Origin of the sequence: Azospirillum soli (assembly GCF_017876165.1) — a bacterium.
Lineage (GTDB): Bacteria > Pseudomonadota > Alphaproteobacteria > Azospirillales > Azospirillaceae > Azospirillum > Azospirillum soli.
The window spans coordinates 170277-278985 of sequence record NZ_JAGINQ010000008.1 but is presented as its reverse complement, the minus strand read 5'-3'; the positions used below and the strand labels follow the sequence as shown (position 1 = coordinate 278985).

Genomic DNA, 108709 nt, shown 5'->3' with positions numbered 1-108709 from the left:
CAACGGTTCAATCAGTGCCCACAGGGCGTCGGAAACGAGAGGAGCTGCCATGCCCCTCCCAACAGCCAAATCCCGGTTTCGTTAGGCGCTCTTAGATCGAACCCAAGGCGGACGGTACGCCGGGGCCGGGACGGCGGGCTGGCGCTGGTGGGCGAGGTAGCGCTCGGCGATCTGGGGGGCCATGAGGGACGGCGGGTGCGGCTCGCCGGTCACGGAGACGCCCCGTGCTGCTAGTGAACCGGACCAGACGGATGGTATCGTTTGTAGATGAGCAAAGGCGCGGCTTACGGCTGTTCCTGACCGGCTACATACATAACGATCCGTCTGGCACCCCCCACTAGGATCGGTACATCGCGCACACGTCCCGACTTGGTTGGAATTTCCCCACACCCGCCTTACCGCCGCGAAAGCGCGGGGAAAGCTTGGCCGTCAAACTGGAGAGCACTCAAAGTCATGTCGCTGATTTCTGAAGTTATCAACTATCGTTGGACCGCCATATTCCTCAGTATCAGCTAAAACACTGTTGCTAAAATTTGTAAAATAGACATAGAAGATGAGGTCTCCGTGAATATCCGCATTGGAAAAACCAACCGATATCACTTTCCCACATTATGCACTATAGAATTGATGTCGTTTGAAACGCTGCGAGCAGCAGGCGCCATTACCGGTGAAGCAACGGCGAGTAGTGACGAGGATCTGCAACAATACCTCAACAACAACTTACTATTTGCAGCATTCGATGAGCGGGATATCCCTGTCGGTTACGGCGGCGGGTACATAGCCGAAGACTGGCTTCATATCGGCGAGGTGGACGTCTATCCAGACTGGCAAAGAAAAGGTATCGGGAGAAGAATAATGAATGCCTTGCTGGAGGAAGGCCTTACAAGAAAACTGAAAGGCGCAACCCTAACGACCGATCGTTTTGCGCCCTTCAATGCGCCATTCTATTCATCGTTGGGTTTCCAACCGGTCGGGGGTGATGAATGTCCGGAACGCCTGAGAGCCATTCTTGCGGCAGAACAGGCAAAGGGTTTGGACCCACTGCGGCGCATTGCAATGAAGCTCGTCTTCTGATGCTTTCTCAAGGCAGTATTTCGCCCTTTTCCGCAAACACCCCCTGATCCGATGTACGCCGGCTACCCGTTTCCCGCCAAGGTGATCAACCACGCGGTTTGCCTGCACTTCCGCTTTCCGGTGAGCCTGCGCATGGAGTTCTCACCGCTCCCACAATCCTGAAATGGCGCATGCAACCGACGTGCGAGCGCCCCATGCCTCCCAATACGTCTTTTCGGCCATTTGCGCGGGGAAGAACATTACCGGAGGTGCGTTACAAAGCATTCCGATCCGTTCCAATTCATTTCTGGAAGCATTGTTCCCGGCCGTTTATAATTAAAATGTATCCGCTATTTCAGTGAGATGGCCCCAACGACCGACTTGGCGCCTTGAACGCGCCTGGGCGAATCGAACGCTCAGGCCGAACGCTTCGGCCGTGCTTGGTGGCTTCATTTCCTGGCGCTCGGCAACACCGCCCTGGACTTGCGAAAGAGTTTCCTTGGCATTCGCCATGCTGCATTGCGGATAGAGACGAAACCGGGACAAACCAGTCCCAGCCGGGCACCGACGAGAAGCAAATGGCGACTTTCAAGTACTCCCCTAACGTCAATGGACTTTATTCCTCCACTGGCGCACAAAATCTTCGTTTCATGAATGGCGCAAATGGACAAAATATTGATATAGCTGGCACCATCACCGCAACATCAACAATATCTATTCGCATTCCAATTGGGATGCCCTCACAAGTATTCTGGCTCCAAGAGTACAAACCCCTCCCGACCGACGCTTCGGTATCGGGGAGCATTCAAACAGCGAACAGCTTTCCCATCGATAGCAGCCATGCATTTTTCTTCGACCTGTCGGCCCAGACAGCCCCTGTCATCTTGGCCAGCGGTCCGCATGGGGACAGCATCATCGGCGGCCAGGGCGACGATATCGTCGAGAGTATGGCGCAGACTCTCGGAAACGACCTGCTCCTCGATGGGAACGGCGGCACGAACACGCTTCGGATTATCAATTATCTCCCGAATCCGGCGATCTTGGACAGCCAGTTTGCAAACGCTCAAAATTTTTCGAAAATCGAATACTCCGGCCCTCAGGGCAACGCCAGCTTCACACTGGGCGCAACGGCCTCGCAGACCTTCGCCCAAGGGCTGACGATCACATCCTCCAACCCCGCATTGTCTTTGAACGTCGATGCGACGGCGTTCACCCGAACGCTGACGGTCGAGGCGACGAACGGCGCCGACGTCGTCAAGGGCACGTCGACCAGCCTGAACGGCGCCACCATTAAATCGCTCGGCGCGACCGACACCATCACCGTCACCGACCAGGATCTCAGCGGTCTTCAGAACACGCTGGTCACGGGTACGCTCGCCCTTGCAAACGATAAGTCGCTGACCCTCACAAGCGCGCCAACCGGCAAGGTGTGGAACGTCAGCTACACGCCGGTAGGCGGTTCCGTGCTCACGCTGAACGACGCGCCTCCTGGCCCCTCGGTAAGCTCGATCACGCCGGCGGTCGCGGCCGGCAAGGCGGACAGCGTGACCTTCACCGTTACCTTCAACGAGAAGGTCAACGGCGTCACCGCGGACGATTTCACCCTGACCCAGACCGCCGGCACGACGACGGGAACGGTCGGCGACCCGCTCTACGTGGACGGCAAGGTGACCAGCCAGGACGACGGGCTGACCTGGACGGTGCCGGTCACCGGCATGTCCGGCGACGGCAAGCTGCGCCTCGACCTCAAAAACAGCAACACCGGCATCGCCAGCGCGACGACCAGCAACGCCATCACCGGCGGCTTCACGACCGGCGCGACATACACCTTCGACGGCACGGCGCCGACGGTGACGGCCATCATCGCCAGCCGGACCAAGGACACCACGCCCTCCATCACCGTCAACACCTCCGACGGCACGCTCGGCGCCGGCGTGGCCAACGCCGCGGCGGTGACCATCGACGTCGACCTCAACAACGACGACGACTTCGCCGATCCCGGCGAGACCATCCACAGCACCGGCAGCATCAGCAACAACACCGCCACCTTCGATCTCTCGGCGCTGACGGCCGGCACCTACAAGGCGCGCGCCCGCGTCACCGACGCCGTCGGCAACGAGGGCACCAGCGCCGTCCAAGCCTTCACCATCGACACCACGGCGCCGAAGGCCCACGCGACCACGCCGATCACCGCCGCCGACATCACCATGCCGGGCACCTACAGCGGCGGCGATACGCTGACCCTGACCTTCAGCGAGCCGGTGAGCGTCAGCACCATCACCCTGGGCAACCTGCAGACCGGCAGCAAGGCGGTCGGCATGAACGCGAGCCTCCTCCCGGTGTCCCCGGTCGATGGCTACGCCACGGCCTTCACGCTCATGCTCGGCATGGGCACGGACATCGTGCCCGGCACCATACTGTCCTTCTCGCATGGCAACGTGGTCGACACGGCCTCCAACACGGCCACCGCCACGGTGACGTTCACGGTGCCCCAACTCGGCCCCTCGGTGACCTCGATCACGCCGGCGGCGGCCGCAGCAGCGGCGGGCAGCGTCGACTACACGGTCGTCTTCAGCGGTGACGTCACCGGGGTGACCGCCGACGACTTCACCCTGACCAAGACCGACACGGCCAACGGCACCATCACCGGCGTCACGGGCTCCGGCAGCACCTACACGGTCAGTGTCGCGACGGCAGCCGACACGCAGGGCACCCTGCGGCTGGACCTGAAGGGCAGCGGCACCGGCATCACGGACAGCGGCAGCCGAGCCATCACTGGTGGCTTCACGAGCGGTGGCACTCACACCATGGACCGGGTTGCCCCGCAGATCACGAACGTCGCCATCGACAACACGGCGATGAAGATCGGCGACACGGTCACCGCAACGATCACCGTGACCAACGATGCCGATGACTTCACCCTGTCGAGCGGCAGCATCGGCGGCTTCGCGCTCAGCAACCTGCTCAAGACCACAAACCACAGCTACACCGCGCAGTTCACCGTGACCGCCGGCGGCACCGACGTGGCGGCGGGGGCCGACATCCCGGTCAACCTCGTGCTGCGGGATCCGGCCGGCAACACGAACAGCGCCTACACGACGGCGATCGCGCAGAACGCCGACGCCATCGACGCCAACCTGCCGGCGGTGACGGCGGCCTCGGTCAACGGCGCCACGGTGACGCTGACCTTCAGCGAGGCCGTGATCGCGCCCGACAGCCACGGCATGAGCGTCCTGGTCGGCAACCAGCCGCGGGCCATCACCGCGGTTTCCGGCAGCGGCACCCAAACCCTGACGCTAACGCTCGACACGGCCGTCCGGTACGGCGACAGTGTGCTGTTCAGCTATCAGCACAATGCCCAGGGCAGCGAGCTGAAGGATGCCGTGGGGCAGGAAATGGCGGACGTCAACGGCCTGCCCGTGACCAACGCCATGCCGGCACCGCCGCCCGACCAGCCGGCACCGCCGACGGAATCGCGGACGGTGGACGGTGTCGTCGTGGAGACCACACCGAGCGGACAAGGGTCCGACGGGCGCACCGTCACCATCCCCGTGGTGCCCCCGTCCCGGACCGAGCAGGTCGGCAACAACACGGTGGCCGACATCCCGCTGGTCACCGGCGGCGGCGCCAGCCTGCTGACCGCCCAGGTGCCGACCGGCTTCGGCCTGACGGTGAGCGGCTCCGGCGCCCCCAAGGCGGCCGGCTCCTCGCTCAGCGACCTGATCCGCGAGATCCAGACGCGCACCGCCGCCGGCTCAGCCGATCAGACCCAGCTCACCGGCGGCGGCTCCGGCTTCCTGCAGGGCCTGCCGGCCGACACGCCCCTGCTGGTCCAGACCATCGTCCCGACCACCGCCCCCGGCGCCACAGCACCGGGCACGCCGCTGGTCATCACCGGCACCCCGGCCGGCGCCGGGCCGCAGACCGCGCTGGTCATCGACACCCGCAACCTGCCCAGCGGCTCCGAAATCCAGCTGCAGAACGTCGAGTTCGCGGCGGTGATCGGCGCGGCGCGGGTGACCGGCGGCGAGGGCTCGCAGAGCGTCTGGGGCGACGGCGCCAGCCAGTACATCGTGCTGGGCGCCGATGACGACACGCTGCACGGCGGCGGCGGCGACGACTTCGTCGGCTCCAAGACCGGCAACGACGTGCTGTACGGCGACGAAGGCAACGACACCGTCCAGGGCGGCGAAGACCACGACACCCTGTTCGGCGGCAGCGACAATGACCTGCTGCTCGGCAACACCGGCGCCGATGTGCTGTTCGGCAACATGGGAGCCGACACGCTCTACGCCGGCCGGGACAGCGACACCCTGTATGGCGGCCGTGACGACGATGCGCTGTTCGGCAACGACGCCGCCGACCGGTTGCAGGGCGATGACGGCGCCGACCGGCTGTTCGGCAACACCGGCAACGACGTCCTTCTCGGCAACATGGGAGCGGACACGCTGTACGGCGGAATGGGCAACGACACGCTCTACAGCGGGCGCGACGACGACCTGTTGTTCGGCGACCTGGGCGATGACTGGCTCTTCGGCGATCTGGGCAACGACACCCTGACCGGCGGTGCGGGAGCGGACGTGTTCGTCTTCGGGCAGCGCTTCGCCGAGGGGCTCGGCGACGGGCACGACGTGATCACCGACTTCAACGCCGCCGAGGGCGACCGCATCCGGCTGCTCGGCAACCTGACCTACACGCTCGCCGCCAATGGCGCCGGAGACGCGGTGATCGTCTTCTCCAGCAACGATGACGTCACCCTGACCGGGGTCCGCCGGGACCAGGTGCAAGCCGCCTGGTTCGTGACGGGCTGACGCCACAGCCGGTTCTTGTCGGTTTGGGTGCGGCGTTTCCAACGGGAGCGCCGCGCCCACCGCAAGACTTGGCGGCCTTTTTATGAGCAAGTTTCACCAGCGGTGACGCGAACCCCAGGAGTTTCCGACATAACGGTTGTCGAACGGGGACGAGTAGACCGGCCCGTCATGCGGCCAGCCGAAGACCGGCGGCACGAAGGTGGGAGGCGGCCGGCGTTGCCACGATGGTGCCCAGACCTGCGGCCCGACGATCACGGGGGGAGGAACGGGGCGCGGACGCGGAACGATGATGACGGTGCTGCCGGGCGGCACGATGACAGCAGCGCCGCCCCGCCAAGAGCCCCGGTCTCGCGCGCCGTGCGCGTCGGCCGGGCCGGCAGCGGTCACGGCGATGATGCCGAACAGAACAGCCAGGACACCGGGCAGCGCGTGCATCGCTTCCACCTCCCCATGCCCTTGAATCAACAGGGGGAAACGCCGGTCTATTCCGGGTCTTAAGGAAAACGGGAAGCCCGGCCGGCTCAGACGCCGGGCCTCCCGTTTGCAAAGCCGTCAGTGGCTCATCAGGACCGGAACGGTCATGTGCTGGAGCATGTAGCGGGTCATCCCGCCCAGCACCAGTTCGCGCAGGCGCGAACGGCCGTAGGCACCCATCACCACCAGATCGCAGGACTCGTCGGCGACCGTGTTCAGCATGGTGTCGCCGGGCTCCACCGCGTCGGTGGAGACGTGGGCGGCCTCGACCCGGCAGCCGTGGCGGGACAGATGCTTGGCGATGTCGGCGCCGGGCTCGTCGCCGATGCCGCCGTTGCCCGACTTCGGGTTCACCGCCATCACCACGACGCGCTTGGCCTCGGTCAGCAGCGGCAGGGCGTCGGCGACGGCGCGGGTGGCCTCGCGGCTGGCGTTCCAGCCGACCAGCACGCGCTCGCCCACCGTCGGGAAGGTGCCGGCGTAGGGAACGACCAGCAGCGGCCGCCCGCAGTCGAAGACCAGATCCTGCGGCATCACCACGGGATAGTCGCGGTCGCGGCGCGGGTCCACCTGGCCGACGATCACGAGGTCGGCGTAGCGCCCGTGCAGAGCGGTGAGGTCGTTGGGGTTGCCGCGCAGGGCGCGCCATTCCGAGCGGTCGGTCAGGCCATGGCGGCGCATCGCGTCGTTGAACAGAGCCTCGGCCTTGGCGGCCTGGTCGTCGGCGAAGACGCGCTGGCTCTCGCGCACGGCTTCCGGAAGCTCGGTCGCGATGTAGCCGGGAAGCAGAATGTCGGTGATGCTGTACAGCCCGACGAGGTGGCCGTCGTTCCGGGCGGCAAGACGGGCGGCGACATCGATGCGCGCCGCCGAGGCCGCCGTGTCATCCACCACCACCAGCAGATCCTTGAGTGCCATGACGTTTCTCCCTCTGGCGCGGAGACGAAGGTCTTTGCCGAAGCGGGCACAGCCTGGGCCGCCTCTCGCGCATGGACAAAATTATAGCCGGGGCAAGGTCGTATGACGACAGCCAGATAGTGTGACGCAGGCATGCCGCTTCTGCGCTTCCGCCCTACCGGTCGCCCCGGCGGCAACCTTTCGTACACAAACACGACAACTCCCGTCCCGGCAGCACGCCGCCGCGCCCACATCGCACAACGGAAAAACAGCTTAAATCATCACGATAGCAACCTGAATTTGCATGAATACCCGCGTATGAAAAGCGAGTCGCCGTGCCGCAGCAAGAGAAACAGGGAATATCCCGCCATTTCCGGTGGCTTTGGTTTTGACGCGCGGGCGATGTTTCGCGTAATTGTTGGGTATAGTTTTTCCCAACGGTGCCTCGCCTTTCCCGCCCATGAAGCCGGACCCTCATCTCGTCGCGTTGGCCGCCGCCCTGTCCGGCACCGAATCCGGGGCTCCGGCACTGGATACCCTGCGGCAAATCCTGGACGCCATGCCGGTGATGGTCGGCCTGCTCGACACCGAGCGCCGGCACATCTACGCGAACCGCGCCTATCTGGACTACATGGGCCGCCCGCTGGAGCGCGTCGTCGGCACCACCGTCGCGGACCTGCTGGGCGAGGACATCTTCCGCAGCACCCAGACGACGGCCAACCGCGCGCTGAAGGGCGAGACGGTGCAGTCGGAAGGCTGGATGCCCCACCCGGACGGCGCGAACCACTACGTCGTCAAGATGCACGCGCCGCACCACGCCCCGGACGGCGGCATCGCCGGCTATTTCGTCATCATGCAGAACATGACGGAGCGCCGGCAGACGCAGGACGACCTTTTCCGGCTCGCCTACTACGACCCGGTGACGGGGCTGGCGAACCGGCTGCTGCTGGTCAAGCACATGGCCGACTACCACGCCATGGGCGAGCCGTTCACGCTGGTCATCGTGGACATCGACCGCTTCGTGGACATCCGCACCAGCCTCGGCCAGGGCTTCGCGAACGAGCTGCTGGGCGACGTCGCCGCGCGGCTGGGCGCCCACGCCGGCTCCTTCGACCTGATCGCGCGCATCAGCGACCACGCCTTCGCGCTGCTGATCGCGGGAGAATCCGACCCGGCCGGCATCGAGCAGCGGCTGAACACGGTCGCCGGCCTCGTGCGCTCGGCGCGGTCCAGTTCGGGTGCCGCGGTGTTCCTGTCGGCCAGCATCGGCGTGGCCTGCTCCTCGGCCGTGCACACGCGGCCGGAGGACGTGCTGCGCGACGCGGAGATCGCCACCGGCCGCGCCCGCGAACAGGGCGGCGCCGGGCACGCCTGGTTCGATCCCGCCATGCACGCCCGCGTCGTGGAGCAGGTGCGGCTGGAGCATGACCTGCGCAACGCGCTGGAGCGCGGCGAGGAGCTGTGGGTCGCCTACCAGCCGATCGTCGAGATGGTCACCGGCGGCCTCGCCGGGTTCGAGGCACTGGTGCGCTGGAACCATCCGGAGCGCGGCAACATCCCGCCGGGCGTCTTCATCCCCATCGCCGAGAGCACCGGCCTGATCGTGACGCTGGGCGCCTGGGTGCTGCGCGAAGCGAGCCGGCAGATCGCCGACTGGCAGGACAAGCGCCTGCCCGGTTCCAAAAACCTGTTCATGTCCGTCAATCTCTCGACCCGCCAGCTGGGCGATCCCGAATTCGTCAGCGTCGTGCGCGACGTGCTGCGCGAGACCGGGGCCGAACCTTCCTGGGTCAAGCTGGAGATCACCGAGAGCGCCGTCATGGAAAAGGCCGAGCAGTCGATCCGGCTGCTGCAAGGCCTGCGCGGCCTCGGCATCAAGCTGTCCATCGACGACTTCGGAACCGGCTATTCCTCGCTGTCCTACCTGCACAAGCTGCCCATCGACAGCCTGAAGGTGGACCGCTCCTTCGTCTCGGCCATGCACCAGTCGGAGGAAAACCGCGCCATCGTCCGCATCATCATGGATCTGGCACGCCTGCTGGGCTTCGACGTGATCGCCGAAGGCATCGAGACGAGCGCCGACGCCAACCTGCTGCGGGCGCTGGCCTGCGACTACGGCCAGGGCTATCACTTCGCCAGGCCCCTGCCCGCCGCCGAGGCCGAAAAGCTGGTCGGCAACGAGCATCTGCCCTGGCAGGAGCCGCGCTGAAGGTCCCCTTCCGAAAGCTCCCCCCTCACGCCGCCCGCGCACGCACGGCGCCTTTGCCGTCCACGACGGTCAGGCCCCGGCGCTTGTACTGGGCCTGGACGATGGCCGCCCAGCCCATGCGGATGATCGCGACCTTTTCGGCGTTGCCCGTCACCGTTCCGGCCACGAGGTCGGACACCTGAAGCAGCATGGCCTCGGCCACCGCCGCCGGGTGCAGGGCCGCAGCGCGCAGCAACCACGTCATCAGCTCCACCGGCGTGTGGCGCGGCATGCCGCGTTCGGCGCGGCTCAGCGCCTCGCCCAAGGCCGCCAGCTCGCGCCGCGCCGCATCGGCGTTCCCGATCATCAGGCTTCTCCCGTCTTTCCGGAGAGAAGCTTCGCACACGATGGACCCCTTCCTCAGTGACGGCCGTCACAGGCCGCCACCTGAGTCACGCGGCGGCGGCGTTGTTCTCGGCGAGGGTTCGCCCGACCTTCTGGACCAGGGCGTCGGGGGTGAAGGGTTTCGGCAGCAGAAGCGTCCCCGGCTCGAACTCCGCGTCCGTGGCGATGCCGGCGTAACCCGTCACGTAGATGACCTTCAGCCGTGGCTGCAGACGCCGCGCCATCTCGGCCAGCTGGCGGCCGTTCAGACCCGGCAGGCCGACGTCGGTGACCAGAAGCTGGAAAGGCTTCGACGCCTCCATGATCGCCAGGGCGGCGGTCGCGTCCTCGGCCTCCTCCACGTCATAGCCGGCGCCGCGTAGCGCCTCCACCGCGACGAAGCGGACGATGGCCTCGTCCTCGACCAGCAGGATGCGCGGCGGCCCGTCCTCCGACAGGTCGGGAACCGGTTGGTGGTCCGGTTCCGGCGGGACTTCCGTGGCCGGCGTTTCGGTTGCCGTCCCGACGTGGCGCGGCAGGTAGATCTCCACGGTCGTGCCCTCGCCGGGGACCGACAGGATGCGCGCGTCGCCGCCGCACTGGCGCACGATGCCATAGACCTGGCTGAGGCCCAGCCCGGTGCCTTGGCCGACCGGCTTGGTGGTGAAGAACGGATCGAAGGCGCGGGCCCGCACGTCCTCCGGCATGCCGCTGCCCGTGTCGGAGACCGACAGGCGGACATAGTCGCCGGGCGCCAGATCCCCGAAGGCGGCGGCCCCGGCGGCATCCAGCGTGACGTTCTCGGTCCGGATGCACAGCCGCCCGCCTTTGGACATAGGGCCGGACATGGCGTCGCGGGCGTTGATGGCGAGGTTCAGCAGTGCCGTTTCCATTTGCACCGGATCGCAGGAGGTCAGCCACACCTCCTCACCCAAATCCATCTCCAACGCCGTGGACTCGGTCATGGACCGGCGCAGCAGAGGCGCCATGCCCGACACCAACGCGTTCAGATCCTCCGCGCGGGCGATCAGCGGTTGCTGGCGGGCAAAGGCCAGCAGGCGTTGCGTCAGGGTCGCCGCCCGGTTGGCGCCTTGCAGGGCGATGTCGATGGGACCGGCGAGGTCGCCGCTTCCGCCGCGCAGCCGCCCGCGCACCGTTTCCAGGCTGCCGATGACGGCGGTCAGCAGATTGTTGAAGTCGTGCGCGATCCCGCCGGTCAGCTTGCCGATGGCTTCCAGCTTCTGGCTCTGGCGCAGCGCGGCCTCGGCTGTCTCACGCCGGGCGGCCTCCTGCTCCAGCCGGACCAGCGCCGCGCGCTCGCGGCCCGACTGGCGCAGCGCCAGCAGCGTCATCAAGGACAGCGACAGCGCCGCTCCGCCGCACAGCAGACCCAGGATCAGCACATGCTGGCGCCATATCGTCAGGACCGCGTCGGTGCCCACGGCCAGCACGATGTACAGGGGATAGTTGCCGACTTTGCGGTAGGCGACGATGCGCGGCACGCCGTCCACCGCCGACACGCTGTGAAAGGTGCCGGAATCCGCCTGGGCGGCGGCGCGCCGGAAATACTGGCTGGCGAGTTGCGGTGCATCGTCGGGCGGCGGCACGGCGGCGTCGCGGACCAGGAAGACCCCGTCCTTGCGGATCAGCCCGACCGAATGGTTCAGCTTCGGCGCCACCTCCCGATAGAGGCGCAGCAGCATGTCCGCCTTGATCGACACGGCGATCAGGCCGTCGAAGCGCCCGTCCGGCGCCGTCCGCCGGCGCGCCACGACGAACACATCCTGTTTGGTGATCGATTCCTGGAAGGCGCGCGAGATGACGATGTCCGGATCGCCGTCGCGCAGCGTGATGAAATGCTCGCGATGCGTGATGTCCGGCTTGGGGGAGGGGAACATGCGGCTTCCCATCACCGTCACGCCCTGCGGCGAGGTCACCCAGATGGAGTCCACATTCTCCAGCCCCTGGTCGATGGCGCGCAGTTCCTGGTGCAGCTGCTCCGACCGCTCGATCTCGTCCCAGGTCATGCCGGCGATGCGCCGGTCCACCTGCCGGATCACCAGATCCTGTATTTCCAGCATGCGCAAGGCGTGCTCGTGCAGGATGTCGGTGGTGCGCCCCAGCGAATCCTCGGCATTCTCCAGTATTCGGCCACGATCATAGACCGAGACGCCGATAAAGATCGCCAGCGGCAGAATAAGGCTCGCCACGAGGATTCCCAGCAAGCTCCGCATCGGTGACTTCAGGGAGGGTTCCATCGGGGGCCTGTTTGCCTTTCGGCAGTTGCGACATGGGCTTGACGTCAGCCGCGACAACCTAGGGCAAAGCCCTGTTTCTGGGAAAGGGATAAGTTCAACCCATCGCTGCGGCGCGCCAACCCCATGTTGCCGAGTCGTGTTTCCGGCTATAGTCGGCCCGCCGCACTGTTTGCTGCGTGCCCAGCAGCCCTTTTTGGGAAGGCCTTTCGCTTTGTCGATGCTCTCCGCCCGCGCCGCCGCCCCGTCACCCGCCGACATTCCGAACATCCCGAACAAGCGCGCCATCATCTCCCGGCGCAAGCTGACGGAGGAGCTGGAGGCCCTGGTCGATGAGCACGGCACCGGAGACAAGCTGCGCCCCGCCGTCATCGCCTGCCTGCGCACCGCCCTGAACAACGGCCGGGCGGAGGTGCGCGCGCGGTTCGAGGCCAAGGGCTCCGGCGAGGACTGCGTGCAACAGAACTGCTACCTTGCCGACCGGCTGATCAAGACGCTGGCCGACTTCACGGTGCAGCACATCTTCCCCTCGGCCAACCCGACCTCGGGCGAGGTGTTCGACATCGCCGCGACCGGCGGCTACGGCCGGGGTGAGCTGGCGCCCTTCTCCGACATCGACCTGCTGTTCCTGCTGCCCTACAAGCGCACGCCGCGCGTGGAACAGGTGGTCGAATACATGCTCTACATCCTGTGGGACCTCGGCCTGAAGGTCGGCCACGCGGTGCGCAGCGTGGACGACTGCATCCGCCAGTCCAAGGCCGACGTGACGATCCGCACCGCCATCCTGGAGGGCCGCTATCTCTGGGGGCCGCGCAAGCTGTTCAACGACCTGCGCAAGCGCTTCGACAAGGAGGTCGTCGTCGGCACCGGGCCGGAGTTCGTGGAGGCCAAGCTGGCCGAGCGCGACAACCGCCACCTGAAGCTGGGCGACAGCCGCTACGTGCTGGAACCCAATCTGAAGGACGGCAAGGGCGGCCTGCGCGACCTCCAGACCCTGTTCTGGATCGCCAAGTACCTCTACCGCGTCGAAAGCGTGGACGAACTGGTCGGCAAGAAGGTTCTGCTGCCGGAGGAGGCGCAGCGCTTCGCCAAGGCGCAGAACTTCCTGTGGACCGCGCGCTGCCACCTCCACTACCTGACCGGCCGCATGGAGGACCGCCTCACCTTCGACGTGCAGACGCAGATCAGCGAGCGCATGGGCTACACCGAGCACGCCGGGACCAAGGGCGTGGAACGGTTCATGAAGCACTATTTCCTGGTCGCCAAGGACGTGGGCGACCTGACGCGCATCTTCTGCGCGGCGCTGGAGGCGGAATCCAAGCGCCCGCCCAAGTTCAACATCCTGCGGCTGGCCGCGCTGACCCGGCGCAAGGACGTGGAGGGCTTCATCGTCGATGGCGAGCGGCTGAACGTCCGCAACGACCGCCAGTTCAAGGAACAGCCGCTGGACATGATCCGGCTGTTCCACGTCGCCCAGCAGAACGACATCGACATCCACCCGCACGCGCTGCGCGCCATCACGCGCTCGCTGTCGGTGGTCGGGCCGAAGCTGCGCATGGATCCGGAGGCCAACCGGCTGTTCCTGGAGATCCTGACCGGCCCGAAGGACCCGGAAATCACGCTGCGCCGCATGAACGAGGCCGGCGTGCTCGCCCGCTTCATCCCCGACTTCGGCCGGGTGGTGGCGCAGATGCAGTACGACATGTACCACGTCTACACGGTGGACGAGCACACGCTGTTCGCGCTGGGCATCCTGCACAAGATCGAGATGGGAGAGCTGACCGACGAGCTGCCGCTGTCGTCGGAGGTGATCCACAAGGTGGTGTCGCGCCGGGCGCTCTACGTCGCCGTCCTGCTGCACGACATCGCCAAGGGGCGCGGCGGCGACCATTCCGTGCTGGGCGCCCGCGTGGCGGAGAAGCTGTGCCCGCGCCTCGGCCTGACGGCGGAGGAGACGGAGACGGTGGCATGGCTGGTGCGCTGGCACCTCGCCATGTCCTACACCGCCTTCAAGCGCGACCTGGAGGATGAGAAGACCGTCCGCGACTTCGTCTCTCTGGTCCAGTCGCCGGAGCGCCTGCGCCTGCTGCTGGTGCTGACCGTGGCGGACATCCGCGCCGTCGGGCCGCAGCGCTGGAACAACTGGAAGGCCACGCTTCTGCGCGAGCTGTACAACCGCTCCGAGGAGACGATGTCCGGCGGCCTGACGGTGGATGGGCGCGGCCGGCGCATCCAGGCGGCCCAGGCGGCTCTGCGCGCCGAACTGACCGACTTCGACGACGCCGATTTCGAACGGCATGTGGCCCTCGGCTACCCCGCCTACTGGCTGGCCTTCGACGCCGAGACGCTCGGCCGCCACGCCCGCCTGATCCGCGAGGCGACGCGGGACAACCGCCCGCTGACCGTGGACACGCGCATCGACCGGGGGCGTGCGATCACCGAGGTGACGATCTACGCCACCGACCACCACGGCCTGTTCTCGCGCCTTGCCGGTGCCCTGGCGGCGTCGGGGGCGGACATCGTGGACGCGAAGATCTTCACCATGACCAACGGCATGGCGCTGGACGTCTTCACCGTGCAGGACGCGGCGGGCGGCGGCGCCTTCGAGAGCGGCGACAAGCTCGCCAAGCTGTCGGTGATGATCGAGAGGGTGCTGTCTGGCCAGTTGAAGCCGCTGCACGATCTGGCGACCCGCAAGGCCCCGCACGCCAGCCGCACCCGCGTCTTCCACGTGCCGCCGCGCGTGCTGATCGACAACAACGCCTCCACCACCCACACGGTGATCGAGGTGAACGGCCGCGACCGTCCGGGCCTGCTCTACGCCCTGACCCGCGCGCTGTCAGGCCTGACCTTGCAGATCTCGTCGGCGAAGATCTCGACCTACGGCGAGAAGGCCATCGACGTGTTCTACGTGAAGGACGTCTTCGGCCTGAAGGTCACCCACGACAGCAAGCTGGCCCAGATCAAGGAGCGCCTGCTCCACGCCCTGGAGGACCCGGCGGGGTAAGGGACCCCTCCGTCCGCATCTCGGCCCATTCGTCGATGGCGTCGGCAACCACGCCGGCGACGATGCCCGTGACCGATCCCGCCAGCAGGTCGGTCGCCCAGTGCCGTTCGGTGGCGAGGCTCGACCAGCCGACCGCCGCCACGAAGCCGATGCTCGCCACCGTCACGGGCGAGGCCCCCCGGTGCAGGCCGACGACAGTCGCCAGCGCCGCCACGTCCGTCGCGTGCCCGGACGGAAAGGAGGCGTGCTTGCCGTCCGCCTTGCCCCAGCGCGCCGGATCGCCGCCCTCGTTGGGCCGCGCCCGGCAGACGATGCGCTTGCCGGCCTTGGTGACCGCCGTCCCCAGCAGGATCGCCAGCAGCCCCTGCCGCCCGATGCGGGACAGCAGCGGCCGATCCGTCCGCCTCCCCGCGACCCACAGCCCGGCCAGCGCGGGCACCAGCATCTTGCGGGAACTCGGGTGCTGGAGCCCGTCGCGCAGGACCGGATAATCCCGCCCGCTGGCGACGGCCTTGCGGTGCGCGGCGGAGTCGATGGCATCGACGTGACGCAGCAGTTCGTTTCCGAGCGCTTCGGTGTCCAACCTTTTGCCCCCTCCCTAGCCCTCCCCCGCTGCGCGGGAGAGGGGACTGCCGCCGCTTCGCCTAAACCCCCTCCACCGCCAAAGGCGGGGGAGGGTTAGGGAGGGGGCCCGTGCACCGGCGCTTCCGCTTTCCGGCATGAAGGACAACCGCCCCGCCGCCGCTTCATCACGCCCTCACGATGTTGGCAATCGCCGACCGTCTTCGGGTGAGTCGGCGATTGCCAAATCCCTCCCCCTTGGCGATCGCCGACCACCTCGCCTTGGCGCCGCCCGTGCCCCGAGTCGCCCCCTGGAGTCGGCGATTGCCAAGAATCCCCCGTTGGCAATCGCCGACCGACACCCCGAGTCGCGCGGATTCCCACAGCCGCCCTTGGCGAACGCCGACCCGCCCGTTGGCGATCACCGACCGAATCCCGAGTCGTCCACAGGCAATCGCCGACCTAGCAAATAGACTCCAGCAAATAGGCCCTCAAATAGCCTGGTCGGTGATCGCCAAATGGACTCTTCCGGCCGGTGCATGATCGACTGCCGGCAAATGGACAGGGGGATCCGCATGGGCGACGTGCACCAGCTCATCATCACGCATGGCCGGCGGGAGGCCCGCAATCTCGTCGATCCCAAGCGCGCCAGCGTCGTGGACGTGGCGGCGGCGGTGCTGGAGGACGAGTCCAACGCGCTGGGCATCACCTATTCCGGCTTCTGCCTGACCAGCCTGCCGCACCGCAAGCTGGCCCCCGACGCCGAATGGCGGCGCGACCAGGGCCGCGTGACGCTGCTGGTCGAGCCGGGCAAGGAGCGCAAGCGCGACGGCAGCTTCGCGCCGGTCGGCGTGCCCTACGGGGCCAAGGCGCGCCTCATCATGCTCTATCTCCAGACCCGCGCCATCCAGGACAACAGCCGCGAGATCGAGCTTGGCCGGTCGATGAACGAGTGGCTGGACCGCATGGGCATCACGGCCGGCGGCTCCACCTACAAGGCGGTGCAGGAGCAGGCGACGCGCATCAACCTGTGCCGCCTGACCTTCTACTGGGACAAGGACGGGTCGGAGGGCTTCGCCAAGGAAAACATCGTGTCCGGCGGCATCCGCCTGCGCGACGACGACGGTCAGGGAACCCTGTGGCGCGAGACGGTGCAGCTGTCGGAGACCTTCTTCGCCGCGCTGAAGCGTTCCCCCGTCCCGATCTGGGAGCCGGCGATCCGCCACATCGGCGGCTGCTCCATGGCCATCGACGTTTATGTCTGGCTGGCCTACCGCCTGCACGTCCTGCGCGACCCGACGAGCGTGACTTGGAAGGCGCTCTTCAACCAGTTCGGCGGCGGCTACAAGGAACAGAAGCACTTCAAGCCGGAGTTCCGCGTGGCGCTCGATCTGGCGCTGGCCGTCTACGAATCCGCCCGCGTCGATTTCACCGACGAGGGCATCCTGCTGCACCCGTCGCCCCCGCCGATTCCCGAGCGGAAGATCGCCTGTCGGTGATTGCCAACCCTCCGGCCAGCCCCTCGACTGGTCGGCGATCGCCAATCTGTTTTGGCACTCCGTTTTGGCAATCGCCGACCATCGCTTTTTCCGGTGGCCCTGTTTCCAGTGGCTTTTGTTTCCAGTGGCCTTTGTCCCAGTGTCGGGCCGCCGCTCGCGCTCCGGCCTAACTACCGGATCACGATCCCCGCTCCGCTGCCGCCGTCTCCATCGCGAGCGGCCGCGCGGCACCCGGCTTGACGATGCGGCCCGCCGGCAGGCGCACGGTCATCGTCGTCCCCACACCCGGCTCGCTCGTGCAGGTCAGCGAACCGCCGTGCAGTTCCATGAAGTTCTTGGAGATCGACAGGCCCAGCCCCGTGCCCTCGTACTGGCGGCTGGCGGAGTTGTCGGCCTGGCGGAAGGGCTGGAACAGGTGCTCCATGAACTCCTTGGCGATGCCGATGCCGGTGTCGGTGACCAGCAGGAACAGGCTGCCGTCCTCCCCGATGCCGGCCGACACGGTCACGCTGCCGCCGGTCGGGGTGAACTTCACGGCGTTGGACAGCAGGTTCAGGATCACCTGCTTGAAGGCGCGGCGGTCCACCCAGACGTTGGGGATGCCGCCGGCCAGGGCGTTGCGCAATTCCACCCCGTTGTCCTGGGCGCGGTCGCGGACCATCATCAAGCATTGGGCCAGGGCCTCGCCGGGGTCGATGACCTCCTCGGTCAACTCATAGCGGCCGGACTCGATCTTCGACATGTCGAGCACGGCGTTGACGATGTCCAGCAGGTGCTTGCCGCTGTCGTGGATGTCCTTGGCGCAGGACTTCTGCCGCTCGTTCAGCTTGCCGAAAAACTCGCTGTCCAGGATTTCCGAGAAGCCAATGATCGCGTTCAGCGGCGTGCGCAGCTCGTGGCTCATATTGGCCAGGAACTCGGACTTGGCGCGGTTGGCCATTTCCGCCTGACTCTTGGAGGCGAGGATCTCCGCTTCCTGCTGCTTGCGCTTGGTGATGTCGCGGATGACGCCGACGAAGACGCGCGGCCCCCCACTCCCATCAGCGTCCTTCTGGGTCCCGTCCAGCCGCAGTTCGCTGACCGCAAGGTTCATGGGGAAGGTCGTTCCGTCGCGGCGCAGGGCCAGAACCTCGCGGTCGTTGCCGATGATGCGTGACCCCACGTCCGGACGGTATCCGCTCATGTACCGGTCATGGTCCATGCGGAAGGTCTCGGGGATCAGGATGCCGACGCTCTGGCCGACCACCTCCGCTTCCCTGTACCCGAACATGCGCTCGGCCGCCGGGTTGAAGGTTTCGATGCGGCCGCGGGCATCGATGGTCACCACGGCGTCCACCATGGAGGTCAGGATGCCCCTGATGCGCCGGGACGCCCGCGCCAGCGTCTCCTGGTCCTGATCGCGCCGGGCCTGCTGGCGCTCCACGTACCAGGTCAGCACGGCGATGACGATGGTCATGGCGAGGCCCATGAGAGCCCAAACCGTGCTGTCGCGCCGCCAGTCGGCCAGCGCCTCGTCCTTCGGAACGGTGGTCACCACGGTGAGGGGATAGTCGTGCACGCGGCGGAAACCGGCGATGCTCGGCCGCCCGTCGGACGGCTGCACCGTCTCCAGCGTGCCCTCGTCGCGCGCCTGCACGGCGGCGTGGACGTCGCGCCAGTCGCCGAGATGCTTGAGTGGGCGGTCCTTCTCGTCCCACGGCCGGTGCACCAGAACGGTGCCGTCCGACAGCGCCAGCGTCACCGTCCCCTCCAGCCCCAGCCGCATCGTCTCGAAGCTGGCGCCGAGCTGCAAGGGGCTGACCATGGCGACGACCACCCCGCCGAAGCTGCCGTCCGGGCGGTCCCAGCGCCGGCTCATCGGGATGACCTGGGTGCCGGGAACGACGCGGCTGGGCATTGGCGCGCCGATGTAGAGGCCGCCATCCTTGCCCTGCCGATGCACGGCAAAATAGGGCCGGTCGGTCAGATCGAGGCCGGGCGGGTTGGTGTCCACGGAGTGGTGCAGGATCATGCCCCGCTCATCCACCACGACCAGACCGTTGATCGGCCCGACCGCGTCGCGCCGCCGGCGCAGGTGGTCATAGATGGCCGCGCTGCCGCCCTTCCGCCCCTCCGGATGGACGTCCAGCACATAGAGCAGGTCGTCGAACAGCTGGTTCACGCTGGCCGCCGTGCGGACCGCCTGTTCCTCCAGCACGCGGGTCAGGTTGCGGGTGGACCGCTCGGCGGCTTCCACCGACTCGCCGCGGTGCTGCCAGATGCCGTAGCCGATCAGCCCGTTCACGACGACGATGAAGGCCGCCCCCGACGCCATCATCAGGAAGCGCACCGAACCCAGCATGTGGAACAGCCACTCCCCCAGCCCGGAGGCCGGGCGCGGCGGGTCCGCCTCGCGGACCGGATCGCTGATGCCCATGGACCGAACGCTTTCCCCAGGGGCGGCACTCCGGACCGGCGCCATCCCCAATCTTTCGTGTTTCATCAATCTTACGCGAATTCCATAACGTACGTTTAACCTTATTGATACATTTCGTCGCAAACTACATATGCGGGCATGCATCGCCCCTGCCATGCGCGGGAATATCCCTTTCGAAAGAAGGGTCTTTGGCGGTACAAAGCCCACATACGAACATCAACGCAGCGAAGATTACCGCACCAGGGTCGGGAGACAGGTCGATGGACAGCCAGAAAGACCGCAAGGCCGCGATCCTTGCCGAAACGCTGTCGTCGCTGTGGGCCGACACCGATCCCCTGGTCCTGCGGCGGGTGACGGCCATTGCCCGCGCCGATGCCGACGCGATCTCGAAGGCCTTCTATGACGTCCTGCTCGACCGCCCGGACAGCAACGTCTTCCTCAGCCACGCGCTGGTGCAGGAACGGCTGCGTCCCTCGCTGGCGCGCTGGATCCGCTCCCTGTTCGAGGCCGACTCCGCCGAGCGGATCGCGGCGGTGCTAGAGCAGAATTACCAGGTCGGCCTGATCCACGCGCGCATCAACATCCCGCTGACTCTGGTCAACGCCGGCATGCGCATCATCAAGAAGGAGCTGTCGGCCCGTCTGGTCGATTCCGACCTCAGCCGCGCCCAGACCGCCGCCGCGATCCTCTTCGTCGGCGAGGTGCTGGACACCGTGCTGGACAACATGCACGAGGCCTATCTGGGCGACCTGCTCGGCAACGTGCGCCAGCAGCAGTCGCTGAAGATGTTCATGACCGGCCAGAACCTCGCCATCGAGGGGGAGCGGCTGAAGTCCTCGCTGTTCGACTGGCTGCGCAACGCGGTGGTGGCCTTCTACGCCCACGAGGAGAACAACCGCCCCGACCCGCCGGCCATCGGCGCCTCCGATTTCGGCCTGTGGCTGAACCACAAGGCGGAGCTGACCTTCGGCAAGGTGGCGGAGCTGGACGGCATCCGCGAACGGACGGAGCGCATCAGCGTCAAGGTGGACGCCGCCGCCGAGGCTGGCTGGGTCACCCCGGCCTTCGTGAAGGAGCTGAACAGCGACGTCACCGACATCGCCTATCTGCTGGGCGCGGTGATCGAAAAGGCGATGGAGATCGAAGGTGGCCGCGACCCGCTGACCCGCCTTCTGACGCGCCGCTTCATGCCGTCGATCTTCCAGCGCGAGGTGAACATCTCCCTGCGCCACGGCAAGCCTTTCGCCGTGCTCCTGATCGACGCCGACCATTTCAAGACGATCAACGACACGCTGGGCCATCAGGCCGGCGACGCCGTGCTGTCCGACATGGCGGAGCTTCTGCACGCCAACGTGCGGGCCGGCGACTTCGTGTTCCGCTACGGCGGGGAGGAGTTCCTGGTCTTGCTGACCGAGATGGACGAGGCGTCGATGCGCGTGAAGGCCGAACGCATGCGGCAGCTGGTGGCCGAGCACTCCTTCGTCCGCGCCGGGGACAACCTGCGCGTCACCGCCTCCATCGGCGCCGCGCTGCACGACGGCCATCCGGACTACGAGCACACCGTCCGCAAGGCCGACGCCGCGCTTTACGAGGCCAAGCGCCAGGGCCGCAACCGCGTGGTGACCGCTTAAGCTTTCTTCCGGGGCAGCGTCGCCGGACGGCGCGGCGCGCCGGTCATCCGCTGCGAAACAGGGGCCGGCTCCGCCATCGGTGCCTTGACCTCGCGGGCGACGCGCTCGGCCACCTGCAGGAAGTCGGCTTTCCCGATGTGCTGGCTGAGTTCGCGCAGCTTGGCCATGCGGTCGGTCGCGGTATCCATGACGCTCTCCCGGCGGTTTCCAGCATTTATATCGGATATTCTTAAAATTATCACTAACGCGCCGGGGGTACGCCGGACGTTGCCCTCCCCGCCCGCATCCGTTAGGAAAAGGTCTTCTCCAGCCAAGACCCGCTCGATCCCATGTCAGACGGACCGCTTTCGCTCTATCGCGCCCGGCGCGGCACCGGCACGCTGCGGCCGGACCCCGACCAGGAACTGGCCGCCGAGAAGTTCCAGAGCCTGTACAATGCGCTGAAGGGCTACCGCCCGCAGCCGGCGTCCAGCGGCGGCAAGACCGGCTGGCTGGAGCGTTTCGGCCTCGGCCGCAGCCGTCCGGAACCGGTGGAGGCGCCGCAGGGGCTCTACCTCTACGGCGGCGTGGGGCGCGGCAAGTCCATGCTGATGGACCTGTTCTTCGACACCGCCCCGGTCGATAAGAAGCGCCGCGTCCATTTCCACGAATTCATGCTGGAGGTGCACGAGCGCATCCACCAGCACCGCCAGTCCGGCAAGGCCAAAGGCAAGGAGGCGGACGACTCCCTGCCCGAACTGGCCCGCGCCTTGGCCGACGAGGCGTGGCTTCTCTGCTTCGACGAGTTCCACGTCACCAACGTCGTGGACGCGATGATCCTGGGCCGGCTGTTCACCAACCTGTTCGATCTGGGCGTGGTGGTGGTGGCGACCTCCAACTGGCCGCCGGACATGCTCTACAAGGACGGCCTCCAGCGCGAGCTGTTCCTGCCCTTCATCGCGCTGCTGAAGGAAAAGCTGGACGTCCTGTCGCTGGAAGGCCCGACCGACTACCGCCTCGACCGCCTGCACGGCAAGCCGGTCTATTTCTGGCCGCTCGGCCCCGACTCCGACGCCAGGATCAAGCAGACCTTCGCCGACCTGACCGACGGCGCCGCCTGCCAATCCACGCACCTGCTCGTCCAGGGCCGCCGCGTGGACATCGAGCGTGCGGCCAAGGGCGTTGCCTGCGTCGATTTCTGGGACCTCTGCGGCAAGCCCTTCGGCGCCGCCGACTACCTCGCCATCGCGACGCACTTCCACACGGTGCTGATCGACGACGTGCCCACCATGAAGGACGAGCTGCGCAACGAGGCCAAGCGCTTCATGACGCTGATCGACGCGCTGTACGAGCACAAGGTCAACGTCGTCGTCGCCGCCGACGGCCCGCCGGAGCGCCTCTACCCCGAAGGCACCCACGCCTTCGAGTTCGAGCGCACCGTGTCCCGCCTCATGGAGATGCAGTCCGAGGACTACCTGAAGAGCCCGCATCTGACGTGATCTTCCGGCACCTCCCGGCGCGCCCGTGACACTCCGGCCCCTAGCCCGTTTTCTCTGATGAGAGCGAGAGAACGGCAGTTGGCGAAGAGAGTGCCATGGGATCCATCGGCGAACGCACCGACGAGGTGGAAGAGCTTCGGCGGCAACTGGCCATATGCGAGCAGGAACGCGAACAGCTCGCCGTGGCCTTGGAAGACGCTCAAGCCGAGGTCGAGCGCTTGGCCGAACAGGTGGCGCGCCTTCAGGCCGACAACAGACACCTGAGACGCAGCGCCGGCGGAATGGCGCATCTCCTCAAGCAGCGCATGGCCGATCCGGTCCAGGAGGAGCAGAGCGCCGGGCAAACAGCGCCATCCCAGACCGAAACCGAAAATGCCATTCTGGCCGAAGAACTCCAGGTCACCGTGGAGGAACTCCAGGTCACGGCCGAGGAGCTGGAAAAGGCGAACGAAGAGCTGCGCCAGCTCAATCAGGAGCTGGAGCGCCGCGTGCGGGAGCGCACGGAGGCGCTGGAGCGCACGCTGGTCGAACGGGACGCACTGCTGCGCCGCAAGGAACTTCTGGTCAAGGAGGTGGACCACCGGGTCAGAAACAGCCTCCAGATGGCCACCAGCCTGCTCAGCCTGCAGGGCCGGAAAGCCAGCGCGGAGACCCGCCAAGCGCTTCAGCTGGCGATCGGACGCATCCACGCCATCGGGCGGGTGCACGCGCTGCTGTACGACAAGGGAAATTCCGAGGCGGTGCGGTTCGACAGCTATCTGCAGGAGGTCTGCACCAATCTGGCGACGAGTTTCGGGGTGGACCATCGCCGCCGCACCCTGCTCGTGGAGGCCGAACCGATCTGGGTCCCGGCCGATGCCGCCCTTCCCCTCGCGACGGCGGTGAACGAGCTGGTGACCAACGCGCTGTGGCACGCCTTCAGCATCGACACGCCCGGCACCGTGTGGGTCCAGTTCCACCGCGAGGAGAACGGGCGCCTGACGCTGACCGTGGCCGACGACGGCCGGGGAATGAAACCGCGCCACAACGACATCGGCGGCGGTACCGGTGGCGGCACTGGCGGCGGCAGCTGCGGTGGATTGGGCCTGGAGATCGTGTCCTCCATCGCCCTGGGCCTGCGGGCCGACATGACCATCGGCCGGAAGGGCGGCACCAGGGTCACTCTATCGCTGCCCGCGATGCCGCACCCCCAGATGCCACAGCCCCCGATGCCGTAACCGACGTGAAGATGCCGTTCAGGACCGCATCGCCGCGCCCAGCGCCTCCGCCAGATCGGTGGGCTGGACGGGCTTGTGCAGCAGGCGGCAGCCGAGCGACATGGCCTCCCGCAGCCGTTCCGGCGCCGTGTCGCCGGTGATGATGACGCCCGGCACGTCCCAGCGGCGTCGCACCAGCTCCACCACGGACTGTCCGGTGCTGCCGCCCGGCAGGCGGTAGTCGGTCAGCACCACATGCGGCCGCCGGCGCAGGTGCGGCAGCGTCGCGGCCAATTCCTCCGTCGAGGAAACCGCGACGACCCGCACGCCCCAGCCTTTCAGCATCATGGTCAGCCCCCGGCGGACCGGCTCGTCGTCCTCCACCAGCAGCACGGTGCGCCCCTTCAGCCACGCCGCCACGCCGGTGTCCGCGACCGGCGTTTCCAGCCGGATCGCCGCCGGGCCACGGGCGCGCGGCACCGTCACGGAAAAGACCGAGCCGTGCCCGACCTTGGAGCGCACGCTCACCTCCAGCCCCAGCAGCTGGGCGATCCGCGCCACGATGGACAGCCCCAGGCCGAACCCCCGCGCGGCGTTGCGCTCCGGGTTCTTCAGCTGGCGGAACTCCTCGAAAATCGCCTCGCGGGCGTCCTCCGGAATGCCGGGGCCGTTGTCCCACACCTGGAACTCCACCCCACCCGCCCGGTGCCGGCAACCGAACAGCACCCGCCCGCCACCGCCACCTCCATTCCCGCCCCCATTCCCGCCCCCGTTCCCATCGCCGCCCCGGCCGTGCGCGATGGCGTTGGACAGCAGATTGCGCAGCACGCGCTCCAGCAAATGCGGATCCGTGGCGACGGGCGCGTGGCACGGCCGGCAGCGCAGGTCGATTCCCTCCATCTCGGCCACCCCGCGGAATTCGGCGGCGAGACGCAGCATCAGTTCGTCGGGCCTGAAATCGCAGACCGTCACCTCGACGGCGCCGGCCTCCAGGCGCGACAGGTCGAGCAGCCCGCTCAGCATGCCGTTCAGGCTGGCGATGGAGGCCTTCAGCAGGTCGAGCGATTCCTGCGCGGCGGGGTCCGCGCCGACGCTCGCGCGCAGCACATGGGCGTACAGGGCCGCCGCCTGGATCGGCTGGCGCAGGTCGTGGCTGGCGGCGGCGAGAAACCGGCTCTTGGTGCGGTTCGCGGCCTCCGCCTCGTCCTTCGCGCGCCTCAGCCGCTCGTCGGCCAGCTTCCTCTCGGTGACGTCCTGGAACATCACGGCGACGCGCCGCTCGTCGGGGGCGCCGACCTTGAAGACGTAGAAGTTGAACCATGTCCGCAACGGCGCGGCGTACAGCTCCGTGCGCGTGGCCACACCGTCGCGGGCGGCACGGCCGAACACCTCATACCAGTAGGGCTCGAAGGACGGATCGATCTCGCGCAGCCGCCGCCCGGTGTAGTCTTCCCCGACCATCCGCCGCGCGGCGGGGTTCATGTCCAGGTACAGGATATCGACCGGCCGCCCATCGCCGCCGTCACCCTCGAAGATCACCTCGGCAAGAAGGAAACCTTCGTCCATGGCCTCGAACAGGGTCCGGTAGCGGGCCTCGCTCTCGGCCAGTTGGGCGGTGCGTTCCTCGACGCGCTGTTCCAGATCGGTGTTGGCCCGTTCCAGCTCCTCCGTGAGCACCTGAAGCTCCTCGTAGGAGGTCAACAGTTCCTCGGACAGCTCGACCTCGTCCTGGCGGACGGTCCGCAGGCTCCGGTCGCTGCGCGCGAGGGCGTCGATCAGCTCGGCCCGGCGGGTCTCGGACAAGGCAAGGCGGCTGTGCAGGTCGGCGATCTCCCGCCGGTGCGCCTCCAGCTCCTCTTCCAGCCGGATCCGGTCCGCGACCAGCAGGCGCGCCTCCTCCTGCGCGTCCTCGGCGGCGACCAGCGCCTGTTCCAGGCTCCCGTCCAGCTCGGCGACGCGCCGTCGCAGCCCCTCGTGGTCCGGATCGGTTTCGCCGTCATCCTCCCGGCTCGATACGGAATACCCCACGGCTCCCCCTCGCCATTTCGGACGTGCGCACACAATCGCACAACCCGCTCAACAGCGCGCCTAGTGAAAGGTCGTAGACCGAAAGCCGAAATTCCTTCGCCGCCGCTCTGTTGTTTAGCCTGTATGGAAAAGCGGAACATTCTGGCGATCGGTGCCTCGGCCGGCGGCGTCACCGCCCTTCAGAAGCTGTTCTCGGCGATGCCGCGCGATGTTTCGGCCACGGTCTTCGTCGTCCAGCACGTCGGCCGCAGCCAAAGCGTGCTGCCGGCCTTGCTGACGCGCGCCGGCTGGCTGCCGGCCTTCCATCCGCAGGACGGTCAGCCGGTGCGGCCGGGCTGGATCCACGTCGCCCCGCCCGACCACCACCTGCTGGTCAAGGACGGCCGCACGCTGGTGCGCCGGGGCGCGCGGGAGAACCGCTGCCGCCCGGCCATCGATCCCCTCTTCCGGTCGGTGGCGGTGGCCTATGGGCCGCGCGCGGTCGGGGCGATCCTCACCGGCACGCTGGACGACGGGGCCGCCGGACTGCGCGCCGTGAAGCGGTGCGGCGGCGTCGCGATGGTGCAGGACCCGGCTGACGCCGAATGGCCGGACATGCCGCGCCACGCCTTGGAGCACGCTTCGGTGGACGCCCCGATGGACGCTTGCGTGCCGCTGTCCGACATGCCGGCGCTGCTCGCCCGCCTTCTGAACGAGCCGGCCGGGCCGGCGGTGCCGATCCCCCGGGACGTCCTGATCGAGGCGAGCATTCCCGAGAAGGAGTTCAACACCGTGCCGGAGGACACCGGCGCCGTGGGGCGGCCGAGCACGCTGAGCTGCCCGGAGTGCGGCGGCAACCTGATGGAGATCGAGGACGGGCCGCTTCTGCGCTTTCGCTGCAAGGTCGGCCACGCCTACAGCCCTGGGACCCTGGCCGACTCCCACCGTGAAGCGGTTGAGCACGCCATCTGGGTTGCCCTGCGCACCCACGAGGACCGTGTCATCATGTTCCGGCGGCTGGCCGAAAAAGCACGCGACCACGGGCATGCCGGCGTCGAGGCGAACTGGACCGAGGCCGCCGGTGAGGCCGAACGGACTGTCGGGCTGCTGCGGGATGTCCTGTCCAGGCAGGGGGGAGCCTTGGCGAGCGGCGCGCCCGTGCTGCCGCTGGCCATCCCGCGGGAAGCGGATTGATATCCTTTCTCCCATTTCACTCGGAGAAAGGTGAAAAGGAAGACGCTCATGGAATGCCATGCCCTGATCGTGGTCGGCGCGTCAGCCGGCGGGGTGGAGGCGCTGGAAGCGCTGGTCCAGGGTCTGCCGCGCGACCTGCCGGCGGCGGTGTGCGTCGTCCTGCACGTCGGAGACCGCCGCAGCACCGCTCCCCAAATCCTCGCCAAGGCCGGCCCGCTGCCGGCCAGCCACGCCACCGATGGGGAACCGGTCCAGTGCGGCCGCATCTACGTGGCGCCGCCCGGCCATCACCTGGTGGTGGACCTGACCCGTCACCTGCGCCTGACGCGCGGCCCGCACGAGAACAGCACCCGGCCGGCCGCCGATCCCCTGTTCCGTTCAGCCGCGCAGGCTTATGGATCGAACGTCGTCGGCGTGGTGCTGTCCGGCGCACTCAGCGACGGCACCGCCGGCCTTGGCGAGATCAAGCGCCGGGGCGGCACCACCGTGGTGCAGGACCCGGAGGACGCGCGGCACGCCGGCATGCCGCGCAGCGCGCTCGGCAACGTCACCGTCGATCATTGTCTGCCAGCCGCCGCCATGGGCAAGCTGCTCGCCCGGCTTGTCGCTGCGGCGGTTCCGGATGCGGCATCCAAGGAGGAAGCACGCATGGAAGGTGAGTACACTCTGAACCGGCCGATCACCCTGACCTGTCCGGAGTGCGGTGGGTCGGTCAAGGAAACCGGCGCGGACTCCCTGCCCTATTTCACCTGCCACATCGGCCACCGCTTCGGGGCCGACAGCATGGAGGAGGCGCAGTTCCATGTGGTGGAGCAGGCGTTCGAAGTGGCGCTGCGGGCCCTGAACGAACGCGCGGGCCTGTGCTACCGCCTCGCCGAGGCGGCGTTGCGCAAGGGTCAGGCGCTGTCCGCCAAGCGTTGGGAGGACGCCGGCCGCGAGGCGCGGGAGCGGGCTGACGTGCTGATCCGCTTCCTCGGCGAGGAATGGATCCGCCCCTCCGCCACTCCCGACGACGGCGAGCAGCCGGCCGGGGCGTAGGAGCCGCCTACTCCCCCGCCGGCGCCTCCTGGTCGCCGGCCATGCCCAGCTGCTGGCGTTCGGTGGTGTCGTGGACGATGGCGACGAGGATCGGCGGTTGCTCCTCGCCGAAGTGCTGAAGGCAGACCTCGACCGGGTAGCGGCCCCGGTGGCTGCCCTCCATCACCGTCTCGAAGACCACCTCCATCTTGTCGCCCGACAGGAGGGGGGCGACGAGGCGCTGGAACCGCTCCGCCGACACCTCCGGCATCAGGTCGAACACGGCCATCTGCTTCAGCTGGTCCAGCGTGTAGCCCAGTTTGGTTTCCGCCCCCCGGTTGACCAGCAGGAACCGGAAGCTGGCCGCGTCCAGGAAATACACCTCGTTCAGCGACTCGCCGATGACGCGCCCGAGATAGCCGGCGAAGGCTTCGGTGCGGCTCTGCTCCGTGATGTCCTCGATGATGAGGACGACCCCGCGCGTCTCCCGCACCTCGTAGAGCAGGGGCGACAGCCGGACGCGGCAGGTCACCCCCCGGCCGCGCTGGTCCACGGCGTTCAGGGTGACGGGCTGCTGCGGCGTCTCCTTTTCCAGGATGCGCTCCAGATCGGCGCGCAGCCGCTGCACCGGCAGGCCGATGTCGAGGCCGAGGAAGGACTCACCCTGCGCCTCCTCGGCGCGCAGGCCCCACATGTTCTCGCCCCAGCGGTTCCACGAACGAACGCACAGATCCTGGTCCAGGACGATGATGCCCACGTCCATGCTGCGCAGCACCGATTCCGAATAGCGGCGGAACTCGCCGGATTCCTCGCCCTGGCGGCGCAGCTCCTCGTTGGCGACCTCCAGCTCCTCGTTCGCGGAACGCAGCTCCTCGTTCATGGTCTCCAGCTCCTCGTTGGTGGACTGGAGTTCCTCGTTGGTCGTCTCAAGCTCTTCGTTGGTGCTTTGCAGCTCCTCGTTGGTCGTCTCCAGCTCCTCGTTGGAGCTTTGCAGCTCCTCGATGGTGGTCTCCAGGCTCTCCTGCGCGGCCTCCAGCTCCTGTTGCAGCAGGAAGTTGCGGCCGGTGTCGGTGAAGGACAGCAGCGTGGCGAAGGGCTTGCCGTCGCGCCCATAGAGCAGCGAGATCTCGATGGTCAGGCGCATCGTCTCGCCCGGCGGGCGGGTGAACTCCTGATGGTCGATGCGCACCATGCGCCCGGTCTTCTGCACCTCCTCGATGCGCGAGCGCAGCTCGGTCGGGCGGTAGGAGATCGACAGGTCCTGGAACGGGCGGCCGATATCCACCTCGCCGACGTCCAGCAGCCGCCGCGCCATGGCGTTGGCGAAGACCAGCTGCCCCTCGCTGTTGACCGACAGGTAGGCGGTGGTGCTGCTGTCCACGATGCCTTCCATCAGGCGCGTCTGAAAGCTCGGCCGGTGGTTGTTGGGCTCCGGCGCCATGGTCAGGCTGCCGCCCAGGCTGCGCCGCCATTCCTGCGGCACCTTGCGGAAGATGCGGCTCTTCAGATCCACCGGCTCGAACATCTTGGAGCGCGCCAGCTGCGTTTCCGCCTTGCCGAGGAACAGGACGCCGTCGTTGACCAGGGCGTAATGCAGGCGCGGCAGGACGATGTTCTGGGTTTCGCTTTCCAGATAGATCAGCAGGTTGCGGCAGACCAGCAGGTCGATGCGCGAGATCGGCGCGTCATTCACGATGTTGTGGCGCCCGAAGATCACGCATTTGCGCAGTTCGCGCTGGAAGACGTAGTGGTTGTTGGTCCGCTCGAAATACTTCTCCAGAAGCCCCGTCGGCACGCTCTCGACGTCGCGCGGGGCGTACATGGCGTGGCGGGCGGTGTTCAGCGCCACTTCGTCCAGGTCGGTGGCGTAGATCTTCACCCGTGCGCAGAAGCCATCCTTGCCCATCGCCTCGGCGAACAGCATGGCCAGCGAATAGGGCTCCTCCCCCGACGCGCAGCCGGCGCTCCAGATGCGGATGGGCCCCCGGTCGGCCCGCCGCGCCAGGATGCGCGGCACCACGTCCTTCTTCAGCACCTCCCAGGCCTCGGCGTCGCGGAAGAAGGAGGTGACGTTGATCAGCACGGTGTTCAGCAGATGGATGAACTCCTGCGGGTCCGCCTCCAGCAGGCCGTGATAGGTGGCGAAGTCCTCGCAGCCGACCTCCTCCATGCGCCGCCGGATGCGGCGTTGCAGGCTGGTGCGCTTGTAGCCGCGGAAGTCGAGGCCGCGGCTTTCCTGGATGTAGCGGATCAGCGCCTCGAACTCGGGTTCAACGGGTTCCTTGGCGCTGGGTTCTTTGCTGGACATGGCGGCCACGCGGCTGAAAGGGACGCCATCATATCGGGACGACCGCGCCGGCCTCAACCGGACTTCGGACCGTCCCCCTTCACATCGTCAAACCGGACTTCGCGGCCAGCAGGGCCAGTTGCGTGCGGTTGCGCACGCCCAACCGCTGCATGATGCTGCGCAGGTGCACCTTCACCGTGCCTTCCAGCACGCCGAGCGAACGGGCGATCTCCTTGTTCGACTGCCCGTCGAGCAGCAGCTTCAGCACGTCGCGCTGGCGCTCGGTCAGCCCCTCCATGGCGCCGGGCACCAAAGGCGGGGTCTGCGCCACGGGTGCCGCCGCTTGCGCCGGCCCCGCGCCGGGACGAGGCAGCGGGGCGTAGATGCCGCCGCCGAGCACGATGGGCAGCGCGTGGTCCAGCACCTCGGCCTCCGCCCCCTTGGGCAGGAAGCCACGGGCGCCGGCCTGGATGCACGCCGTGATCAGGCTGGCGTCGGGCGAGCCGGAGATGACCAGCAGCGGCACCCCGTCGAGGATGCGCAGCATCGTCTGGACGCCCGGCAGCCCGTTGGAATCGCCAAGCTGAAGGTCGAACAGCACCGCCGATAGGTTGCCGACGGACTGGACCCGCCGCACCGCCTCGGCCAGCGAGCCCGCCTCGAACACGGTGGCGGCCGGAAAGCGCACCCTGATGGCCAGCGCCAGCCCGTGCCGGACCAGCGCGTGATCGTCCACCACGAGCAGCCGAGGCGCGGCACCCGCAAGACCGGCCTGTCCGAACACGCCCCCCGCGCGCACCGGATTGAGCCCATAGCGTCCATGATGACCCATGTGGGACCTCCGCCGCTTGCATCTTGGCGGTATGGGATCCGCCTTATTTCATCGGATGAACACCTGGGAACGCAAAATGGCACGGAAATGCGGCAGCCGTGCAGGGGAAGGGCACGGCTGCCGCCAAGACGCCCGGCAGCGGGGAGGGGCCGGGCCAGTGCCGATGCGGAAACAGTCCGGCAGGGAGCGCCGAATGGACGTCCCCAGTCCTGGAGTTTGGGGATCCGCTCCTGCGGGCAATCGCTTCAAGGCCCGTGGAAGCCGTCGGACTGGCCCCGCATTCCTGGTGAAGAACCGCCGCCATGGACCCCTGTGCCGCGCAACGGACGCGATATGTCGAAAGCGGGCCCGGATCGTGTCCCGTGCCGTGGCAGGCAGAAAGCGGAAACCGCCTCGCCAACCGGGGCACCCCCACGGATCCGCCTCTACTCCCGCTTCGCGTTGAAGAGTTCCGCCCTCCTCGCGTTGTATCCCTGTAACGAGGACCAACGGCGGATGAGGCGGCGGGAAATGGCTTGGCGGGCCGGGTTCAGTGCCCTGGCAATTCTTACGGCGACGCTTCTGACGACGGCTCTGACGATGGCCCCCACGGCGCGGGCGGCCAGCGTCGATTGCTGGCTGCTCGACGGCGACAAGCTGGACCAGGCGCGCGACCGGGGGCTCTGCCAGGACGCCTTCTCCCGCAACTCCAAGGCCGGCAGCCCGCCCGTCATCACGGCAAAGGCGGCGCCGATCCCCACCGCCAAGCCCACGCCCCCGAAACGCACCGCCTCCAAGGCCAAGTCCACGCGGACGGCGAAGGCCCCTCCCCCGCGCAGCAACCTCTCCACCGCGTCCGCCCCCGCCCGTCCGGCCGACGTGGATTTCCTGACGCAGTTCCAGCGCGACTGGAATTCGCTGATGAAGGCGCTGGGCGCCGAAGCCCCCCGCCGCTGACACGCCCCCTTTCCAGGCCGGCGCCTGTTGTGCAAATCTCCCCGGAACGATTCAAAAAGAATCCACGATTCAAAAGAACCTGGAGAGGGTTATGATCAAGTCGCGCGCCGCCGTCGCCTGGGCGGCCAACCGCCCGCTGGACATCGAAGAGGTCGAGGTCGCCGCGCCCAAGCAGGGCGAGGTGCTGGTCCGCATCGTCGCCACCGGCGTCTGCCACACCGACGCCTACACCCTGTCCGGCAAGGATTCGGAGGGCGTGTTCCCGTCCATCCTCGGCCACGAGGGCGCCGGCATCGTGGAGGAGGTCGGGCCGGGCGTCACCTCGGTGCAGGTCGGCGACCACGTGATCCCGCTCTACACGCCGGAATGCGGCAAGTGCAAATTCTGCTTGTCCGGCAAGACCAACCTGTGCCAGGCGATCCGCGCCACCCAGGGCAAGGGCCTGATGCCCGACGGCACCACGCGCTTCACCGCGCGCGGCCAGCAGGTCTTCCACTACATGGGCACCTCCACCTTCTCCGAATACACGGTCCTGCCGGAGATCGCGGTGGCGAAGATCAACAAGGCCGCCCCGCTGGAGAAGGTCTGCCTGCTCGGCTGCGGCGTCACCACCGGCATGGGCGCCGTGATGAACACCGCCAAGGTGGAGCCCGGCGCCACCGTCGCCATCTTCGGGCTGGGCGGCATCGGCCTGTCGGCGATCATCGGCGCGGTGATGGCCAAGGCCTCGCGCATCATCGGCATCGACATCAACCCCGACAAGTTCGAGATCGCCAAACAGCTGGGCGCCACCGACGTCATCAACCCCAAGGACTACGACCGCCCGATCCAGGAGGTTCTGGTCGAGATGACCGACGGCGGCGTGGACTACAGCTTCGAATGCATCGGCAACGTGCAGGTCATGCGCGCCGCGCTGGAATGCTGCCACAAGGGCTGGGGCGAGTCGGTCATCATCGGCGTCGCCGGTGCCGGCGAGGAGATCAGCACCCGTCCGTTCCAGCTGGTCACCGGCCGCGTCTGGCGCGGGTCGGCCTTCGGCGGCGTGCGCGGCCGTTCCGAGCTGCCGGATTACGTCGAGCGCTACCTGAAGGGCGAGTTCGAACTGGACACCTTCATCACCCACACCATGGGCCTGGAGGACATCAACCACGCCTTCGACCTGATGCACGAGGGCAAGAGCATCCGCTCCGTCATCCTCTACAACCAGTGAGGCCGGCATGGAGCAACTTTCAGCCAACAAATCCTTCGGCGGCTGGCACAAGCGCTTCCGGCACCGTTCCTCGGTGCTCGGCTGCGACATGGTGTTCGCCGCCTTCCTGCCCCCGCAGGCGGAGACGGGGCGCGTCCCCGTCCTCTACTGGCTGTCCGGCCTGACCTGCACGGACGAGAACTTCATGCAGAAGGCCGGCGCCATGCGGACGGCGGCGGAGCTGGGCATCGCCATCGTCGCGCCGGACACCAGCCCGCGCGGCCCCGACGTGCCCGGCGACCCGGACGGCGCCTGGGACTTCGGCCACGGCGCCGGCTTCTACGTCAACGCCACGCAGGAGCCCTGGGCCACCCACTACCGCATGCACGACTACGTCGTGAATGAGTTGCCGGCGCTCGTGGAGGCGGAACTCCCCGTCTCCGACCTCCGCTCCGTGTCCGGCCATTCCATGGGCGGCCACGGCGCGCTGGTCTGCGCGCTGCGCAATCCGGGGCGCTACCGTTCCGTCTCCGCCTTCGCGCCCATCGTCAACCCGGCCGCCGTCCCCTGGGGTGAGAAAGCCTTCGGCCGCTTCTTCGGCCAGGACTGGGCGCAATGGCTGGAATGGGACAGCTGCGCCCTGATCGCCCGCACCCCAAAAGATCAGGCGCAGGAACGTCTCCCCATCCTGATAGACCAGGGCGACGCCGACAGCTTCCTGCAAACCCAGCTGAAGCCCGAAGCCCTGCAACAGGCGGCCTCGGCGGCCAACCACCCGCTGACGCTGCGCATGCAGCCCGGCTACGACCACAGCTATTTCTTCATCGCCAGCTTCATTGACGACCACCTGCGCCACCACGCGCAAGCGTTGTTGGCATAGCGACCACCCGGCGCCCCGCCAAAGAAAGCAAACATTCGCCAAGACTCGACACCGATTAGAGGCGGCACGCACCGGCTATTGAGTTCACGCCACCCCTGCGTCCTGGGAGTAAAATCACTTCCCCGGTGGATTTCACCACCGGCGAAAGGCTCCCAGGACTCAGGGAGGTGCCTCATGAAGTTTGCAATGATCGCAACGAGCATTCTGGTTCTGGCTGGAACGGCACCCGCCGCCGTCGCTCAAACGGCCACACCGTCGGACACTCACAAAATGGTGACGCCAACGGAGTTGACTTGGTCTGCCGCTCCGCCGGTCCTACCGAAGGGAGTGCAACTCGCCGTGCTGTATGGCGACCCGGCCAAGGCGGGGCCCTTCGTCATGCGGCTGAAGATACCGGCCAACCAGCATCTTCCCGCGCACACGCATCCCGTCGACGAACTTGTCACGGTAATCTCGGGCACGTTCAAGCTCGGCATGGGCGGCCAAATGGATAAGAACAAGACACAACCCCTGCCGGCGGGCAGCTTCTTCGCCCTTGCGCCCGGCGCGCCCCACTTCGCCTACATCGACGAGGAAACCGTGGTTCAGATCGCCACGAACGGCCCCTGGGGCCTGACATACGTGAACCCGAGCGACGATCCGCGCCAAAAAACCCAATAAGCCAAAACCCAACAAAGCCTCGACACGCTCACTGGGAAGGGTACCCCAACGCCCTTCCCCATCCTTGACGTGCACCACGCGCATATATAGGATCAAAGTCCTTTATTGCTTCCGGGAGGACGGACCATCACCGTCGCGCTGGGGTTCCGCCGAGGCAAGACCTGCATCCCCCGCGACCGCACGCAGGGCTTGGCGGCACTCGGCTTCTCCCACCCAACCCTAGTGGCGGCCTGGAACCGCTCCGACCCCAAATGCCTGGACAGTTGCGTCCTCCGCTACGCCCAGGACGGCCGCGCCCCCACCGAAGGCCCCGACGCGCGGGACGGCCCACCGCCGATCACCTGTGAGGAAGGCCGCCTCGTCCCCCGCTCGCCCTACCCGGACGAGGTCTGGGCCCGCGTTGCCCGCCTGATCGCCGCCGGCTACTCACCGACCGAAGCCGGACAGAAGGTCGGCATGCACCGCACCACCATCTGGGGCGCCTGGCAGGAGCACACCGATTTCCGCTACCGCACCTACTGGGAATACGTATCGCTGGTCCGCGAGGCCCGCGCCAAACTCCGCCGGCACAACGCCCTGCTCGCCCCCTCCTGGACTCTGCCGCCGGATGATGAAGGCCGGTTGGACCGTCCGTTGCCGCCTATTATCCCGGATAACACGGGCCCCCACCCTAACCCTTCCCCGCTGCGCAGGGGAGGGAACTCCGCCGCTTCGCCCAAACTCCCTCCCTTGCGCAGCGGGGGAGGGAAGGGGCCCACGGCAAAGCCGTGGGAAGGGTGGGGGCAACACTCCGACAATCATTCGCCCACGCATCGTTGTGCACCCACTGCACAACATACGCCTACCTACAAACCCCAGCATCCCCCTGACACCAAACGTCAATCCGCCCCAAAACCCCGTTGTGCAGATTCGAAAACCTCCGAAATCTGCACAACGGTGCACAATGAGGCGGTGCACAATGGGGCGATGCACAATGGGAACGCGGCCCCGGCCGCCTCAGGTGCGCCCCTTGTCCAGCCACTTCTCCACGACCGGCGGCTGATACTCGGCGAAGGCATCCAGGATCGCCTCGCCGCTCTCCTCCACGACCAGCATGCTGCGGTGCTTGGGCTTCATGAACTGCTCCCCGGCCACATGGTCGAGGAAGCCGGCCAGCCCATCGTAGAATCCCGCCGCGTTGAGCAGGCCGCAGGGCTTGTCGTGGCGGCCGAGTTGCGCCCAGGTCCACACTTCGAAAATCTCTTCCAGGGTGCCGATGCCGCCGGGCAAGGCGACGAACCCGTCCGACAGCTCGGCCATCAGCGCCTTGCGCTCGTGCATGGAACCGACGACGCGCAGGTCCTGCACGCCCATGTGCCCGACTTCCTTGTCCATCAGGAACTGCGGGATGATGCCGGTCACCGTGCCGCCGGCCGCCAGCACCGCGTCGGAGATCCGCCCCATCAGGCCGGTTCGCCCGCCGCCGTAGACCAGACCGATGCCGCGCTCGGCCAGCAGGCGGCCGAACCGCTCCGCCGCTTCACCGTAAGCCGGGTTCGTGCCGGGGTTCGACCCGGCGTAGACGCAAATACGCATGGATTGTCTCAAATCGAAGGTTCAGCGCACGCGGGTGGCGCGGAACAGGTGGGTGGGATTCACGAACTCGTCCTGCGCGGCGATCAACTGAAGCTCGCGCGTGCCGAGACGGCGCGTGGTCAGGAAAATGGCGTAGATCGCCGCCGCCGCCTGCTCCAGCGCGTGGACGGGATCGTAGGCCTTCAGATAATGGGCCAGGAACAGGGCGGCCACCGCGTCGCCCGACCCGCTGGGCGCGGGGTCGAGCGGCAGGCGCGGGGTGGAAATCAGCCAGGCGCCGTCCGTGTCGTCGGCCAGCATTTCGATGCTGTCGGCGGGGGCGTCCTTGCGCGTCAGGCTGGTGACCAGCACCAGACGCGGCCCACGCGCCCGCAGCGCGGCGGTGGCGGCCAGCGCGTCCTCCAGCGTATCCACCTTGCGGTCGGTCAGATACTCCAGCTCGAACTGGTTCGGCGTCAGCAGGTCCGCCGCCGGGACGGCGTGCTCCTTGATGAATTCGGGCAGGCCCGGCCGCACGAAGAAGCCACGCCCGACATCCCCCATCACCGGGTCGCAGGCGTAGACGGCGCGCGGGTTGGCGGCCTTCACGCGGCCCGCCGTCTCGACGATCACCTGCCCCAGCCCGACATCCCCCATGTAGCCGGACAGGATCGCGTGGCAGTTGGGCAGCACGCCGCGCGCGGCGATGCCGTCGATGACGTCGGCGATGTGCTCGGCCGTGAAGACCTGCCCGGTCCATTCGCCGTAGCCGGTGTGATTGGAGAACTGCACCGTGTTCACGGCGATGGCGTCGAAGCCCAGCCGTTGCAGCGGGAACACCGCGGCCCGGTTGCCGACATAGCCGTACGCGACGTGGGATTGAATCGAGAGGACGGTCTTCATGGCGGAAAGCCTAAGCCAACGGGCCGCCGCCGTAAACCGTTCAGCCCCGTGACAAGGCCGACATGCGTCAATGACGCACCTTGCGACGCACCGCGCAGCACCGCCGCGCCCATCCCTATGAAAAAGTGCGCCTCACCACCCCGGTCACGGTATTGGCTCAATGTCTACATCGCATTTTTCATTTCACTCCTGACATTCCACTTGGATTCGCGAAACCAAAAAGCTCTTTGCGCAGTAATATTCGAAGCATACCTTCAGGCCCGCGAACGGATTTTCTTCGGGAGAGGGTCATGGCGATCGAGTTCAACCGCATGAAGCTGCGCCGGAAAGGCAACGCCCCGGTTCAGCTGGCGGGCAACGCGGTCCTGCACCTCGACGGCGGCATCGACCTGTTCGGCGACGCCATGGACCACGCCGCCACCATCGGCGCGTCGGTGGAGGGGGCCGACGCCATGAAGCCGCTGGCGGATCTGCCGCCGGAGCAGGTGACGGCCGCCGACTGCACCGGCTGCTCGCTTGCCGCCGCGTCCGGCCCGTCCTGCCGCTGCCTTCAGGTGGACCGTTTCCGGGTGGGGGAGCACACCTCGCTCGCCCCGATGATCCTGCGCCCCGGCCTGCCGGTCGCCATCCACCGCCACGCCGAAGCCGACGTGACCCGCAACCTGTGGCGCGAGTTCGCCGTCTTCCGCGCCGTCCGCGCGCTGGGCAACGTGCAAGCGGCATGATCCGCATGGACTCCCCTTTCTGCTGCGGTTACTCCTGACCCGCAGACCGCGACAAGAAGGGGGAAACCGCCATGGCCACAACCGTCCGCCCGCGCCGTAGCGTGCTCTACATGCCGGGCTCCAACGCCCGGGCGCTTGAGAAGGGTCGGACGCTTCCCGCCGATGGCCTGATCCTCGATCTGGAGGACGCCGTCGCCCCCGACGCCAAGGCCGAGGCGCGCGCCACCATCAAGGCCGCCATCGCCGTCGGCGGCTACGGCGGCCGGGAACTGGTCGTCCGCACCAACGGCCTGAACACCCCCTGGGGCTACGACGACCTCGTGATGGCCGCGACCAGCGGCGCCGACGCCGTGCTGCTGCCCAAGGTCGAAAGCCCGGACATGGTGCGGCAGGCCGAGGCCGTGCTGCGCGCCAACGGCTCGCCCGACTCCCAGTCCATCTGGTGCATGATGGAAACCCCGCTCGGCATCCTGAACGCCAGGGAGATCGCCGGGGCGTCGCCGAAGCTCGGCGGGCTCGTGCTGGGCACCTCCGACCTCGCCAAGGACCTGCACGCCGCCCACACGCGCGACCGGCTGCCGATGATCACCAGCCTGGGGCTCTGCCTGTTGGCCGCGCGGGCCTATGGGTTGGCCGTGCTGGACGGCGTCCACCTCGACCTGAACGACGACGAGGGCTTCGCCCAGTCCTGCCGCCAGGGCCGCGAGCTGGGCTTCGACGGCAAGACCCTGATCCACCCGAAAACCATCGCCGCCTGCAACGCGGCCTACGCCCCCAGCGCCGACGAGGTCGCCGTCGCCCACCGCATCATCGCGGCGCACGCCGAGGCCGCCGCCCAGGGCAAGGGCGTCGTGCTGGTGGACGGCAAGCTGGTGGAGAACCTCCACGTCGAAAATGCCCGGCGCCTCGTGGCGCTGGCCGAAGCCATCGATGCCCTGGGGCAGTAAAGGCTGAGCGGCGGGGGCCGAGCGGCCCCCACCTCCGACACTACGCGGGTTCCAGTTCCAGAACGCGGCGCGGGGCGGCGGGATCGGCTGGCTCCGCCCTCCCCTCCGTCGCCGCTCCGGTCGCCGGGCAGATCAGGTCGCAGAGCTGGCGCAGCCGCCGGAAGCTCAGATCCCGGTCGAGCGCCGACGCCGCGTGGCTGCCCAGCGCCTGCAACGTCTTGCGCACCGCGGCCTCGTCATCGCCGAAGCCGTAGTTCTCCACGAAGGCGTGGAACTCGGCCTGATCGCTCTTCGAGGCCCGCAGCAGCGTTTCGAGCTGAAGGATCGTGCGCACCCCGTGGCTGCGCAGGAAGAGGAAGGCGTCCCCTTTCGCCACCAGCAGAAGCTGCGCCTGCCCGACCCAGTCGATGCATTGCTCCAGCCCGAAGGGCGTCTTCAGATAGATCTCGATGGGATTGACGTGGGCCAGCGCGTAGGCGTCGTCCACCCACAGCTCGCGCAGGCGCACGGCGGTGTCGTAGCTGATGCCCTCGATGACGGTCAGGGACGGAGGCTGCGTGTTGTTGGCGATGGACTTCTTCTTGCGCAACGCCCACTCGGTCACCGTCTCGAACATCTCGATGGAGAAGTAGCCGGTGAAGAAGCCGATCACCGGCAGGCTCTGGTCCAGCCCCAGCTGGCCGAGGCTGTCCATCCCGCTGTGCATGGCATGGTTGACGAAGATCGACAGCACCATGCCGAACAGCATGTACAGGCAGATGCGGTAAATGGTGGTCGGCCCGATGTCGCGCGCCTGGGCACGGCGCAGCAGATGTTGCAACGACCACAGGAACGCCCCCAGGAACGCCGCCTGCATCATCAGAAAGCTGGTCGCGGCCTGCTGCTGGGCATCCTTGCCGACCAGGGTGCCGTACAGGATCTCGTACTTCTGAAAGGACACCTCGTCCGACGTGTCGAGAACCAGCAGCGACGATCCGACGATCACGATCACCGTGAACATCAGCGTCGGAATAACGTAGCCGTGCACGCCCTGGGTCTGCTCGTGCTTTTCCATCACCTTCCCGTAATCGGCGCCGGTGATGGCCGGAAAAGCCTGCTTCAGCGCCTCCGCCTCCGTCGTGATCCGGTCATTCAGCATCTTCGGCCAGACGAAGCCCGAAACAATCGCAAAGCAGGCGAACAACAGCATTACAGAAAAGTCGAACCACATCATGGCGACCCCAGCATACCGGCGTATGCATTATTTTGGAAACTCTGGAATTATCGCAATTTTTCTTTTGTTCCGCCAATAAAAAGGGCCGACAAAGACGGTTTGGTTCGCCGCCACCTCCGAATTGGCGCGGCTCGCGGAATTCACCTCCCCGTTCGGAACCAACTTGCGCCCTCCCCGGTTTCAGGCACGTGGCAGAGGTGGAGGTTGAAGATGGCCTCGAAGGACAACGGGCGCACGTCGAACCGCGGCTTCGCGTCGATGGATCGCGACCGGCAACGTCAGATCGCCAGCAAGGGCGGGGAAAGCGTGCCGGCCGATAAGCGCAGTTTCTCAAAGAACCCAGAACTCGCCGCGGAGGCTGGCCGCAAAGGCGGACGCAGCGTCCCGGCATCCTCGCGCAGCTTTTCGCGCAACCCGTCGCTTGCGGCCGAGGCCGGCCGGAAGGGCGGTCAGGCCAGCCACGGCGGCCGGGGCGCAGCCGCCCGTCCGGATGGAGGCGACTGACGCACCCCGAAACGGAAAAGCCCCCCTCCTGGGGAGGAGGGGGGCTTTTCCGTAACGGACCTTGGAACGGCGCCGATCAGGAGGCGAGCTTGTCCAGCTCGCGCAGGATCGAGTCGCCCATGACGGTGGTCGAGCAGCGGGCCATGCCCGGCGCCATGATGTCTGCCGTGCGCATGCCGCCGGACAGCACGTTCTGCACCGCCTTCTCCAGCAGCCCGGCGTCTTCCGCCAGGTCGAAGGAGTAGCGGAGCGCCATGGCGAAGGACAGCAGCGTGGCGCAGGGGTTGGCCAGATCCTTGCCCGCGATGTCCGGGGCCGAGCCGTGGACCGGTTCGTACATGGCCTTGCGGTTGCCGTTGGCGTCCGGAGCGCCGAGCGAGGCCGACGGCAGCATGCCGAGCGAACCCGTCATCATCGCCGCCTCGTCCGACAGGATGTCGCCGAACAGGTTGTCGGTGACGATCACGTCGAACTGCTTGGGGTTCTTCAGCAGCTGCATGGCGCCGTTGTCGGCGTACATGTGCTCCAGCGTGACGTCCGAGAACTCCTCCTGGTGGAGCTTGGTGACTTCCTGCCGCCACAGGAGGCCCGACTCCATCACGTTGGCCTTCTCCATCGAGTGGACCTTGTTGCCGCGCTTGCGCGCCAGCTCGAAGGCCACGCGGGCCACGCGGCGGATCTCGGAGGTGGTGTAGACCTGGGTGTTGACGCCGCGACGCTCGCCGTTGCCGATGTCGGTGATGCCGCGCGGCTCACCGAAATACACGCCGCCGGTCAGCTCGCGCACGATCATGATGTCGAGACCCTTGATGATCTCGGGCTTCAGGCTCGACGCATCGACCAGCGCGTCGAACACCACGGCCGGGCGCAGGTTGGCGAACAGCCCCAGCTCCTTGCGCAGGGTCAGCAGGCCGGCTTCCGGACGCTTGGTGTAGTCGGAGGGGTTGTCCCACTTCGGGCCGCCGACGGCGCCCAGCATCACCGCGTCCGAGGCCAGCGCATCGGCCAGCGTCGCGTCGCTGAGCGGAACGCCGTAGGCGTCGATGGCCGCGCCGCCGACCAGCCCCTCGGTGACGTCGAAGGTCACGTTGCGCTTGCGGTCCATCCAGTCGATGACCCGGCGCACCTGGCGCATGACCTCGGGACCGATCCCGTCACCAGGCAAAAACAGAAGCTTCTTATTGGCGGGCATGGCGCACGCACTCCCCGTTTTGGAGACTTCGTCAAGAGGTTCTATCGGTGGACCCGGCGCCTGGGAAGTGGCCCCAAAGCGCTAAGCCCACAAGCACCGTGGGTCCAATCAGCCCCACAGCCAGGGCTGGCCGCCGGCGCGCTGCTTGGCCTCGAACGAATCGATGGCCGCCGACTGCTGCAGCGTCAGCCCGATATCGTCCAGGCCGTTGATCAGGCAATGCTTGCGGAACGGATCGACCTCGAAGCTGATCTTGCCGCCGTCCGGACCGGTGATCTCCTGCTTCTCCAGATCCACCGTCACGATGGCGTTGGAGCCGCGCGAGGCGTCGTCCAGCAGCAGGTCCACCTGCTCCTTCGGCAGCTTGATCGGCAGGATGCCGTTCTTGAAGCAGTTGTTGAAGAAGATGTCCGCGAAGCTCGGCGCGATGATGCAACGGATGCCGAAGTCGGCCAGCGCCCACGGCGCATGCTCACGCGAGGAGCCGCAGCCGAAATTGTCGCCCGCAACCAGGATCTTGGCGCTGCGGTAGGCCGGCTTGTTGAGGACGAAGCTGTCGACCTCCTTGCCTTCGGGCGTGTAGCGCATCTCGTCGAAGAGGTGCTTGCCGAGCCCGGTCCGCTTGATGGTCTTCAGGAATTGCTTGGGAATGATCATGTCGGTGTCGACATTGATCATCGGCAGCGGCGCCGCAACACCGGTGAGAACCGTAAACTTTTCCATCGCCAGAATCCTGTCGCGCTAAGAGGCGCAAGCATGTGCATGCAGAGGTCCGGTGAATAGCAGACCCGTCCCGCCATTGCCAGAGGAAGCTTGCCGGGACGCCCGCGCGCACAGCGCGAAAACGCATGGGCAGCCACAACAGAACGCAATGATCTTACCCGCAATGATCCTGCCCTCTGAGACTTTGCCCGCAACTTTGCCACAGCGTTGCGGCCTTGATGCGGAACGTCCCCTCGCCTACCAAGGGGCCACCAACCGCCACGGTCCAGTCCCTCCCATGCCGATCCTGTCCATCGACGATCCCCGCGCGCGCCGGGCAGCGCTCGCCTTCCTGGTGCTGGCCCCTCTGCTTTACGGCCTGCTGGCGTTGGCGCTGGGCATGGATGCCAACTGGGATCTGCGGAACTACCACTGGTACAACGCCTACGCCTTCCTGACCGGCCGCCTGGGCATCGACCTGCTGCCGGCGCAGATGCCCACCTTCTACAACCCGCTGCTGGACGTTCCGTTCTATCTGCTGGCCAGCACTCTGCCGGCGCCGGTGGCCGGCTTCATCTGGGCCGCCTTGCAGGGGCTGAACCTGTCGCTGCTGTTCCTGCTGGCCCACACCACCCTGCGCATCGGAACGCCGGGGCAGCGGGTGGCGCTGGCGGCGGTGCTGGCGCTGATGGGCGGGCTCGGCGGCGGGACGCTGGGGCTGCTCGGCACCACCTTCCACGACAACATGGTCAGCCTCGGCGTGCTCGGCGCGCTGGTGGTGATCGCCGGCGGGCTTCCGGGCCTGCTCGACGGGCCGGCGCCACGGGCCTTCGGGCGGGTCGCGCTGGCGGGCGTTCTGGCCGGGGCGGCCATGGGGCTGAAGAACCCGACGGTCATCTACGCGGTCGGCCTATGCCTCGCCTTCCTGGTGCTGCCGGCGCGGCCCTGGCGGCGGCTGTGGCTGGCCTTCTTCTTCGGGATCGGCGTGCTGGGGGGCCTTGCCCTGTTCGCCGGATTTTGGATGGCGCACCTGTGGCACGACTACGGGAACCCGGTGTTCCCGCACATGAACCATGTGTTCAAGTCGCCCTTCGCGGCCATCTCCGATTACGTCAACGTCGGCTTCTTCCCGGCCTCCACGCTGGAGAGGCTGTTCTTCCCCTTCTTCTTCACCTTCGCCCCGCTGAAGGTCGGCGAGGTGCCGTTCCTCGACCTGCGCGTCCTGATCCTGTTCGTGCTGGTGCCGGTGGCGGCGGCTCTGGCACTGCTGGCGACGGTGTTCCGGCTGCGGTCGGAGCCGCTGGCCGATCCGGCGGCGTCCCGCTTCCTGCTGACGGCCATGGCGGTGACCTACGCGCTGTGGGTCGTCATGTTCTGCATCTACCGCTATCTGGTGCCGCTGGAGATCCTGGGGCCGGTCGCCATCGTCATGGCGGCGGGACTGCTGCCGGTGGCGCGCACCGCGAAGCTGGCGGTGGCCGGCGTCCTGCTGGTGCTGGCCCAGGCGACCATGCAGCCGGCCGACTGGGGCCGCGTGCCGTGGAGCGCCCGCTGGGTCGAGGCCGAGGTGCCGCCCATCGAGGCGCCCGAGGACACCATGGTGCTGATGGCCGGCTACTGGGCGATCTCCCACGTTATTCCGGAGTTCCCGGCCCGCGTGCGCTTCGTCCGCATCCAGTCGAACTTTCTCCAGCCGGACTCCGTGGGGAACGGTTACCTCGCCCTGCTGAAGGACAAAGTTGGGGCGCACCGGGGCCGCTTCCTGATGCTGAGCACCGTTCCGGACACCGCCGGGGCGGCCAAGGCGGCGGCTCTGCTGGGATTGCGGGTGGATCAGCAGGATTGCCGCGCGATTCCCAACAATTTGGGGGAGCCGCTCAACCTGTGCGCGGTCCAGCGCGTGACGATGGATTAAAGACTGGGTTTGTGGTGTTTATCCGACCATCAGCATCGTTTTGACGCAAACGCCCCCCGAGGCAAACGCCCATGACCGTCTCCACCATCGACCGCCCGGCTCCCTCCGTGACCGCGCCCCGCGGCACGGCTCCCGTCGTCGCCGTGCTGATCCCCTGCTACAACGAGGAGGCGGCGATCGAGGCGGTCGTCCGTAACTTCCAGGCGGCGCTGCCGGACGCAACGGTCTACGTCTACGATAACAACTCCTCCGACCGGACGGTGGAAAAGGCCAAGGCGGCCGGCGCCGTGGTCCGGCACGAGCCGTTGCAGGGCAAGGGCAACGTCATGCGCCGCATGTTCTCGGACATCGAGGCCGACGTCTACGTGCTGGTGGACGGCGACGACACCTACCACGCCCCCTCGGCCCCGCTGCTGGTGCAGCGGCTGTGGGACGACCAGCTGGACATGGTCAACGGCGCCCGCGTCACCGACATCGTGAAGGCCTACCGGCCCGGCCACCGCTTCGGCAACAAGCTGCTGACCGGCATCGTGCGGCAGATCTTCGGCGACCGCATCCAGGACATGCTGTCCGGCTACCGCGTCTTCTCGCGCCGCTTCATCAAGTCCTTCCCGGCCCTGGCCAGCGGCTTCGAGACGGAAACCGAGCTGACCGTGCACGCGCTGGAGCTGCGCATGCCGATCGCCGAGATCAAGACGCCCTACAAGGACCGTCCGCCCGGCTCGCACAGCAAGCTGAACACCATCCGCGACGGCATCCGCATCCTGAAGACCATCCTGATCCTGGTGAAGGAGGAACGGCCCCTGCCCTTCTTCTTCGCCATCTTCGCGGTGCTGGCGGCGGCCTCCGTCATCCTGGCCTGGCCCATCGTGGCGACCTATTTCCAGACCGGGCTGGTGCCGCGCCTGCCCACCGCGGTCCTGTCCATGGGCCTGATGCTGCTGGGCTTCCTCAGCCTGACCTGCGGGCTGATCCTGGACACGGTCACGCTCGGCCGGCGGGAGGCGAAGCGCATGCGCTATCTCTCCATCCCCGCGCCGGGCATCCATCCCGTCCGCCGGCCGTCGGAAGGATGAGCGCCGAGGGATGAGCGATCTTCGGGCATCGCTGCTGGAAAGCCGGCTCGGCCGGCTCGCCGTGCAGTTCGGCAAGTTCGGCGCCGTGGGCGTGGTCGGCCTCGTGGTCGATACGGCGGTGGTTTACGCCCTGGTGTTCGGCGTGGGCCTGGAGTTCTTCGCCGCCCGCGTTCCGTCCTTCCTGGCCGCCGCGACGACGACCTTCGCTCTGAACCGCGCCTTCACCTTCCGGGGCGCGCGGGATGAGCCGCTGCATCGCCAGTGGGTCAAGTTCATCGCGGCGAACGCCCTTGGCGGTGCCGTGAACTACGGCGTGTCGGTCGGCCTGGAGGCCGCTTTCCTGGTGGTCGAGACGCACCCGGTCCTGGCCGTCGCTGCCGGGTCCATCGCCGGCATGTTCCTGAACTTCGCCGCGTCCAAGCATCTGGTCTTCAAGGGGGCCTGAGCGCGAACCGGCGTCAGGCCAGCCGAAGGGCGGCCCAATTGTGCATCCCCACCCAATTGTGCATCGTTGTGCAGATTGTGCAGAGGCGCCAATCTGCACAACGGCCCAAAACTCGCCTTTTCTCTTTTGCCGTCAGTACCTTGCACCGAATTGTTCGTGTGCGTTCATGTAGCAGTCGCTGCACAACGATGGATACGCAATGGGGTGGATACGCGATGGCGGGCGCACGATCCGGCGCGCGGGCGCGGATCGCCCGTTGACGCCGGAAGCGTACCGGAATTTTGCGAACCGAACAAGAACGTGCGGTTGTGGACCGCGTGTTACGGAGGCGGCAGGTCCATGGCCTCGACCACGCGGGTGTAGGGCAGGCCCGCCGTGTCGTTCAACCGGCGCACGGCGTCGGCGTCGCTGGCGTCGAACAGGCACATGCAGCGCCCCTCGCCCGGCACGAACACGCTGCGCAGATAACGCACGTCCTCGCCCTTCTCCGCCATGCTGCGGCCGGTTTCGATGGCGCGGGCCTGGGCTGCCGCGAGGTCGGTCATGCTGATGCCCTTCAGGTCGCGCTCGGCCATATAGACGGTCATGTCGGTCCTCCCCTCTGTTCAAGGTAAATGGACCATCAGCGTGCTATCGTTTTCGGGCAGTATGCCACGTCCGGCCGGCCAGGATCCCTGCGTATCCGGACATCCGGCCACCCCGGGAGTAGAGCCTCCTGCCGGTTCGAGCATGGTCCGATGATGAATTGTGCACCGCCGAAAAAACGCCGAGAATTCACAATCCCCACCTGCCCAGCTGTCGGCCCCCGGACGGGGCCTGGAGGGCTCCATGAGCAACGGAGACGTGCTGTGGGCATGGGTCGCGGGCATCCTGGTTTCGCTGGTCCTGCTTGGTGCGCTGCCGCAACACAAAGGGCCGAAGGACGCCACGGCCTATGGCGAGAACTTCACACTGCCGGAGGCGACGCTCGGCGCCGCGCAGTGGGACCTTGATGCGTGGGAGCTGACCGGCGGCACGCCACCCCGATCCAGAGCGGCCGATGCGCTGTATGACATGATGGACCTGTTCGAACGGATCGTCCCGGAACGGGAACTGCTGGACGGGAACCTGGCCATCGCGCAAGAACCGCCGAAGAATTGAGCGCCCATGGACTCCGCAGGGCACATCGCCATATAACGGCGGTCATGACCCGCGAATTCCTGAAGATGCACGGGCTCGGCAACGACTTCGTCGTGATCGACGCCCGCAAGACGCCGTATTCTCCGGCCGAGGCCGAGGTGCGCGCCATCTCCGACCGCAAAACCGGGGTGGGCTGCGACCAGTTCATCGTGATCGAGCCGGCGAAAACGACGGGCACGGCGGGATTCATGCGCATCCGCAACGCCGATGGCGGCGAGGTGTCGGCCTGCGGCAACGCCTCGCGCTGCGTCGGCTGGCTGCTGATGGAGGAGAGCGGGTCCGAACGCGTCACCTTCGAGACCAACGCGGGCATTCTGGAGGCACGGCGCGCCGGCGAAGGGCTGGTGACCGTGGACATGGGTCCGGCGCGGCTGGAGTGGAACCAGATTCCACTGGCCGGCCCGGCCGACACGCTGCGGGTCGACGTGGCCCACGGCGGCTTCGAGGGGCCGGTCGCGGTCAACATGGGCAACCCGCACGCCGTCTTCTTCGTGGACGACGCCGAAGCGGTGCCGCTGGCCGAGGTCGGCCCGGTGTTCGAAAACCACCCGACCTTCCCCGAGCGCACCAACGTGGAGTTCGCCCAGGTGCTCTCCCCCACCAGCATCCGCATGCGGGTTTGGGAGCGCGGCGCCGGCATCACGCGGGCCTGCGGCACCGGGGCCTGCGCGACCATGGTCGCGGCGGCGCGGCGCGGGCTGGTCGGACGCAAGGCCGACGTCATCCTGGATGGCGGTACCCTGACCATCGAGTGGCTTGAGGACGGCCGGGTTCTGATGACCGGCCCGATCGCGCTGAGTTTCACCGGGCGGCTGTCGCCCGAACTGGTTCACGTATGAGCGACCCGCTTTCAAAAGATCCTGAGATCGTCACCTTCGGCTGCCGTCTGAACACCTACGAGTCCGAGGTGATGCGCACCCACGCCCGCAACGCGGGCCTGGAGGACGTGGTCATCGTCAACACCTGCGCGGTCACCTCGGAGGCCGAGCGGCAGGCGCGCCAGACCATCCGCAAGCTGCGGCGCGAGCGGCCGAACGCCCGCATCGTGGTCACCGGCTGCGCCGCGCAGATCGACCCGCAACGCTACGGCGCCATGCCGGAGGTCGATCAGGTCCTGGGCAACCAGGAAAAGCTCCAGCCCGAAAGCTGGGGTCTGCCGCCGGCCGAGAAGGTGGTGGTCAACGACATCATGTCGGTCAAGGAGACCGCCGGCCACCTGATCGGCGGTTTCGAGGACCGGGCGCGCGCCTTCGTCCAGGTGCAGCAGGGCTGCGACCATCGCTGCACCTTCTGCATCATCCCCTACGGGCGCGGTCCCTCTCGGTCCGTCCCCATCGGGGCGGTGGTCGAGCAGGTGCAGGCCCTGGTCAAGGCCGGCTACAAGGAGGTGGTTCTGTCCGGCGTGGACATCACCAGCTACGGCCCCGACCTGCCGGGCACGCCGACGCTGGGGCAGATGGTGCGCCGGCTGCTGGCCCTGGTGCCGGACCTGCCGAGGCTGCGCCTGTCCTCGCTGGACTGCATCGAGATCGACGACGACCTGTGGCGGCTGATCGAGACCGAGCCCCGGCTGATGCCGCACCTGCATCTGTCCTTGCAGGCCGGCGACGACATGATCCTGAAGCGCATGAAGCGCCGGCACCTGCGGGACGACGCCGTCGCCTTCTGCCGGCGGGTGCGGACGCTGCGCCCCGACATCGTGTTCGGCGCCGACTTCATCGCCGGCTTCCCGACCGAGACCGAGGAGATGTTCGAGAACACGCTGCGGATGGTCGAGGACTGCGGCCTGACCTGGCTGCACGTCTTCCCCTACAGCCCGCGCCCCGGCACGCCGGCCGCGAAGATGCCGCAGGTGGACGGCGCCGCCCGCAAGGAGCGCGCGGCCCGGCTGCGCGCGCTGGGTGCGGAAGCCGAGGCGCGCACGCTGGCGTCGCTGGTCGGGCGCGAGGTGTCGGTCCTGATCGAGAAGGACGACCTTGGCCGCACCGAGCATTTCGCCGAAATCCGCCTGGGCACGCCCCAGCCCCCCGGCTCCGTCCTGCGCGCGGTCGTGACCGGCGTCGTGAACGGCAAGCTGACCGGTTCCCCCCTCTGACCTATCGGACACCCCATGATCCTGCGTTGGTTCGGCCGCAAGAAGCCCGAAGAGGAAGCCCGCAAGGACGAGCAGAAGCCGGCTGAAACGCCGGTCGAGACTCCCGTCGAAACGCCGGTTGAGACTGCGGTCGAGAGGGCCGCGCCCGAGACGCAGCCTGAACCGGCGCCCGAACCCACGCTGGCGCCCGACCTGCCGCCCCCGCCCGCCGTCGAGACGCCGGCCCCGCCGCCCATCGCTCCGCCGGACCAGCCGGAGGTGCGGGAGGATCGGCCCGAGGCCGTCGCCGAGGAGGCCGCTCCCGAAGTTGTCGAGGAGCCGGAAGCGCTCGACCTGACCGAGGAGGCCCCGCCGGCCCCCGTTGCGGCGCTGACCGCCGAGGAGGAGAAGCCCAAGAAGGGCTGGTTCACCCGGCTGAAGGAAGGGCTGTCGAAGTCCTCGTCCAAGCTGACCGAGGGCATCACCGGCATCTTCACCAAGCGCAAGCTGGACGACGAGGCGCTGGAGGAGCTGGAGGAGCTGCTGATCACCGCCGACCTCGGCCCGACCACGGCGGCCAAGGTGACGGCGGAGCTGGCGCGCACCCGCTTCGGCAAGGAGGTCTCGCCGGAGGAGGTCAAGACCACGCTGGCCGCCGAGGTCGCCAAGATCGTCGGCCCGGTCGCCAAGCCGCTGGAGATCAACAAGGCTCTCAAGCCGCACGTCATTCTGGTGGTCGGCGTCAACGGCACCGGCAAGACCACGACCATCGGCAAGCTGGCCCGCCAGCTGCGCGCCGAGGGCAAGACGGTGATGCTGGCCGCCGGCGACACCTTCCGCGCCGCCGCCGTCAGCCAGCTGAAGATCTGGGGCGAGCGCACCGGCTGCCCGGTGGTCGCCCGCGACACCGGCGCCGACGCCGCCGGCCTCGCCTTCGACGCGCTGGAGCAGGCGCGGCGCGAGGGCGTTGACGTGCTGCTGATCGACACCGCCGGCCGCCTCCAGAACAAAACCGGCCTGATGGAGGAGCTGCGCAAGATCGTCCGCGTCATCAAGAAGATCGACGAGACGGCGCCGCACACCACCCTGCTGACGCTGGACGCCACCACCGGCCAGAACGCCCACAGCCAAGTCGAGGTGTTCCGCGACATGGTCAACGTGTCCGGCCTGATCCTGACCAAGCTGGACGGCTCGGCGCGCGGCGGCGTGCTGGTCTCGCTGGCCGAGAAGTTCAAGCTGCCGGTCCACGCCATCGGCATCGGCGAAGGCGTGTACGACCTGCGCCCCTTCGACGCCGACCAGTTCGCCAAGTCGCTGATGGGGTTGGAAGAGGTGCGCTGACAGCACCTCCCCCTTTCGGCACAAGCCCCTTCAATCCGGGCGAAGCGGGCGCTATGTCAGGGACATGACTTACAGCGCACCGCTTCCGCCCGGCCCAGCCGGGCAATTCGACGACGCCGAATCCGCCCTGGCCCGCGTCAAAGACATTTACGACCGCAACACCGCGTATCTGCGGGACCGCTTCGCCGCCTTCACGCGGGGCGAAGATGCGGGCAGGCGGCAGCAGGCCTTCTACCCCTACGTCCAGATCACCACGGCGTCGGGCGCGGTGGTGGACACGCGGCTGGCCTACGGCTTTGTCGAGGGGACGGGGACCCACCGCACGTCGGTGACCCGGCCCGACCTGTTCGACCGCTATTACCGGGAACAGTTCTCGCTTCTGCTGCGCAACCACGGCGTCCCGCTGGAGGTCGGCGTCAGCGAGGAGTCCATCCCGATCCATTTCGCCTTCCCGCACGGGATGCACGTGGAGGGCGACCTGACGCCGGAGCGTCTGGCCCGCCTGCCCGACCTGTTCGACCTGCCCGACCTCGCCCGCATGGACGACACCATCGTCAACGGCACCTACGAGGCGGCCATGGACGCGGTGAAGCCGCTGGCGCTGTTCACCGCGCCGCGCGTGGACTTCTCGCTGCACCGGCTGCGTCACTACACGGCGACGGCACCGGAGGATTTCCAGAACTTCGTCCTGTTCACCAACTACCAGTTCTACGTGGACGAGTTCATCCGCCTGTCGCGCGAGGTGATGGAGCCCACGAGCGATCCGGACTTGGCGGCCTACCGCCGCCAGTACGACCGCTTCGTCGAACCCGGCGAGATCGTCACGCACAACCGCAACCTGGACGGCAGCGGGTCGCCGGAGGGTGTTTCTCCGGTGAACGGGTCGAAGCCGCCGCGCATGCCGCAGATGCCGGCCTATCACCTGACACGGCCGGATGGGAACGGCATCACGCTGGTCAACATCGGCGTCGGTCCGTCCAACGCCAAGACCATCACCGACCACATCGCCGTGCTGCGCCCGCACGCCTGGATCATGCTGGGCCACTGCGCGGGGCTGCGCGGCACGCAGCGGCTCGGCGACTATGTGCTGGCGCATGGCTACGTGCGCGACGACCATGTGCTGGACGCCGACCTGCCGACCTGGGTCCCCGTCCCGGCGCTGGCCGAGGTGCAGCGCGCGCTGGAAACCGCCGTGGAGCGGGTCACCGGCCTGTCCGGCTATGATCTGAAGAGCATCATGCGCACCGGCACCGTGGCGACCATCGACAACCGGAACTGGGAACTGCGCGACCACCGCGAGCCGCTGATGCGCTTCAGCCAGAGCCGCGCCATCGCGCTGGACATGGAAAGCGCGACCATCGCGGCCAACGGCTTCCGCTTCCGCGTGCCCTACGGAACGCTGCTGTGCGTGTCGGACAAGCCGCTGCATGGTCAGCTGAAGCTGCCGGGCATGGCCGACCGCTTCTACCGCGAGCGGGTGGACCAGCATCTGAAGATCGGCGTGCTGGCCATGGAGCTGCTGCGCGAACACGGGATGGACACCCTGCATTCGCGCAAGCTGCGCAGCTTCGCCGAAGCCGCGTTCCAGTAACCGGTCAGCCCGGCAACCGGTCGGCAGCTTGGCGGCGTCAGGCGGCCTTCACATCGGCCAGGAACCGGCGAACTTCCTCGCGCAGCATCTCGGCTTCCTGGGAGAGGCTGCGGGCCGCGGCGAGCACCTGGCTCGCGGCGCTGCTCGTGCTGGTCGCCGCTCCGCGGATGCCTTCCACGTTGTGCGACACTTCCTCGGTTCCGCGCGCCGCCTCGTTCACGTTGCGGCCGATCTCCTGGGTCGCGGCGCTCTGCTCCTCCACCGCTCCGGCGACGGAGGTGGACACCGCGTCGATCTCGGCGATGATTCCGCTGATCTCGGAAATCGAGTTCGCGGTGTCCGCCGCGACCTTCTGCACCTCACCGACTTGGATGCCGATGTCCTCGGTCGCCTTGGCCGTCTGGTTGGCGAGCGCCTTGACTTCGCTCGCCACCACGGCGAAGCCCTTGCCGGCTTCTCCGGCACGGGCCGCTTCAATGGTGGCGTTGAGCGCCAGCAGATTGGTTTGGCTGGCGATGCCGCTGATCAGCGCCACGACTTCGCCGATGCGCTGGCTGGCGGCGTCCAGGCCGCTCACCAGTTGGGAGGTGTGGCGTGACCGTTCCGCCGCCTTCTGGGCAATGTCGCGCGACTGGCCGGTCTGCCGGCTGATCTCGCGAATGGAAGTTCCCAACTCCTCCGAGGCGGCGGCGACGGTCTGCACGTTCGCCGAGGCTTGGGTCGAAGCGGCGGATGCGGCGGACGACTGCTGGGTCGTCTGCTCGGCAATCGCGGAGAGCGACTGCGCGGTCGCTTCCAGTTCGGTTGCCGCAGAGGCGAGCGCATCGAGAAGCCGGCGGGCATCGGCATCGAAGCGGTTCGTCAAGCCCTCGATCGTCGAGGCGCGCGCAAGCTGAGCCCGCCGCTCGACGTCCTGCTGCGCCTCAAGCTCGCGGTTGCGCACCATGTTGTCCTTGAAAACCTGCGTCGCTTGAGCGATGTCGCCGATCTCGTCCTTGCGGGCGGTACCATAAACCTCCACCGCGAGATCACCTTCCGCCAAGCGGCGGAGGCACCCGACGATGGTGCGAATGGGCACGACGATCCCCTTGCGCGAAATGACGAGCGCGATGAGGAAGCCGACCCCAATTCCCGTCGCCGCGACGAGGATCATGATCCAGCTCGCCCGGTGGTACGTCGCTTCCGCTTGTGTGGCGAGGGCCTCAGCCTCCTTGTCGCTCTTGTCCGTGTAGGCCCGAAGAGCCGATTCAAGCTTTTCAGCGGCAAGCCGGCTTAGCTTTCCTTCGTTGACGAGCTCCCGTTGAACGCTCGACAGCGCGATGGAGCCGGAGAGGGACTGCGCGCGATCGAGCGTCCCTTTCAGCTCTTCTTTGTAAACCGTGTAAGCACGTTCGATGTCCTCGATCAGGCGCGCCTCCTCCGCTTCCGCTGTTTTGCGAAGCAAGATCAGGCGTTCTTCGAGCTGCTTTTTTTGGTATTCGATAACCTCAAGGGATTCCTTGATATTTTCCCCCGACGGATCGGCAGCAATGCGGTATTCAGCCCGATTGAGGGACAACACATTCTGACGCAGCCGCGCGGCGGTGGTTCCTTCCGAGCCCGCAAGCTGAGCACCTTGCGCGGCCTCGTTGAGCGACGACAGAGACGTGACGCCCACACCCGCGATTGCGACCGCTAAAAGGGACAGAAGGCTGATGAGCCCCATGACCTTGGTCGCGATCCGCATGTTTGAAAGCTGCATACCATTGCTCCGATCAGGATCAGGGACTTCCGCCCTGAGCGTCGGAAATTCTTTCATAAGATTGAAATGAACTGTTACTGAAGGCATATCCAAAACAGATGCCTGATGCGCAATCCGCACATACTATCGTATGCTATAGACCGGTGAGACACGCTGGACGACTCACACATCGTCCATCGCGCACCGTTGACTTAGTCCAGTGCCTTAGTCTACATCGCCGCCATTCGAGAGCGGGCGGACCATGGCGAAGACGGTCAACATTCACGAAGCGAAAACCCACCTCTCGCGGCTGCTGGAACAGGTGTCGCGGGGTGAGGAGGTCATCATCGCCAAGAGCGGCAAGCCCATCGCGCGGCTGGTCGCCATCGACGATGGGCCGGCCGACCGCGCGCCGGGCGTCGCCAAGGGGCAGTTCGCCGTCACCGCCGCCTTCTTCGACCCGCTGTTCGACGACGAGCTGGGGTGGCAGTGATGCGGATCCTGCTCGACACGCACGCGCTGCTCTGGTGGCTGCTGGACGACCCGCAACTGTCGCGCAAAGCGCGGGCGGCCATCGCCAACGGTGGGAACGAGGTGCTGACCAGCACGGCCTGCGCGCTGGAAATCGCCACCAAGGTCCGGCTCGGCAAGCTGCCGGAGGCGGCCGTGCTGGTGGATAAGCTGGACGATTTCCTGGTCCGCAGCCGCATCGGGGTGCTGGACGTGACGCTGCCGCACGCGCTGCTGGCCGGAAGCCTCGATGCTCTGCTGAAGGACCCGGTGGACCGCATCCTGGCGGCGCAAAGCCGCATCGAGGCCATGCCGCTGGTCACCGCCGACCCGGTCTTCGACGGGTTGAGCGTCGAGACCCTCTGGTGAGTTTTCCTTGATGACCCATTGCCCCCTCCGAAAGGGTAGGCGCCAAACACAGCCCAAGCCCCATCTTGCGGTGCGGTGCAACGGCGGAGCGGAGGCGGGATGAGGGTGCGTGACGGTTGGCTGGCGGCGTGCGTGCTGGCGCTGATGAGCGTATCGGCGCAAGCGCAGGATCAAGCGACGCCGGAGCAAGGGACGCCGGATCAAAGAGCACTGGAGCCGGCCGGCCCGTCCATCGGATTCTGGATCGACAACGACCTGTTCGGCGGCGGCACCGACCGTTATTACACCAACGGTTTCCAGTTCTACTATTTCTCCGGCGACCGGCCGACCTACGGCAACCTCGACTGGCTGGCGCGGCTGGTGCCCTGGATCGGGCCGGAGGGCGTGCGACGCTACGGGTTTGCCATCGGGCAGAACATCTACACGCCGAGCGACATCACGCGCCCCGTGCCGAACCCGAACGACCGGCCCTACGCCGGGTGGCTGTACGGGCGGATCTCCTTGATTTCCGAAGTGCCGCGCCATGTGGACCGGCTGGACCTCGACCTCGGCGTGGTCGGGCCGGCCTCTCTGGCGGAGCAGACGCAGAAGGCGGTGCACGAGATCGTGCGCGGCGCCAAGGATCCCAAGGGCTGGGACTATCAGCTGCGCAACGAGCCGGGCGTCGTGCTGAGCTACGAGCATGTCTGGCGCGACGAGCGGCCCAGCCGTTTCGGGCCTTTCGAGGCGGACTTCAGCCCGCATGTGGCGGCCAGCGTCGGCAACGTGCTGACCTTCGCGGCGGTGGGGGCGACGGTGCGGCTGGGCGGCAACATGCCGGCGCCGGTCGGCGCGCTGGTCATGCGCCCGACCATGAGCATCCCCTATCAGGAGGGCAGCGACCAGCGGGCCGGGCGTCCAGCCTTCGCGTGGTACGTCTACGCCAGCGCCGAGGCGCGCGCGGTCGCCCGCAACATCTTCCTGGACGGCAACAGCTACGAACCGGGGCCATCGGTGGACAAGCACCCGCTGGTTGGCGGGCTTCAGGTCGGGTTGACGCTGCGGTACGGGAGTTTCGGGTTCACCTACGCCCAGAACATTCTGACGCCGGAGCACAAGGGGCAGAAGTCCGCGACCAATTACGGGTCGGTGCGGGTGTCGTTCCAGTTCTGACGCCGTTCCGGCCCTCGTCCCCGCCATGCCCGTTGCAAGGCTGGGCCGCCGGAAGCGGTAGGAACTCGCCACACGAAAGGAATGAGGACCGCGCTCTTGTGTGAGGGATGCCACGGGCGCGCCGCTTCCCCCCTTTATCGAAGGGCCGGTTCGGGCTATGTCAGGGGCATGAACCAGTACGCGCGACTGCTGATCGAGGCCGGCCCGCTCGCCGCCTTCTTCATCGCCAATTCCCAGGCCGGCATCATGATCGGCACGGCCGTCTTCATGGCCGCGACGACGGTGTCGGTCATCGTGTCCTGGCACTTCGAACGCAAGGTGCCGATCATGCCGGTGGTCGGCGCCGCCTTCGTGCTGCTGTTCGGCGGGCTGACGCTGTGGCTTCAGGACGACCTGTTCATCAAGATCAAGCCGACGCTGGTCAACCTGCTGTTCGCCACCGTACTGTTCGTCGCGCACGTCACGCACCGCAACGTGCTGAAGCGCATCCTGGGCACCGTGCTGAACCTGACGGACGAGGGCTGGCGGACGCTGGCCATCCGCTGGGCGTGGTTCTTCCTGCTGCTGGCCGCCATGAACGAGGCGGTGTGGCGGACCATGAGCACCGACGCCTGGGTGAACTTCAAGGTGTTCGGCATCATGCCGCTGACGCTGCTGTTCAGCGCGTTCCAGGCGCCGCTGATCCTGCGCCATCAGGTTCCCGAGGAATCCGCCGAGAAGCCGACCGCATGAGCCCCAATCCAATGAACCGGGCCTACCCGCGCGACCTGATCGGTTACGGCGCCCGGCCGCCGCACGCCAACTGGCCGGGCGGCGCGCGGGTGGCGGTGCAGTTCGTCATCAACTACGAGGAAGGCGGCGAGAACTGCGTCCTGCACGGCGATGCGGCGTCGGAAGCCTTCCTGTCGGAAATCGTCGGCGCTCAGCCTATCCCGGGCATGCGGCACATGAACATGGAGTCGATCTACGAATACGGCTCCCGCGCCGGGTTCTGGCGGCTGCACCGGATGTTCACCGAGCGGCACATGCCAGTCACCGTCTACGGCGTCGCCATGGCGCTGGAGCGCAACCCGGACGCCGTCCAGGCCATGCTGGAAGCGGGGTGGGAGATCGCCACCCACGGCTACCGCTGGATCGACTACCAGCATCTGCCGGAGGAGGTGGAGCGCGAGCACATGCAGCGCGCCATCGCCATCCACACGCGGGTCACCGGATCGCGCCCGCTGGGCTGGTATCTGGGGCGGTGCAGCCCAAACACATGGCGGCTGGTGTCGGAGGAAAGCGGCTTCGTCTACAACGCCGACTCCTACGCCGACGACCTGCCGTACTGGGACGACGTCTATGGTCGGCCGCAGCTGATCGTGCCCTACACGCTGGACGCCAACGACATGCGGTTCGCGACGAACCAGGGCTTCAACACGGGCGAGCAGTTCTTCACCTATCTGAAGGACAGCTTCGACGTGCTGTACGCCGAGGGCGCCGACCAGCCGAAGATGATGTCGGTCGGGCTGCATTGCCGGCTGGTCGGCCGGCCGGGGCGCGCAGCGGCGCTGGCCCGGTTCCTGGATTACGTGCGCGGGCACGACAAGGTGTGGGTCGCCACGCGGCTCGCCATCGCCCAGCATTGGATGGCCGAGCACCCCTATCGGAAGGATTAAGCCGGGGCTCCGGTCATTTCTTTCTCACGGCATCGTGTCGCATGGCCGTTTGATCGAACGTGGAAATACAGTAGAAAGAATTACCACCGCTTTGCCATCCGCCTGGATGGCGGTGATGGCCCTTGTGATCTTTTCGGGTGCGTGTCCGCCGTGACGTTCAAGGACGAAATGAAGGCCGCCGGCAAGTCGTCGAACGACGGGACCGGTGCTTCCGGGGCGGAGAGCGAGGACATTGCCAAGCTCCTGCGCGCCCTCAACGAAGATTTGAAGCACGACCCGGCCGACGACGACATCGCCGATCTGGACGACGAGGTCGAGCCGAAGGCCGAGCGCCATCTGCCGTTCGGCAAGATCGCCGCCGCGCTGGTCGCCGCGGCGGGCGTGGGCTTCGCCGTCGTCATGCTGGACCAGGAGGAGGCGCCGACCGCCCCGCCGGTTCAGGCCGTGGCGCCTCTGATCACCGCAGCGCCCGCGCCGGGTGGATCGTCCATTGGGGCGAGCGGGGCGAACGCGCCGGCCGCTCCGACCTCGGCCGCGAAGGTCACGCCGAGCCAGCCGGAGGCGTTGATCGCCCGCGCGCCGGCACCGAGCGCGGTGCCCCCTGCCCTGCCGCCGGCCGTGGAGACCGCTCCGCCGAGCAGCCAGCAGCCCAGCCCGCCGCCGGCCCTGAAGGTTCCGGAACCGCCGCCGCCCGCGCCCGTCCAGACCGTCACCGCGCCCAGGCCGCCGGCGCCGGAACCCGTCGCCAAGCTGCCAGAACCCCCGCCGCCCTCGCTGGCGGTGAAGGCCCCCGAGCCGGTGAAAACGGAGCCCGTGAAGGCCGAACCGCCCCCCGCCAAGCCGGCCGAGCCCGTGAAAACCGCCAAGGCGGAGACGCCGGAGCTTCAGGCCATGCTCGCGCCCAAGGCCGCCAAGCGTGCCCCGGCGGAGCCGAAGGCGCAGACCGCATCGGTGGACGAAAGCGCCGTCGATTCGGCGGCGCCCGCCGCCAGCGCGCCGAGCGGACGCTACGCGGTGCAGCTGGGGTCCTTCCATGTGGCGGAGAACGCCGAGGCGCTGGTGCGCAAGCTGCAAGGCAGCGGCTACCGCGCCTACGCGCTGGACTGGACCGACGCGTCACAGCAGTCCTGGCGCGTGGTCCGCGTCGGCGGCTTCGGCGACAGCGCCGCCGCCAAGCGCGTGGCGAACCAGCTGAAGGCAAAGGTCGGGCTGGATCCGGTGGTCGTCAGCACCCGCTGACGCGATGGGGTTCAGCACCCGCTGACGCGGTGTGGCCGTCAAGCCTGCGACAAACTGTCCTTACCCGCTTTTGTAAGCCTGTTTCTCTATGAAAAGCCCGTCCGCAATTTCGGTATTGCGGGCGGGCTTCGTCTTGATCTGCCGTTATCCTTGCCGCTAACATGGGTTTGAACGGGCTCGCATATTAGAACCAACGAAGCCCAGGCAAAGCCGGCACCACAGACCGGCGCATCGGAGGAAGCCCTGCCCATGAAGCCGACGATCCTGGTCGCCGACGATGAGCCCAGCATCGTCCTTTCCCTGCAGGTGCTGTTGCAGAAGGCCGGCTTCGACGTGCGCATCGCGCGCGACGGCGAGGAAGCCCTGCAATCGGTCGAGGCGAGCCCGCCGGATCTGGTCCTGCTGGACGCCATGATGCCCAAGCGCGACGGCTTCGACGTCTGCCAGTCGCTGCGCGCCAACCCCGCCTTCCAGGCGCTTCCGATCATCATGCTGACGGCCAAGAGCCGCGACGTGGAACGGCAGAAGGGCATGGCGCTGGGCGCCACCGACTACATCACCAAGCCGTTCTCGACCCGCGACCTCGTCATGATCGTGCGCAAGTACCTGACACCCCAGGATGCGCGGGAGACCCTGCCGTGACGGTGCCGGCGGTGGAAAGCCCCACCACGACACACGCAGGCGCCGCGCAGGGCAGCGCTCCTCCGGTAGCCCCCCGCCGGCTGGTGCCGCTGGTCTTCAAGGCGACGGGCGCCGCCCTGGTCGCCCTGTCGGTCGGCGGGGCCATTGGGCTGAGCAACAGCGGATCGGCCGACCCGCTGACCACCTACGCGGTGCTGATGACCTCGGCCGTGGCGCTGGGGGTATGGGGGCTGTGGTTCACGGTGGACCGCTACCTGCTGCGCGCGGCGGAAACGCTGAGCCGCGAGGCTGGGCTGATCGCCCATGGCACGGCGGCGGCGCGGGTGCCGCTGGCGCGCTACGGCGACCTCGTGCCCATGGCGAAGGCGGTCAACGACCTGTCGGACAAGCTGGCCGCCGCCCGCCGCGACACCGCGCGCGCCGTCGCCGAATCGACCGCCAAGGCGGAGGAGCAGAAGACGCGTCTGGCCGCCGTGCTGCGCGACCTGCATGAAGGCGTGCTGGTCTGCAACCTGAAGCACCAGATCCTTCTTTACAATCAGACGGCGCTGGACATCCTGCACCTGACCGGCGACCTGGGGCTGGGCCGTTCGCTGCTGCATTTCGTGGTGGCCGAGCCGGTGATGCACACGCTGGAGCGGCTGACGCTGCGCGTGCGCGAGGGGCGCCACGTCAACCACGAGCACGGCACGACCGCGCAGTTCGTGGGCGCGACGACGGACGGGCGCATCCTGCTGGCCGGTCGGATGAGCGCCATCTTGCAGGAATCCGACGATCCGGACGCGACGCCGACCATCACCGGCTACGTCATCACCCTGTCGGACGCGACCAGCGAACTGGCCGTGCTGGGCCAGCGCGACGCGCTGCTGCGCGAGGCGACGGAGGGCTTCCGCCAGCCCATCGCCAACCTGCGCGCGGCGCTGGAGACGCTGAGCGACTATCCCGACCTGGGGCCGGAGGAGCGCGCGGCCTTCGACGCCGCCATGATGGAGTCCTGCAACACCCTGTCGGACCGGCTGGAGCATGTGACGGCGGAGTACCGCAGCGTCGTCACCGGGTCCTGGCCGATGAGCGACATCCACTCCAACAACCTGATCAACCTCGTCCGCCACCGGGTCGGGCCGGACGCGGCCTACAAGGTGACGCTGACCGGGCTGCCGCAGTGGGTGCACGGCGACAGCTACACGCTGGTGATCCTGTTCGGATACCTGATCGAGTACGTCTACGCGCTGACCGGCGTGGCCGCCTACGACCTGTCGGTCGAGCATGAGGGGCAGTGGGTCTATCTGGACATCACCTGGCAAGGCCCCACGGTGCCGAGCGGCATCGTGGACAGCTGGCTCGACCACCCGCTGCCGGACGCGCTGGGCGGCCTGACCGTCGGCGACGTGCTGCAACACCACAAGAGCACCATGTGGAGCGAGCCGGTGAAGGGCCACGAGGGCTGCGCCCGCCTGCGCGTGCCGCTGCCGCCCGCGCTGAAGCCGCCCTCGGCGCACACGCAGGTCCAGCCCTCGGCCCGGCCGGAGTTCTTCGACTTCTCCCTGCTGCACCAGCCGCTGGCGACCAGCGAATTGGGCCGGACGCCGCTGGACCAGCTGCATTACGTGGTGTTCGACACGGAGACCACCGGCCTGTCGCCCAGCAACGGCGACGAGATCATCCAGATCGCCGCCGTGCGCATCGTCGGCGGGCGCATCCTGACCGGCGAGACCTTCAACACGCTGGTCAACCCGAAGCGGCCGATCCCGCCGGAATCCGTCCCCTTCCACGGCATCACCGACGACATGGTCGCGGACAAGCCGACCATCGACAAGGTGCTGCCGCAGTTCCGCGCCTTCGTCTCGGGCGCGGTGCTGATCGCGCACAACGCCGCCTTCGACCTGAAATTCCTGAAGATGAAGGAGCGCGCGGCCGGCGTGCAGTTCGACAGCCCGGTGCTGGACACCATGCTGCTGTCGCGGATGCTCCAGGGCGACGACGGCGACCATACGCTGGACGGCATCGCCGAACGGCTGGGCATCGAGGTGGTGGACCGGCACACGGCGCTGGGCGACAGCCTCGTCACGGCGGCGGTGTTCCTGCGCATGGTCGAGATGCTGAAGGAGCGTGACGTGACGACGCTCGACGACGCCATTCGCAGGGCCAACATCATCGTCGAGCTGGCCGCGCGGGAGCGGGCCTTTTGAGCCGCGAGGCCGGCAAGCCCCCCTCATCCCCGCCGACGCGGGCGGGTTCCGAACGCCTGATCGCGCTGTTCCTGTTCGGGCTGGTCGCCTTCAACCCGCCGCTGCTGCGCGTGTTCGGGGTGGGCGAGACGGTGTTCGGTGTGCCGTTGCTGTACGTGTACGCGCTGGGCGTGTGGGCGGCGTTGATCGGGCTGTCGGCCATGTTCCTGGAACGCGGAGGGCGATCATGAGAGGGCGTGCCAACGCCCTTGCGGTGGGCCCCCATCCCGACCTTCCCCCACCTGTCGGCGGGGGAAGGAGCTTTGTTCCCTCCCTCGCCTCTCGCGCAAACCAATGGTTTGCACTGACGGCGTCAGGCGAATGCCTTCGGCATTCGCTGAGAGCCGAAGGTGGGGGAGGGTTAGGGTGGGGGCCCACCGCAGGCGCCCATCCGAGAGCCGGAGGGCGGTGACATGCCCTGGCCGACCATCGTCGCCGCATCGCTCGCCTATCTGTTCGTCCTGTTCGCCATCGCCTGGTGGGCGGACGCACGGGCGGACGCGCGCCGCAGCGTTATCGCGTCGCCGTACGTGTACGCGCTGTCGCTGGCGGTGTACTGCACGACCTGGACCTTCTACGGGTCGGTCGGGCGGGCGGCGTCGCTGGGCATCGGGTTCCTGCCGATCTATCTGGGGCCGACGCTGCTGATGCTGCTGGGGCCGCTGGTCCTGCGGAAGATCCTGCGCATCGCCAAGGCGCAGCGAATCACCTCGATCGCCGATTTCCTGGCGAGCCGGTACGGGAAAAGCCAGGGCCTGGGCGGGCTGGTGGCGCTGACCGCGGTGATCGGCATCACGCCCTACATCGCCTTGCAGCTGAAAGCCGTGGCGGTCAGCTTCGACGTACTGTCGGGCGCGGACCCGAGCGGCCTGACGGGCGGGCTATCGCTGCCGGTCGTGCTGGACAACGCCTTTTACGTGGCGGTGGTCATGGCGGCCTTCGCCATCGTCTTCGGCACCCGGCACATCGACGCCGCCGAGCATCACGAGGGCATGGTCGCCGCCATCGCCTTCGAATCGGTGGTCAAGCTGGTCGCCTTCCTGGCGGTCGGTGCCTTCGTGGTGTGGGGGATGTACGGCGGGACGGCCGATCTGTTCGCCCGTGCAGAAGCGCACTCGGAGATCCGGCACCTGTTCACCTCCGCCCCGGCGCTGGGCGACGGGTCCTGGCCGACGATCATGCTGCTGGCGACGGCGGCGGTGCTGTGCCTGCCGCGCCAGTTCCAGGTGATGGTCATCGAGAATGTGGACGAGCGGCACCTGACCCGCGCGCTGTGGCTTTTCCCGCTCTACATGCTGCTGATCAACCTGTTCGTACTGCCGGTCGCGGTGGCCGGGCTGATGCAATTCCCCAACCGGGCGGTGGACCCGGACGTGTTCGTGGTGGCGCTGCCGCTGGCGGCCGGGGATGGCTGGCTGGCGCTGCTGGCCTTCATCGGCGGACTGTCGGCGGCGACCGGCATGATCATCGTGGAGGCCATCGCCCTGTCCACCATGGTGTGCAACGATCTGGTCATGCCGCTGCTGCTGCGGTCGCGCAGCGCGCGGCTGGAAAAGCTGCACGACCTGTCGCCCCTGCTGCTGACGATCCGGCGCGTCGCTATCGTGGCGATCCTGCTGCTGGGCTATGTGTATTTCCGGCTGGCGGGGTCGGCCTACGCGCTGGTCGCCATCGGGCTGATCTCCTTCGCGGCGGTCGCGCAGTTCGCGCCGGTGCTGATCGGCGGCATCTATTGGATCGGCGGCACACGGCGCGGGGCGCTGGCGGGGCTGAGCGCCGGAATCCTGACCTGGGCCTACACGCTGCTGCTGCCGAGCTTCGCGCGGTCGGGCTGGCTGCCGGAGACCTTCATCGAGGACGGTCCGTGGGGGGTGGAACTGCTGCGCCCCTACGCGCTGTTCGGGCTGGACGGGCTGGACCCGCTGACGCATTCGCTGTTCTGGAGCATGCTGCTCAACATCGGGCTTTACGTAGCGGTGTCGCTGCTCGACCGACCGGGGCTGGGCGAACGGGCGCAGGCGACGGCCTTTGTCGAGGTGTTCCAGCATGCGGAGGCGCCCCTGACGGCCGGGCAGTGGCGGGGCGACGCCACGGTCGGCGATCTGGCGCGCATCGTCGCGCGTTTCCTGGGACCGCAGCGGGCCGAGCAGGCCTTTGGGGAGCTGGACCCGCAGCGAAAAGCCGGAGCGGAGCTGGTGCGCTTCGCCGAACGGCTGCTGGCCGGGGCCATCGGCGCGGCCTCGGCGCGGGTGGCGCTGGCGTCGGCGGTGAAGGACGGCGAGGTCAGCTACCCCGAGCTGATGCGCATGCTGGACGAGACCAGCCACGTCATTGAGTACAGCCGGCAGCTGGAGCACAAGACGGCGGAGCTGGAGCGGGCCTCCGCCGCGCTGCGGGCGGCGAACGAGCGGCTGAAGGAGCTGGACCGGCTGAAGGACGAGTTCCTGTCCACGGTGACGCACGAGCTGCGCACGCCGCTGACCTCCATCCGGGCGCTGACCGAGATCCTGTTCGACGACCCGGAGATCGAGCTGGAACAGCGGCAGGAATTCCTGGGGCTGGTCATCAAGGAAAGCGAGCGGCTGACCCGGCTGATCAACCAGGTGCTCGACATGGCGAAGATCGAGGCCGGGGAGATCGACTGGCAGGTCCAGCCGATGGATCTCGGTGCTGCCGTCGAACAGGCAGCGGCGGCCACCGCCCAGCTGTTCCACGAGCGCGGAATCGCGCTGGACGTGGCGATCCCGCCGGACCTGCCGCCGGTGCGCGGCGATTACGACCGGCTGGTGCAGGTGGCGGTGAACCTGCTGTCCAACGCCGCCAAGTTCACGCCGGCCGGCGGGCGGGTCGCGCTGACGGTGGGGTTGGTGGCCGGCACATCGGGGGGTGAGGCGCGGGTATCGGTGACCGACAACGGCCCCGGCATCGCGCCGGAGCATCAGGCGATCGTCTTCGAACGCTTCCGGCAGGTCGGCGACACCATGACCGACAAGCCGCAGGGGACGGGGTTGGGGCTGGCGATCAGCAAGCGGATCGTCGAGCATCTGGGCGGGCGCATCTGGGTGGAGAGCGAGCCGGGGACCGGGGCGACCTTCTCCTTCACGGTGCCGGTGGCGGCGGTCGGGGCCGAGGCTGGGGCGGTCTCCTAACCTCTTTCCCCAGAGCGTCCGAAAAAGATCGCTCGCCAACCGGTGCGCGAGTGCCGCTTGACACAGGTCCGTCAAGTTGCCTTAACGAATCCTTATACGTGGTCTGGCAGGGTTTTTCCCAAATGCCGGGGATGGCGACGGCCGTTCCGGCTCCGGCCACGCGCGGCGGGTGTGAAGGAGAGGTGCTGTGAGCTTGATCAAATGGAGCGACGAGGGCGGGCAGGTCCGCCTGGGCTTGCCCAGCGACCTCGATCTCGCCATGGCGCAGCCCCTGGTGGACAGCCTGCGCGCCGGCTTCGCCGCGTCGGACACCGTCATCGTCGAGGCGACCGGAGTCGAGCGCGTCAGCACCGCCTGCATCCAGGCCCTGCTGGTCGCCGCCCGGCACGCCGCCGAACACAATCAGAAATTCGCCATCGCGCAGCCTTCCGAAGTCCTGGCGGAGGCGTGCGAGGATCTGGGCCTCGCCCCGTGGCTGAAGCAATGGAGCCAAGCGTGAAGAAGAAGGTTCTGACCGTCGACGATTCGCGGACCATGCGGGACATGGTCGCCTTCACGCTGAAGGGCGCGGGGTACGAGGTGGTGGAGGCCGGCGACGGCCAGCAGGCGCTGAGCGTCATCGCCGCCAACAAGGTGGATCTGGTCATCACCGACCTGAACATGCCGGTGATGGACGGGCTGACCCTGATCCGCCGCCTGCGCGCCACCCCGGCGCACAAGACGCTGCCGATCCTGATGCTGACCACCGAGGCCGACGAGAAGAAGAAGGCCGAGGGCAGGTCGGTCGGGGCGACGGGCTGGATCGTGAAGCCGTTCAACCCCGAAAAGCTGATTTCCGTCGTGCAGAAGGTGTGCGGCTGACGCCGCGCCTTGGTGAAAGGGCACGCCCGTGGAAGACCTGAGCCGGTTCAAGCAAACCTATTTCGACGAGAGCGCCGAGCTGCTCGCCGTGGCCGAATCCGGATTGCTGCGCCTGACGCCGGGCGAGGTCGATTCCGATGAGGTCAACGCCATTTTCCGCGCCGTCCACTCGATCAAGGGCGGCGGCGGGGCTTTCGGCTTCACCGAACTGGTCGCCTTCGCGCACGAGTTCGAGACGGTCATGGACGGCGTGCGCAACAGCGCCATTCCCGTGACCACCGAACTGGTCGATACGCTGATCCGCGCCAACGACGTGCTGGGCCAGATGCTGGCCTACGCGCGGGAGGGCGAGGCGGCACCTCCGGGCACGACGGACGACACGGTGGCGGCGCTGCGTCGGCACCTGTCGGGCGAGGCGAAACCGGTTCACGCGGGGCCGGCCCACGCGGAACCGGCGGCGGCGAAGGCGCCGGAGCCGGTCGCGGCCGCTCCCGCCGCTTACCCGGACGATGAGGACGACGAAGCCGGCATCTTCGGCGACGCCATGGCCCTCATCGAGGCGGCCCGCGCCTATGAGAATCCGGTGCCCGAGGGCAAGATCCGCTGGACCGTCACCTTCCGGCCCAAGGCCGACCTGCTGATGTCCGGCAACGAGCCGACCTTCATGCTGCGCGCCCTGCGCCGGCTGGGCGAGGCACAGATCGATTGCAGCGTCGAGAACCTGCCGACGTTGCAGAATCTGGAAGCGGAGCTGCTGTTCCTCTCCTGGACGGTCACGCTGATCGCCGACCCGGACGTCGATCTGGAAAAGATCAACGACGTCTTCGAATTCGTCGCCGACGAGTGCGACATCAAGATCACCGCCGAGGCCCCTCCCCCGGCGGTTGTCGAGGCGCCCATCGCAGAGTCCGAGCCTGCGCCGGTCGCGACCGAGCCGGTGCCGGTCGCTGCGGCTCCCGTGGCGCCGCCGAAGGCGCCAGAGGCGGCCAAGCCGCGCGCGAACGCCGGTGGCGGCGGCGAGCATGCCGGGCTGACCAGCCACACGATCCGCGTGGACCTCGACAAGATCGACCGGCTGGTCAACATGGTCGGCGAGATGGTCATCACCCAGGCGATGATCGCGGAGCATGTCCGCGAACTGCCCCAGGGCGAGTTCCAGGAACTTCTGGAAGGGCTGGAACAGCTGGCCCAGCACACGCGCGAACTGCGCGAAAGCGTGATGTCGATCCGCGCCCAGCCGGTGTCCAGCGTCTTCTCCCGCATGCCGCGCCTGGTGCGCGAATGCGCGGCGGCGACGGCCAAGGAGGTGCAGCTGGTCACCTCGGGCGAGACGACCGAGGTGGACAAGACGGTGGTGGAAAACCTCGTCGATCCGCTGACGCACATGATCCGCAACTCCATCGACCACGGGCTGGAAGGGCCGGACGAGCGCGAGCGCGTCGGCAAGCCGCGCGCCGGCACCGTGCATCTGTCGGCGCAGCACCGGTCGGGCCGCATCGTCATCGAAATCACTGACGACGGGCGCGGCATCAACCGCCCGAAGGTCTTGTCCAAGGCCATCGAGAAGGGCCTCGTGCAGCCGGGCGCCAGCCTGTCGGACGAGGAGATCGACAACTTGATCTTCCTGCCGGGCTTCTCCACCGCCGATCAGGTGTCGAACCTGTCGGGGCGTGGCGTGGGCATGGACGTGGTGCGGCGGAACATCACCTCGCTCGGCGGGCGCATCGGCGTCTACTCCACGCCGGGCGAGGGCTCGCGCTTCGTGCTGTCGCTGCCGCTGACGTTGGCGGTGCTCGACGGCATGGTGATTTCGGTCGGCGAGGAACGCTTCGTCCTGCCGCTGACCAACATCGTGGAAAGCCTGCGGCCGAAGCCCGCCGACCTGCACGGGCTGGTCGGCAAGTGCGACGTGATGATGGCGCGCGGCGAGTATGTGCGCCTCGTCTACCTGCACCAGCTGTTCGGCATCCCCAAGGCGGTCACCGATCCCACCCGCGCGCTGGTCGTGCTGGTGGAGACGGAGGACGGCTCGCGCCTCGGCCTCGTCGTGGACGAGGTTCTGGGCCAGCAGCAGGTCGTCATCAAGAGCCTTGAGGCCAATTTCCGCCGCCTCGACGGGGTTGCGGCGGCGACCATCCTGGGCGACGGACGCGTCGCCCTGATCCTCGACGTCGCCGGCCTGCGCGAGATGAGCCGGCACCATGAATCCGGGACGACGCGTGCTGTCGCGGCGCTTCCCGCACCCGAACTTGAACCGGTCTGAGGCCAAAGCGATGAGCACTTCCACCGCGCTCGCCACCGTCGGAGGCACCCGCACCGACGCGATGGCGATCAACGGCTCCGAGGAGCAGTACGTCACCTTCACCGTCGGCTCCGAGGAGTATGGGGTCAACATCCTGTCGGTGCGCGAGATCCGCGGCTGGACGCCGGAAAGCCGGCTGCCGAACCTGCCGGACTACGTGCGCGGCGTCATCAACCTGCGCGGCATCATCATCCCGATCTTCGACCTGCGCGCCCGCTTCGGCGGCGGCGCCACCGACGTGACGAAACGCCACGTCGTGGTGGTGATCCAGGTCGGCGAACGCACGCGCGGCATCCTGGTGGACGCCATCTCCGACATCCTGGCCATTGGCCACGACAGCATCAAGCCGCCGCCCGACGTGGACAGCGGCATGGTCGATGCGGAGTACCTGAGCGGCCTTTACACCGCCGAGAACCGCATGGTCACGCTGCTGAGCGTCGAGAGGCTGTTCGCGACGGACAACGGCGACGTGGACGGCCTGCACAAGGCACCCCCGGCGCTGGAAAAGGCGAATTGACATCGATCCCCCTCTCCCCCCTTGGGGGAGGGGGACGAAGATAGCCGGAAGGTCGTAGTTCCAAAGAGTCCATGCAGCGGCTAAGGGCTTGCGCCAGTTCGACACAACACAGCGGGAGAAGCGGGCATGGCGAAGGGGATCGGTTCGGTCGTGTCGAACATGGGGATCTCGAAACGGCTGTGGCTCGCCTTCGGGCTCTTGCTGGCGTTGCTGGCCGCGCAGGTCGGGGCCGGGCTGCTCGGCATCCGTGCGCTGAACGGCAGCGTCGATGCCGTGCTCGCCTCCTCCGACCTCGCCACCTTCGCCAAGGGTCTTGAGGCCCGGCTGGCCAACCAGCGCATCCAGGGCCGCGACTACCTGTTCACCGGCGACATCAAGGCCCTGGAACGGCAGCGCGCCCTGCGGGTCGAGTTCGACCGGGTGGTGGCCGAGCATCAGGCCGCCATCAAGGCCAGCGCCCACGCCGCCAAGTTCGACGAGCTGTCCCGCCTGCACGCCGACTACCACGACCAGTTCGAAAACCTGCGGGTGCTGCGCGAGCGCTACGACGCCGCGCTGCGCCAGCGCATGGACCCGCTGGGCGCCCAGATCACCGAGACGCTGGAGCGAATCGTCCAGGGCGCGCTGGCATCCGGAAACAAGGATGGCGCGCTCGCCGCTGGGGAGGCTGAGAAGCACTGGGTGCTGACCCGCCTGTTCGCCAACCGCTTCATCGGAATGAAGGACGCGGCGGCGCCGAAGCTGATGGAGAAGAACCTCGCTGAGATGCTGGAGCATATCCGCGAGGCGGAGACCCTGCTGAACGACGCCCGCCTGAGCCAGCTGCTGCGCGAGGTGGAGGCGCAGGCCCCCGGCTACCGTGCCGCCTTCAACGACGCCGTCGCGACCGACCAGGACATCGACCGCCAGCGCGCCGACGTGGTCGCCAAGGTCGTCTCCCGCCTGAACGAGACGCTGGCCTCCGTCGTGACCGCCGTCCAGGCCGAGCAGGACGGGATCGAGCGGCAGGCCGAAGCGGAAGTGTCCAACGGCTTCATCCTGTCGGTCGTGATCGGGCTGGCCTCGCTGATCCTCGGCATCCTGGCGGCTAAGGTGATCGCCGATTCCATCACCGCCCCGGTGGCCGGCATCCGCAAGGTCATGACTGACCTGACCGACGGGCACCTGAACGTCACCGTCCCGCACACCGACGGCAAGGACGAGCTGGGCGAGATGGCCCGCGCCGTCGCCGCCTTCAAGGACGAGGCGGTGTCCGCCGTGCGCTCCCGCATCGGGCTGGACCGCGTGTCGGCCAGCGTAATGATGGCCGATACCGACGGCGTGATCACCTACTGCAACAACTCCATTCTGGAGCTGTTCAAGGTCGCCGAGGCCGACCTGAAGACGATCCTGCCGCATTTCGACGCGACGACCCTGATCGGCCGGAAACTCGACCTGTTCCACAAGGATCCGGCGCACCAGAACCGCATCCTGTCCGGCCTGACGGGGGCGCACAAGGCGACCTTCACGGCGGGGCGGCGCACGTTCCAAGTGGTCGCCAACCCGGTGGTGGGGCGCCATGGCGAGCGGCTGGGCACGGTCATCGAATGGCGCGACCTGACCGACGAGCTGTCCATCGAGCGCGAGATCAGCGCCATGGTGGAGAACGCCGTGCGCGGCGACTTCTCGCAACGCATCTCGCTGGAGGGCAAGGCCGGCTTCTTCCGTCTGGTCAGCGAGGGCATCAACCGGCTGGCCGAGAACGTCTCCGGCGTGTCGGAGGAGCTGGCCTCCATGCTGGAATCGCTGTCGCAGGGCGACCTGTCGCGCCGCATCGACAAGCAGTACGAGGGCGTGTTCCAGCGCCTGAAGGACGACTTCAACAACACGGTCGAGAAGCTGTCGGAAATCGTCCGCCGCATCAACGCCGCCGCCGAGGCCATCGCCACCGCCAGCCGCGAGGTCGCCGACGGCAGCCTGGACCTGTCGGAACGCACCGAGCAGCAGGCGTCCAGCCTGGAGGAGACCGCCGCGAGCATGGAGGAGTTGGCCGCCACCGTGCGGTCCAACGCCGACAACGCCCAGCAGGTCAACGTCTTCGCCAACGACGCCCGCGCCGCGGCCGAACGCGGCGGCCAAGTGGCGACCAGCGCGGTCGAGGCGATGCGCCGGATCGAGCAGTCGTCGCAGAAGATCTCCGACATCATCGGGGTGATCGACGAGATCGCCTTCCAGACAAACCTGCTGGCGCTCAACGCCGCCGTGGAAGCGGCGCGGGCCGGCGATGCGGGCCGCGGCTTCGCCGTGGTGGCGCAGGAGGTGCGCAACCTCGCCCAGCGGTCGGCGCAGGCGTCGAAGGAGATCAAGACGCTGATCAACGACAGCGGGTCGCAGGTGAAGGACGGCGTGGACCTCGTCCGCTCGGCCGGCGCGACCCTGACCGACATCGTGTCCGGCATCGCCCGCGTCGCCGATCTGGTGTCGGAGATCGCGCGGGCCACGGCGGAGCAGGCCTCCGGCCTGGACGAGGTCAACACCGCCGTCGCCCAGATGGACGAGATGACCCAGAAGAACGCCGCCCTGGTCGAGGAAAGCACGGCGTCGGCCCGCTCGCTGGAGGAGCAGGCGGACGGGCTTCGCAAGCAGATGGCCTTCTTCGCGCTGGACAGGGCATCGGTGGAAGCCCGCGCCAGGGCCGGGGTGGCATAATTTCACTGGCTCGTCATTCCCGCGAAGGCGGGAATCCAGGGCATCCCGACGAGTTTCCAAATTTCCCTGGATCCCCGCCTTCGCGGGAATGACGGTCAAAATGCGATGAGGGAGTGAACGGTGATGAACACGGCGCTATCCAACGACCCCGACTTATTGGGCTTCTGAGTCCGTGCCGATGACCATCCCCTCCCCCTCCCGCATCGCCGCAGCCCCCCTCGCCCCCGGACGGCGGGAGTTCCCGTTCGAGCAGCGGCATTTCGACTTCATCGCGCGGATGCTGTACCAGCTGGCCGGCATCGCGCTGGCACCGCACAAGATGGAGATGGTCTATTCGCGCCTGGCGCGGCGGCTGCGCGACCTGCGGCTGACGGACTTCGACGCCTATTGCGCGCTGCTGGAGGGCGAGGAGGGGGCGAACGAGGTCGGATTCCTGGTCAACGCGCTGACCACCAACCTGACCAGCTTCTACCGGGAAGCGCACCATTTCGACTTCCTGGCGCAGAAGGCCATTCCGGAGATGCGGGCGCGCCACCAGGGCGAATCCTCGCACCCGCGTCTGCGCATCTGGTCGGCGGGCTGTTCGTCGGGGCAGGAGCCCTACACCATCGCCATGGTGCTGGCCTCCGCCTTCGGGCCGGAGTTGCGGCGGTGGGACGCCCGGATCCTGGCGACGGACATCGACACGCACATGGTGGACACCGCCCGGCGCGGCGTCTATCCGGCGGAGGTCGCCAACAGCATCCCCGCCAACCTGCGCGACCGCTACGCCACCCGCATCCGCGAGGACGGCGAGGCCAAGATTTCCATGAGCGAGGATCTCAGGCGGCTGATCACCTTCAAGCCGCTGAACCTGCTGGAGCACTGGCCCATGAAGGGGCCGTTCGACGCGATTTTTTGCCGCAACGTTCTCATCTATTTTGACCGCGCCGGACGGACCCAGGTAATCGAGAATTTCGCCCGCATGCTCGCGCACGACGGGTATCTGTTCCTTGGGCATTCGGAGAGCTTGTACGGAGTGTCGAACAGTTTCCGCCAGACCGGACCAACCATCTATCGGAGAATCTAAGCGCATGGCTGGTTTCGCAGGCCGTCGCGCGGCGGAAGCGCGCCATGGCGGCAGCTACTACAACCCGCAGTTCCAAGCCCACACCCTGAAGGTGTTTCTGGGCCATCACCTCGTCAGCGACCGCGCGGACGTGATGATGGTGACCACGCTGGGCTCCTGCGTGGCGGCCTGCGTCTACGACCCGGCGGCGGCGGTCGGCGGCATGAACCATTTCCTGCTGCCCGAGGTGCCGGAGTCCGAGCATGGCGATGCCGGCGCCGCCGCGCGCTACGGCTCCGTCGCCATGGAACGGCTGATCAACGAGCTGCTGTCCAAGGGCGCCAAGCGCGACCGGCTGGAGGTCAAGCTGTTCGGCGGCGCCCGCGTCATCGAATCGAGCTTCGACGTCGGCCAGCAGAACGCCCGCTTCGCCCTGGACTACGTCCGGCGGGAAGGCTTGAAGCTGGTCGGTCAGGATCTGGGCGGCGCGTCGGCCCGGCGCGTCCATTACTTTCCGCATTCCGGCAAGGCCATGCGCAAGATGCTGCGCCCGGAGGCCCTGTCGGAGACCGCGAACCAGGAACTGCACTTCCGCTCGACCCTGCGGCAGAAGCCGATCGAGGGCGACGTGGAACTGTTCGGAGAGGATTGAGCCATGCCGCGTCCCATTCGCGTCGTCATCGTGGACGACAGCAGCCTGATGCGGGAGATGCTCAAGTCCATCATCTCGCAGGAACCGGGGATCGAGGTGGCCGGCGTCGCCCGCGACCCCTACGAGGCGCGCGAGGTCATCAAGCAGACCAACCCCGACGTCATCACGCTGGACGTCGAGATGCCGCGCATGGACGGCCTCTCCTTCCTGGAAAAGATCATGACCCTGCGCCCGACTCCGGTCGTGATGGTGTCGTCCCTGACGCAGGAGGGGTCGGACGCGACCATCCGCGCGATGGAGATCGGCGCCGTGGACTGCGTCGCCAAGCCGGACGGATCGGAGGGTCACGGCTTCGAGGCGATGGCGCACGAGCTGGTGGCCAAGATCCGCGTAGCCGCCACCGCGCGCCTGTCCATGCGCCGGCCGCACGCCCCCGGCCCCACCCTGGCCACGCCGCGCCGCGCCGGGTCGGGCACGCGCTTCATCGCCATCGGCGCCTCCACCGGCGGGGTGGAGCGCATCCGCGACGTGCTGGCCGTCATGCCCGCCGACTGCCCGCCCATCGTCATCACCCAGCACATGGGCCCCAGCTACGTGCCGAGCTTCGCCGCGCGGCTCGACCGGCTGTCCGCCCCGAGGGTGGAGGTCGCGACCGAGGGCGCCCGCCTGACCCAGGGGGTGGTCTACATCGCCCCCGGCGACCGCCATCTGGTGGTCATCCGCGACGCCCAGGGCTTCGCCTGCCACGTCCAGGACGGCCCGGCGGTCAGCGGCCACCGCCCGTCGGTGGACGTGCTGTTCTCCTCCGTCGCCAAGGCGGCCGGGGCGAACGCCGTGGGCGTGATCTTATCGGGCATGGGCCGCGACGGCGCATCGGGAATGCTGGCGATGCGCGAGGCAGGGGCATATACCATTGGTGAGACCGAATCGAGCTGCGTCGTCTATGGCATGCCCCGTGCGGCCAAGGAGGCCGGCGCGGTCGCCGTGGAACTGCCGCTGGCCCAGATCCCGGCCGAGATGCTGCGCGCGTTCGACGCCATCGGCGACCGCGCGCGGACGAACTGAGGAGCACCGCTATGTCTTTCGACGGTCGCGCGCCCATTCTGGAAGCCGGACCGGAATCGTCGGGAGCGGGAGGCAAGGTCCCCGTCACCGGTGAGCTGCTGTCCACCTGGCTCGGCTACGCCGATCTGCAGCGCCGCACGCTGGACGCCATCCAGCACGAGCTGACGCGCACCTCCGGCACCGTGGAGGACGCGACGCTCGACCTGTCGGCGCGCTTCCGCGAGCTGGCCGAGAAGGCGATCGAGCAGTCGCAGCGGGTCGAGCAGATCGTCATGGTCGCCGGTTCGGTCGAGATCGACGGCGAGCGCGTGCCCATGGACCAGCTGGTCACGACCATGCAGGACATGATCGCCGACATGATCGCGAACATCGTGACCCTGTCGCGCCACGCCATGAGCATGGTCTATCTGCTGGACGATGTGCAGAAGGACGTGTCGGAGCTGGAGAAGTCCATCGCCGACATCGACGGCATCAACCGGCAGACCAACTTCCTGGCCCTGAACGCCACCATTGAGGCAAGCCGCGCCGGCGAGGCCGGAAAGACCTTCGCCGTCGTGGCGCAGGAGGTGCGGCACCTGTCCCGCTCCACCAGCGAGCTGGCCGAGCGCATGCGCTCCAAGGTCACGGCGGTGGTGAAGGGCGTGCGCAACGGGCACGAGATCCTGCGCCAGATCGCCGACACCGACATGTCGCCCCAGATGCTCGCCAAGGAGCGGGTGGACAAGACCATGGAAAGCTTGGTCGACCAGACCAACCATTTCCAGCATGTGCTGGAAACGGCGGCGAACGTATCGTCGGAGATGTCCGCGACCATCGGCCACATGGTCACGGGCATGCAGTTCCAGGACCTGACCAAGCAGCGGCTGGAGGCGATCAACGACAGCCTCGCCATTATGGTCGCCGGCCTGGACGAGCTGGAAAACCGCACCCGCGTCGAATTGCCAGCGTCCATGGGCGCGCAGGTTCCGCAGGAATGGCTGGACGAATTGCTGGGCCGTTTCAAGCTGAGCGAGATGCGCCAGCGCTTCGTGCGCAAACTTTTGCTGGAGGGCACCGCGCTGGACGAGCACGGCGCGCTTGACGTGGATGCCGGCCACGACGACAGTTCCGGCGGCGACATCGAACTCTTTTGAGACTGCGGACTCTTTTGATACAGCCTTCCCGGCGCGGCCCGAACGACAGGGCGGCCGTGCCCAACGACCCATCGGGGACAGCGGACCATGGACTACGGAATTGATATCAAAGAGCAAGAGGCCGTGGTTCGGCTGCGCGGCCGGCTGACCTTCAACGATCACGCCAAGCTGCGGGCGCTGATTCGCGAGATGCTGCAGAACAAGGCGAAGCGCCAGATCCTCGACCTTTCCGCGCTGGAGTTCGTCGATTCGGCGGGCATCGGCATGCTGCTGATCGCGCGGGAAGAGATGGCCAACGCCGACAAGCTTCTGGTGCTGCGCGCGGCGACCGGCCAGGTCAAGCGCGTGCTGACCGTGGCCCAGCTGAACAAGATCGTCACGATCGAGGACTGATCCGTTGACGGTCGCCCGTCCCCACGTTTGCGCCATTCACGGCCTGGACCTGCCGGCCGACCGGCTGGACCGGCTGTCGGCGGCGCTGCGCCTGCCGGCGTGGCAGGCCGAGGCCGCCCCCAAAACCGGCCCCAAAACCGGTCATGACGGGCGTTGCCCCGTTCTGGCGCTGCTGGGCGGCCCGGAGGCGGCCGACGCCGCCGAGATCTGGGCGCGGCCCTTCGCCGCCTGGATCGAGGTCGCGGCCCTGACCGACGTGGAGCTGACCAAGGCGGTGGAGCGGGCGCGCCACGCCGACCTGTTCGCCTGCGTGACCACGGGAACCGCCAACCACCTGCATCTTGCCGGGCGCATCATCGGCGGCATCGCCGAGCGGCATCCAATGCCCGACGCCCAGCGCGACGACATGGAGCTGGCCCTGCACGAGGCCATCAGCAACGCGGTGGTGCACGGCAACCTTCAGGTTGAGGGCATGAAGGGGCTGAGCGTGGCGGCGCTGGAGCGCTTCTCCCACGATCTGGCCGAGCGGATGGCCGACCCGTCCTTCGCCAACCGCCGCGTCGAGGTCAGCGTCTGGATGGAGGACGACGCCGTGGTGGTCGAGGTCGCCGACGAGGGCACCGGCTTCGCCCGGCCGGAGCACATCGAATACGGCGCGTCCGGGCGCGGCCTGGATCTGATCGCCGCGATCGCCGAGGAGCTGCAGCTGCTGGACGGCGGTCGGCGCATCCGCATGAGGTTCCCGCTGTGACGGCAGCGATGACGGGGGCTGGGACGGCGGCCGGCGAACCCGGAACGGGCGACCAGCGGCCGGCCATTACCGACTGCCACATCCTGGTGGTGGACGACACCGACTTCAACCGCACCCTGATCGGCGCCCTGCTGAACGAGGCGGGGTTCCACAACGTCGCCTACGCCAAGGACGGCTTCGAGGCGCTGGCCCACATCGAGGCGCGCACCCCCGACCTGCTGATCCTGGACATCATGATGCCGGGCATGGACGGGTTCGAGGTGTGCCGGCGGCTGCGCGCCGACCACGCCTACGCCGACCTGCCGGTGCTGGTGCAGACCGCCCTGTCGTCCAGCGACGACCGCAACAAGGCCTTCGCCGCCGGCACCACCGACCTGATCTCCAAGCCGCTGGACCGGACCGAGCTGCTGGCCCGCGTGCGCATCCATCTGGAAAACCGCGTGCTGATCCGCGACCTCCAGACCTACCGCGCGCGGGTGGAGGGTGAGCTGGCCATGGCGCGGTCCATGTACGACCACCTGCTGCCCTCGGCGGCGCTGCGCGCCTCGCTGAAGGAAAGCGCGGGCGTGGAGCTGCGCTCGCACACCATCCTGTCCTCCGACATGGGCGGCGACATCTGGGGCGTGCTGCCGCTGAGCGAGGGGCGGTTCGGCGTGTTCCTGCTGGACATGGCCGGACGCGGCGTGTCGGCAGCGCTGAACGCGTTCCGCATGCACACGCTGATCCACGAGCTGGCGCCGACACTGGGCGATCGGCCCGCCGCCTTCCTGGCGGAGCTGAACGACCGCGCGGTCGGCCTGCTGGAACTGGGGCAGCACGCGACCTTCATCTACGGCGTGGTCGACGGCGCTGCGGAGCGCTTCACCTACGCGGCGGCGGCGGCCACCAACCCGCTGCTGATCCCGCCCGGCGGGGCGCCACTGCAATTCGGCGACGCCACCGGCCTGCCGGTGGGCATCGAAGCCAGCCACCGCTACGAGGAGCGCACCCTGCCCTTCCCCGCCGGGTCGGTGCTGGCGCTCTATTCCAACGCCGTGCTGGACGCGCTGGACGCGCTGGACGCGGCGGGGAACGGTTGCGAGGGCAACGGGCTGGGATGCGTGGTCGCCAAGGCTGTGGGCGGGGCTGGCGGGGACGCCTTCGCGGCGGTGACCGGCGCGCTGACGGCGGCGCTGGGCGACACGCCGGGCGACGACCACACGCTTGTTTGGATTGAGCGCGGGAGAACCGCATGACCGAAGCGCAGGGGGGCCTGCCCGGCCTGGAGAACGCGCGGGTGATGGTGGTGGACGACAACCGCGTCAACCGCCACCTGCTGCTGGCCCTGCTGGAACGCGGCGGTGTTCACCATGTGGCGATGGCCGAGGACGGCATCGACGCGCTGTCCCGCATGAACAGTTTCCGGCCGGACCTGATCCTGCTGGACCTGATGATGCCGAACCTCGACGGGTTCGAGATGTGCAAGCGCCTGCGCGCCGATCCGGTGTGGAAGGATCTGCCGGTGCTGGTGCAGTCGAGCCTGAACCGGGCCGAGGACCGCGCCAAGGCTTTCGCGGCGGGCGCCACCGACTATGTGACCAAGCCGATCAACGCGGTGGAGCTGCTGGCGCGCGTGCGCATCCATTTGCAGAACCGCGCCCTGGTCCACGACCTGCGCCTGTTCCACGAGCGCACGGAGAGCGAACTGGCGCTCGCCCGCAAGATGCAGGAACGGCTGATGCCGACGCCTGAGCGTCTGGCGGAGGTGGAGGCGGCGCTGGGGCTGGCGATTCACGCCCACTTCGCGCCGTCGTCGGAGCTGGGCGGCGATTTCTGGGATCTGCGGCGTGACGGCCGGGGCCGGCTGGTGGTCTATCTGGTGGATTTCTCCGGCCATGGCGTGGGCGCGGCTCTGAACACCTTCCGCTTGCACGCCATTTGCCAGCAGATGGATTTTTCCGACTTCGACCCGGCGACCTTCCTGGCGACTGTCAACAAGCGGCTGTACGCCCTGCTGCCCAACGGGCAGTTCGCCACCATGCTGGCCGGCGTGTTCGATCTGGAGACGAACCGCTTCGTCTACGCCTCGGCCGGTTCCACCAAGCCGATGGTCTGGGCGCCGGGCGACGCCGCCCCGGTGCTGGGCGAGAGCGCCGGCCTGCCGCTGGGCCTCCTCGCCTCGGCGGACTATGAGGCGCGCGAACTGCCGCTGCCGCCGGGCGGGCGCCTGTTCTTCTATTCGGACGCCGCCATCGAAATCCCGGTCGGGGACGACGTGCTGGACGAGGGCGGGCTGGCCGAACTGGTCACCCAGCGCATGGCCGAGCCGGACGCGGCGGTGTTCCTGGACGGCGTGCTGCGCGCGCTCTACGCGACCGGACCGATCGACGATGACCTGACGGCGCTGGTGCTGACGCGGAAGGCGTGACTTCGTCCCCCCTCCCCAAAGGGGAGAGGGGGCGATTGGGACGGGAAGTCAGGCCCCCTGGGCGACGATGCGGTCGTAGGCCGGCAGGGTCAGGAAATCCACGAAGTCCTTGCGTTCGACGAGGTCGCGAAAGAGGGCCGCCGCGTCTTCGAACAGGCCGTGGGCGAAGGCGTCGTCGCCGATGCGGGCCTTCCAGGCGGCCAGTTCCTCGGCGATGATGTCGTCCACCAGGGCCAGTGTGACCGGACGGCCGTCATCCAGGGTGGAACCGTGGTGGACCCACTGCCAGACCTGGGTGCGGCTGATCTCCGCCGTGGCGGCGTCCTCCATCAGGTTGAACAGGGGCACCGCACCCCGGCCGCGCAGCCACGCCTCGATGTAGCCGATGCCGACGGCCACGTTCATGCGCAGGCCCTTCTCGGTCTTCAGCCCCTCCGGCACCGTCAGCAGGTCGGCGGCGGTGACGGTCACGTCCCCGCGCTTGCGGTCGATCTGGTTGGGGCCGGGCATGTAGGTGTTGAACACCTCCATGGCGACGGGGACGAGGCCGGGGTGCGCCACCCAGGTGCCGTCATGGCCGTTGGCCGCCTCGCGCTCCTTGTCGGCGCGGACGCGGGAGAAGGCGACCTCGTTGGCGGCCGGATCGTCCTTCACCGGGATGAAGGCCGCCATGCCGCCGATGGCCGGGGCGCCGCGCTTGTGGCAGGTCTGGACCGCCAGCAGGCTGTAGGACTGGAGGAAGTGCGTCGCCATGGTGACGTCGGCGCGGTCGGGCAGGACGGCGGCCGGGTCGTTGCGGAACTTCTTGATGAAGCTGAAGATGTAGTCCCAGCGCCCGCAGTTCAGGCCGGCGGAGTGGTCGCGCAGCTCGTACAGGATCTCGTCCATCTCGAAGGCGGCGAGGATCGTTTCGATCAGCACCGTCGCCTTGATGGAGCCGTGCGGGATCTTCAGGTAATCCTCGGCCAGCGTGAAGACCTCGTTCCACAGCCGCGCCTCGAAATGGCTTTCCAGCTTCGGCAGGTAGAAGTAGGGGCCGGAGCCGCGCGCCAGAAGCTCCTGCGCGTTGTGGAAGGCATAAAGCGCGAAGTCGAACAGGCCGCCGGAGATCGGCTCGCCGTCCATGCGGACGTGCTTTTCCTCCAGGTGCCAGCCGCGCGGGCGCACCTTCAGGACGGCGGTCTTGTCGTTCAGCCGGTACTTCTTGCCCGTTGCGGGATCGTCGAAGGAGACGGTGCGGCGGACGGCGTCGCGGAGGTTGATCTGCCCTTCGATCTGGTTGGTCCAGGACGGGCAGTTGGCGTCCTCGAAATCGGCCATGAAGACCTTCGCGCCGGAGTTCAGCGCGTTGATGACCATCTTGCGGTCCACCGGGCCGGTGATCTCCACCCGGCGGTCCAGCAGATCGTGCGGCAGCGGGGCGATCTTCCAGTCGGCGGCTCGGACCGCCTTGGTTTCCGGCAGGAAATGGGGCTTCTCGCCGGCGTCGAGCAGGGCCTGGCGCTTGGCGCGGACATCGAGGAGGCGCAGACGCTCGGAGCCGAAGCGGCCTTCCAGCTCCGCCACGAAGGCCAGCGCCTCGGGCGTCAGAATCGCGTCGAAGCCCGGCTGGATCGGGCCGAGGATTTCAAGCCCGGAGATGGTCGTCGCCATGTGGTTCCCCCTGTCTGTGCGCGCTTGGTCCGCGCAACTCGAAAGCGAATTGGCATTCGCTTTCGGTTTATATGGCCTCATTCGCCGGCCAGGCTCCGGACGCATGGGCGTCCGGGACCGCCGTCGCGGTCCAGAGCGGATCGAAATCCGCTCTAATTGGTGCAAGGCTATAGCACAGGCGGGGAAGTCGCCAAAGCCGCATCGGGCGGCGGCTGCCCGGATCCTTCGCCGCAGGCCGTCCGCTGGACAGACTATTGCGAGCGCGCGGGTTTGCGGCGGGCCAGCGGGTGATGCTCGTGCACGACCTTCTTCAACCGCTCGGACACGACGTGGGTGTAGATCTGCGTCGTTGCGATGTCGGCGTGGCCCAGCATCTTCTGAACCGAGCGCAGGTCGGCCCCACGGTCCAGCAGGTGCGTGGCGAAGGCGTGGCGCAGCACGTGGGGGCTGACCTTTTCCGGGTCGATGCCCGACTCGATGGCCAGTTCCTTGAGCAGCTGGGCGAAGCGCTGGCGGGTCAGATGGCCGTTGGCCGAGCTGCGCGAGGGGAACATGAAGCGCACCGGCCCGTCGTCGCGCCCCGACAGGATGAAGTGGGTGCGCCAGGGCAGATAGGCGGCGAGCGCGGCGCTGGCCGGCTCCGACAGCGGGACCATGCGTTCCTTGCCGCCCTTGCCACGCACGATCAGGCCGCGCCCGTCGCGCAGGATGGCGCTCATCGGCAGGCCGACCAGTTCGGAGACGCGCAGGCCGGTGGCGTAGAGCACCTCCAGAAGGGCGACGAGGCGCAGACCCTCCGGACCGCCGCGCGTCTGGGCGGTGGCGATCATGTGGGACACCTCGGCCTCGGTCAGGATCTTCGGCAGGGGGCGGCCCTGCTTGGGGCTGTCGAGGGCGGAGGCCGGGTCGTCGGCGCGGCGGTTTTCCGAGACAAGGAAGCGGTAGAACTGGCGCATCGCCGACAGACGGCGGGCCACGGTGCGCGGGGCCGGCGGTTCCTTTCCGTCACCACGGCCCTGGAAATCCAGATAGGCGCGCAGGTCCTCGGTGCCGGCTTTCTCAAGTGGCAGGCCGCGCTGGGCGAGCCAAGCGCCGAGGTCGGCGAGGTCGCGCTCGTAGGCCATGCGGGTGTTGAGCGCGGCGCCGCGTTCCGCCGTCAGCATGTCGAGAAAGGCGTCCACATGCGGGGAGACCCCCACCGGGCGCGGTTTGCAGGGGCGGCCGCGCCGCTTCGGCTGCGTCGTCGTGGACATGTGCGTCAGCCCGCCAGTGCCGCTGCGGCTTCGCGCGCGATGGCGCGGGCCTCCGCGTCCAACCCGACCGCGCGCAGGCTCGCCACCACGCGGGCGGTGACGATGGGGGACGCGGTGGCCGGACCGCCCTCCCCGAGGAGGAGAAGGGAGGTCAGGACCGTTTCGCCGACGCGGCCGGCGGAGGCGGCATCCTTCAGGCGTTCCCACAGGGCGGGATTCGGGGCCATGGCCTGGGGCGGCGCGCCGGCGTCGGTGGCCTGAAGCCAAGCGTCCTCGGGGATCGCGACTCCGACCGCCTGAAGCAGGGCGAGCTGGCCGGCGACACGGGACTTGGTGGCCGAATCGGCGCCGCGCAGGGCTTCGTCCAGCCAGCCGGCGAGGCCGAGGGCGGTGCCGCCCGGCGGCGGACCGCCGGCGAGGACGGAGAGCGGCCAGAGGCGGGCGACCTCGGCGGTGCGGGCGGTGCGCAGGGCCAGATCGTGCCAGCGCTTGGCAGCGTCGGCACGGCCGAGCGCGTAGTACAGGCGCGCGGCGGCGGGAGCCAAAGCCGCGGCGTCCGGGGTCGGCGACACGGTGTCGAGCAGGCCGGCGGCGGCGTTGCCGACCGGGCCGGGCAGCAGCGCCGGATCGACGAGATCCACGGCCAGCCGGGCAAGCTCCACGCGCCGGCCGCCGTCCATGGCGCCGGTGAAGGCCTGATGGACCAGTGCACGGGTGCGGGCGGAACGGTCACGGGCGGCCATGTCCTTCAGCCGCGCCACCTCCTCGCCCTTGCTGGGAATGGCGCGGTAAGCCTCGGCCAACTGGCGGGCGTCGAGGAACAGGGCGGCGGCGGCGCGCTCGGCGGCGGTCACGCGGGTCGCGGGATCGATGGCCGGGTTGGTGGCGACGGCGGCGAGGCGTGCGGGATCGGCCAGGGACAGACTGTCGGGCGGCGCGCCGGTCTGGGTGGCGCGCATGGCCGCGAGCGCGATGGGGCTGAGATCCTTCAGACCGCGAAGCTGCGGGGACAGACCGCCGGCCATAGCCTCGGCAAGCTGGACGAAGGCGTCGTCGCCGCCGGGCTGTTCGCGCAGCATGTCCAGCGCGAGGTCGGCGCCGGCACGATCCCCACCACGCAGGCGGCAGAACAGCTCGACGCGCTGCCAGTAGGCGCCGCCGAAATCCTTGCCCACATCGGTGGCCTTGGCGCAGTCAATGGGGCCGGCGAGCAGTTGCGCGTCGGTCAGGGCGCGGGCGGTGGCCTCGTCGGTCAGCGACTCGGACAGCAGGGCGACAAGGTCGGCGGCGCCGCGCGGGTCGCCCATGGCGGCCAGCTTCTCGACGCGCAGTGCGCCGAAACGTCGCGGCGGGGCCGGCTCGTCAAGACCGGCTTGGGGCGAACCGCTGCTGAGCAGCAGGCGGCGTTGCAGGGTCTTGGCGGCGGGCGACGGCGTGGCGGTGGGCAGGTCGGCGATCAGGCGCAGCACCGCCTCGCGCGCGATCCCCTGCCAGGGGTTGCCGCCAAGGCCGCGCGCGCCCTCCAGCGTGCCGGCGCCGTCGGGGTCGAGCGGGCCGAGCGTTTCGACCTGGATGCCGGAGGGGCGCGCCACCTTCGGAACCACGTCGAAGGACGGCGGGTTGGCCTGTGGCGTGACCAGGATCGGGTTGGATGGGGCGGGTGCCGCCAGCGGGTCGGTCAGCTCCTGCGCGGGCGCGGAGGGCTGGACCGGAGCGGGCACAAGCCGGATCGGCGGGCCGACGCGGGCGTCCTGCGCGAAGGCGGGCGCGAAAACAGGCGAAAAGGTCGAAACGGCGAAAGCGCCGGTGGCCGCCACGAGGGTTCGGGCAGCCAGCCGGCGGATCCGCGCGGCGGATGTCCCGGCGTCAGCGCGGGAACCGCTCATCCGGAATGACCTTTTCGACCGACTTCGACGGGGCCGGCATGTCCCAGGAGGCGAGGAACGCCATGCCGCCACCGATGACCAGCAGCAGCAGGACGAAAAGAACGGAGATGAACCGGCTCATGGCTTTCGAAGACGTGTTTCTGTGAAAGGAACGACGGCGCTGTATCACGGTCTGCGTCCGTGCGGCTTGGGACAAGGATGCGCTTTCATGCTAAGCATCGCACACTCGTCCGCGCCGCCGGCCCGAAGGCCATCGCTCGCAGGGCGTACCACTTTAGCCACACGGCCCGGTGCAGCGCAACACGCGGTCGTGCGACAAGATTGGACTCGGACGTCGGTACCAGGGGATTTCGCAGAGCTATGACCGCCCGCCCTTCATCACAGACACCTCAGCAAACCCTGCCGAAAACCGTCGTCCTGGTCGGCTTGATGGGGGCCGGCAAGAGCGCCATTGGGCGGCGGCTGGCCGCGCGCCTGCATCTTCCCTTCATCGACGCCGATACGGAGATCGAAGCGGCGGCCGGCTGCACCATCGCGGAAATCTTCGCCCGCGACGGCGAGGCGGTGTTCCGCTCGGTCGAGCGCAAGATCATCGCGCGGCTGCTGACCGAACAGCCCGTTCACATCCTGGCGACCGGCGGCGGGGCCTTCATGGACCCGGAGACGCGCGCGACGATCCGCCAGCACGGCCTATCGGTGTGGCTGCGCGCCGATCTCGACATCCTGCTTGCGCGCACGGCGCGGCGCACGCACCGGCCGCTGCTGAATTCCGGCGACCCGAAGGAGATTTTGCAGCGGCTGATGACCGCCCGCTATCCCGTCTACGCCGATGCCGAGCTGACCGTCATCAGCGACGAGCGTCCGCCGGAAGCCACCGTCGAGCAGGTGATCGAGGCGCTGGAAGCGCATCTGGGCATCACCCTGCCCCATTCCGCCCACCGCCCGGCCGGCGCGCACCACGCCGCCCATCACGCTGCCCATACCTCCGAGAAGCACTGAGATGACCACCGCGACCGTAACCGACACCGTCCGCCTCGACCTCGGCGCCCGCAGCTACGACATCCTGGTCGGCGACGGCGTGCTGGCCCAGGCCGGGGCGAAGATCGCCGCCATCACCAAGGGGAAGGCCCCCATCGTCGTCACCGACGAGAATGTGGCGCGCCTGCACCTGCCGACGCTGGAGCGGACGCTGCGCGAGGCGGGGATCGAGCCGACCCAGGCCATCATCCTGCCGGCCGGCGAGAAGACCAAGGACTTCGCTCATTTCGAGCGGCTGATGGACGCCATCCTGGAGCGCGGGATCGAGCGGTCGGCCGTTCTGGTGGCGCTGGGCGGCGGGGTGATCGGCGACATCACCGGCTTTGCGGCGGCCTCGGCCCTGCGCGGCATTGACTTCGTCCAGGTGCCGACGACGCTGCTGTCCCAGGTGGACAGCTCGGTCGGCGGCAAGACCGGCATCAACAGCCGCCATGGCAAGAACCTGATCGGCGCCTTCCACCAGCCGCGTCTGGTGATCGCCGACACCGCCACGCTCGACACGCTGCCCAAGCGCGAGGTGCTGGCCGGCTATGCGGAGGTGGTGAAGTACGGGCTGATCCGCCTGCCGAACTTCTTCGCATGGCTGGAGCAGAACGGCGCCCGCGTGGTGGAGGGCGACAGCGACGCCCGCCGTTACGCCGTGACCATGAGCTGCCGCGCCAAGGCCGACATCGTCGGCGCCGACGAGCGGGAGAGCGGCGACCGCGCCCTGCTGAACCTTGGCCACACCTTCGGCCACGCGCTGGAGGCGGCGACGGGCTTCGGGCAAAAGCTGCTGCACGGCGAGGGCGTCGCCATCGGCATGGTGCTGGCCTTCGACCTGTCGGTGCGGCTGGGCCTGTGTCCGGCGGAGGACGCGGCCAAGGCGCGGGCGCATCTGGCCTCGGTCGGGCTGCCGGTCAAGCCGACCGACGTGCCGGGCGTGGCGTGGGACGTGGACGAGCTGATCGCCTCCATGGCCAAGGACAAGAAGGTCAAGGACGGCCGCATCACCTTCGTGCTGGCGCGGGGGATCGGGCAGGCCTTCACGATGCGCGACGTCGATCCGGCCGCGGTGCGGGATCTGCTGGAAGAGGCAGTTGCCACTTAACGGCGTATTGACTGCTGGGTTGACGAACTGTCAGAGTTTCCCATTGTCGTAATTCGCGCCGGTTTTCCGGTGCGGACGCGCTCCACAATGGGAGATGAGACATGCCGAACCGCAAGTTGATGCCCGACGTCATCAAGAACCAGCAGCTCGCCAGCCTCTCGCCGGACGCCACGGTGTGCGACGCCGCGATCCTGATGGCGGAGCGCCGGGTCGCCGCCGTGCTGGTCACCGAAGGGCGGATGTTGAAGGGCATCTTCACCGAGCGCGACCTTGCCTCCCGCGTGGTCGCCGCCGGGCGCGATCCGGCCGCCACGGCCCTGGCCGAGGTGATGACCCCCGACCCCGACACTCTGGAGCCCGACGCCCAGGCCATCGAGGCGCTGGAGCTGATGGAGCGGCACCATTACCGCCACCTGCCGGTCGTGAAGGGGGGCGAGGTGATGGGCATCGTCTCGATTCGCGACCTGTTCGCCGTGGTACGGGCGCATCTGGAGGACGAGATCAAGGACCGCGAGGCCTTCATCTTCGGATCGAACTACTCCGCCAGCGCGTCTCCGTAATGCTGCATTGCAAGGGGGCCGGCTTGACCGAAAGGCTGGCCCCCCCGATATTCGCGGCAGCCCGCAACGGTGGAATGACCGCGGCGGAATGACCGTCGAGATCCGTTGTTTCGAGAGACTTATGCCCCTGTCAGCCCCCGCCGAGCGCGAACCGATCCACACCCGGACCGTCACCTGCCGGGGGTATCGCCGCACCGACGGCCTGTGGGACGTCGAAGGCCACCTGACCGACGTGAAGGCCTATGAGTTCCACACCGAACAGCGCGGCCGGATCGTGCCCGGCGACCCCGTGCACGGCATGTGGCTGCGCCTGACGGTGGACAACGAATTGACCGTGCATGCCGTGGAAGCGGTCACCGAGAAAAGCCCCTACCGGACCTGCGGGGCGATCACGCCCAACTTCCAGCGGCTGGTCGGGCTGCGGATCGGCCCCGGCTGGACCCGCGCGGTGAAGGAGCGGCTGGGCGGCACGCAGGGCTGCACGCATCTGGTGGAGCTGCTGGGTCCGATCGCTACGACGGCCTTCCAGACCATCTATCCCATCCTGGCCCGCGAGAAGGTGGAGAAGGCCCGTGCCGAGGGCAAGGAGGACGCGCTGCGCGCCAAGCGCCCGGTGCTGCTGAACACCTGCCACATCTTCGACAGCAACGGCGAGGTCGTGCGCAAGGAGTGGCCGACGCACTATACCGGCGACCGCACCGCCGAAGAGGAACAGGCGGCCGACTGATTCCGGTTCGGTCACCGACTCCGGCATGAAAAAGGCCCTTCCCCGGATGGGAAAGGGCCTTTTTCTTTGCCGTGGGGAGGGGCTTAAAGCGGATTTCCATCCGCTTTGGACCGCGACGGCGGTCCCGGCCGCACATGCGGCCGAAGCCCGGCCGGCACATGAGGCCATATGAATCTAAGGCGAATGCGAATTTGCTTTAGGGTTCCCAGCGGGCTTGGGTGAAACCGGGCTGAGCGGAGATCTTGCCCGGCGTGGGAAAGCCCGCTTCGGTTCCGGAGGCGTTGGCGATGCCGGTGGAAGGCTCCACATCGTCGGGATTCGGCGGCAGTTCGAACGGCGTGCCGAGGAAGGGGTCGTTGCCGCCATGGCCGGCGCGCACATGCCCATCCTCGGTGCAGGCGCGCCGGTAGTAGGCGGCGATGAACACGCGCACCGCCGAGGTCAGCGTCACCTCCGCTTTTTCCGCGGCGATGCCGCGCATCTGCGCCTGCTGGTCGATCCGTTCCTTGATCGAGGTGCAGAGCTTGTTGATCGTCATCCCCTCGCGACGGGCGATGTCCTCCAGCGCGTCCCACATGGACGGCTCCAGCCGCATGCTGGTGCGGTGACCGCCGACCATGATGTTCTGGCTCTTCAGCGGCTCCACCCCCAAGGAGGTCGTGGAGGTTACCCGCTTCTTAGGCCCACGCTTCGCCATCCGACGCCCTCTCCACCAAGCCGCCGGACAACGCGAGGGGTGCGTCGATCACGGCGCGATAATTGGTTGCATACACCGCACTGTACTAAATACCGCGAGAATTGCAACCATCGACGTACTAAAATTATGCCTATAAGCTCAAATCAACCCCCAATGGTTGCATGCGTATGTATGCGGTTTACTCCACCCGAAGTCCGGCCGCAGCGATAAGCCTAAGGGCGTTACTCGTCAGCGGGCCTCGTCCGGGGTGAGCGTGGTCAGGCCCAGGGCGTGGATGCGCTCCGCCATTTCTTCGGCGAGCAGGCCGTAGACCATGCGCTGGCGCTCGATGCGCGAGCGGCCGGCGAAGGCGGCGGAGACGACGGTCACGTGGAAATGCGTCTCCCCTTCCGGACGGGCGCCGGCGTGGCCGGCGTGGCGGCCGGACTCGTCCACCACGTCCAGGCGTTCGGGCGCCAGCGCCTCGGTCAGCTTGCGGCGGATGCGGTCGGCGTATTCCATGGGGGTGTCCTCCGGTGACGGTTCGTGCGCCGCAGAGGTGGGGCCGTGGTCGCGCTTGTGTCAAGGCGGCGTAAGGGCATGGCGCCCGCCACCTTGGTGTGCTTGCCAGAATGGGTGCCTCTTCCCATACTTCGACAATGAGCAAACACCGCGCCCGTTATGACTTCAGCAGCTTCGACCGGCCTCGCCCCGCGACCCGCGCGTGCGATCATCCGGGCTGCGCTGGCGAGGGGGAATACCGGGCGCCGAAGAACCGCCGGCAGCTGAACGACTACTACTGGTTCTGCCTGGACCATGTGCGCGAGTACAACCGCGCCTGGGACTATTACGCCGGCATGAGCACCGACCAGATCGAGGCCGAGGTCCGCCGCGACACCACGTGGCAGCGGCCGAGCTGGCCCCTGGGCTTCTGGGCGGTGCAGGAGAAGTTCCTGCGCGACCGCGCGACGAAGGGCTTCAGCTTCGAGTTCGGGCGCGAGGCCGGGCAGAGCGAATCCGAAGAGAAGAAGCAGCGCCGCCAAACCGCCCGCAACGTGGAGGAAGAGGCGCTGGTGATCCTGGAACTGACCCCGCCGGTCGACTTCCCCCGCATCAAGGCCCGCTACCGCGAACTGGTGAAAATTCACCACCCCGACGCCAACGGGGGCGACAAGGGCGCCGAGGAAAAGTTGAAAGAGATCAATCAGGCCTACAACACCCTAAAAGCCTGTTATGGTGTATAACCGCCGTCGGTTGGCCGGACCCGTCCGGCCGGGCCGCCTGGACCTCAGACACTCGCTGGAACGATAAGAACCTCCCATGCCTTCTCAAGGAGCCACGCAGGCCAGCTCGGCCCTGTTCGACCACGTTCCCGACATCACCCTGTCGGTGCGTCAAGTCTTCGGCATCGACAGCGACATGCAGGTGCCGGCCTTCAGCCAGCGCACCGAGCATGTGCCGGACATCGATGAGGCCTACCGCTTCGACCGCGACACGACGCTCGCCATCCTCGCGGGCTTCGCGCACAACCGGCGCGTCATGGTCCAGGGCTATCACGGCACCGGCAAGTCCACCCACATCGAACAGGTCGCCGCCCGCCTGAACTGGCCGTGCATCCGCGTCAACCTGGACAGCCACATCAGCCGAATCGACCTGATGGGCAAGGACGCCATCGTGCTGCGCGACGGCGTGCAGGTGACCGAATACCGCGAGGGCATCCTGCCCTGGGCCCTTCAGCACGCCTGCGCCCTGGTGTTCGACGAGTACGACGCCGGCCGCCCGGACGTGATGTTCGTGATCCAGCGCGTGCTGGAGGTCGAGGGCAAGCTGACCCTGCTGGACCAGAACCGCGTCATCCGCCCGCACCCGGCCTTCCGCCTGTTCGCAACGGCGAACACCGTGGGCCTGGGCGACACCACCGGCCTGTACCACGGCACGCAGCAGATCAACCAGGGCCAGATGGATCGCTGGAACATCGTGGCGACGCTGAATTATCTGCCGCTGGACGCCGAGGTGAAGATCATCGCCGCCAAGGTGCCCGAATACGCCGACGAGAAGGGCCGCCAGACGGTCGCGTCGATGGTGCGTCTGGCTGACATGACCCGCGCCGGCTTCATCAACGGCGACATCTCCACGGTGATGAGCCCGCGCACGGTCATCACCTGGGCGGAGAACGCCAAGATCTTCAACGACGTCGCCTTCGCGTTCCGGATCACCTTCCTGAACAAGTGCGACGAGGTGGAGCGCCCGACGGTCGCCGAGTACTACCAGCGCTGTTTCGGCGTGGAGTTGCCGGAGACGGGGGTGCAGGCGAACCTGGTGTGAGCGGGGCTTTTTGTCCCGCAAGTACCGGGTTTTCACGGATTACACGGATTTGAACACGGATTTCACGGATGAGGGTGTCGCTGGACGATGAGACGGAAGCATTGACTGAGCGCGTCATTGGAGCCGGTTTTGAGGTTTTCAACACGCTTGGTCATGGTTTCGTCGAATCGGTTTACCAGAACGCCCTTCTCCATGAACTTCGGTCCCGCAATCTCGATGTCGGGTTGGAGGTTCCGTTCGGCGTTTCCTACAAGGGAAACAGCGTGGGCACCTATTACGCCGACATCGTTGTCGAGCATCGGGTCATTGTTGAGTTGAAGGTCACCGAATCCCTTGCCCCGCCGCACATCAAGCAGGTGGTGAATTACCTGCGGGCAAGCGGAATGGCGGTTGGTCTTCTTCTCAACTTCGGCACGCCGAGCCTGACGGTCCGGCGCGTGCTCCCTTGAGAAAAAATCCGTGAAATCCGTGTCCAAATCCGCGCAATCCGCGAAGAATAAGTAGTTTCCACCTCCAGCGACAGCCCGCCATGACCGAACGCGAAAATCCCGTTGAGGCCTTCAAGCGCTCCACCGCCGCCACGGTGCGCGCGCTCTCGCGGCGGAACGAGGTGCAGGTGGGCTTTTCCACCGAGCCGCCGGGCGTGGCCGGCATGCGCGTGCGCATCCCAACGCCGGCGCGCGACCTGAACCCGCACGACGTGGCGACTCTGCGCGGCGCCGCCGACGCCGTGGCGCTGCGGCTGCGCTTCCACGACAACGCCATCCACCTCCAGCGCATGCCGCTGGGCGACGCCGCCCGCGCCGCCTTCGACGCCATGGAGCAGGCGCGCTGCGAGGCCCTGGGCGCGCGGCACATGACCGGTGTGGCCGCCAATCTGGAAGCGGCGCTGGACGAGCGCTACCACAAGCAGGGCTTCGACCGGCTGGAGGAGCGCGATCAGGTGCCGCTGGCCGAGGCGCTGCGCCTCGTCGCGCGTCAGGCCATGACCGGGGCCCTCCCCCCGCCGTCCGCCGCCCACGCCGTCGATCTGTGGCGCCCCTGGATCGAGGAGAAGCTGGGGCCCGACCTGCACGGTCTGGCGCAGCACATGGGCGATCAGGACGCCTACGCCCGCGCCGTCCGCAAGCTGCTGGCCGAACTCGACATGGAGGTCGGCAACGAGCCCGAGGAGCAGGAGGAGACCGAGGAGGACGAGCGCCAGTCCGAGGAAAACGAGAACGAGCCCAACAGCGGCCAGACCCAGGGTCAGGACGACGTGCAGACCGAGGCGGAGTCGATGACCTCGCCCGAGATGCAGGAGTCCGACCAGGGCGATCAGGCCGAGGAAGGCACCGGCGAGGACGGCGACACCGAGATGGGCCAGGGCGAGGGCGCGGAGGAGCCGGCCGGCCCCGGCCAGCCCTGGCGCCCCGAATTCGCCCGCCGCAACGACCAGGATCCCAACGCCTACAAGGCCTTCACCACCCAGTTCGACGAGGTGGTGGACGCCGCCGACCTGTGCGACCCGGACGAGCTGGCGCGGCTGCGCCACATGCTGGACCAGCAGCTGGTGCATCTTCAGGGCGTCATCTCCAAGCTCGCCAACCGCTTGCAGCGGCGCCTGCTGGCCAAGCAGCAGCGGTCGTGGGAGTTCGACCTGGACGAGGGCATTCTGGACGCCGCGCGGCTGGCGCGAATCGTCGTGAACCCGGTCCTCCCGCTGTCCTTCAAGAAGGAAAAGGAAACGGACTTCCGCGACACGGTGGTCTCGCTGCTGATCGACAATTCCGGCTCCATGCGTGGCCGGCCGATCTCCATCGCCGCCATGAGCGCCGACATCCTGGCCCGCACGCTGGAGCGCTGTGCTGTGAAGGTGGAGGTGCTGGGCTTCACCACCCGCGCCTGGAAGGGCGGCCAAGCGCGCGAGCACTGGATCGCAAACGGCAAGCCGGCCAACCCCGGCCGCCTGAACGACCTGCGCCACATCGTCTACAAGGACGCCGACCAGCCCTGGCGCCGCGCCCGCAAGAACCTGGGCCTGATGCTGCGCGAAGGCATCCTGAAGGAGAACATCGACGGCGAGGCGCTGATGTGGGCGCACAACCGCCTGATCGGCCGGCCGGAGCAGCGGCGCATCCTGATGGTCATCTCCGACGGTGCGCCGGTGGACGATTCGACGCTGTCGGTCAACGCCGGCAACTATCTGGAGCGGCACCTGCGGCAGGTGATCGAGTACATCGAGACGCGCTCGCCGGTGGAGCTGGTCGCCATCGGCATCGGCCACGACGTGACGCGCTACTACCGCCGCGCGGTCACCATCGTGGACGCCGAGCAGTTGGGCGGCACCATGATGAACAAGCTGGCCGAGCTGTTCGACGAGGACGACCGGCGGGGCGGCCGGCGGGGGCCTTGGCGCTGAGCCACACAGCAAAACGGCGCGGGAGACCCCCGCGCCGTTTGCGATTCGGACCTGAAAACCGGGTGTTGAAAACCGGTTACTGAAGGCTGCGCTGCATCTCTTCGAAGTTGCGCGAGAAGCCGTTCAGCGGGAAGTCGATATCGCGCTTGCCGGCGCGCAGGAAGTTCACGCGGACCAGCACGGTCGAGCCGTTGCGGAACTGGTCCACCACGCGGCCCGACACGAAGTTCGGGAACATGCACATGTTCAGCGTCGCGATGTGCGTTTCGATGCGCGGCTGGCGATCGACGCGGATGGCGCAGCTTTCGATCATGCCCTGGCTGGTCGTCAGGAACAGGTGGTAGTCGTTGCCGGTCGGGATGACGCTGAGCGAGACGAAGCCGACCTCCTTCCCATCATCGAACAGGCGGTAGTTCATCAGGCGGCAGACCTTGCTGTCGGTCATGCGGTCGATGTCGCAGTGGTTCGACCAAACCCCTTCCGGGCCAAGTTCGGCGGCGGATTTGGAGAAGTCGATGGCGGACGCCGGCGTGGCGGAAATCGCGGACAGCAACGCCGCGCAAAAACCGAAAAGAACTGTCCAGCGCATCGTCTCGGCCCCTTGCCGTCAGGGAGTGTTGCGAAAAGGCGGCTACTTCGCCCGCGCGGATTATAGGCATACCCAAAGGTTGGACAAGCAATTACGGCCTATGACGGTTCTACCCCCTTCGTGATTGCCACAGCCCTGCGCCCTGCAAGCAACAGTTTCGCACGGCCCGCCCCTGTGCCGTCCTGTCGCAGGAAATTGGTGAGAACGGTTATCAATCGCGCTTGACACCCCCCGTCCCCATAGCCAAGGTGGCGCATGCGAACGCTTCGCAAAAGCGGGGCACGAACGACCGGGACTCTGGGAGAGTACAGGATGCACATCGGATCGCGCGGCACGCTGGCCGCCACCTTCGGAGCGACGCTGCTGGCCACCGCGGGCATCGCCAACGCCGCCGAGGTGAACGTCTATTCCTCGCGCCACTACGACGTGGACAAGGCCCTCTACGAGACCTTCACGAAGCAGACCGGCATCAAGGTCAACGTGATCGAGGGCAAGGAAGACGAGCTGATCGAGCGCATGAAGACCGAGGGCGCCAACAGCCCGGCCGACGTGCTGGTTACCGTCGACGCCGGCCGCCTGTGGCGCGCCCAGGATGCTGGCCTGCTGCAGCCGGTCCGCTCGCAGACGCTGGAAACCGCCATCCCGGCCCACCTGCGCGAGCCGGAAGGCTATTGGTTCGGCGTCTCCAAGCGCGCCCGCATCTTGGTCTACAACAAGGCCACGGTGAAGCCGGAAGAGCTGCAGACCTATGAGATGCTGGCCGATCCGAAGTGGAAGGGCCGCATCCTGGTCCGTTCCTCCACCAGCGTCTACAACCAGTCGCTGGTCGGCTCCATCCTCGCCGCGCACGGCGAGAAGGTGACCGAGGACTGGGCCAAGGGCATCGTCGCCAACATGGCCCGCAAGCCGCAGGGCGGCGACACCGACCAGATCAAGGGCGTGGCCGCCGGCGAAGGCGACGTGGCCGTGTCGAACACCTACTACTTCGCGCGCCTCGCCTCCTCCACCAAGCCGGAGGACAAGGCCATCGCCGACAAGCTCGGCGTTGCCTTCCCCAACCAGGGTGACCGCGGCACGCACGTGAACATTTCCGGCGTCGGCGTGGCGAAGAACGCCCCGAACAAGGACGCCGCCGTGAAGTTCCTGGAGTATCTGGTGAGCCCGGATGCCCAGCGCATGTTCACCGAGAAGAACTTCGAGTACCCGATCGTTGCCGGCGCTCAGACCGCTCCGGTGCTGACCAGCTGGGGTTCCTTCAAGGAGGACCAGCTGAACGCCGCCGTCTACGGCAAGAACAACGCCGAGGCGCTGAAGATCATGGACCGCGCCGGCTGGAAGTAAGCCACAGCCGCGCGTTTCGCGAAGGGCGCGTCCCAGCGGTGGGGACGCGCCCTTTCTTTTTGCCCCCTCAGAACTTCCCGTCCTCGAAGTCGCGGAAGGCCTGCATGACCTCCTCGCGGCTGTTCATGACGAAGGGGCCGCCCCAGGCCACGGGCTCGCCGATGGGCTTGCCGGACAGCAGCAGGAAGCGCGCGCCGGACGGGCCGGCACTCAGCTCCACGCGGTCCCCCTCACCCAGGACCAGAACGCGCGGGCCGCCCAGCCGGACGGAGGAGCCGGGCACGGTCACCGCCCCCTCGAACACCACCAGGGCGGCGGTGTGGTCGGCGGGCAGCGACTCGGCGAAGGACACACCGGCCGGAAGGCTGACGTCGAAGTAGCGGGCCTCGGTCGGGCCGGCCTGCACCGGGCCGGCGGTGCCGCGTCCCGTGGTGCCGGCGATGACCGTCACCGTCGCGCCGTCCTCCCGCGTTTCGACCGGGATGCGGTCGGCGGCGAACTCCTGATAGCGCGGCTCCGACATCTTCAGGCGGGCCGGCAGGTTGATCCACAGTTGAAAGCCCTTCATCAGGCCTTCGGTCTGCTCCGGCATTTCGGAATGGATCAGGCCACGCCCGGCGGTCATCCACTGCACGCCGCCAGTTTCGATCACGCCCTCGTGGCCGTGGTTGTCCCAGTGCCGCATGCGGCCGGCCAGCATGTAGGTCACCGTCTCGAACCCACGGTGCGGGTGATCGGGGAAGCCAGCCAGATAGTCCTGCGGCGCGTCGGAGCCGAACAGGTCCAGCATCAGGAACGGGTCGAGCATCTGAAGGCGCGGCGTGCCGACCATGCGCGTCATGCGCACGCCGGCCCCGTCGGAGGTCTCCATGCCCTCGACGGCGGACAGGACGGGGCGGACGGTTTCGGCGCTCATGGAATCCTCCTCAGGGGAACTGTACCCGGAGAGAGGTATTCGTCTTGGCGGCTTGGAAAAAGGGGTGGCGGCGGGGAAGACTGTTGCCCGCCCCACAACAACCATCCCCTTGACCTCACTCGTCCATCTGGCCGGGGCGGGAGCGGCTGATCGACAGGCTCAGCAGGATCACCGGCACGATGCCGACCGCGACGATGGCCAGCGCGGAGGTCGCCGCCTCGGCCAGACGCTCGTCCGACGCCAGCGTGTAGACGCGCACCGCCAGCGTGTCGAAATTGAAGGGGCGGACGATCATAGTCGCCGGCAGTTCCTTCATCACGTCCACGAAAACCAGAAGGCCGGCGGTCAGCAGGCTGCCCCACATGATCGGCGCGTGCACGCGGACCAACGTCTTGCCCGCCGACTGGCCGAGCACGCGAGAGGCGAAGTCCATGGTCGGGCGGATCTTGCCCAGGCTCGCCTCGATGGTGTTGAAGGACACCGCCAGGAAGCGGACCAGATAGGCGAACAGCACCGCCGCGATGGTGCCGCTGAGCAGCAGGCCGGTGGAAACGCCGAAGGTCGCGCGCATGAAGGCGTCGATGGCGTTGTCCAGATGCGCGAAGGGGATCAGCACGCCGACCGCGATGACCGAACCGGGAATGGCGTAGCCCATGGCGGCGACCCGGACGGCACCCTTCAGCAGCGGCGTTGGGTGCAGACGCTGCCCGTAGGCGAGCACGAGAGCGAGCCCGACCGCCAGGACGGCGGCCAGCGCGGCCAGGGTGAAGCTGTTTCGGGCCAGGGTAACGAACACCGCCCCAAAGGCCGCGTCCCCGGCGGTCAACGCCATGCGGACCAGCAGCGCCGCCGGCAGGAAGAAGCCCAGCAGCAGCGGCAGCGCGCAGGCGGTCAGCGCGGCGACCGCGCGCCAGCCCGTCAGACGATGCTTGGGCAGGCGGCGGTAGCGGGTGGTGGTGTGGTGATAGCGGGCCTGCCGGCGCGACCAGCGCTCCATCAGCAGCAGCACCAGCACGAACAGCATGAGGACGGAGGCAAGTTGCGCCGCCGCCACCGGCTGGCCCATGGCAAACCAGGTGCGGTAGATGCCGGTGACGAAGGTGTTGACGGCGAAATATTGGACCGTGCCGAAATCGGCCAGCACCTCCATCAGCACCAGCGCCAGACCGGCGACGATGCTGGGGCGGGCGAGCGGAAGGGCGACGGTGAAGAAGCTGCGCCAGGGGCCACGGCCAAGCGTACGGCTGACCTCCAGCACGCAGACGGACTGTTCCAGGAAGGCGGCGCGCGACAGCAGATAGACGTACGGGTACAGCACCAGCGTCATCATCGCCGCCGCCCCTTCGAGCGTACGGATGTCCGGAAACCAGTAATCGCGCCGCGTCCAGTGGAACGCCTCGCGTAGCGCGGTCTGCACCGGGCCGACGAACTGCAGCAGGTCGGTGTAGACGTACGCCATGACGTACGCCGGCACGGCCATGGGCAGCAGCAGCGCCCATTCCAGCACGCGGCTGCCGGGGAAGCGGCACATGGTGACCAGCCACGCCGTGCCGACGCCAATGACCAGCGTGCCAGCCCCCACCCCGAACACGAGGCGGATGGTGTTCAGCAGATATTCGGCCAGCACCGTGTCGACGAGATGCTGCCACACGCCGTTGGTCGGGACGACCACACGGCTGACCACCGCCAGCACCGGCAGCGCCACAAGAAAGGCGATGGTCAGCGTCGCGATGGTCCAGCCGTTCAGGCCGAGGCGCCGCCACAACGTGGTCTGCGAGCCGTCGGCGCGGTCATGCGAGGCGTGGTTCGTTCCAAAGCTGTCCGTCGTCACCGTCAGCGTGCCCACAGGGTTGGGTGTTCACCGTTTCGGCGTTCACCGGGGGCCCCATGTTCACACGATATGCAAATAAGTCGCAATGACAACGTGTCGCACCTGCACAATATCCGCCATCCCCCTCTCCGGCCCAAGAAGAGGGGGATGGCCGGTTTTACTTTGTACCGAACATGCGATCACCGGCGTCACCCAGGCCGGGGACGATATAGGCGTCCTCGTCCAGATGGCTGTCGAGCGCGGCGGTGAAGACCTTCACGCGGGGGTGGGCGGCGGCGAAGACGCGCATGCCCTCGGGTGCGGCGACCAGGGCCATGAAGCGGATGTTGTCGTCGTCCACGCCATGGCGGTTCAGCACGTCGCAGGCGTGCACCGCCGAATTGCCGGTCGCCAGCATCGGGTCCACGACGATGAACAGGCGGCCTTCCGCCGCTTCCGGCAGCTTCACCAGATACTCGTGCGGCATCTTGGTGTCGTGGTCGCGGTAGAGGCCGATGTGCCCTTCGCGGGCCGAGGGCACCAGCTCGTGCAGGCCCTGCGCCATGCCGAGGCCGGCGCGCAGCACCGGACAGATGGCCAGTTTCTTGCCGGCGATGACCGGCGCGTCCATGGGCTGGAGCGGCGTGTCGATCTTCTCGGTGGTCAGCGGCAGGTCGCGGGTGATCTCGTACCCCATCAGCAGCGAGATCTCGCGCAGCAGCGTACGGAAGCCGCCGGTCGAGCGCTGCTTGTCCCGCATCAGCGTCAGCTTGTGCTGGATCAGCGGGTGGTCGAGGATGAACAGATTCGGAAATTCGGGAATGGTGCGCATGGATCCGTGCCGCAGCCTGATTGGGCGACAATCCTAACCCGGCGAAGGCCCTGGGGCCAAGGTGCCCAGAAGCGGTTCAGCCGCCCGGCACTACCCCCGTCCGCGCGGCGCCGGCTTTTTCGCCGGGGCGGGCGCGGCGGCGACCAACTCTTCCCGCGGCTTGTCGATGCCGTGGCGGATGACCCGGTTGCGGCCGGCGTTCTTGGCCTGATAGAGCGCGCGATCGGCGCAGACGATCAGATCCTCCACCGACAGGTCCGGCTCCGCTTCGACCAAGCCGAAGGACGCGGTGACCGACACCAGCCGGCCGGCCGGCAGGGTGATGGGCGAGCGCATCAGGTCGATGCGCAGCCGCTCGATAACCCGGTAGCCCTCGTCCAGGCTGGTTTCCTTGAGGCAGACCAAGAACTCCTCCCCGCCCATGCGGAAGGCTTCGTCGAAGCTGCGGATGCCCCGGCTGATCGCGGCGGCGGTCGCGGCCAGAACGCGGTCGCCCACGTCGTGGCCGTAGGTGTCGTTGATGCCCTTGAACTTGTCGATGTCGCACAGCGCGATGCAGAAGCCCTGGCCGGCACGGCGGAAACGGTTCTGCTCGCGCTCCAGCGCCTCCTGCATGCCGCGCCGGGTGCGCAGGCCGGTCAGCGGGTCGAGGCCGGAGGCGGCAGCGCCGAAGGCCCGCTCCACGCGGCGGAGCTGAAGGACGAATTCCTCGAAGCGGCCGATGACCGACTCGTACTCCGACTCGGTGGGGGCATCGCCGGCGGCGGCCTTCAGCAGCACCAGCTTGGCATTGCGGTGCATCTGTTCGTGCAGGGTGACCAGCTTTTCCACCGCCGGCTGGTGGGCGAGATCGTCCTTGTTGGCGGCCACGCACCACGCCGCGAAGGAGGCCGGAGCGGACACGCGCTCGCCCCCCTGCCCGCCGCGGAAGAAGGCCGCGCGGTGCCACTGGCCGATCCAACGCAGGTGCTCGTCGAGCACGATGCCCAGGGCCTCGGTGGGGGAAAGCGTATCGGTCGGTTCGGTCATGAGCCCGTGGGAATTCGCCTGTGAGGTGACAACAACGGGTTGCGGCCAGCGTTGCCGGCGGTCGAAACACGCATCCTAGCCGCACTCGCCCCATCGGGCCATGCGACGAAGATGAGCCGGACAATTTGAAGCAAACATGAGGATGCAACCCCCGCCCGTAAACCCGGACGGGGAGTTTAGATCATTAGGGGAAGGTCAGAGCCCGGCGGCGGCGGCGAGGAAGGCGCGGACCAGCGCCGGGTCCTTGTGACCGGGGCGATCCTCCACGCCGGAGGACACGTCCAGCGCCGGGGCACCGGTGACGCGCACGGCCTCCGCGACGTTGCCGGCGTTCAGGCCGCCGGACAGCATCCAGGGGCGCGGCCAGCTGCGGCCCGCCAGCAGGGTCCAGTCGAAGGCGATGCCGTTGCCGCCCGGCAGGGCCGACACCTTGGCCGGCGGCTTGGCGTCGAACAGCAGGCGGTCGGCGACCTCGGCGACCTCCAGGGCGGTGGTCAGGTCCTCGGGGCCGCCGATCTTGATGGCCTTCATCACGGGGATGTTGAAGGCGGCCTTCACCTCGGCGATGCGGCGCGGGGTTTCCTTGCCGTGCAGCTGGAGCAGGTCGAAGGGAACCTGGCTGACGACATGCTCCAGGAAATCGTCGTCGGGATCGACGAACAGGCCGACCGTGCGGACACCGGTCGGGACGAGGCGGGCCAGCTCCGCCGCCATGGCCGGGGAGACGGAGCGCGGGCTCGCCGGGTAGAAGACGAACCCGATGTAGCGCGCCCCGCCTGCGACGGCGGCGTGCAGGGATTCAGGCTCGCTGAGGCCGCAGATCTTTACCTGGACGGTCATGCGCGGCTCCCCTCTTCGATCTCGGAGACGATGCGGCGGGCGGCGGACGCGGGGTCGACGTCGCCGGTGATCGGGCGGCCGATGACCAGATGGTCGGCACCGGCGGCCAGCGCCTCGGCCGGGGTCATCACGCGCTTCTGGTCGTTGGCGGCGGCCCAGGCGGGGCGGATGCCCGGCACCATCAGGATGAAGTCGGGGCCGCAGGCCTCGCGGATCAGCGCCACCTCGGCGGGCGAGCAGACCACGCCGTCAACGCCCGAGTCCTTGGCGAGCAGCGCGAGGCGCTTGACCTGATCGGCCACGGGGGTGCGCTGGCCGACCGAGTCCAGGTCGGCGGCGTCCAGGCTGGTCAGCACGGTGACGGCGAGGATCTTCGGACGGTCGGCACCGGCGGTGGCGGCCGCCTCGGCGGCGGCGCGCATCATGGCGGGGCCGCCGGAAGTGTGGATGGTCAGGAAGGCCGGCTTCAGCGGCAGCGCCGCGCGCACGCCGCCGGCGACCGTGTTCGGGATGTCATGGAGCTTCAGGTCGAGGAACAGCGGCGGGCCATCCTCGCCGATGACCGAGCGGATGCCTGAGGGGCCGTGGGCGATGAAGAACTCCAGCCCCAGCTTGATGCCGCCGACGACTCCGCTGATCCGCCGGCTGAGGTCGCGGGCGGTGTCAAGGTCGGTCGTATCGACGGCGCAGAAGATGCGCGAGGCCGGCGTGGTCATTGGAAGCGTCTCTCCAAACCCAAAAACGGATAACGGTGGATGGTCGGGGAGGCGCAGCCTAGCAAGGGATGGCGCGGATAACCAGAGTTGCCGGGCATAACTCCCTCTCCCGCCGGGGGCGGGAGAGGGAGTTACAGACGTCAGAGTCCGCGATCCGGGTCGCGGTCGAGGGGACGGTCACTCGCCGGGCGGTCGCGGTCCAGCGGGCGGTCGCTGCCGGAGCGGTTGTCGTCGATCTCCACCTCGGTGCGGCGGACGGTGTCGGACACCGTCTGGGCGCGCTCCTCGGCTTCCTTGCGGATCACGACTTCCTCGCGGACGCGGGCGGTCTTCTGGACCACCGCTTCCTCGTCGGTCTCGCTCACCTCGATGGTGCGCTCGCGGAAAGCATCGGCCGGAAGTTCGCTGACGTCGCGGTCAACCGCGCGCCGCTCGACGACCACGCTCTCGTCGCGCAGGCGAACCTGCTCCTCGACCGGGGTCTCGATGACATAGCTGCGCACGCGCACGCTGCCGCGCTCCACGGTGCGCTTGCCGACGTTGATCTGCTCCTCGACGATCGGGATGTGCTCTTCGCGGCCCACATCGGCGCGATCCACGTCGAGGTCGGCGCGGGCGCGGGTGGTGTCGGTCTCGACCGTGCGGTCGGTGCCGCTGACGTTGGTGTCACGGAAGGACGCGGCGGCGGCGCCGAGGCCGGTGCCCCAGCGGGTGCGCTCCTCGGTTGCCTGGGTTTCGTCATAGTCGGCGGCGGTGGTGTCGTAGCCGGTCCAGCCGGATTCGCGGTACGAACGGCCGCGATGCTCGATGTCCACCGGGCCGTGACGTTCGACGATGCTCAAGGCTTCGTCGCAGCGGTCGTCGTCCACCCGGCCGATCAGCAGCACGCCACCACGGCGCACGCCCTCGGCGAAGACTTCCGCGTCGGCGCGGGTGACGCCCATGCGGGTCAACGCCGAGACGCGACTGTCGCGCGCATTCAAATCCACGTCGCTACCGAAGGTGGAAGCATGGCGCCAGCCGCCGGAGGCGGTGCCCGCCGTGTTGAGGGTGCTAAGCTTCGCCGAGTCTGCGCCCATCATCGTGAAGTCATGGCGCAGACCGGCCGTTTCCAATTCGCCAAGCACACGCTCCGCGCTGGACAGATCGTCATACAGCGCGACAATGGTTTTGCCGTTCATGAAGCTACTCCCTAGGAGGCGTTGTTGGGGATTCCGGCACGCCGTCGCGGTGAACGGCGGCCTCTTCCGACCGCAGCGTCTCGGTGATGCGCTCGGTGTGCCGGGTGACCGTCTTGCGGATGTGCAGTTCTTCCTTGAGAACGAGGCGCTTGGTGACCACCAGCTCTTCTTCCAGGATGGGAACGATCAGCACGTCACCTTCCTGGCGCGGTTCGGGCGCCGCATCAACCGGGCGGCCGACCGGCACGCGGACGACCTCCACGCTTTCGCGGTCGAGGTCCTGTTCGACCGTTTCCTGGCGTTCGCGAACTTCGGTGGTGATCCGCACCTGGGCGCGCTCGACGGCGCGCTTTCCGACCGACAGGACTTCCTCATGCAGGGGAAGCACCTGTTCGTCGGAACTCCGTTCCGAGGACATGGACGTTGTCCGGCGATCAGAGAAGGAAATACAGCGCCACGAGGATCAGCAGCACGATCAGCGCGATGATCCACCAGTTCATGCCGCCGGCGGCCGTGCCCGTTCGGGTGCCTCCGTCGGTGTCGTAGACGCCCACTTTCTTTGGATCGTCAGCCATCAGCGGTATACTCCCTGTCGGTAAAGCCTGTTGCCAAACCAACAGGGGCGTCACCGCCCCGTTCCCCGCGCAAGGTCAGTGCCCAGCTGCCCAGAGGGAGAGGCTGTTTCCCCGATCGGGGGAGTCACCGCCCGGACCGATGATCGCGGAACCGACGATCGCATCGGCCAGGGCCTCGCCCAGCGCCGGGGCGAACTTGAAGCCGTGGCCGGAACAGGGACTCATCAGCCAGCTCCGCTTGGAGAGCGGCTCGATCACGAATCGCTCGTCCGCCGTCACCGTGTAGAAGCAGGTCGCGGCGTTGGCGAGCGTGTAGCGGTGCCCGTCGGCCAGCACGCGGCGGGCGCGGTCCAGCACGTCGCGCGCCTCGTCCGGGTCGGGGTCGCGGTCGGCGTCGGGATCGCCGCTGCGCGAGAAGCGGTGGTCGCCCGCCTTCATGGTCGTGCCGGCCACGGGCGGGACGACGTAGACGCCGCTTTCCCCATCGGCGTCGATCAGCATCGGCGCGCGGGTCCAGGCGGCGCGCAGCCCCTCGGGCGGGGTCAGGTAGGCGATGACCTGCCGCGACGGGGTCAGGCGGGCCGCCGTTTCGGGAAGCAGCTTGGTCACCCAGGCCCCGGCGGAGACGATCAGCACATCCGCGCCGATGGTCCGGCGGTCGGCCAGCGTCACCGTCGCCCGCTCCGGGTCGAGGCCGGTGACCGGCGTGCGGGCGTGGACGGTGACGCCCAGCGTGTTCAGATGATGGCTCAGCAGTTCGACGATGCGGCCGGCGAGCAGGACGCCGCCCGAGTCGAGGTGGATGCCTTCGGCGACGGCCGAGGCATCCACCAGCGGGAATTCCGCCGCGATCTCCGCCGGAGTAAGGCGCCGGACGGGGTGGCCGAGCGAGTCCAGAACCGCCGCGCTGTCGGCCAGCCAGCGCCGCCCATCCTCCGACCCGGCGGTGCAGAGCGTGCCGGTGGGGATCAGCAGTGTCTCGCCCAAATCAGCCCACAGCCGCTCCCACGCCTGGAACGCGGCGCCGGCCATGCGGGCGTAGCCGGCGCGGTCGCCGTAGGCGTGACGGAACAGCCGGTGCTGGTCCACGGAGCTGCCGAAGGGATTGGGGACGTTGCCCTGGTCGAAGACCGACACTGTGTGCCCCCGCCGGGCCAGCGCCCAGGCGGTGCACAGACCCATGATGCCGGCGCCGACGATGGTGATGCGAAGGGACATGGAGCGCTTACCGGGATTCGCTTAGCGGATGGTGTCGTTGTGCAGGACCATTTCCACGGCCAGCTGGGCGGCGGAGAGGTCTTCCAGCGGGGTGCCGACCGATTTGAACAGGGTGATCTGGTCGTAGAAGCGCCGTCCGGCGCGCTCGCCGCGCGTCAGGTCGTAAAGGTCGCCGGCGATGTCGTCCTCCGTCAGGAGGCCGGCCCGCATGGGCTGGACGATGTCGCCGGCCTGCTTGCAGGCGCCGTCGCGGGTGTCCACGAAGACGCGCGCCTTGCGGACGCACGCGTCATCGGCCTCGCGCGCGTCCGGCGTCATGCCGCCGACAAGGTCGAGATGCTGGCCGGGTTGCAGCCAGTCGCCCCGGATCAGCGGCTCCTTCGCCGACGTGGCGCAGACGATGACGTGCGCGCCGCCGACGGCGCCTTCCAGATCATCGGTCGCCTCGATGCGGAACTTCGGACGGTGAAAGCGCCCGACGACCTTCCTGGCCTTGTCGATGTGGCGCCCCCAGACCAGCACCTGCTTGATGTGCAGCACGGCGGCGTAAGCCTCGACCAGTTCGGGGGCCAGCGCGCCGGTGCCGACGATCAGCAGCCGTTCCGAGTCGGGCCGCGCAAGGTAGGAGGCGGCCAGCGCCGAGGCCGCCGCCGTGCGCCGCTTGGTCAGCGCCGCGTTGTCGAGCACCGCCTGCGGCATGCCGGTCTTGCCGTCGATCAGCAGATAGACGCCCTGCACCGCCGGCAGATCATTGGCGCCGCTCTCGGGGGCGCCGCTGCCGGGGGCGCCGTTATCCGGGAAGTCGGTGACGACCTTGATGCCGATGCACTGGTTGATCTGCCAGGCGGGTTCCAGCAGCAGCGTTCCGTCATGCTGGCCATAGGTCTGGACCGTGTGGCGGTGCGCGGCCGGCGCCTCGACTCCGGCGCGGAAGGTCTGCCGCAGCCGTTCGATCAGCATGCGGTGGTGGAGGACGGATCGCAGCTCGGCACCGGTCACGGTCCTCATGGATGCCTCCCGCTCGCATGGCGCTCCCCCGCTCGCGCGGGGAAGCGTACTCGGGTGAGACTCAGTGCACCGTCGGGGCGGCGGTCGCCGGGGCGGTCACGGCCGGGAGGGCCGGGCCAGAGACCGGGCGGTTCTGCTCGGCCAGGCGCTTTTCGGCGGCGGCGGCGCGGGCCTGCGTCTCCTTCAGCTCGCGCTCCAGATAGAACACGCGCTCGGCGCCACGGCGGGCGCGGCGGCGGTGGCGGCGCTGGGCGTTCCAGGTGATGAACCCGCCGGCCACGAAGCCGACCAGCAGGGCCAGCAGCGTGGCGAGGTAGATCGGCGCCTCCAGCGTGAAGGGCAGCGGCCACAGCGACAACGTCACCAGATCGCGGTTGGAAATCGCGAACAGAACCGCGACCAGCGCGATGGGGAGGGTGATGATCCAGGTCAGAAAGCGCACTGGCGGGTTCCTCGTGCAGAATTGGGAAACGTTACTCGTCCGTGTTCAGCCGCTCGCGCAGCTGCTTGCCGGTCTTGAAGAAGGGGATGGCCTTCTCGCCCACGTCAACGGTTTCGCCCGTGCGCGGGTTTCGTCCCGTGCGGGCGTCGCGCCGCTTGACGGAAAAGGCGCCGAAACCGCGCAATTCGACCCGGTCGCCGCGGGCCAGCGCCTCGGTGATCTCATCGAAGATGGTGCCGACAATCTTCTCGATGTCGCGCTGGTACAAGTGCGGATTGCGCTCCGCGAGCCGTTGGATCAGCTCGGACTTGGTCATGGCGGCCTGGTTTCCCCCGGTTCGGTGCGCGTTTCATCGCGCCATTATCGGAGAAGCCTGCCATCGGGTGCGGGGACCGTCAAGCTAAGCCGTTATGGCGCAACCACTTTTAAAGGCTCCGTTTTGGGCGCGCGGCGCCGTCTTCCACGCAACACCGGCAGTGGGCCCACCGAACGGACAGGGGGCGCATATTGCGAATACGGGTAAACAGTTCGCCTTACGGATTGCTTTACGTCTTCACGTTTTCCAACCACCATGAAGAGAGCCCGGCGCGGCTCTTTTCATCGTTTGGGGGTTCGGCATGGATCACGCGCATCACGACGCAACGGTCAACAGAGCACCGGTGGACGCCCTTGCGGGGCTTCCCTACGCCGACCGCGTGCGAACGGTCAGCACCGCGCAGGTGTTCGGCTGGTTGAGGGCGGGATGGGCCGACCTGTGGGCGTCGGGCTGGATCAGCCTTGCCTACGGCGCGATGTTCGTGGCCATCGGCTTCGCGCTGACCGGCGGGCTGGTGCTGGCCGGCATGGCCTACCTGATCGCGCCGATGATCGGCGGCTTCCTGCTGATCGCGCCGCTGCTGGCGCTGGGGCTGTACCGGATTTCGAAGGACGTGGAGGAAGGGCGGCGGCCCAGCCTGTGGCGGGCGCTGACCGCGTGGCGGGCCAACCCCTACCACATCCTGACCGCCGGCCTGATTCTGATGCTGTACGTGATGATCTGGGCGCGGGCCAACGTGGTCGCCTTCGCCCTGTTCTTTCCGCACGAGGCCATCGCGCTGGACCATTTCGTGGCGCAGATGTTCAGCCTGGACGGGCTGGTGTTCACGATGTTCGTGACGGCGCTGGGCTTCGCCTTCGCGGCTTTCGCCTTCATCACCAACGTGACGGCGTTGCCGATGATGATGGACCGGCCGGTGGATGTGTTCGCGGCGGCCTCCGCCTCGGCCATGGCGGTGCTGCGCAACCCGCGCGCCCTGGGGCTGTGGGCCGGGCTGATCGTGCTGGTGACGGGGATTGGGTTGGTGACGGCCTTCCTCGGCCTGATCGTCGCCCTGCCCCTGATCGGCCACGCGAGCTGGCACGCGTACCGGGATTTGATCAAGGAGGATGGGGAATAATCCCACCTCCCGCCCCTGCCGGGAGAGGGACAAAAGAAAAAAGCCGCCGTGGTTGCCCACGGCGGCTTTTTCGTAACCCTCAGGTCCGAGAGGCTTTTCAGCCTTACTCTTCGGTCGACTGCTTGCGCTTCAGAGCCGCACCCAGGATATCGCCCAGCGAGGCGCCCGAGTCGGACGAACCGTACTCGGCCATCGCCTGCTTCTCCTCTTCCATCTCGCGGGCCTTGATGGACAGCGAGATGCGGCGGGAGCCGCGGTCGATCTGGGTAACCTTGGCGTCCACCTTCTCGCCGACGGCGAAACGGTCCGGGCGCTGCTCCGCACGGTCGCGGGACAGGTCCGACTTGCGGATGAAGCCGGTGTAGCCCTCGCCCACCGCGACCTCGATGCCACCATCGGTGACCTGGGTGACGGTGCAGGTGACGACGTCGTTCTTCTTCAGGCCGGCGGTGGCAGCCTCGAACGGATCGTTCGCGAGCTGCTTGATGCCGAGGCTGATGCGCTCCTTCTCGACGTCCACGTCCAGGACCTTGACCTTGACGCGATCGCCCTTCTTGTACTCGGCGATGGCCTCCTCACCCGACTTGTTCCAGTCGAGGTCGGACATGTGGACCATGCCGTCGATGTCGCCCGGCAGACCGACGAACAGACCGAATTCGGTGATGTTCTTGACCTCGCCTTCCAGCTCCGTGCCCGGGCCGAACTTGTCGAGGAAGGTCTCCCACGGGTTGTCCAGGCACTGCTTCAGGCCGAGGCTGATGCGGCGCTTCTGCGGATCGACGTCCAGGACCATGACCTCGACTTCCTGCGAAGTCGACACGATCTTGCCCGGATGGACGTTCTTCTTGGTCCAGGACATCTCCGAGACGTGCACCAGGCCCTCGATCCCCGGCTCCAGCTCCACGAAGGCGCCGTAGTCGGTGATGTTGGTGACGCGGCCCTTGAACCGGGCGCTGACCGGGTACTTGGCTTCGACGCCTTCCCACGGATCGGCTTCCAGCTGCTTCATGCCGAGGCTGATGCGCTGGGTCTCCGGGTTGAAGCGGATGACCTGGACCGTGACGGTCTGGCCGATCTGCAGGGCCTCGGACGGGTGGTTGATGCGGCGCCACGCGATGTCGGTGACGTGCAGCAGGCCGTCGACACCGCCCAGATCCACGAACGCGCCGTAGTCGGTGATGTTCTTGACCACACCCTGGAGAACCTGGCCTTCCTTGAGGTTGGCCACCAGCTCCGAACGGGCCTCGGCGCGGCTCTCTTCGAGCACGGCGCGGCGCGACACGACGATGTTGCCGCGCGAGCGGTCCATCTTCAGGATCTGGAACGGCTGCGGGGTGCCCAGCAGCGGGGAGATGTCGCGAACCGGACGGATGTCCACCTGCGAACCCGGCAGGAACGCCACGGCGCCCGACAGGTCGACGGTGAAGCCGCCCTTGACGCGGCCGAAGATGACGCCGGTGACGCGGCTCTGGTCCTGGAAGGACTTCTCGAGCAGCGCCCAGGCCTCTTCGCGCTTGGCCTTCTCACGGCTCAGCATCGCTTCGCCGTTCTTGTCTTCCATGCGCTCGAGGTACACCTCGACCGTGTCGCCCGCCTTCAGCTCGGGCGGCTGGCCGGCGACGGCGAATTCCTTCAGCGCGACGCGGCCTTCCGACTTCAGGCCGACGTCGATCGTGACCATGTCGTTGTCGACGGAGACCACGCGCCCCTTGACGACGGTGCCTTCGAGGGACTCGGCAGCGCCGAGCGACTCCTCAAGCAGCGCCGCAAAGCTTTCCTTCTCGCCGGTCCGGGCCATAGCTTGTGCCATTGAAACTCCTAAGGTTGGCCGAAAAACGACCCCGTCTGGCGCCATTCCCGCGGCAAAACGGGAACGGCCTCGACTGGACCGCCGCGCCGGGCACCACGCCCGGCGACTTGGTTGAAATATTTTTCCGTGGAGAACCGAAGCGCCCGAACCGCGCCGCTCAAGCCTTGGGGCCGAGACCGGTCTTCGATCCGATAAAGGCGATCGCCGCGTCGAACGCCTGGTCGGCGTTCAGGGCAGACGTATCAAGCACAAAAGCGTCGGCAGCCGGCCGGAGCGGGGCCACCGCTCTCTGGCTGTCGCGCGCGTCACGAGCCTTCATGTCCTCCAGGACGTCGGAGGGTATAGCCGGAATCCCACGTTCCCGCAACTCCTTGAGTCGCCGGTCAGCCCGAACCTCCACCGAAGCGGTAACGAAAAGCTTGGCATCGGCGCTAGGACATACGACCGTCCCGATGTCCCGCCCGTCGAGCACGGAACCCGGCGCGCCGCCCGGCGGCATCTCGGCGAAGCGGCGCTGGAAGGCCAGCAGCGCCTCGCGCACCGCTGGCACCACGGCGACCTTGGAGGCGGCCTGCGCCGCCTCGTCGGTGCGCAGCGCCGGGTCGGACAGGATGCCGTCCTCCGGGTGCAGGTCGAGCGCCGCGCGGGTCGCGGCCTCCG

Annotated in this window: 97 protein-coding genes (1 of these 97 running past the window's edge); 58 read left to right on the top strand and 39 right to left on the bottom strand. The window is 67.8% G+C overall.

What is annotated here, in order from left to right:
• Positions 1–564: 564 nt before the first annotated feature.
• Entirely contained in the window at positions 565–1074 is a 510-nt protein-coding gene (locus J2852_RS15400; protein WP_209876971.1) for a GNAT family N-acetyltransferase, read from the top strand.
• Positions 1075–2093: 1019 nt separating this feature from the next.
• Positions 2094–5864: a SwmB domain-containing protein gene (locus J2852_RS15395; protein WP_209876969.1), complete on the top strand. Its 3771-nt coding sequence runs from the start codon at positions 2094–2096 to the stop codon at positions 5862–5864.
• Positions 5865–5957: 93 nt separating this feature from the next.
• On the opposite strand, the gene J2852_RS15390 is transcribed toward J2852_RS15395, so the two are convergent.
• Together J2852_RS15390 and J2852_RS15385 are read right to left on the bottom strand one after the other, a co-directional pair.
• Positions 5958–6299 (bottom strand): hypothetical protein, encoded by a 342-nt coding sequence (locus J2852_RS15390; protein WP_209876967.1) that lies wholly within the window; start codon positions 6297–6299, stop codon positions 5958–5960.
• A gap of 117 nt (positions 6300–6416) precedes the next feature.
• On the bottom strand, positions 6417–7256 hold the full coding sequence (locus J2852_RS15385) for a universal stress protein (RefSeq protein WP_209876965.1): 840 nt from the start codon (positions 7254–7256) through the stop codon (positions 6417–6419).
• A 439-nt stretch (positions 7257–7695) separates the two neighbouring features.
• Here J2852_RS15385 and J2852_RS15380 point away from each other — a divergent pair, with 439 nt between their 5' ends.
• Complete coding sequence (locus J2852_RS15380) at positions 7696–9444, top strand: putative bifunctional diguanylate cyclase/phosphodiesterase (protein WP_209876963.1); 1749 nt, start codon at positions 7696–7698, stop codon at positions 9442–9444.
• Positions 9445–9469: 25 nt separating this feature from the next.
• Here J2852_RS15380 and J2852_RS15375 read toward each other — a convergent pair whose 3' ends face one another.
• Both J2852_RS15375 and J2852_RS32235 read right to left on the bottom strand, forming a co-directional pair.
• A complete protein-coding gene (locus J2852_RS15375) occupies positions 9470–9790 on the bottom strand; it encodes a hypothetical protein (protein WP_209876962.1) in 321 nt (106 codons plus the stop codon).
• 85 nt (positions 9791–9875) lie between these two features.
• A complete protein-coding gene (locus J2852_RS32235; RefSeq protein ID WP_209876960.1) occupies positions 9876–12017 on the bottom strand; it encodes a hybrid sensor histidine kinase/response regulator in 2142 nt (713 codons plus the stop codon).
• Between the two features lie 265 nt (positions 12018–12282).
• On the opposite strand from J2852_RS32235, the gene J2852_RS15365 reads away from it, so the two are divergent.
• Complete coding sequence (locus J2852_RS15365; RefSeq protein ID WP_209877013.1) at positions 12283–15069, top strand: [protein-PII] uridylyltransferase; 2787 nt, start codon at positions 12283–12285, stop codon at positions 15067–15069.
• On the opposite strand, the gene J2852_RS15360 is transcribed toward J2852_RS15365, so the two are convergent.
• Positions 15026–15652, bottom strand: coding sequence for a phosphatase PAP2 family protein (locus J2852_RS15360; RefSeq protein WP_209876958.1), 627 nt, complete (start codon positions 15650–15652; stop codon positions 15026–15028). The two genes, J2852_RS15365 and J2852_RS15360, sit on opposite strands and share 44 nt — an antisense overlap.
• Positions 15653–16205: 553 nt before the next feature.
• Here J2852_RS15360 and J2852_RS15355 point away from each other — a divergent pair.
• Entirely contained in the window at positions 16206–17129 is a 924-nt protein-coding gene (locus J2852_RS15355) for a replication protein RepA (RefSeq protein WP_209876956.1), read from the top strand.
• A 178-nt stretch (positions 17130–17307) separates the two neighbouring features.
• Here the strand turns inward: J2852_RS15355 and J2852_RS15350 are convergent, their stop codons facing one another.
• Complete coding sequence (locus J2852_RS15350) at positions 17308–19545, bottom strand: ATP-binding protein (protein ID WP_209876954.1); 2238 nt, start codon at positions 19543–19545, stop codon at positions 17308–17310.
• A 260-nt stretch (positions 19546–19805) separates the two neighbouring features.
• Here J2852_RS15350 and J2852_RS15345 point away from each other — a divergent pair, with 260 nt between their 5' ends.
• Positions 19806–21176, top strand: a complete 1371-nt coding sequence (locus J2852_RS15345; RefSeq protein ID WP_209876952.1) for a diguanylate cyclase — start codon at positions 19806–19808, stop codon at positions 21174–21176.
• On the opposite strand, the gene J2852_RS15340 is transcribed toward J2852_RS15345, so the two are convergent.
• The gene (locus J2852_RS15340) at positions 21173–21364 is read right to left on the bottom strand and encodes a hypothetical protein (RefSeq protein WP_209876950.1); all 192 of its coding nucleotides are present in this window, start codon (positions 21362–21364) and stop codon (positions 21173–21175) included. The two genes, J2852_RS15345 and J2852_RS15340, sit on opposite strands and share 4 nt — an antisense overlap.
• Before the next feature lie 141 nt (positions 21365–21505).
• Here J2852_RS15340 and zapE point away from each other — a divergent pair, with 141 nt between their 5' ends.
• Together zapE and J2852_RS15330 are read left to right on the top strand one after the other, a co-directional pair.
• Positions 21506–22654, top strand: coding sequence for a cell division protein ZapE (gene zapE / locus J2852_RS15335; protein ID WP_209876949.1), 1149 nt, complete (start codon positions 21506–21508; stop codon positions 22652–22654).
• Between the two features lie 95 nt (positions 22655–22749).
• Positions 22750–23871, top strand: a complete 1122-nt coding sequence (locus J2852_RS15330; protein WP_209876947.1) for a sensor histidine kinase — start codon at positions 22750–22752, stop codon at positions 23869–23871.
• A gap of 18 nt (positions 23872–23889) precedes the next feature.
• Here the strand turns inward: J2852_RS15330 and J2852_RS15325 are convergent, their stop codons facing one another.
• Complete coding sequence (locus J2852_RS15325) at positions 23890–25878, bottom strand: ATP-binding response regulator (RefSeq protein WP_209876945.1); 1989 nt, start codon at positions 25876–25878, stop codon at positions 23890–23892.
• Positions 25879–26001: 123 nt separating this feature from the next.
• Here J2852_RS15325 and J2852_RS15320 point away from each other — a divergent pair, with 123 nt between their 5' ends.
• Positions 26002–27051, top strand: a complete 1050-nt coding sequence (locus J2852_RS15320) for a chemotaxis protein CheB (protein WP_209876943.1) — start codon at positions 26002–26004, stop codon at positions 27049–27051.
• A gap of 48 nt (positions 27052–27099) precedes the next feature.
• Positions 27100–28089: a chemotaxis protein CheB gene (locus J2852_RS15315; RefSeq protein ID WP_209876941.1), complete on the top strand. Its 990-nt coding sequence runs from the start codon at positions 27100–27102 to the stop codon at positions 28087–28089.
• Positions 28090–28096: 7 nt separating this feature from the next.
• On the opposite strand, the gene J2852_RS15310 is transcribed toward J2852_RS15315, so the two are convergent.
• On the bottom strand, positions 28097–30376 hold the full coding sequence (locus tag J2852_RS15310) for a CheR family methyltransferase (protein ID WP_209876939.1): 2280 nt from the start codon (positions 30374–30376) through the stop codon (positions 28097–28099).
• A 79-nt stretch (positions 30377–30455) separates the two neighbouring features.
• Complete coding sequence (locus J2852_RS15305) at positions 30456–31187, bottom strand: response regulator transcription factor (protein ID WP_209876937.1); 732 nt, start codon at positions 31185–31187, stop codon at positions 30456–30458.
• Positions 31188–31697: 510 nt separating this feature from the next.
• On the opposite strand from J2852_RS15305, the gene J2852_RS15300 reads away from it, so the two are divergent.
• From J2852_RS15300 to J2852_RS15285, 4 genes are all read left to right on the top strand, one after another.
• Positions 31698–32123 (top strand): hypothetical protein, encoded by a 426-nt coding sequence (locus J2852_RS15300; protein WP_209876935.1) that lies wholly within the window; start codon positions 31698–31700, stop codon positions 32121–32123.
• 94 nt (positions 32124–32217) lie between these two features.
• Positions 32218–33333 carry an S-(hydroxymethyl)glutathione dehydrogenase/class III alcohol dehydrogenase gene (locus tag J2852_RS15295; RefSeq protein ID WP_209877011.1) on the top strand — a complete coding sequence of 372 codons (1116 nt, stop codon included), beginning with the start codon at positions 32218–32220 and terminating at the stop codon, positions 33331–33333.
• A 7-nt stretch (positions 33334–33340) separates the two neighbouring features.
• Positions 33341–34192 (top strand): S-formylglutathione hydrolase, encoded by an 852-nt coding sequence (gene fghA / locus J2852_RS15290; RefSeq protein ID WP_209876933.1) that lies wholly within the window; start codon positions 33341–33343, stop codon positions 34190–34192.
• Between the two features lie 174 nt (positions 34193–34366).
• The gene (locus J2852_RS15285; protein ID WP_209876931.1) at positions 34367–34852 is read left to right on the top strand and encodes a cupin domain-containing protein; all 486 of its coding nucleotides are present in this window, start codon (positions 34367–34369) and stop codon (positions 34850–34852) included.
• Positions 34853–35848: 996 nt separating this feature from the next.
• Here J2852_RS15285 and J2852_RS15280 read toward each other — a convergent pair.
• Positions 35849–36427 carry an LOG family protein gene (locus J2852_RS15280; protein WP_209876929.1) on the bottom strand — a complete coding sequence of 193 codons (579 nt, stop codon included), beginning with the start codon at positions 36425–36427 and terminating at the stop codon, positions 35849–35851.
• Positions 36428–36448: 21 nt separating this feature from the next.
• A complete protein-coding gene (pdxY, locus tag J2852_RS15275; RefSeq protein WP_209876927.1) occupies positions 36449–37309 on the bottom strand; it encodes a pyridoxal kinase PdxY in 861 nt (286 codons plus the stop codon).
• A 290-nt stretch (positions 37310–37599) separates the two neighbouring features.
• On the opposite strand from pdxY, the gene J2852_RS15270 reads away from it, so the two are divergent.
• Together J2852_RS15270 and J2852_RS15265 are read left to right on the top strand one after the other, a co-directional pair.
• On the top strand, positions 37600–38034 hold the full coding sequence (locus J2852_RS15270; protein ID WP_209876925.1) for a hypothetical protein: 435 nt from the start codon (positions 37600–37602) through the stop codon (positions 38032–38034).
• 71 nt (positions 38035–38105) lie between these two features.
• The gene (locus J2852_RS15265) at positions 38106–38981 is read left to right on the top strand and encodes an HpcH/HpaI aldolase/citrate lyase family protein (protein ID WP_209876923.1); all 876 of its coding nucleotides are present in this window, start codon (positions 38106–38108) and stop codon (positions 38979–38981) included.
• A gap of 40 nt (positions 38982–39021) precedes the next feature.
• Here the strand turns inward: J2852_RS15265 and J2852_RS15260 are convergent, their stop codons facing one another.
• A complete protein-coding gene (locus J2852_RS15260) occupies positions 39022–40194 on the bottom strand; it encodes a hypothetical protein (protein ID WP_209876921.1) in 1173 nt (390 codons plus the stop codon).
• 210 nt (positions 40195–40404) lie between these two features.
• Between J2852_RS15260 and J2852_RS15255 the strand changes: the two genes are divergently transcribed.
• Positions 40405–40698, top strand: a complete 294-nt coding sequence (locus J2852_RS15255) for a con-10 family general stress protein (protein ID WP_209876918.1) — start codon at positions 40405–40407, stop codon at positions 40696–40698.
• Between the two features lie 76 nt (positions 40699–40774).
• Here the strand turns inward: J2852_RS15255 and leuB are convergent, their stop codons facing one another.
• Together leuB and leuD are read right to left on the bottom strand one after the other, a co-directional pair.
• Complete coding sequence (gene leuB, locus J2852_RS15250; protein ID WP_209876910.1) at positions 40775–41890, bottom strand: 3-isopropylmalate dehydrogenase; 1116 nt, start codon at positions 41888–41890, stop codon at positions 40775–40777.
• Positions 41891–41998: 108 nt separating this feature from the next.
• Positions 41999–42613 (bottom strand): 3-isopropylmalate dehydratase small subunit, encoded by a 615-nt coding sequence (gene leuD / locus J2852_RS15245; RefSeq protein WP_209876908.1) that lies wholly within the window; start codon positions 42611–42613, stop codon positions 41999–42001.
• Positions 42614–42890: 277 nt separating this feature from the next.
• On the opposite strand from leuD, the gene J2852_RS15240 reads away from it, so the two are divergent.
• The 3 genes from J2852_RS15240 to J2852_RS15230 all read left to right on the top strand — a co-directional run bounded on the left by J2852_RS15240 (position 42891) and on the right by J2852_RS15230 (position 46028).
• A complete protein-coding gene (locus J2852_RS15240; protein WP_209876906.1) occupies positions 42891–44507 on the top strand; it encodes a hypothetical protein in 1617 nt (538 codons plus the stop codon).
• Between the two features lie 71 nt (positions 44508–44578).
• Entirely contained in the window at positions 44579–45583 is a 1005-nt protein-coding gene (locus J2852_RS15235; RefSeq protein WP_209876904.1) for a glycosyltransferase family 2 protein, read from the top strand.
• 10 nt (positions 45584–45593) lie between these two features.
• A complete protein-coding gene (locus J2852_RS15230) occupies positions 45594–46028 on the top strand; it encodes a GtrA family protein (protein ID WP_209876902.1) in 435 nt (144 codons plus the stop codon).
• A 320-nt stretch (positions 46029–46348) separates the two neighbouring features.
• Here the strand turns inward: J2852_RS15230 and J2852_RS15225 are convergent, their stop codons facing one another.
• Positions 46349–46615 (bottom strand): DUF4242 domain-containing protein, encoded by a 267-nt coding sequence (locus J2852_RS15225; RefSeq protein ID WP_209876900.1) that lies wholly within the window; start codon positions 46613–46615, stop codon positions 46349–46351.
• 241 nt (positions 46616–46856) lie between these two features.
• Here J2852_RS15225 and J2852_RS15220 point away from each other — a divergent pair, with 241 nt between their 5' ends.
• The 5 genes from J2852_RS15220 (at position 46857) to J2852_RS15200 (ending at position 52213) form a co-directional block, all read left to right on the top strand.
• Positions 46857–47168 carry a hypothetical protein gene (locus tag J2852_RS15220; RefSeq protein ID WP_209876898.1) on the top strand — a complete coding sequence of 104 codons (312 nt, stop codon included), beginning with the start codon at positions 46857–46859 and terminating at the stop codon, positions 47166–47168.
• 44 nt (positions 47169–47212) lie between these two features.
• Positions 47213–48046 (top strand): diaminopimelate epimerase, encoded by an 834-nt coding sequence (dapF, locus tag J2852_RS15215; RefSeq protein ID WP_209876896.1) that lies wholly within the window; start codon positions 47213–47215, stop codon positions 48044–48046.
• Entirely contained in the window at positions 48043–49302 is a 1260-nt protein-coding gene (gene mtaB, locus J2852_RS15210) for a tRNA (N(6)-L-threonylcarbamoyladenosine(37)-C(2))-methylthiotransferase MtaB (protein ID WP_209876894.1), read from the top strand. The genes dapF and mtaB overlap by 4 nt, the downstream gene beginning before the upstream one ends.
• A gap of 15 nt (positions 49303–49317) precedes the next feature.
• Positions 49318–50622 carry a signal recognition particle-docking protein FtsY gene (gene ftsY / locus J2852_RS15205; protein ID WP_209876892.1) on the top strand — a complete coding sequence of 435 codons (1305 nt, stop codon included), beginning with the start codon at positions 49318–49320 and terminating at the stop codon, positions 50620–50622.
• Positions 50623–50686: 64 nt separating this feature from the next.
• Entirely contained in the window at positions 50687–52213 is a 1527-nt protein-coding gene (locus J2852_RS15200; protein ID WP_209876890.1) for an AMP nucleosidase, read from the top strand.
• A gap of 37 nt (positions 52214–52250) precedes the next feature.
• On the opposite strand, the gene J2852_RS15195 is transcribed toward J2852_RS15200, so the two are convergent.
• Positions 52251–53954 carry a methyl-accepting chemotaxis protein gene (locus J2852_RS15195; RefSeq protein ID WP_209876888.1) on the bottom strand — a complete coding sequence of 568 codons (1704 nt, stop codon included), beginning with the start codon at positions 53952–53954 and terminating at the stop codon, positions 52251–52253.
• Between the two features lie 241 nt (positions 53955–54195).
• On the opposite strand from J2852_RS15195, the gene J2852_RS15190 reads away from it, so the two are divergent.
• The 23 genes from J2852_RS15190 (at position 54196) to J2852_RS15080 (ending at position 78697) form a co-directional block, all read left to right on the top strand.
• Entirely contained in the window at positions 54196–54426 is a 231-nt protein-coding gene (locus J2852_RS15190; RefSeq protein ID WP_209876887.1) for a type II toxin-antitoxin system Phd/YefM family antitoxin, read from the top strand.
• Entirely contained in the window at positions 54426–54812 is a 387-nt protein-coding gene (locus J2852_RS15185; protein ID WP_209876886.1) for a type II toxin-antitoxin system VapC family toxin, read from the top strand. Before J2852_RS15190 ends, J2852_RS15185 begins: the two co-directional genes overlap by 1 nt.
• Positions 54813–54911: 99 nt before the next feature.
• Positions 54912–55964, top strand: coding sequence for a lipid A deacylase LpxR family protein (locus tag J2852_RS15180; protein ID WP_209876885.1), 1053 nt, complete (start codon positions 54912–54914; stop codon positions 55962–55964).
• Between the two features lie 168 nt (positions 55965–56132).
• A complete protein-coding gene (locus tag J2852_RS15175) occupies positions 56133–56696 on the top strand; it encodes a septation protein A (protein ID WP_209876884.1) in 564 nt (187 codons plus the stop codon).
• Positions 56693–57622 (top strand): allantoinase PuuE, encoded by a 930-nt coding sequence (puuE, locus tag J2852_RS15170; protein WP_425514381.1) that lies wholly within the window; start codon positions 56693–56695, stop codon positions 57620–57622. The genes J2852_RS15175 and puuE overlap by 4 nt, the downstream gene beginning before the upstream one ends.
• A gap of 150 nt (positions 57623–57772) precedes the next feature.
• Positions 57773–58861, top strand: coding sequence for an SPOR domain-containing protein (locus J2852_RS15165; protein ID WP_343206752.1), 1089 nt, complete (start codon positions 57773–57775; stop codon positions 58859–58861).
• A 249-nt stretch (positions 58862–59110) separates the two neighbouring features.
• Entirely contained in the window at positions 59111–59503 is a 393-nt protein-coding gene (locus tag J2852_RS15160) for a response regulator transcription factor (protein WP_209876882.1), read from the top strand.
• On the top strand, positions 59500–61692 hold the full coding sequence (locus J2852_RS15155; RefSeq protein ID WP_343206751.1) for a 3'-5' exonuclease: 2193 nt from the start codon (positions 59500–59502) through the stop codon (positions 61690–61692). The genes J2852_RS15160 and J2852_RS15155 overlap by 4 nt, the downstream gene beginning before the upstream one ends.
• The gene (locus tag J2852_RS15150) at positions 61689–61922 is read left to right on the top strand and encodes a hypothetical protein (protein WP_209876880.1); all 234 of its coding nucleotides are present in this window, start codon (positions 61689–61691) and stop codon (positions 61920–61922) included. The genes J2852_RS15155 and J2852_RS15150 overlap by 4 nt, the downstream gene beginning before the upstream one ends.
• Before the next feature lie 222 nt (positions 61923–62144).
• Entirely contained in the window at positions 62145–64880 is a 2736-nt protein-coding gene (locus tag J2852_RS15145) for a sensor histidine kinase (RefSeq protein WP_209876878.1), read from the top strand.
• Between the two features lie 187 nt (positions 64881–65067).
• Positions 65068–65379: an STAS domain-containing protein gene (locus tag J2852_RS15140; protein ID WP_209876876.1), complete on the top strand. Its 312-nt coding sequence runs from the start codon at positions 65068–65070 to the stop codon at positions 65377–65379.
• Positions 65364–65741 (top strand): response regulator, encoded by a 378-nt coding sequence (locus J2852_RS15135; RefSeq protein WP_211112234.1) that lies wholly within the window; start codon positions 65364–65366, stop codon positions 65739–65741. The genes J2852_RS15140 and J2852_RS15135 overlap by 16 nt, the downstream gene beginning before the upstream one ends.
• 28 nt (positions 65742–65769) lie before the next feature.
• Complete coding sequence (locus tag J2852_RS15130; RefSeq protein WP_209876872.1) at positions 65770–68004, top strand: chemotaxis protein CheA; 2235 nt, start codon at positions 65770–65772, stop codon at positions 68002–68004.
• Between the two features lie 10 nt (positions 68005–68014).
• On the top strand, positions 68015–68560 hold the full coding sequence (locus tag J2852_RS15125) for a chemotaxis protein CheW (RefSeq protein ID WP_209876870.1): 546 nt from the start codon (positions 68015–68017) through the stop codon (positions 68558–68560).
• Between the two features lie 126 nt (positions 68561–68686).
• On the top strand, positions 68687–71248 hold the full coding sequence (locus J2852_RS15120) for a methyl-accepting chemotaxis protein (RefSeq protein ID WP_209876868.1): 2562 nt from the start codon (positions 68687–68689) through the stop codon (positions 71246–71248).
• A gap of 178 nt (positions 71249–71426) precedes the next feature.
• Positions 71427–72317, top strand: a complete 891-nt coding sequence (locus J2852_RS15115; protein ID WP_209876866.1) for a CheR family methyltransferase — start codon at positions 71427–71429, stop codon at positions 72315–72317.
• Between the two features lie 4 nt (positions 72318–72321).
• Complete coding sequence (locus J2852_RS15110) at positions 72322–72948, top strand: chemotaxis protein (protein WP_209876864.1); 627 nt, start codon at positions 72322–72324, stop codon at positions 72946–72948.
• A 3-nt stretch (positions 72949–72951) separates the two neighbouring features.
• Positions 72952–74013, top strand: coding sequence for a protein-glutamate methylesterase/protein-glutamine glutaminase (locus tag J2852_RS15105; protein ID WP_209876862.1), 1062 nt, complete (start codon positions 72952–72954; stop codon positions 74011–74013).
• Between the two features lie 11 nt (positions 74014–74024).
• Positions 74025–75146 carry a methyl-accepting chemotaxis protein gene (locus J2852_RS15100; RefSeq protein ID WP_209876860.1) on the top strand — a complete coding sequence of 374 codons (1122 nt, stop codon included), beginning with the start codon at positions 74025–74027 and terminating at the stop codon, positions 75144–75146.
• Positions 75147–75233: 87 nt separating this feature from the next.
• Entirely contained in the window at positions 75234–75539 is a 306-nt protein-coding gene (locus J2852_RS15095; protein ID WP_209876858.1) for an STAS domain-containing protein, read from the top strand.
• Positions 75540–75543: 4 nt separating this feature from the next.
• Entirely contained in the window at positions 75544–76290 is a 747-nt protein-coding gene (locus J2852_RS15090) for an ATP-binding protein (RefSeq protein WP_209876856.1), read from the top strand.
• Positions 76287–77525 carry a response regulator gene (locus tag J2852_RS15085; protein WP_343206750.1) on the top strand — a complete coding sequence of 413 codons (1239 nt, stop codon included), beginning with the start codon at positions 76287–76289 and terminating at the stop codon, positions 77523–77525. Before J2852_RS15090 ends, J2852_RS15085 begins: the two co-directional genes overlap by 4 nt.
• Positions 77522–78697, top strand: a complete 1176-nt coding sequence (locus J2852_RS15080) for a PP2C family protein-serine/threonine phosphatase (protein ID WP_209876854.1) — start codon at positions 77522–77524, stop codon at positions 78695–78697. The genes J2852_RS15085 and J2852_RS15080 overlap by 4 nt, the downstream gene beginning before the upstream one ends.
• Positions 78698–78745: 48 nt before the next feature.
• On the opposite strand, the gene aceB is transcribed toward J2852_RS15080, so the two are convergent.
• From aceB to J2852_RS15060, 4 genes are all read right to left on the bottom strand, one after another.
• Entirely contained in the window at positions 78746–80350 is a 1605-nt protein-coding gene (aceB, locus tag J2852_RS15075) for a malate synthase A (RefSeq protein ID WP_209876852.1), read from the bottom strand.
• 251 nt (positions 80351–80601) lie between these two features.
• Positions 80602–81603, bottom strand: coding sequence for a site-specific tyrosine recombinase XerD (locus J2852_RS15070; protein WP_209876850.1), 1002 nt, complete (start codon positions 81601–81603; stop codon positions 80602–80604).
• A 5-nt stretch (positions 81604–81608) separates the two neighbouring features.
• Complete coding sequence (locus tag J2852_RS15065; protein WP_209876849.1) at positions 81609–83489, bottom strand: hypothetical protein; 1881 nt, start codon at positions 83487–83489, stop codon at positions 81609–81611.
• Positions 83470–83610, bottom strand: coding sequence for a hypothetical protein (locus J2852_RS15060; RefSeq protein WP_246499669.1), 141 nt, complete (start codon positions 83608–83610; stop codon positions 83470–83472). The genes J2852_RS15065 and J2852_RS15060 overlap by 20 nt, the downstream gene beginning before the upstream one ends.
• A gap of 239 nt (positions 83611–83849) precedes the next feature.
• Between J2852_RS15060 and J2852_RS15055 the strand changes: the two genes are divergently transcribed.
• The 4 genes from J2852_RS15055 (at position 83850) to J2852_RS15040 (ending at position 86904) form a co-directional block, all read left to right on the top strand.
• Positions 83850–84488, top strand: coding sequence for a shikimate kinase (locus J2852_RS15055; RefSeq protein WP_209876845.1), 639 nt, complete (start codon positions 83850–83852; stop codon positions 84486–84488).
• Between the two features lies 1 nt (position 84489).
• On the top strand, positions 84490–85617 hold the full coding sequence (aroB, locus tag J2852_RS15050; RefSeq protein WP_209876843.1) for a 3-dehydroquinate synthase: 1128 nt from the start codon (positions 84490–84492) through the stop codon (positions 85615–85617).
• 101 nt (positions 85618–85718) lie between these two features.
• Positions 85719–86177, top strand: a complete 459-nt coding sequence (locus tag J2852_RS15045; protein ID WP_209876841.1) for a CBS domain-containing protein — start codon at positions 85719–85721, stop codon at positions 86175–86177.
• Positions 86178–86298: 121 nt separating this feature from the next.
• Entirely contained in the window at positions 86299–86904 is a 606-nt protein-coding gene (locus tag J2852_RS15040) for a DUF2889 domain-containing protein (protein ID WP_209876835.1), read from the top strand.
• A 196-nt stretch (positions 86905–87100) separates the two neighbouring features.
• Here the strand turns inward: J2852_RS15040 and J2852_RS15035 are convergent, their stop codons facing one another.
• Together J2852_RS15035 and J2852_RS15030 are read right to left on the bottom strand one after the other, a co-directional pair.
• Complete coding sequence (locus J2852_RS15035) at positions 87101–87601, bottom strand: ribbon-helix-helix domain-containing protein (protein ID WP_209876833.1); 501 nt, start codon at positions 87599–87601, stop codon at positions 87101–87103.
• Between the two features lie 228 nt (positions 87602–87829).
• Positions 87830–88102: a BolA family protein gene (locus tag J2852_RS15030; RefSeq protein ID WP_209876831.1), complete on the bottom strand. Its 273-nt coding sequence runs from the start codon at positions 88100–88102 to the stop codon at positions 87830–87832.
• A 137-nt stretch (positions 88103–88239) separates the two neighbouring features.
• Here J2852_RS15030 and J2852_RS15025 point away from each other — a divergent pair, with 137 nt between their 5' ends.
• The 4 genes from J2852_RS15025 to cobT all read left to right on the top strand — a co-directional run bounded on the left by J2852_RS15025 (position 88240) and on the right by cobT (position 92306).
• A complete protein-coding gene (locus tag J2852_RS15025) occupies positions 88240–88824 on the top strand; it encodes a J domain-containing protein (RefSeq protein ID WP_209876829.1) in 585 nt (194 codons plus the stop codon).
• Between the two features lie 76 nt (positions 88825–88900).
• Positions 88901–89905, top strand: a complete 1005-nt coding sequence (gene cobS, locus J2852_RS15020) for a cobaltochelatase subunit CobS (protein ID WP_209876827.1) — start codon at positions 88901–88903, stop codon at positions 89903–89905.
• A gap of 68 nt (positions 89906–89973) precedes the next feature.
• Positions 89974–90354 (top strand): GxxExxY protein, encoded by a 381-nt coding sequence (locus J2852_RS15015; RefSeq protein WP_209876825.1) that lies wholly within the window; start codon positions 89974–89976, stop codon positions 90352–90354.
• A gap of 80 nt (positions 90355–90434) precedes the next feature.
• Entirely contained in the window at positions 90435–92306 is a 1872-nt protein-coding gene (gene cobT / locus J2852_RS15010) for a cobaltochelatase subunit CobT (protein ID WP_209876823.1), read from the top strand.
• A 76-nt stretch (positions 92307–92382) separates the two neighbouring features.
• Here the strand turns inward: cobT and J2852_RS15005 are convergent, their stop codons facing one another.
• Complete coding sequence (locus J2852_RS15005) at positions 92383–92895, bottom strand: invasion associated locus B family protein (protein WP_209876821.1); 513 nt, start codon at positions 92893–92895, stop codon at positions 92383–92385.
• A 312-nt stretch (positions 92896–93207) separates the two neighbouring features.
• Between J2852_RS15005 and J2852_RS15000 the strand changes: the two genes are divergently transcribed.
• On the top strand, positions 93208–94236 hold the full coding sequence (locus J2852_RS15000; RefSeq protein WP_209876819.1) for a Fe(3+) ABC transporter substrate-binding protein: 1029 nt from the start codon (positions 93208–93210) through the stop codon (positions 94234–94236).
• 67 nt (positions 94237–94303) lie between these two features.
• Here J2852_RS15000 and J2852_RS14995 read toward each other — a convergent pair whose 3' ends face one another.
• From J2852_RS14995 to ihfB, 13 genes are all read right to left on the bottom strand, one after another.
• Positions 94304–95152, bottom strand: coding sequence for a pirin family protein (locus J2852_RS14995; RefSeq protein ID WP_209876817.1), 849 nt, complete (start codon positions 95150–95152; stop codon positions 94304–94306).
• A gap of 115 nt (positions 95153–95267) precedes the next feature.
• Positions 95268–96998 (bottom strand): ABC transporter permease, encoded by a 1731-nt coding sequence (locus J2852_RS14990; protein ID WP_343206749.1) that lies wholly within the window; start codon positions 96996–96998, stop codon positions 95268–95270.
• A gap of 142 nt (positions 96999–97140) precedes the next feature.
• Complete coding sequence (gene upp, locus J2852_RS14985; protein ID WP_209876815.1) at positions 97141–97794, bottom strand: uracil phosphoribosyltransferase; 654 nt, start codon at positions 97792–97794, stop codon at positions 97141–97143.
• A gap of 90 nt (positions 97795–97884) precedes the next feature.
• Positions 97885–98823, bottom strand: coding sequence for a diguanylate cyclase (locus tag J2852_RS14980; protein ID WP_209876813.1), 939 nt, complete (start codon positions 98821–98823; stop codon positions 97885–97887).
• A 195-nt stretch (positions 98824–99018) separates the two neighbouring features.
• Positions 99019–99663: a phosphoribosylanthranilate isomerase gene (locus tag J2852_RS14975; RefSeq protein ID WP_209876811.1), complete on the bottom strand. Its 645-nt coding sequence runs from the start codon at positions 99661–99663 to the stop codon at positions 99019–99021.
• Positions 99660–100379 carry an orotidine-5'-phosphate decarboxylase gene (gene pyrF / locus J2852_RS14970; protein WP_209876809.1) on the bottom strand — a complete coding sequence of 240 codons (720 nt, stop codon included), beginning with the start codon at positions 100377–100379 and terminating at the stop codon, positions 99660–99662. The genes J2852_RS14975 and pyrF overlap by 4 nt, the downstream gene beginning before the upstream one ends.
• Positions 100380–100519: 140 nt before the next feature.
• Positions 100520–101560: a YsnF/AvaK domain-containing protein gene (locus tag J2852_RS14965; RefSeq protein WP_246499667.1), complete on the bottom strand. Its 1041-nt coding sequence runs from the start codon at positions 101558–101560 to the stop codon at positions 100520–100522.
• A gap of 4 nt (positions 101561–101564) precedes the next feature.
• Complete coding sequence (locus J2852_RS14960; protein WP_209876807.1) at positions 101565–101978, bottom strand: YsnF/AvaK domain-containing protein; 414 nt, start codon at positions 101976–101978, stop codon at positions 101565–101567.
• Positions 101979–101994: 16 nt separating this feature from the next.
• Positions 101995–102135, bottom strand: a complete 141-nt coding sequence (locus J2852_RS14955; protein ID WP_209876805.1) for a hypothetical protein — start codon at positions 102133–102135, stop codon at positions 101995–101997.
• 75 nt (positions 102136–102210) lie between these two features.
• On the bottom strand, positions 102211–103353 hold the full coding sequence (locus J2852_RS14950) for an NAD(P)/FAD-dependent oxidoreductase (RefSeq protein ID WP_209876803.1): 1143 nt from the start codon (positions 103351–103353) through the stop codon (positions 102211–102213).
• 21 nt (positions 103354–103374) lie between these two features.
• On the bottom strand, positions 103375–104361 hold the full coding sequence (gene lhpI / locus J2852_RS14945; protein ID WP_209876800.1) for a bifunctional Delta(1)-pyrroline-2-carboxylate/Delta(1)-piperideine-2-carboxylate reductase: 987 nt from the start codon (positions 104359–104361) through the stop codon (positions 103375–103377).
• A gap of 61 nt (positions 104362–104422) precedes the next feature.
• Positions 104423–104803, bottom strand: a complete 381-nt coding sequence (locus J2852_RS14940; RefSeq protein WP_209876798.1) for a lipopolysaccharide assembly protein LapA domain-containing protein — start codon at positions 104801–104803, stop codon at positions 104423–104425.
• A 31-nt stretch (positions 104804–104834) separates the two neighbouring features.
• A complete protein-coding gene (ihfB, locus tag J2852_RS14935; RefSeq protein WP_209876796.1) occupies positions 104835–105119 on the bottom strand; it encodes an integration host factor subunit beta in 285 nt (94 codons plus the stop codon).
• Positions 105120–105420: 301 nt separating this feature from the next.
• Here ihfB and J2852_RS14930 point away from each other — a divergent pair, with 301 nt between their 5' ends.
• Positions 105421–106239, top strand: a complete 819-nt coding sequence (locus J2852_RS14930; RefSeq protein ID WP_209876794.1) for a DUF2189 domain-containing protein — start codon at positions 105421–105423, stop codon at positions 106237–106239.
• 103 nt (positions 106240–106342) lie between these two features.
• On the opposite strand, the gene rpsA is transcribed toward J2852_RS14930, so the two are convergent.
• Complete coding sequence (gene rpsA / locus J2852_RS14925; RefSeq protein WP_209876792.1) at positions 106343–108049, bottom strand: 30S ribosomal protein S1; 1707 nt, start codon at positions 108047–108049, stop codon at positions 106343–106345.
• A gap of 157 nt (positions 108050–108206) precedes the next feature.
• Positions 108207–108709: the 3' portion of a (d)CMP kinase gene (cmk, locus tag J2852_RS14920; protein ID WP_209876790.1), read on the bottom strand. Its footprint extends 160 nt past the window's final position; 503 of the gene's 663 nt are visible here — the last part of the coding sequence; the start codon falls outside the window, past its right edge; its stop codon occupies positions 108207–108209.

What these genes read in the sequence shown, in the direction of transcription:
- aroB (WP_209876843.1), top strand. Translation starts at nt 84,490, where the DNA reads ATGACCACCGCGACCGTAACCGACACCGTCCGCCTCGACCTCGGCGCC.
- J2852_RS15300 (WP_209876935.1), top strand. Translation starts at nt 31,698, where the DNA reads ATGGCTTGGCGGGCCGGGTTCAGTGCCCTGGCAATTCTTACGGCGACG.
- J2852_RS15065 (WP_209876849.1), bottom strand. Translation starts at nt 83,489, where the DNA reads ATGAGCGGTTCCCGCGCTGACGCCGGGACATCCGCCGCGCGGATCCGC.
- J2852_RS15100 (WP_209876860.1), top strand. Translation starts at nt 74,025, where the DNA reads ATGTCTTTCGACGGTCGCGCGCCCATTCTGGAAGCCGGACCGGAATCG.
- J2852_RS15265 (WP_209876923.1), top strand. Translation starts at nt 38,106, where the DNA reads ATGGCCACAACCGTCCGCCCGCGCCGTAGCGTGCTCTACATGCCGGGC.
- J2852_RS15330 (WP_209876947.1), top strand. Translation starts at nt 22,750, where the DNA reads ATGGGATCCATCGGCGAACGCACCGACGAGGTGGAAGAGCTTCGGCGG.
- J2852_RS15390 (WP_209876967.1), bottom strand. Translation starts at nt 6,299, where the DNA reads ATGCACGCGCTGCCCGGTGTCCTGGCTGTTCTGTTCGGCATCATCGCC.
- leuB (WP_209876910.1), bottom strand. Translation starts at nt 41,890, where the DNA reads ATGCCCGCCAATAAGAAGCTTCTGTTTTTGCCTGGTGACGGGATCGGT.
- J2852_RS14965 (WP_246499667.1), bottom strand. Translation starts at nt 101,560, where the DNA reads ATGAACGGCAAAACCATTGTCGCGCTGTATGACGATCTGTCCAGCGCG.
- J2852_RS15145 (WP_209876878.1), top strand. Translation starts at nt 62,145, where the DNA reads ATGCCCTGGCCGACCATCGTCGCCGCATCGCTCGCCTATCTGTTCGTC.
- J2852_RS14995 (WP_209876817.1), bottom strand. Translation starts at nt 95,152, where the DNA reads ATGAGCGCCGAAACCGTCCGCCCCGTCCTGTCCGCCGTCGAGGGCATG.
- J2852_RS14955 (WP_209876805.1), bottom strand. Translation starts at nt 102,135, where the DNA reads ATGGCTGACGATCCAAAGAAAGTGGGCGTCTACGACACCGACGGAGGC.
- dapF (WP_209876896.1), top strand. Translation starts at nt 47,213, where the DNA reads ATGACCCGCGAATTCCTGAAGATGCACGGGCTCGGCAACGACTTCGTC.
- pdxY (WP_209876927.1), bottom strand. Translation starts at nt 37,309, where the DNA reads ATGAAGACCGTCCTCTCGATTCAATCCCACGTCGCGTACGGCTATGTC.
- J2852_RS15040 (WP_209876835.1), top strand. Translation starts at nt 86,299, where the DNA reads ATGCCCCTGTCAGCCCCCGCCGAGCGCGAACCGATCCACACCCGGACC.
- J2852_RS15060 (WP_246499669.1), bottom strand. Translation starts at nt 83,610, where the DNA reads ATGAGCCGGTTCATCTCCGTTCTTTTCGTCCTGCTGCTGCTGGTCATC.
- cobS (WP_209876827.1), top strand. Translation starts at nt 88,901, where the DNA reads ATGCCTTCTCAAGGAGCCACGCAGGCCAGCTCGGCCCTGTTCGACCAC.
- J2852_RS15235 (WP_209876904.1), top strand. Translation starts at nt 44,579, where the DNA reads ATGACCGTCTCCACCATCGACCGCCCGGCTCCCTCCGTGACCGCGCCC.
- J2852_RS15355 (WP_209876956.1), top strand. Translation starts at nt 16,206, where the DNA reads ATGGGCGACGTGCACCAGCTCATCATCACGCATGGCCGGCGGGAGGCC.
- J2852_RS15305 (WP_209876937.1), bottom strand. Translation starts at nt 31,187, where the DNA reads ATGGGTCATCATGGACGCTATGGGCTCAATCCGGTGCGCGCGGGGGGC.
- J2852_RS15180 (WP_209876885.1), top strand. Translation starts at nt 54,912, where the DNA reads ATGAGGGTGCGTGACGGTTGGCTGGCGGCGTGCGTGCTGGCGCTGATG.
- J2852_RS14950 (WP_209876803.1), bottom strand. Translation starts at nt 103,353, where the DNA reads ATGTCCCTTCGCATCACCATCGTCGGCGCCGGCATCATGGGTCTGTGC.
- J2852_RS15240 (WP_209876906.1), top strand. Translation starts at nt 42,891, where the DNA reads ATGCCGATCCTGTCCATCGACGATCCCCGCGCGCGCCGGGCAGCGCTC.
- J2852_RS15225 (WP_209876900.1), bottom strand. Translation starts at nt 46,615, where the DNA reads ATGACCGTCTATATGGCCGAGCGCGACCTGAAGGGCATCAGCATGACC.
- ftsY (WP_209876892.1), top strand. Translation starts at nt 49,318, where the DNA reads ATGATCCTGCGTTGGTTCGGCCGCAAGAAGCCCGAAGAGGAAGCCCGC.
- J2852_RS15160 (WP_209876882.1), top strand. Translation starts at nt 59,111, where the DNA reads ATGAAGCCGACGATCCTGGTCGCCGACGATGAGCCCAGCATCGTCCTT.
- J2852_RS15190 (WP_209876887.1), top strand. Translation starts at nt 54,196, where the DNA reads ATGGCGAAGACGGTCAACATTCACGAAGCGAAAACCCACCTCTCGCGG.
- J2852_RS14960 (WP_209876807.1), bottom strand. Translation starts at nt 101,978, where the DNA reads ATGTCCTCGGAACGGAGTTCCGACGAACAGGTGCTTCCCCTGCATGAG.
- J2852_RS15285 (WP_209876931.1), top strand. Translation starts at nt 34,367, where the DNA reads ATGAAGTTTGCAATGATCGCAACGAGCATTCTGGTTCTGGCTGGAACG.
- J2852_RS15380 (WP_209876963.1), top strand. Translation starts at nt 7,696, where the DNA reads ATGAAGCCGGACCCTCATCTCGTCGCGTTGGCCGCCGCCCTGTCCGGC.
- J2852_RS15270 (WP_209876925.1), top strand. Translation starts at nt 37,600, where the DNA reads ATGGCGATCGAGTTCAACCGCATGAAGCTGCGCCGGAAAGGCAACGCC.
- J2852_RS15105 (WP_209876862.1), top strand. Translation starts at nt 72,952, where the DNA reads ATGCCGCGTCCCATTCGCGTCGTCATCGTGGACGACAGCAGCCTGATG.
- cobT (WP_209876823.1), top strand. Translation starts at nt 90,435, where the DNA reads ATGACCGAACGCGAAAATCCCGTTGAGGCCTTCAAGCGCTCCACCGCC.
- J2852_RS15110 (WP_209876864.1), top strand. Translation starts at nt 72,322, where the DNA reads ATGGCTGGTTTCGCAGGCCGTCGCGCGGCGGAAGCGCGCCATGGCGGC.
- J2852_RS15385 (WP_209876965.1), bottom strand. Translation starts at nt 7,256, where the DNA reads ATGGCACTCAAGGATCTGCTGGTGGTGGTGGATGACACGGCGGCCTCG.
- J2852_RS15045 (WP_209876841.1), top strand. Translation starts at nt 85,719, where the DNA reads ATGCCGAACCGCAAGTTGATGCCCGACGTCATCAAGAACCAGCAGCTC.
- lhpI (WP_209876800.1), bottom strand. Translation starts at nt 104,361, where the DNA reads ATGAGGACCGTGACCGGTGCCGAGCTGCGATCCGTCCTCCACCACCGC.
- J2852_RS15230 (WP_209876902.1), top strand. Translation starts at nt 45,594, where the DNA reads ATGAGCGATCTTCGGGCATCGCTGCTGGAAAGCCGGCTCGGCCGGCTC.
- zapE (WP_209876949.1), top strand. Translation starts at nt 21,506, where the DNA reads ATGTCAGACGGACCGCTTTCGCTCTATCGCGCCCGGCGCGGCACCGGC.
- J2852_RS15185 (WP_209876886.1), top strand. Translation starts at nt 54,426, where the DNA reads ATGCGGATCCTGCTCGACACGCACGCGCTGCTCTGGTGGCTGCTGGAC.
- puuE (WP_425514381.1), top strand. Translation starts at nt 56,693, where the DNA reads ATGAGCCCCAATCCAATGAACCGGGCCTACCCGCGCGACCTGATCGGT.
- rpsA (WP_209876792.1), bottom strand. Translation starts at nt 108,049, where the DNA reads ATGGCACAAGCTATGGCCCGGACCGGCGAGAAGGAAAGCTTTGCGGCG.
- J2852_RS15095 (WP_209876858.1), top strand. Translation starts at nt 75,234, where the DNA reads ATGGACTACGGAATTGATATCAAAGAGCAAGAGGCCGTGGTTCGGCTG.
- J2852_RS15120 (WP_209876868.1), top strand. Translation starts at nt 68,687, where the DNA reads ATGGCGAAGGGGATCGGTTCGGTCGTGTCGAACATGGGGATCTCGAAA.
- J2852_RS15375 (WP_209876962.1), bottom strand. Translation starts at nt 9,790, where the DNA reads ATGATCGGGAACGCCGATGCGGCGCGGCGCGAGCTGGCGGCCTTGGGC.
- J2852_RS15115 (WP_209876866.1), top strand. Translation starts at nt 71,427, where the DNA reads ATGACCATCCCCTCCCCCTCCCGCATCGCCGCAGCCCCCCTCGCCCCC.
- J2852_RS15310 (WP_209876939.1), bottom strand. Translation starts at nt 30,376, where the DNA reads ATGTCCAGCAAAGAACCCAGCGCCAAGGAACCCGTTGAACCCGAGTTC.
- J2852_RS15260 (WP_209876921.1), bottom strand. Translation starts at nt 40,194, where the DNA reads ATGATGTGGTTCGACTTTTCTGTAATGCTGTTGTTCGCCTGCTTTGCG.
- J2852_RS15025 (WP_209876829.1), top strand. Translation starts at nt 88,240, where the DNA reads ATGAGCAAACACCGCGCCCGTTATGACTTCAGCAGCTTCGACCGGCCT.
- J2852_RS14930 (WP_209876794.1), top strand. Translation starts at nt 105,421, where the DNA reads ATGGATCACGCGCATCACGACGCAACGGTCAACAGAGCACCGGTGGAC.
- J2852_RS15280 (WP_209876929.1), bottom strand. Translation starts at nt 36,427, where the DNA reads ATGCGTATTTGCGTCTACGCCGGGTCGAACCCCGGCACGAACCCGGCT.
- J2852_RS15255 (WP_209876918.1), top strand. Translation starts at nt 40,405, where the DNA reads ATGGCCTCGAAGGACAACGGGCGCACGTCGAACCGCGGCTTCGCGTCG.
- upp (WP_209876815.1), bottom strand. Translation starts at nt 97,794, where the DNA reads ATGCGCACCATTCCCGAATTTCCGAATCTGTTCATCCTCGACCACCCG.
- J2852_RS15175 (WP_209876884.1), top strand. Translation starts at nt 56,133, where the DNA reads ATGAACCAGTACGCGCGACTGCTGATCGAGGCCGGCCCGCTCGCCGCC.
- J2852_RS15195 (WP_209876888.1), bottom strand. Translation starts at nt 53,954, where the DNA reads ATGCAGCTTTCAAACATGCGGATCGCGACCAAGGTCATGGGGCTCATC.
- J2852_RS15220 (WP_209876898.1), top strand. Translation starts at nt 46,857, where the DNA reads ATGAGCAACGGAGACGTGCTGTGGGCATGGGTCGCGGGCATCCTGGTT.
- fghA (WP_209876933.1), top strand. Translation starts at nt 33,341, where the DNA reads ATGGAGCAACTTTCAGCCAACAAATCCTTCGGCGGCTGGCACAAGCGC.
- J2852_RS14975 (WP_209876811.1), bottom strand. Translation starts at nt 99,663, where the DNA reads ATGACCGTCCAGGTAAAGATCTGCGGCCTCAGCGAGCCTGAATCCCTG.
- J2852_RS15125 (WP_209876870.1), top strand. Translation starts at nt 68,015, where the DNA reads ATGAGCACTTCCACCGCGCTCGCCACCGTCGGAGGCACCCGCACCGAC.
- J2852_RS14980 (WP_209876813.1), bottom strand. Translation starts at nt 98,823, where the DNA reads ATGACCGAACCGACCGATACGCTTTCCCCCACCGAGGCCCTGGGCATC.
- leuD (WP_209876908.1), bottom strand. Translation starts at nt 42,613, where the DNA reads ATGGAAAAGTTTACGGTTCTCACCGGTGTTGCGGCGCCGCTGCCGATG.
- J2852_RS15000 (WP_209876819.1), top strand. Translation starts at nt 93,208, where the DNA reads ATGCACATCGGATCGCGCGGCACGCTGGCCGCCACCTTCGGAGCGACG.
- J2852_RS15320 (WP_209876943.1), top strand. Translation starts at nt 26,002, where the DNA reads ATGGAAAAGCGGAACATTCTGGCGATCGGTGCCTCGGCCGGCGGCGTC.
- J2852_RS15340 (WP_209876950.1), bottom strand. Translation starts at nt 21,364, where the DNA reads ATGGATACCGCGACCGACCGCATGGCCAAGCTGCGCGAACTCAGCCAG.
- J2852_RS15200 (WP_209876890.1), top strand. Translation starts at nt 50,687, where the DNA reads ATGACTTACAGCGCACCGCTTCCGCCCGGCCCAGCCGGGCAATTCGAC.
- J2852_RS15005 (WP_209876821.1), bottom strand. Translation starts at nt 92,895, where the DNA reads ATGCGCTGGACAGTTCTTTTCGGTTTTTGCGCGGCGTTGCTGTCCGCG.
- J2852_RS15015 (WP_209876825.1), top strand. Translation starts at nt 89,974, where the DNA reads ATGAGGGTGTCGCTGGACGATGAGACGGAAGCATTGACTGAGCGCGTC.
- J2852_RS15315 (WP_209876941.1), top strand. Translation starts at nt 27,100, where the DNA reads ATGGAATGCCATGCCCTGATCGTGGTCGGCGCGTCAGCCGGCGGGGTG.
- pyrF (WP_209876809.1), bottom strand. Translation starts at nt 100,379, where the DNA reads ATGACCACGCCGGCCTCGCGCATCTTCTGCGCCGTCGATACGACCGAC.
- aceB (WP_209876852.1), bottom strand. Translation starts at nt 80,350, where the DNA reads ATGGCGACGACCATCTCCGGGCTTGAAATCCTCGGCCCGATCCAGCCG.
- J2852_RS15365 (WP_209877013.1), top strand. Translation starts at nt 12,283, where the DNA reads ATGCTCTCCGCCCGCGCCGCCGCCCCGTCACCCGCCGACATTCCGAAC.
- J2852_RS15345 (WP_209876952.1), top strand. Translation starts at nt 19,806, where the DNA reads ATGGACAGCCAGAAAGACCGCAAGGCCGCGATCCTTGCCGAAACGCTG.
- J2852_RS15135 (WP_211112234.1), top strand. Translation starts at nt 65,364, where the DNA reads ATGGAGCCAAGCGTGAAGAAGAAGGTTCTGACCGTCGACGATTCGCGG.
- ihfB (WP_209876796.1), bottom strand. Translation starts at nt 105,119, where the DNA reads ATGACCAAGTCCGAGCTGATCCAACGGCTCGCGGAGCGCAATCCGCAC.
- J2852_RS15350 (WP_209876954.1), bottom strand. Translation starts at nt 19,545, where the DNA reads ATGGGCATCAGCGATCCGGTCCGCGAGGCGGACCCGCCGCGCCCGGCC.
- J2852_RS15055 (WP_209876845.1), top strand. Translation starts at nt 83,850, where the DNA reads ATGACCGCCCGCCCTTCATCACAGACACCTCAGCAAACCCTGCCGAAA.
- J2852_RS15070 (WP_209876850.1), bottom strand. Translation starts at nt 81,603, where the DNA reads ATGTCCACGACGACGCAGCCGAAGCGGCGCGGCCGCCCCTGCAAACCG.
- mtaB (WP_209876894.1), top strand. Translation starts at nt 48,043, where the DNA reads ATGAGCGACCCGCTTTCAAAAGATCCTGAGATCGTCACCTTCGGCTGC.
- J2852_RS15035 (WP_209876833.1), bottom strand. Translation starts at nt 87,601, where the DNA reads ATGGCGAAGCGTGGGCCTAAGAAGCGGGTAACCTCCACGACCTCCTTG.
- J2852_RS15080 (WP_209876854.1), top strand. Translation starts at nt 77,522, where the DNA reads ATGACCGAAGCGCAGGGGGGCCTGCCCGGCCTGGAGAACGCGCGGGTG.
- J2852_RS15030 (WP_209876831.1), bottom strand. Translation starts at nt 88,102, where the DNA reads ATGGAATACGCCGACCGCATCCGCCGCAAGCTGACCGAGGCGCTGGCG.